General features: G+C 50.3%; 108 protein-coding genes and 2 tRNA genes (2 of these 110 cut by a window edge). 47 read left to right on the top strand and 63 right to left on the bottom strand.

Annotated elements, in window-relative coordinates; translation table 11 throughout:
• A protein-coding gene (pepN, locus tag MNO13_RS16575) for an aminopeptidase N (RefSeq protein WP_241939024.1) crosses the window boundary here: on the top strand, positions 1–1,545 show its 3' portion. It extends 1,068 nt beyond the left edge of the window; 1,545 of the gene's 2,613 nt are visible here — the last part of the coding sequence; the start codon falls outside the window, past its left edge; the stop codon is at positions 1,543–1,545.
• Between the two features lie 297 nt (positions 1,546–1,842).
• On the opposite strand, the gene ssuB is transcribed toward pepN, so the two are convergent.
• Genes ssuB through ssuE form a run of 5 tightly spaced genes read right to left on the bottom strand, consistent with a single transcriptional unit; the run spans position 1,843 to position 6,093 of the window.
• Positions 1,843–2,616, bottom strand: a complete 774-nt coding sequence (gene ssuB / locus MNO13_RS16570; RefSeq protein ID WP_064548187.1) for an aliphatic sulfonates ABC transporter ATP-binding protein — start codon at positions 2,614–2,616, stop codon at positions 1,843–1,845.
• Entirely contained in the window at positions 2,613–3,404 is a 792-nt protein-coding gene (ssuC, locus tag MNO13_RS16565; RefSeq protein ID WP_121813943.1) for an aliphatic sulfonate ABC transporter permease SsuC, read from the bottom strand. Before ssuC ends, ssuB begins: the two co-directional genes overlap by 4 nt.
• A 10-nt stretch (positions 3,405–3,414) precedes the next feature.
• Positions 3,415–4,560: an FMNH2-dependent alkanesulfonate monooxygenase gene (gene ssuD, locus MNO13_RS16560; protein WP_064548184.1), complete on the bottom strand. Its 1,146-nt coding sequence runs from the start codon at positions 4,558–4,560 to the stop codon at positions 3,415–3,417.
• Positions 4,557–5,525, bottom strand: a complete 969-nt coding sequence (locus MNO13_RS16555) for a sulfonate ABC transporter substrate-binding protein (protein WP_064548182.1) — start codon at positions 5,523–5,525, stop codon at positions 4,557–4,559. The genes ssuD and MNO13_RS16555 overlap by 4 nt, the downstream gene beginning before the upstream one ends.
• Positions 5,518–6,093, bottom strand: coding sequence for an NADPH-dependent FMN reductase (gene ssuE, locus MNO13_RS16550; RefSeq protein ID WP_064548180.1), 576 nt, complete (start codon positions 6,091–6,093; stop codon positions 5,518–5,520). Before ssuE ends, MNO13_RS16555 begins: the two co-directional genes overlap by 8 nt.
• A 248-nt stretch (positions 6,094–6,341) precedes the next feature.
• Here ssuE and pyrD point away from each other — a divergent pair, with 248 nt between their 5' ends.
• Positions 6,342–7,352, top strand: coding sequence for a quinone-dependent dihydroorotate dehydrogenase (gene pyrD / locus MNO13_RS16545; RefSeq protein WP_064548178.1), 1,011 nt, complete (start codon positions 6,342–6,344; stop codon positions 7,350–7,352).
• A gap of 166 nt (positions 7,353–7,518) precedes the next feature.
• Positions 7,519–8,061, top strand: a complete 543-nt coding sequence (zapC, locus tag MNO13_RS16540; RefSeq protein WP_064548176.1) for a cell division protein ZapC — start codon at positions 7,519–7,521, stop codon at positions 8,059–8,061.
• On the opposite strand, the gene MNO13_RS16535 is transcribed toward zapC, so the two are convergent.
• Entirely contained in the window at positions 8,058–9,170 is a 1,113-nt protein-coding gene (locus MNO13_RS16535) for a YcbX family protein (protein WP_064548173.1), read from the bottom strand. The two genes, zapC and MNO13_RS16535, sit on opposite strands and share 4 nt — an antisense overlap.
• Before the next feature lie 118 nt (positions 9,171–9,288).
• On the opposite strand from MNO13_RS16535, the gene rlmKL reads away from it, so the two are divergent.
• From rlmKL to rmf, 6 genes are all read left to right on the top strand, one after another.
• Positions 9,289–11,406, top strand: coding sequence for a bifunctional 23S rRNA (guanine(2069)-N(7))-methyltransferase RlmK/23S rRNA (guanine(2445)-N(2))-methyltransferase RlmL (gene rlmKL, locus MNO13_RS16530; protein WP_064548171.1), 2,118 nt, complete (start codon positions 9,289–9,291; stop codon positions 11,404–11,406).
• A gap of 5 nt (positions 11,407–11,411) precedes the next feature.
• Positions 11,412–13,319 (top strand): ABC transporter ATP-binding protein, encoded by a 1,908-nt coding sequence (locus tag MNO13_RS16525; protein ID WP_064548170.1) that lies wholly within the window; start codon positions 11,412–11,414, stop codon positions 13,317–13,319.
• Positions 13,320–13,335: 16 nt separating this feature from the next.
• Positions 13,336–14,604: a membrane integrity-associated transporter subunit PqiA gene (pqiA, locus tag MNO13_RS16520; protein ID WP_064548167.1), complete on the top strand. Its 1,269-nt coding sequence runs from the start codon at positions 13,336–13,338 to the stop codon at positions 14,602–14,604.
• Positions 14,594–16,231, top strand: coding sequence for an intermembrane transport protein PqiB (pqiB, locus tag MNO13_RS16515; protein WP_121813939.1), 1,638 nt, complete (start codon positions 14,594–14,596; stop codon positions 16,229–16,231). Before pqiA ends, pqiB begins: the two co-directional genes overlap by 11 nt.
• A complete protein-coding gene (gene pqiC, locus MNO13_RS16510; RefSeq protein ID WP_133522509.1) occupies positions 16,231–16,794 on the top strand; it encodes a membrane integrity-associated transporter subunit PqiC in 564 nt (187 codons plus the stop codon). The genes pqiB and pqiC overlap by 1 nt, the downstream gene beginning before the upstream one ends.
• 255 nt (positions 16,795–17,049) lie before the next feature.
• Positions 17,050–17,217 (top strand): ribosome modulation factor, encoded by a 168-nt coding sequence (gene rmf, locus MNO13_RS16505; RefSeq protein WP_034456319.1) that lies wholly within the window; start codon positions 17,050–17,052, stop codon positions 17,215–17,217.
• Positions 17,218–17,333: 116 nt separating this feature from the next.
• Here rmf and fabA read toward each other — a convergent pair whose 3' ends face one another.
• Positions 17,334–17,852 (bottom strand): bifunctional 3-hydroxydecanoyl-ACP dehydratase/trans-2-decenoyl-ACP isomerase, encoded by a 519-nt coding sequence (gene fabA, locus MNO13_RS16500; RefSeq protein WP_034456318.1) that lies wholly within the window; start codon positions 17,850–17,852, stop codon positions 17,334–17,336.
• A 68-nt stretch (positions 17,853–17,920) separates the two neighbouring features.
• Positions 17,921–19,675, bottom strand: a complete 1,755-nt coding sequence (locus tag MNO13_RS16495; protein WP_064548162.1) for an AAA family ATPase — start codon at positions 19,673–19,675, stop codon at positions 17,921–17,923.
• Between the two features lie 175 nt (positions 19,676–19,850).
• Here MNO13_RS16495 and matP point away from each other — a divergent pair, with 175 nt between their 5' ends.
• Complete coding sequence (gene matP / locus MNO13_RS16490; RefSeq protein WP_064548160.1) at positions 19,851–20,300, top strand: macrodomain Ter protein MatP; 450 nt, start codon at positions 19,851–19,853, stop codon at positions 20,298–20,300.
• A gap of 102 nt (positions 20,301–20,402) precedes the next feature.
• Here the strand turns inward: matP and ompA are convergent, their stop codons facing one another.
• Together ompA and sulA are read right to left on the bottom strand one after the other, a co-directional pair.
• The gene (ompA, locus tag MNO13_RS16485; RefSeq protein WP_121815658.1) at positions 20,403–21,473 is read right to left on the bottom strand and encodes a porin OmpA; all 1,071 of its coding nucleotides are present in this window, start codon (positions 21,471–21,473) and stop codon (positions 20,403–20,405) included.
• A 360-nt stretch (positions 21,474–21,833) separates the two neighbouring features.
• Positions 21,834–22,343 (bottom strand): SOS-induced cell division inhibitor SulA, encoded by a 510-nt coding sequence (sulA, locus tag MNO13_RS16480; RefSeq protein WP_064548157.1) that lies wholly within the window; start codon positions 22,341–22,343, stop codon positions 21,834–21,836.
• Positions 22,344–22,563: 220 nt separating this feature from the next.
• Between sulA and MNO13_RS16475 the strand changes: the two genes are divergently transcribed.
• Positions 22,564–23,178: a TfoX/Sxy family DNA transformation protein gene (locus MNO13_RS16475; RefSeq protein ID WP_064548155.1), complete on the top strand. Its 615-nt coding sequence runs from the start codon at positions 22,564–22,566 to the stop codon at positions 23,176–23,178.
• Here MNO13_RS16475 and yccS read toward each other — a convergent pair.
• Together yccS and MNO13_RS16465 are read right to left on the bottom strand one after the other, a co-directional pair.
• On the bottom strand, positions 23,175–25,310 hold the full coding sequence (gene yccS / locus MNO13_RS16470; protein WP_133522512.1) for a YccS family putative transporter: 2,136 nt from the start codon (positions 25,308–25,310) through the stop codon (positions 23,175–23,177). The two genes, MNO13_RS16475 and yccS, sit on opposite strands and share 4 nt — an antisense overlap.
• Before the next feature lie 24 nt (positions 25,311–25,334).
• Entirely contained in the window at positions 25,335–25,781 is a 447-nt protein-coding gene (locus MNO13_RS16465) for a YccF domain-containing protein (RefSeq protein ID WP_064548151.1), read from the bottom strand.
• Between the two features lie 132 nt (positions 25,782–25,913).
• Between MNO13_RS16465 and helD the strand changes: the two genes are divergently transcribed.
• Complete coding sequence (gene helD / locus MNO13_RS16460) at positions 25,914–27,968, top strand: DNA helicase IV (protein ID WP_241939023.1); 2,055 nt, start codon at positions 25,914–25,916, stop codon at positions 27,966–27,968.
• Here helD and mgsA read toward each other — a convergent pair whose 3' ends face one another.
• Both mgsA and csgI read right to left on the bottom strand, forming a co-directional pair.
• Positions 27,969–28,427, bottom strand: a complete 459-nt coding sequence (gene mgsA / locus MNO13_RS16455) for a methylglyoxal synthase (RefSeq protein ID WP_064548147.1) — start codon at positions 28,425–28,427, stop codon at positions 27,969–27,971.
• A 95-nt stretch (positions 28,428–28,522) separates the two neighbouring features.
• Entirely contained in the window at positions 28,523–29,188 is a 666-nt protein-coding gene (gene csgI, locus MNO13_RS16450; RefSeq protein WP_121813934.1) for a curli synthesis inhibitor, read from the bottom strand.
• Positions 29,189–29,374: 186 nt separating this feature from the next.
• Between csgI and MNO13_RS16445 the strand changes: the two genes are divergently transcribed.
• The gene (locus MNO13_RS16445; RefSeq protein WP_121813933.1) at positions 29,375–29,788 is read left to right on the top strand and encodes a CoA-binding protein; all 414 of its coding nucleotides are present in this window, start codon (positions 29,375–29,377) and stop codon (positions 29,786–29,788) included.
• Between the two features lie 30 nt (positions 29,789–29,818).
• Here MNO13_RS16445 and hspQ read toward each other — a convergent pair whose 3' ends face one another.
• Both hspQ and rlmI read right to left on the bottom strand, forming a co-directional pair.
• A complete protein-coding gene (gene hspQ, locus MNO13_RS16440; protein WP_064548144.1) occupies positions 29,819–30,136 on the bottom strand; it encodes a heat shock protein HspQ in 318 nt (105 codons plus the stop codon).
• Positions 30,137–30,196: 60 nt separating this feature from the next.
• On the bottom strand, positions 30,197–31,387 hold the full coding sequence (gene rlmI, locus MNO13_RS16435) for a 23S rRNA (cytosine(1962)-C(5))-methyltransferase RlmI (protein ID WP_064548142.1): 1,191 nt from the start codon (positions 31,385–31,387) through the stop codon (positions 30,197–30,199).
• A gap of 90 nt (positions 31,388–31,477) precedes the next feature.
• On the opposite strand from rlmI, the gene yccX reads away from it, so the two are divergent.
• Positions 31,478–31,759 carry an acylphosphatase gene (gene yccX, locus MNO13_RS16430; protein ID WP_064548140.1) on the top strand — a complete coding sequence of 94 codons (282 nt, stop codon included), beginning with the start codon at positions 31,478–31,480 and terminating at the stop codon, positions 31,757–31,759.
• On the opposite strand, the gene tusE is transcribed toward yccX, so the two are convergent.
• Both tusE and yccA read right to left on the bottom strand, forming a co-directional pair.
• Positions 31,756–32,085: a sulfurtransferase TusE gene (tusE, locus tag MNO13_RS16425; protein WP_064548138.1), complete on the bottom strand. Its 330-nt coding sequence runs from the start codon at positions 32,083–32,085 to the stop codon at positions 31,756–31,758. The two genes, yccX and tusE, sit on opposite strands and share 4 nt — an antisense overlap.
• 109 nt (positions 32,086–32,194) lie before the next feature.
• Positions 32,195–32,854 (bottom strand): FtsH protease modulator YccA, encoded by a 660-nt coding sequence (gene yccA / locus MNO13_RS16420; RefSeq protein ID WP_121813931.1) that lies wholly within the window; start codon positions 32,852–32,854, stop codon positions 32,195–32,197.
• A gap of 225 nt (positions 32,855–33,079) precedes the next feature.
• Between yccA and MNO13_RS16415 the strand changes: the two genes are divergently transcribed.
• The 3 genes from MNO13_RS16415 (at position 33,080) to MNO13_RS16405 (ending at position 35,213) form a co-directional block, all read left to right on the top strand.
• Entirely contained in the window at positions 33,080–34,708 is a 1,629-nt protein-coding gene (locus tag MNO13_RS16415; protein WP_064548134.1) for an ABC transporter substrate-binding protein, read from the top strand.
• A 163-nt stretch (positions 34,709–34,871) separates the two neighbouring features.
• Positions 34,872–34,959 (top strand) — tRNA-Ser (locus MNO13_RS16410).
• A gap of 166 nt (positions 34,960–35,125) precedes the next feature.
• Positions 35,126–35,213 (top strand) — tRNA-Ser (locus MNO13_RS16405).
• Positions 35,214–35,288: 75 nt separating this feature from the next.
• On the opposite strand, the gene MNO13_RS16400 is transcribed toward MNO13_RS16405, so the two are convergent.
• The 13 genes from MNO13_RS16400 to MNO13_RS16340 form a co-directional block, all read right to left on the bottom strand.
• Positions 35,289–36,788 (bottom strand): helix-hairpin-helix domain-containing protein, encoded by a 1,500-nt coding sequence (locus MNO13_RS16400; RefSeq protein WP_064548132.1) that lies wholly within the window; start codon positions 36,786–36,788, stop codon positions 35,289–35,291.
• A 30-nt stretch (positions 36,789–36,818) separates the two neighbouring features.
• Positions 36,819–38,399 (bottom strand): PP2C family serine/threonine-protein phosphatase, encoded by a 1,581-nt coding sequence (locus tag MNO13_RS16395; RefSeq protein WP_337927076.1) that lies wholly within the window; start codon positions 38,397–38,399, stop codon positions 36,819–36,821.
• A complete protein-coding gene (locus MNO13_RS16390; protein WP_064548128.1) occupies positions 38,399–39,439 on the bottom strand; it encodes a TerY-C metal binding domain-containing protein in 1,041 nt (346 codons plus the stop codon). The genes MNO13_RS16395 and MNO13_RS16390 overlap by 1 nt, the downstream gene beginning before the upstream one ends.
• Before the next feature lie 94 nt (positions 39,440–39,533).
• On the bottom strand, positions 39,534–40,172 hold the full coding sequence (locus MNO13_RS16385) for a vWA domain-containing protein (protein WP_064548125.1): 639 nt from the start codon (positions 40,170–40,172) through the stop codon (positions 39,534–39,536).
• 1 nt (position 40,173) lies between these two features.
• Complete coding sequence (locus MNO13_RS16380; RefSeq protein ID WP_064548124.1) at positions 40,174–40,815, bottom strand: TerD family protein; 642 nt, start codon at positions 40,813–40,815, stop codon at positions 40,174–40,176.
• 19 nt (positions 40,816–40,834) lie between these two features.
• Entirely contained in the window at positions 40,835–41,473 is a 639-nt protein-coding gene (locus MNO13_RS16375; RefSeq protein WP_241939022.1) for a vWA domain-containing protein, read from the bottom strand.
• Positions 41,474–41,816: 343 nt separating this feature from the next.
• Positions 41,817–42,296: a ribbon-helix-helix protein, CopG family gene (locus MNO13_RS16370; RefSeq protein ID WP_064548120.1), complete on the bottom strand. Its 480-nt coding sequence runs from the start codon at positions 42,294–42,296 to the stop codon at positions 41,817–41,819.
• Between the two features lie 2 nt (positions 42,297–42,298).
• Positions 42,299–43,522 carry a DUF4236 domain-containing protein gene (locus MNO13_RS16365; protein ID WP_241939021.1) on the bottom strand — a complete coding sequence of 408 codons (1,224 nt, stop codon included), beginning with the start codon at positions 43,520–43,522 and terminating at the stop codon, positions 42,299–42,301.
• Positions 43,523–43,532: 10 nt separating this feature from the next.
• Positions 43,533–44,489 carry an HpcH/HpaI aldolase/citrate lyase family protein gene (locus MNO13_RS16360; protein WP_237930906.1) on the bottom strand — a complete coding sequence of 319 codons (957 nt, stop codon included), beginning with the start codon at positions 44,487–44,489 and terminating at the stop codon, positions 43,533–43,535.
• Positions 44,489–45,571: a cysteine protease StiP family protein gene (locus MNO13_RS16355; protein ID WP_133522522.1), complete on the bottom strand. Its 1,083-nt coding sequence runs from the start codon at positions 45,569–45,571 to the stop codon at positions 44,489–44,491. The genes MNO13_RS16360 and MNO13_RS16355 overlap by 1 nt, the downstream gene beginning before the upstream one ends.
• Positions 45,572–46,345, bottom strand: coding sequence for an HAD family hydrolase (locus MNO13_RS16350; RefSeq protein ID WP_241939020.1), 774 nt, complete (start codon positions 46,343–46,345; stop codon positions 45,572–45,574).
• Entirely contained in the window at positions 46,338–47,480 is a 1,143-nt protein-coding gene (locus tag MNO13_RS16345) for a phosphoribosyltransferase domain-containing protein (protein ID WP_241939019.1), read from the bottom strand. Before MNO13_RS16345 ends, MNO13_RS16350 begins: the two co-directional genes overlap by 8 nt.
• Before the next feature lie 10 nt (positions 47,481–47,490).
• Entirely contained in the window at positions 47,491–48,549 is a 1,059-nt protein-coding gene (locus MNO13_RS16340; protein WP_241939018.1) for an ATP-grasp domain-containing protein, read from the bottom strand.
• A 325-nt stretch (positions 48,550–48,874) separates the two neighbouring features.
• On the opposite strand from MNO13_RS16340, the gene MNO13_RS16335 reads away from it, so the two are divergent.
• From MNO13_RS16335 to MNO13_RS16305, 7 genes are all read left to right on the top strand, one after another.
• On the top strand, positions 48,875–49,456 hold the full coding sequence (locus MNO13_RS16335) for a TerD family protein (protein ID WP_064548106.1): 582 nt from the start codon (positions 48,875–48,877) through the stop codon (positions 49,454–49,456).
• Positions 49,456–50,619 carry a TerD family protein gene (locus MNO13_RS16330; RefSeq protein WP_064548103.1) on the top strand — a complete coding sequence of 388 codons (1,164 nt, stop codon included), beginning with the start codon at positions 49,456–49,458 and terminating at the stop codon, positions 50,617–50,619. Before MNO13_RS16335 ends, MNO13_RS16330 begins: the two co-directional genes overlap by 1 nt.
• Positions 50,620–50,641: 22 nt before the next feature.
• Positions 50,642–51,097, top strand: a complete 456-nt coding sequence (locus MNO13_RS16325; protein ID WP_064548101.1) for a tellurite resistance TerB family protein — start codon at positions 50,642–50,644, stop codon at positions 51,095–51,097.
• Between the two features lie 23 nt (positions 51,098–51,120).
• Positions 51,121–52,161 carry a tellurium resistance membrane protein TerC gene (gene terC / locus MNO13_RS16320; protein ID WP_241939017.1) on the top strand — a complete coding sequence of 347 codons (1,041 nt, stop codon included), beginning with the start codon at positions 51,121–51,123 and terminating at the stop codon, positions 52,159–52,161.
• A 49-nt stretch (positions 52,162–52,210) separates the two neighbouring features.
• Complete coding sequence (locus MNO13_RS16315) at positions 52,211–52,789, top strand: TerD family protein (RefSeq protein ID WP_064548097.1); 579 nt, start codon at positions 52,211–52,213, stop codon at positions 52,787–52,789.
• Positions 52,790–52,858: 69 nt separating this feature from the next.
• Complete coding sequence (locus MNO13_RS16310) at positions 52,859–53,434, top strand: TerD family protein (protein ID WP_064548096.1); 576 nt, start codon at positions 52,859–52,861, stop codon at positions 53,432–53,434.
• A gap of 59 nt (positions 53,435–53,493) precedes the next feature.
• Entirely contained in the window at positions 53,494–54,744 is a 1,251-nt protein-coding gene (locus tag MNO13_RS16305; protein WP_241939016.1) for a vWA domain-containing protein, read from the top strand.
• 39 nt (positions 54,745–54,783) lie between these two features.
• Here MNO13_RS16305 and MNO13_RS16300 read toward each other — a convergent pair whose 3' ends face one another.
• The 13 genes from MNO13_RS16300 to citS all read right to left on the bottom strand — a co-directional run bounded on the left by MNO13_RS16300 (position 54,784) and on the right by citS (position 69,989).
• Positions 54,784–55,458, bottom strand: a complete 675-nt coding sequence (locus MNO13_RS16300; RefSeq protein ID WP_064548090.1) for an HAD family hydrolase — start codon at positions 55,456–55,458, stop codon at positions 54,784–54,786.
• A 114-nt stretch (positions 55,459–55,572) separates the two neighbouring features.
• Positions 55,573–56,049, bottom strand: a complete 477-nt coding sequence (locus MNO13_RS16295) for a WbuC family cupin fold metalloprotein (RefSeq protein ID WP_064548088.1) — start codon at positions 56,047–56,049, stop codon at positions 55,573–55,575.
• A gap of 96 nt (positions 56,050–56,145) precedes the next feature.
• Positions 56,146–57,216: an ABC transporter ATP-binding protein gene (locus MNO13_RS16290; protein WP_241939015.1), complete on the bottom strand. Its 1,071-nt coding sequence runs from the start codon at positions 57,214–57,216 to the stop codon at positions 56,146–56,148.
• Entirely contained in the window at positions 57,209–58,978 is a 1,770-nt protein-coding gene (locus tag MNO13_RS16285; protein ID WP_064548085.1) for an ABC transporter permease, read from the bottom strand. Before MNO13_RS16285 ends, MNO13_RS16290 begins: the two co-directional genes overlap by 8 nt.
• A 102-nt stretch (positions 58,979–59,080) precedes the next feature.
• Complete coding sequence (locus tag MNO13_RS16280) at positions 59,081–60,169, bottom strand: ABC transporter substrate-binding protein (RefSeq protein ID WP_064548083.1); 1,089 nt, start codon at positions 60,167–60,169, stop codon at positions 59,081–59,083.
• 150 nt (positions 60,170–60,319) lie between these two features.
• On the bottom strand, positions 60,320–61,009 hold the full coding sequence (locus tag MNO13_RS16275) for a response regulator (protein ID WP_241939014.1): 690 nt from the start codon (positions 61,007–61,009) through the stop codon (positions 60,320–60,322).
• Positions 61,002–62,654 carry an ATP-binding protein gene (locus MNO13_RS16270; protein WP_241939013.1) on the bottom strand — a complete coding sequence of 551 codons (1,653 nt, stop codon included), beginning with the start codon at positions 62,652–62,654 and terminating at the stop codon, positions 61,002–61,004. The genes MNO13_RS16275 and MNO13_RS16270 overlap by 8 nt, the downstream gene beginning before the upstream one ends.
• Positions 62,655–62,811: 157 nt before the next feature.
• A complete protein-coding gene (citB, locus tag MNO13_RS16265; protein ID WP_133522528.1) occupies positions 62,812–63,495 on the bottom strand; it encodes a citrate response regulator transcription factor CitB in 684 nt (227 codons plus the stop codon).
• On the bottom strand, positions 63,467–65,116 hold the full coding sequence (gene citA / locus MNO13_RS16260) for a citrate sensor histidine kinase CitA (RefSeq protein ID WP_241939012.1): 1,650 nt from the start codon (positions 65,114–65,116) through the stop codon (positions 63,467–63,469). The genes citB and citA overlap by 29 nt, the downstream gene beginning before the upstream one ends.
• A gap of 125 nt (positions 65,117–65,241) precedes the next feature.
• Positions 65,242–66,543, bottom strand: a complete 1,302-nt coding sequence (locus tag MNO13_RS16255) for an oxaloacetate decarboxylase subunit beta (protein ID WP_133522530.1) — start codon at positions 66,541–66,543, stop codon at positions 65,242–65,244.
• 10 nt (positions 66,544–66,553) lie between these two features.
• A complete protein-coding gene (gene oadA / locus MNO13_RS16250) occupies positions 66,554–68,332 on the bottom strand; it encodes a sodium-extruding oxaloacetate decarboxylase subunit alpha (protein WP_232886497.1) in 1,779 nt (592 codons plus the stop codon).
• Positions 68,329–68,595 carry an oxaloacetate decarboxylase subunit gamma gene (locus tag MNO13_RS16245; RefSeq protein ID WP_133522532.1) on the bottom strand — a complete coding sequence of 89 codons (267 nt, stop codon included), beginning with the start codon at positions 68,593–68,595 and terminating at the stop codon, positions 68,329–68,331. Before MNO13_RS16245 ends, oadA begins: the two co-directional genes overlap by 4 nt.
• A gap of 53 nt (positions 68,596–68,648) precedes the next feature.
• Positions 68,649–69,989, bottom strand: a complete 1,341-nt coding sequence (gene citS / locus MNO13_RS16240; RefSeq protein ID WP_241939011.1) for a citrate/sodium symporter CitS — start codon at positions 69,987–69,989, stop codon at positions 68,649–68,651.
• Between the two features lie 259 nt (positions 69,990–70,248).
• On the opposite strand from citS, the gene citC reads away from it, so the two are divergent.
• The 5 genes from citC to citG (MNO13_RS16215) all read left to right on the top strand — a co-directional run bounded on the left by citC (position 70,249) and on the right by citG (MNO13_RS16215) (position 74,977).
• A complete protein-coding gene (citC, locus tag MNO13_RS16235) occupies positions 70,249–71,280 on the top strand; it encodes a [citrate (pro-3S)-lyase] ligase (protein WP_422387198.1) in 1,032 nt (343 codons plus the stop codon).
• Between the two features lie 29 nt (positions 71,281–71,309).
• Entirely contained in the window at positions 71,310–71,603 is a 294-nt protein-coding gene (citD, locus tag MNO13_RS16230) for a citrate lyase acyl carrier protein (protein ID WP_133522535.1), read from the top strand.
• Positions 71,600–72,469, top strand: a complete 870-nt coding sequence (citE, locus tag MNO13_RS16225) for a citrate (pro-3S)-lyase subunit beta (protein ID WP_133522536.1) — start codon at positions 71,600–71,602, stop codon at positions 72,467–72,469. The genes citD and citE overlap by 4 nt, the downstream gene beginning before the upstream one ends.
• Positions 72,470–72,479: 10 nt before the next feature.
• The gene (gene citF, locus MNO13_RS16220) at positions 72,480–74,000 is read left to right on the top strand and encodes a citrate lyase subunit alpha (protein WP_133522537.1); all 1,521 of its coding nucleotides are present in this window, start codon (positions 72,480–72,482) and stop codon (positions 73,998–74,000) included.
• Positions 74,001–74,071: 71 nt separating this feature from the next.
• A complete protein-coding gene (gene citG / locus MNO13_RS16215; RefSeq protein ID WP_241939010.1) occupies positions 74,072–74,977 on the top strand; it encodes a triphosphoribosyl-dephospho-CoA synthase CitG in 906 nt (301 codons plus the stop codon).
• 79 nt (positions 74,978–75,056) lie between these two features.
• Here the strand turns inward: citG (MNO13_RS16215) and citG (MNO13_RS16210) are convergent, their stop codons facing one another.
• The 6 genes from citG (MNO13_RS16210) to MNO13_RS16185 all read right to left on the bottom strand — a co-directional run bounded on the left by citG (MNO13_RS16210) (position 75,057) and on the right by MNO13_RS16185 (position 78,925).
• Complete coding sequence (citG, locus tag MNO13_RS16210) at positions 75,057–75,911, bottom strand: triphosphoribosyl-dephospho-CoA synthase CitG (protein WP_241939009.1); 855 nt, start codon at positions 75,909–75,911, stop codon at positions 75,057–75,059.
• Positions 75,889–76,428, bottom strand: a complete 540-nt coding sequence (gene citX, locus MNO13_RS16205; RefSeq protein ID WP_133522540.1) for a citrate lyase holo-[acyl-carrier protein] synthase — start codon at positions 76,426–76,428, stop codon at positions 75,889–75,891. The genes citG (MNO13_RS16210) and citX overlap by 23 nt, the downstream gene beginning before the upstream one ends.
• Before the next feature lie 276 nt (positions 76,429–76,704).
• On the bottom strand, positions 76,705–76,947 hold the full coding sequence (locus MNO13_RS16200; protein WP_064548077.1) for a hypothetical protein: 243 nt from the start codon (positions 76,945–76,947) through the stop codon (positions 76,705–76,707).
• Between the two features lie 211 nt (positions 76,948–77,158).
• Positions 77,159–77,308, bottom strand: coding sequence for a hypothetical protein (locus MNO13_RS16195; RefSeq protein WP_157092961.1), 150 nt, complete (start codon positions 77,306–77,308; stop codon positions 77,159–77,161).
• Positions 77,309–77,445: 137 nt separating this feature from the next.
• The gene (locus MNO13_RS16190) at positions 77,446–78,240 is read right to left on the bottom strand and encodes an SDR family NAD(P)-dependent oxidoreductase (protein WP_064548075.1); all 795 of its coding nucleotides are present in this window, start codon (positions 78,238–78,240) and stop codon (positions 77,446–77,448) included.
• Between the two features lie 223 nt (positions 78,241–78,463).
• Positions 78,464–78,925 carry a winged helix-turn-helix transcriptional regulator gene (locus MNO13_RS16185; RefSeq protein WP_064548073.1) on the bottom strand — a complete coding sequence of 154 codons (462 nt, stop codon included), beginning with the start codon at positions 78,923–78,925 and terminating at the stop codon, positions 78,464–78,466.
• A gap of 173 nt (positions 78,926–79,098) precedes the next feature.
• Here MNO13_RS16185 and agp point away from each other — a divergent pair, with 173 nt between their 5' ends.
• A complete protein-coding gene (gene agp / locus MNO13_RS16180; RefSeq protein WP_241939008.1) occupies positions 79,099–80,349 on the top strand; it encodes a bifunctional glucose-1-phosphatase/inositol phosphatase in 1,251 nt (416 codons plus the stop codon).
• 39 nt (positions 80,350–80,388) lie between these two features.
• Here the strand turns inward: agp and MNO13_RS16175 are convergent, their stop codons facing one another.
• Both MNO13_RS16175 and wrbA read right to left on the bottom strand, forming a co-directional pair.
• Positions 80,389–80,616 (bottom strand): YccJ family protein, encoded by a 228-nt coding sequence (locus tag MNO13_RS16175; RefSeq protein WP_064548069.1) that lies wholly within the window; start codon positions 80,614–80,616, stop codon positions 80,389–80,391.
• A gap of 11 nt (positions 80,617–80,627) precedes the next feature.
• Positions 80,628–81,224, bottom strand: a complete 597-nt coding sequence (gene wrbA / locus MNO13_RS16170; RefSeq protein ID WP_064548067.1) for an NAD(P)H:quinone oxidoreductase — start codon at positions 81,222–81,224, stop codon at positions 80,628–80,630.
• Positions 81,225–81,614: 390 nt separating this feature from the next.
• Between wrbA and MNO13_RS16165 the strand changes: the two genes are divergently transcribed.
• Together MNO13_RS16165 and MNO13_RS16160 are read left to right on the top strand one after the other, a co-directional pair.
• Positions 81,615–81,791, top strand: coding sequence for a con-10 family general stress protein (locus MNO13_RS16165; RefSeq protein WP_034456279.1), 177 nt, complete (start codon positions 81,615–81,617; stop codon positions 81,789–81,791).
• Between the two features lie 177 nt (positions 81,792–81,968).
• Complete coding sequence (locus tag MNO13_RS16160) at positions 81,969–82,895, top strand: DMT family transporter (protein WP_064548065.1); 927 nt, start codon at positions 81,969–81,971, stop codon at positions 82,893–82,895.
• Between the two features lie 5 nt (positions 82,896–82,900).
• Here the strand turns inward: MNO13_RS16160 and rutG are convergent, their stop codons facing one another.
• The 8 genes from rutG to MNO13_RS16120 all read right to left on the bottom strand — a co-directional run bounded on the left by rutG (position 82,901) and on the right by MNO13_RS16120 (position 88,734).
• Positions 82,901–84,229: a pyrimidine utilization transport protein G gene (gene rutG, locus MNO13_RS16155; protein WP_133522544.1), complete on the bottom strand. Its 1,329-nt coding sequence runs from the start codon at positions 84,227–84,229 to the stop codon at positions 82,901–82,903.
• A gap of 28 nt (positions 84,230–84,257) precedes the next feature.
• A complete protein-coding gene (rutF, locus tag MNO13_RS16150) occupies positions 84,258–84,752 on the bottom strand; it encodes an NADH-dependent FMN reductase RutF (RefSeq protein WP_064548061.1) in 495 nt (164 codons plus the stop codon).
• A 3-nt stretch (positions 84,753–84,755) separates the two neighbouring features.
• Positions 84,756–85,346, bottom strand: coding sequence for a malonic semialdehyde reductase (locus MNO13_RS16145; RefSeq protein WP_121813924.1), 591 nt, complete (start codon positions 85,344–85,346; stop codon positions 84,756–84,758).
• Positions 85,343–86,155, bottom strand: a complete 813-nt coding sequence (gene rutD, locus MNO13_RS16140; protein ID WP_241939007.1) for a pyrimidine utilization protein D — start codon at positions 86,153–86,155, stop codon at positions 85,343–85,345. The genes MNO13_RS16145 and rutD overlap by 4 nt, the downstream gene beginning before the upstream one ends.
• 3 nt (positions 86,156–86,158) lie before the next feature.
• The gene (rutC, locus tag MNO13_RS16135; protein ID WP_133522545.1) at positions 86,159–86,545 is read right to left on the bottom strand and encodes a pyrimidine utilization protein C; all 387 of its coding nucleotides are present in this window, start codon (positions 86,543–86,545) and stop codon (positions 86,159–86,161) included.
• 14 nt (positions 86,546–86,559) lie between these two features.
• A complete protein-coding gene (gene rutB / locus MNO13_RS16130) occupies positions 86,560–87,258 on the bottom strand; it encodes a pyrimidine utilization protein B (RefSeq protein WP_241939006.1) in 699 nt (232 codons plus the stop codon).
• A complete protein-coding gene (gene rutA / locus MNO13_RS16125) occupies positions 87,258–88,349 on the bottom strand; it encodes a pyrimidine utilization protein A (RefSeq protein ID WP_241939005.1) in 1,092 nt (363 codons plus the stop codon). Before rutA ends, rutB begins: the two co-directional genes overlap by 1 nt.
• 85 nt (positions 88,350–88,434) lie before the next feature.
• The gene (locus tag MNO13_RS16120) at positions 88,435–88,734 is read right to left on the bottom strand and encodes a hypothetical protein (RefSeq protein ID WP_241939004.1); all 300 of its coding nucleotides are present in this window, start codon (positions 88,732–88,734) and stop codon (positions 88,435–88,437) included.
• On the opposite strand from MNO13_RS16120, the gene rutR reads away from it, so the two are divergent.
• Positions 88,733–89,377: an HTH-type transcriptional regulator RutR gene (gene rutR / locus MNO13_RS16115; RefSeq protein WP_064548050.1), complete on the top strand. Its 645-nt coding sequence runs from the start codon at positions 88,733–88,735 to the stop codon at positions 89,375–89,377. The two genes, MNO13_RS16120 and rutR, sit on opposite strands and share 2 nt — an antisense overlap.
• Here rutR and MNO13_RS16110 read toward each other — a convergent pair.
• Entirely contained in the window at positions 89,374–89,772 is a 399-nt protein-coding gene (locus MNO13_RS16110) for a lysozyme inhibitor LprI family protein (protein WP_241939003.1), read from the bottom strand. The genes rutR and MNO13_RS16110 overlap by 4 nt on opposite strands.
• A gap of 100 nt (positions 89,773–89,872) precedes the next feature.
• Positions 89,873–93,832, bottom strand: a complete 3,960-nt coding sequence (putA, locus tag MNO13_RS16105; RefSeq protein WP_241939002.1) for a trifunctional transcriptional regulator/proline dehydrogenase/L-glutamate gamma-semialdehyde dehydrogenase — start codon at positions 93,830–93,832, stop codon at positions 89,873–89,875.
• 378 nt (positions 93,833–94,210) lie between these two features.
• Here putA and putP point away from each other — a divergent pair, with 378 nt between their 5' ends.
• The 11 genes from putP (at position 94,211) to chbG (ending at position 106,948) form a co-directional block, all read left to right on the top strand.
• Complete coding sequence (gene putP, locus MNO13_RS16100) at positions 94,211–95,719, top strand: sodium/proline symporter PutP (protein WP_241939001.1); 1,509 nt, start codon at positions 94,211–94,213, stop codon at positions 95,717–95,719.
• A gap of 279 nt (positions 95,720–95,998) precedes the next feature.
• Entirely contained in the window at positions 95,999–96,832 is an 834-nt protein-coding gene (gene efeU / locus MNO13_RS16095; protein ID WP_064548041.1) for an iron uptake transporter permease EfeU, read from the top strand.
• Positions 96,833–96,894: 62 nt separating this feature from the next.
• Positions 96,895–98,019 (top strand): iron uptake system protein EfeO, encoded by a 1,125-nt coding sequence (gene efeO / locus MNO13_RS16090; RefSeq protein ID WP_241939000.1) that lies wholly within the window; start codon positions 96,895–96,897, stop codon positions 98,017–98,019.
• Between the two features lie 5 nt (positions 98,020–98,024).
• A complete protein-coding gene (gene efeB / locus MNO13_RS16085) occupies positions 98,025–99,308 on the top strand; it encodes an iron uptake transporter deferrochelatase/peroxidase subunit (protein WP_121813920.1) in 1,284 nt (427 codons plus the stop codon).
• Between the two features lie 1,252 nt (positions 99,309–100,560).
• Positions 100,561–101,349: a phosphate starvation-inducible protein PhoH gene (phoH, locus tag MNO13_RS16080; protein ID WP_202914377.1), complete on the top strand. Its 789-nt coding sequence runs from the start codon at positions 100,561–100,563 to the stop codon at positions 101,347–101,349.
• Positions 101,350–101,614: 265 nt separating this feature from the next.
• Positions 101,615–101,938 carry a PTS sugar transporter subunit IIB gene (locus MNO13_RS16075; protein WP_064548032.1) on the top strand — a complete coding sequence of 108 codons (324 nt, stop codon included), beginning with the start codon at positions 101,615–101,617 and terminating at the stop codon, positions 101,936–101,938.
• Between the two features lie 88 nt (positions 101,939–102,026).
• The gene (gene chbC / locus MNO13_RS16070) at positions 102,027–103,385 is read left to right on the top strand and encodes a PTS N,N'-diacetylchitobiose transporter subunit IIC (RefSeq protein WP_121813918.1); all 1,359 of its coding nucleotides are present in this window, start codon (positions 102,027–102,029) and stop codon (positions 103,383–103,385) included.
• Positions 103,386–103,462: 77 nt separating this feature from the next.
• Complete coding sequence (chbA, locus tag MNO13_RS16065; RefSeq protein WP_064548027.1) at positions 103,463–103,810, top strand: PTS N,N'-diacetylchitobiose transporter subunit IIA; 348 nt, start codon at positions 103,463–103,465, stop codon at positions 103,808–103,810.
• A 13-nt stretch (positions 103,811–103,823) separates the two neighbouring features.
• Positions 103,824–104,660: a transcriptional regulator ChbR gene (gene chbR, locus MNO13_RS16060; RefSeq protein ID WP_064548025.1), complete on the top strand. Its 837-nt coding sequence runs from the start codon at positions 103,824–103,826 to the stop codon at positions 104,658–104,660.
• A gap of 137 nt (positions 104,661–104,797) precedes the next feature.
• Complete coding sequence (locus MNO13_RS16055) at positions 104,798–106,141, top strand: 6-phospho-beta-glucosidase (protein ID WP_241938999.1); 1,344 nt, start codon at positions 104,798–104,800, stop codon at positions 106,139–106,141.
• Positions 106,142–106,186: 45 nt separating this feature from the next.
• Positions 106,187–106,948: a chitin disaccharide deacetylase gene (gene chbG / locus MNO13_RS16050; protein WP_064548023.1), complete on the top strand. Its 762-nt coding sequence runs from the start codon at positions 106,187–106,189 to the stop codon at positions 106,946–106,948.
• Between the two features lie 100 nt (positions 106,949–107,048).
• Here the strand turns inward: chbG and MNO13_RS16045 are convergent, their stop codons facing one another.
• Complete coding sequence (locus tag MNO13_RS16045; protein ID WP_064548021.1) at positions 107,049–107,666, bottom strand: TetR family transcriptional regulator; 618 nt, start codon at positions 107,664–107,666, stop codon at positions 107,049–107,051.
• Positions 107,667–107,905: 239 nt separating this feature from the next.
• Here MNO13_RS16045 and MNO13_RS16040 point away from each other — a divergent pair, with 239 nt between their 5' ends.
• From MNO13_RS16040 to MNO13_RS16030, 3 genes are all read left to right on the top strand, one after another.
• Positions 107,906–111,016, top strand: coding sequence for an efflux RND transporter permease subunit (locus tag MNO13_RS16040; protein WP_064548019.1), 3,111 nt, complete (start codon positions 107,906–107,908; stop codon positions 111,014–111,016).
• An 82-nt stretch (positions 111,017–111,098) separates the two neighbouring features.
• Complete coding sequence (locus MNO13_RS16035) at positions 111,099–112,253, top strand: efflux RND transporter periplasmic adaptor subunit (RefSeq protein ID WP_064548018.1); 1,155 nt, start codon at positions 111,099–111,101, stop codon at positions 112,251–112,253.
• Positions 112,254–112,264: 11 nt separating this feature from the next.
• Positions 112,265–115,343, top strand: partial view of an efflux RND transporter permease subunit gene (locus MNO13_RS16030; protein WP_241938998.1) — the 5' portion only. It continues 35 nt past the right edge of the window; only the first 3,079 of its 3,114 coding nucleotides appear in the window; its start codon is at positions 112,265–112,267; the stop codon falls past the right edge of the window.

Below are 115,343 nucleotides of genomic sequence, written 5' to 3'. Positions count from 1 at the left end.
GCAAGCCCGATGGCGCACCCGATTCGCCCGGACAAAGTTATCGAAATGAATAACTTCTACACCCTGACCGTGTACGAAAAGGGTTCTGAAGTTATCCGTATGCTGCACACCTTGCTGGGTGAAGAGAATTTCCAGAAAGGCATGCAACTTTACTTTGAGCGCCATGACGGCAGTGCGGCGACCTGTGATGATTTCGTGCAGGCAATGGAAGATGCGTCAAACGTTGACCTGTCGCATTTCCGCCGCTGGTACAGCCAGGCGGGGACGCCAGTGGTCACCGTGCGTGATGACTACGACCCGGAAAATGAGCTGTACCGGCTTACCATCAGCCAAACCACGCCGCCAACCGCTGAACAGCAGGAAAAGCAGCCGTTGCATATTCCGTTCGACATCGAACTGTATGACAACGAAGGCAAAGTTATTCCGTTACAGAAAAATGGCCACCCGATTCATCACGTGCTGAATGTGACTCAGGCAGAGCAGACGTTTGTCTTTGATAACGTTTATTTCCAGCCGGTTCCGTCATTGCTGCGTGAATTCTCAGCACCGGTGAAACTGGAATACAAATGGAGTGACCAGCAGCTGACGTTCCTGATGCGCCATGCACGCAACGATTTTTCCCGTTGGGATGCCGCGCAAAGTCTGCTGGCGACGTACATCAAGTTGAACGTCAACCGCAGCCAACAGGGCCAGCCATTGTCGCTGCCACTGCATGTTGCCGATGCTTTCCGCGCTATTTTGCTGGATGAGAAAATTGACCCGGCACTGGCGGCAGAAATTCTGACGCTGCCATCGCAAAACGAAATTGCCGAGCTGTTCCAGAAAATTGACCCGCAGGCGATTGCTGCCGTGCATGAAGCGTTAACGCGCACGCTGGCAAACGAACTGGGCGATGAATTCCTGGCAGTTTATAACGCCAACAAGCTCGATGCTTATCGCGTAGAACATGCGGATATCGGCAAACGTGCGCTGCGTAATACTTGCCTGCGTTATCTGGCGTTTGGCGATCAACAGCTTGCCGAGCAACTGGTGCGTAAGCAGTATGAAAGTGCAGACAACATGACGGACTCTATCGCCGCATTGTCTGCTTCTGTAGCTGCACAATTGCCGTGCCGCACAGAACTACTGGCTGCGTTTGATGAGAAATGGCATCAGGACGGTCTGGTGATGGACAAATGGTTTGTGTTGCAAGCCACTAGTCCGGCGGCAGACACATTGAGTAAAGTGCGTGAATTGCTGAACCACCGTTCGTTTAGCCTCGGTAACCCGAACCGTGTTCGCTCGCTGATTGGTGCATTCGCGGCGGCTAACCCGTCAGCGTTCCACGCACTCGACGGCAGCGGCTATCAGTTTATGGTGGAAATGCTCAGCGAGCTGAACCACCGTAACCCGCAAGTGGCGTCACGTCTGATTGAGCCGTTAATTCGACTGAAACGTTATGATGAAAAACGACAGGAGATGATGCGTGCAGCGCTGGAACAGCTGAAAGGGCTGGAAAACTTGTCGGGCGATTTGTTCGAGAAGATCAGCAAGGCGTTAGCTTAAAAACCACCCTCACCCTAACCCTCTCCCTGAGGGAGAGGGGATTACCCGGTGTTCTCCCTCTGAGGGCGAGGGGATTACCTGGAGTTCTCCCTCTGAGGGCGAGGGATTACCCGGTGTTCTCCCTCTGAGGGCGAGGGGATTACCCGGTGTTCTCCCTCTGAGGGCGAGGGATTACCCGGTGTTCTCCCTTTCCCAGAGGGCGAGGGGATTACCTGGAGTTCTCCCTCTGATGGCGAGGGGGATTACCTGGTGTTCTCCCTCTCCTGGGGGAGAGGGTCGGGGTGAGGGCGAACAAACTTAACCGGTGCGCACCACGCGCTCCGGTTCCTCCACAACCTGCCGCTTCATTACACGTTCTAACACCTGCGCTTCCAGTTCAGCCAGCCGCACAGAGCCGAGCTTACGTGGACGCGGTAAATCAATTGTCAAATCGAGCCCAATTTTTCCTTCTTCAATCAACAAAACTCTATCCGCCATCGCAACGGCTTCGCTGACATCGTGCGTCACCAGCAACACCGTAAAGCCATGTTCCTGCCACAAAGAGACAATTAACTCCTGCATTTCGATACGCGTCAGGGCATCCAGCGCGCCCAAAGGTTCGTCCAGCAATAACAGCCGTGGGCGATGAATCAGCGCCCGAGCCAGCGCCACACGCTGCTTCTGGCCGCCGGACAGGGCGGCCGGCCACTCGGTAGCGCGATTGGCAAGCCCAACCGCTTCCAGCGCTTTCGTCGCCGCGTCTTTCCAGTTTCCTTTCAGCCCCAGACCGACATTATTTATCACTGATTTCCACGGCAACAAACGCGCATCCTGGAACATTAAACGTGTTTCATCCTGGCTTTCGCGCAGTGGGGCATTTCCGGCAATCAGTGACCCGCCGTTGGGATTTTCCAACCCTGCCAGTAGTCGTAACAATGTACTTTTACCGCCGCCACTGCGCCCGACCACCGCAACAAATTGCCCGGCAGGAATATGTAATTCCAGCTCATCAAGAATTGTTTTATTGCCGTAGCGTTTGGTCACGCCGTTAAGGAGTAGGGGAGTCCCCTGGTTTAAACGTGCGGTATTCATGCGTTCTCCTCCTGTAACTGGTAAGCAGGGTGCCAGCGCAGCCAGACTCGTTCGAGTAATTGCGCGCTGATGTCAGCGAGTTTGCCGAGCAGGGCATACAAAATAATGGCGACGACAACCACATCGGTTTGCAGGAATTCACGGGCGTTCATTGCCAGATAGCCAATTCCGGAGTTTGCCGAAATCGTCTCGGCAACGATTAACGTTAGCCACATCAGGCCAAGTGCGAAACGAATGCCGACCATAATCGAAGGCAAAGCCCCTGGTAGAATCACCTGGGCAAACAGGCTAAAGCCTGACAACCCATAACTGCGGGCCATCTCCAGCAAGCCCTGGTCAATATTACGGATGCCGTGCCAGGTGTTGATGTAAATCGGGAACAGCGTGCCGAGAGCCACGAGGAAAATCTTCGCTGATTCATCAATGCCGAACCACAAAATGACCAGCGGGATTAGCGCCAGGTGCGGAACGTTACGCAGCATCTGAATCGAGCTGTCCAGCAAACGCTCCCCCCAACGCGAAAGCCCGCTAATCAGGCCGAGAACCAGGCCTAATGAGCCACCAATACTGAAACCAATCACCGCACGCCATGAACTGATCGCCAGGTGTTGCCACAATTCACCGCTGGCTGAGAGGTTCCAGAATGCAACCACCACCCCTTCCGGAGAGGGGAGGATGCGCGACGAGAGCCAGCCTGCGCTTGAGGATAGTTGCCAGATGGCGATAACCGCCACCGGCAAGACCCACGGTGCCACTCTCAGCAACAGTTTGTGCGTTGAAGGGGTCATTGACGGCTCCTTAGCTTTGCGCGACTTTGCGCGGGATAAAGTCATTCGCCACGACTTCGCCTTTTTCATGAATCTGGCGCGGTTGTGGGATTTGTGGAATCGTGACGTCAAGGTGCGGGAACAGCAGTTCGCCGACGCGATAAGCTTCTTCCAGGTGCGGGTAACCGGAGAAAATAAAGCTGTCGATACCCAGTGCGGCGTATTCATTAATCCGCGCCGCCACGGTAGGGCCATCACCTACCAGCGCAGTGCCTGCGCCGCCACGCACCAGGCCGACGCCTGCCCACAAGTTTGGGCTGATCTCCAGGTTGTCGCGCTTGCCGCCGTGCAACGCCGCCATGCGGTGCTGGCCGACAGAATCAGTGCGGGCAAAAGCGGCCTGTGCTTTGGCGATGGTTTCATCATCCAATTGCGAAATCAGGCGATTGGCGGCATCCCACGCTTCTTCATTGGTTTCACGCACAATCACATGTAAGCGAATACCGAAACGTACCGTGCGGCCATGAGCCGCGGCTTTCGCACGGACTTGCTCAATTTTTTCTTTCACTAAATGCGGCGGTTCGCCCCAGGTCAGGTAGAGATCCACCTGTTCAGCAGCCAAATCCTGTGCCACATCCGAAGAACCGCCAAAGTAGAGCGGTGGGCGAGGCTGCTGCACAGGCGGGAATAACAGTTTTGCCCCTTTGACCTGAATATGTTTGCCTTCGTGATCCACCGTTTCGCCTTCCAGCAGGCGACGCCAGATGTGGGTAAATTCAGCTGAAGCTTCATAACGTTCCTGATGATTGAGGAACACGCCATCTGCGGCTAACTCTTCCGGGTCGCTACCGGTCACCAGGTTAAATAAAGCACGCCCGTTGGAAAGCCTGTCCAGCGTCGCGGCCTGGCGTGCAGCCACGGTTGGCGACGTCACGCTTGGGCGCAGTGCGACCAGAAATTTCAAACGCTGCGTTACCGGAATCATCGATGCCGCAACCAGCCAGGCGTCTTCGCAAGAACGGCCTGTCGGGATCAGTACACCAGTAAAACCGATTCTGTCTGCCGCCTGAGCAATTTGTTGCAAGTAGGCATGGTCAACCGGACGTGCTGCATCGTTACTGCCTAAGTAGTGGCCGTCACCGTGAGTCGGCAGGAACCAGAATAAGTTTAAGCTCATGATTTATCTCCTTTAGCGGGTTGCCAGATGCGGGTGCGAATATCGACTTTCTTAGGCACTAAGTGGTTGTCATAAAACAGATCTGCGGTTTGCTGTTGTTTGGCGGCAGTCTCGGCGCTGACCGGGGTAATCACCGTTGGTGGGCGATGGTCGAAATAGGTAGCAATCACGTTTTCCGGCAACCCCATGGTTTTTGCCAGTAGCGCAACGCTTGCGTCACGCTGGGTGCGAGTTAACGCGTCGGCATCACTAAAGGTTTTCAGAACGTGTTGCAGGAACGGACCGTTTTGTTCCGCGTAAGGGCGTGAAGCGAGGTAGAAGGAACCGGTTTGATTTAGCTCGCTGCCGTCGGTCAGGACACGCACGCCGCCATTCAACAGTGCAGCTGAATAGTACGGGTCCCAAATTGCCCAGGCATCAACGTTGCCCTGCTGGAATGCGGCGCGCGCATCAGCTGGCGTTAAATAAGCAGGCTGGACATCAGTAAATTTCAGCCCGGCTTTTTGCAGCGCTCGTAACACCAGGTTGTGGGAGCTGGAACCTTTCTGGAAAGCGATTTTATGCCCTTTAAGATCCGCCACGGTTTTCAGTGGGCTATTCTCCGGCACCAGAATCACTTCGGCTTTTGGTTTTGCCGGTTCAGAACCGACGTACACCAGGTCCGCGCCCGCAGCCTGCGCGAAGATTGGCGGAATATCTCCCGTGCTACCGAGATCGATACTACCGATGTTCAGGGCTTCGAGCATTTGTGGGCCTGCCGGAAATTCAATCCACTGGAACTTAGTATTTGGATACTCTTTTTCCAGAAGCTGGTGGCTTTTCGCCAGTACCATGCTGACCGAGCCTTTTTGATAACCAATGCGCAACTGCTCTGGCCCCGTATCTGCCGCGTGAAGCGTGGCGCTCAGGCTTAACGTTCCTGCGAGTGCAAGCCACGGCGCGGTTCGTTTCAGAAAATTAAACATGGGCAACTCCTTGCGTCTTAAAAGGGGAGGAGACAATAAAATCCCGGCGGTGCAGAGCCTGCCAGAAGGTTTCCAGCGCGTTATCGAGACGTTGTTGTAAGTTGTTGCTGAATACCGGTTTGTGCTGGTAATCCGCTATCTGGCTGTCATCAGCAAACACGCCATGTAGAATTTCCTGCGCTTTCAGCGCATTAAGGACGGGTTTCAGCGCGTAATCGACCGCCAGCATATGTGCCACTGTTCCGCCGGTAGCTAATGGCAGCACGACCTTTTTATCCAGCGCACGTTCAGGCAGCAGGTCGAGCAGGGTTTTCAGCGCGCCAGAAAAGGAAGCCTTATAAACAGGAGTCGCGATGATCACGCCATCGGCCTGCTGTAATTGTTCATTTAAAGCGAGCAGCGCAGGGCTATCAAAACGGGCGTACAGCAAATCTTCTGGCGCGAAATTCTGTAGATGCCAGTGACACACCTCGATATCCAGAGCGCTTAATTTTTCGCGGGCATATTCCAGTAGAGCACTTGAACGAGAAGGGAAGCGCGGGCTTCCGGCAAGGGTGATCACACGCATATTGTTTCCTTATAACTAATTGTTTGCTTTTAGGTAACATTGATAACAATTGAGTGTGATAGTCGCGCAGAAGTGGTAATCCACTAAATGATTTATCCGGGAATCATTTGCCAAAAACTGAATAACAAAATGCAGGGAAGAAAACGTTTGCGCTGATTCGGTCTTTTTTGTTGCAGGTCAATTCCATTCACGTCCGTTATCGTTAATAATACTGCCCCAGTTTGCATACTGGGAATTCTGGAGTGTTCATGTACTACCCCTTCGTTCGTAAAGCCCTTTTCAAGCTCGATCCCGAGCGCGCTCATGAAGTGACATTTCAGCAATTGCGTCGTGTAACAGGTACACCTCTCGAATGGCTGGTGCGGCAAAATGTGCCCTCTAAACCGGTGACCTGTATGGGTCTGACCTTTAAGAACCCACTGGGTCTTGCTGCCGGTTTAGATAAAAACGGTGAGTGTATTGATGCACTGGGTGCCATGGGCTTTGGCTCCATCGAAATTGGTACCGTCACGCCTCGCCCACAACCAGGAAATGACAAGCCGCGTATCTTCCGTCTGGTAGAAGCAGAAGGCTTGATCAACCGCATGGGTTTCAATAACCACGGCGTAGATAACCTGGTTGAGAACGTTAAAAAATCCCATTTTGATGGGGTATTGGGTATCAATATTGGCAAGAATAAAGACACGCCAGTAGAGCAGGGAAAAGATGATTATTTGATCTGTATGGATAAAATTTATCCGTATGCGGGTTATATCGCGATCAATATTTCCTCGCCAAATACCCCTGGATTACGCACGCTGCAATATGGTGAAGCGTTAGATGATCTGTTAGTGGCGATTAAAAATAAGCAACAAGCGCTTCAGGAATTGCATCATAAATATGTGCCAGTTGCCGTGAAGATCGCGCCGGATCTTTCTGAGGAAGAATTGATCCAGGTGGCTGATAGTTTAGTTCGCCATAATATTGATGGAGTCATTGCGACCAATACCACATTGGATCGTAGCCTGGTTCAGGGTATGAAATATTGTGACGAAATGGGTGGATTAAGTGGCCGTCCGGTGCAACTTAAAAGCACAGAAATTATTCGCCGCTTGTCGCAAGAATTAAATGGTCGCTTACCTATTATTGGTGTTGGCGGTATTGATTCGCTGATTGCTGCTCGCGAGAAGATGGCGGCGGGTGCCTCACTGGTGCAAATATATTCTGGATTCATATTTAAAGGCCCACCGCTGATTAAAGAAATCATCACTGGGCTGTAAACATTTTTCCTTTCAGACAACCGGGGCTTTATTTTCAGCCCTGGTTGTTTTATATTCCACCACTGTTGCTAAATTATACATATTGGTCTTTTATTAAATGTGTTCATTAACGAAGCGGCGATAAGGATGTTTTAAATCGTGGGAATAAACGAAAGGGCAAATAGTTATGCGGATAAAACCGGACGATAATTGGCGTTGGTATTTTGATGAAGAGCATGATCGTATGATGCTCGATTTAGCCAATGGTATGCTATTCCGTTCACGGTTCCCTCGTAAAATGCTCACACCAGATGCCTTTGAAAATACAGGCTTTTGCGTAGATGATGCCGCTCTTTTCTTCACCTTCGAAGAAAAATGTCGCGACCTTATTTTAAGTAAAGATCAGCGTGCTGAACTGGTATTAAATGCGCTGGTAGCGATTCGTTATTTGAAACCACAAATGCCAAAAAGCTGGCACTTTATCTCTCATGGCGAATGCTGGCAGCCGGCCCCTGGCGACGCGGCTTGTGTCTGTTTGAGTGATGATATGCAGCAAGTGAATCTGCTGGTGGTCGAAACGGGCAACAATGCTGCACTCTGTTTACTCGCCCAACCGGGTTTACAACTGGCAGGCCGCACTATGCAACTTGGCGATGCGATTAAAGTGATGAATGACAGATTAAGGCCGCAACCTTTGGGCAACGACCTCAGTCTCGATCAAGCTGTTTAATTTCCCGCTAATTCCACATCGCCCGCAGGAATACAACTACAACACAGGATTGTGCCATCGTCATTGATTGCGCTTTTCTTCAACGCCTTGACTTCCCCGCTGACTAATTTAATTCGGCAACTGCCGCAAATTCCGGCCCGGCAAGAATAGGGCACACGGATACCTTGTTGTTCTAGCTGCTCAAGTAACACTTGCTGATTGTTGCCGCGGAATTGTTGGCCCTGCCAGTCAATTGCCACATTGCTTTCTTGCTGCTCAAAAGGTTCTGGCTCTTCTTCGGTGGCCCCTGCGCCATAAGCTTTTGCTGGTTTGGTCGCCAGCACTTCCAGCTCATCGCCCACTCGAATAATGCCACTGTTGCGGGCAATTAAATTCTGGCCGAAATCGACGTCGCCATTATCTTGAGCGGTGCGGAATTGTTGCAGCGTTACCAGGGGTTCGCCGCTCGGATGTTTACGGCCACGCTCTGGACTGACGGTGGTGAAAATACAACGGCTACAAGGTTTCGCGACATCAAACGTCACACCACCAATACGCACCACTTTCCAGCTATCTTCAGCCCAGGCTTGTGCGCCAGTGACCACGATATTTGGGCGGAATTGCGCCATTTTAACGCTTGCCCGGCAGCGGTTTTGTAAATCACGTAACGAAGCTTCGTTAACCAGCAGGAATGGATAACCGTCGGCAAATGACAGTGGCACCTCTTGATGACGTTTCACGCGACGGGTCAACGTTTCGCCCAGCCAGCGCAACTGCACCGGGCGCGAAAAGAATCCGCTCAACCACTGGTTAATTTCATCCGGCGCTATCCGTGCTGTGAAATGATTACCCCACACTTCGGTCGGTTCGGCCTGAGGTTGAAAATCAGCAAAACGCACGCTGGCAGAACTGCCGTCGGGTGCGCTCAGAAATAAGCCATCGTGGGTAATGGCCGGGGTGAAAAGCACCATTTGCGGGAACTGACGCGCGGTAATAAAAGTGCCGTCAGATTCGGTGACCATAAAAATGCGGTCAAAGGCTAAACCGCTGCTGCTTGCCTGAGCATGCGAGAGGGCAAGACCGCGCATCGATTTCACCGGGTGAATATAGAGTTGGGATAGGGTGATCATTGCGCTCCCTCGGCATAAACGAATAAATAAACAATATAAGAGGCCAACTTTATGACATGCGTGGCAGATTGGCTATAATGCGCCACAATTTTCTTTTTATACCTGATTAAGTGACGATATGAATTCTCTGTTTGCCAGTACGGCGCGTGGGCTTGAAGAGCTATTAAAAACTGAACTGGAGGGCCTTGGTGCGCAAGCATGCCAGGTGGTTCAGGGCGGCGTACATTACCAGGGGGACTCACGTCTGCTCTATCAAAGCTTGATGTGGAGCCGCCTTGCGTCCCGCATTTTGCTGCCTTTAAACGAATGCAGTGTTTACAGCGATCTCGATTTGTATCTTGGCGTACAGACCATCGACTGGCCTGCGCTGTTTGGCCCGGATGCGACCTTCGCGGTGCATTTCAGCGGCCTGAACGAGGTTATCCGTAATAGCCAGTACGGCGCGTTAAAAGTGAAGGATGCCATCGTCGACTCCTTTACCCGCAAAAACTTGCCGCGTCCGAATGTCGAACGCGAGCAACCTGACTTGCGCATTAACGTCTGGCTGAATAAAGACACCGCCAGCATCGCGCTGGATTTGAGCGGTGAAGGCCTGCATCAGCGCGGTTACCGCGACAGCACCGGTGCTGCTCCTATTAAAGAAACGTTGGCATCCGCCATTGTGATGCGCTCAGGTTGGCAGCCGGGTACGCCGCTGCTCGATCCAATGTGTGGTTCCGGTACGTTGCTGATTGAAGCGGCAATGATCGCCACCGATCGTGCACCTGGTTTGCATCGCAAACATTGGGGCTTCCTCGGCTGGGCAAATCACGATGTGGAGCTGTGGAAAGAAATTACCACCGAAGCACAGGTTCGTGCGCGTAAAGGCCTTGGCGAATACACATCACGTTTCTTCGGTTCAGATAACGACTCAAGGGTGATTGAACGCGCTCGCGCTAACTCCCGTCGTGCAGGTCTGGCCGATATCATCAGCTACGAAGTGAAAGACGTCGCTAAACTGACTAACCCGCTGCCGGAAGGGCCTGTGGGGACGGTGATCAGCAACCCGCCTTACGGCGAACGTCTGGATAGCGAGCCTGCGCTGATTGCCTTGCACAGCCTGCTGGGCCGTAACATGAAGAACCATTTCGGTGGCTGGAATTTATCACTGTTCAGTGCTTCCCCAGATTTGCTCAGCTGCCTGCAATTGCGTGCTGAACGCCAGTTTAAAGCGAAGAATGGCCCGCTGGACTGTGTGCAGAAAAATTACCAGTTATCGGAAAACAGCACAGGTGCGGCATCAGGCCAGATTGCTGATGATTACGCGAACCGTCTGCGCAAAAACGTCAAAAAACTTGATAAATGGGCGCGTCAGGAAGGCATTGAATGCTACCGAATTTACGATGCTGACCTGCCGGAATATAATGTCGCCGTTGACCGTTATGGCGAGTGGGTGGTGGTGCAGGAATATGCGCCACCGAAAACCGTTGATGCGAATAAAGCGCGCCAGCGTCTGTTTGACGTCATTGCAGCAACGCTCGCGGTGCTGGAATTACCATCTAATCGTCTGATTCTGAAAACCCGTGAACGTCAGAAAGGGAAAAGCCAATATCAGAAAATGGATGAGAAGGGTGACTTCATGGAAGTGAGTGAATATAACGCTCGCCTGTGGGTTAACCTGACTGACTATCTCGATACTGGTTTATTCCTCGACCACCGTATTGCACGCCATATGTTGGGTAAAATGAGCAAAGGGAAAGACTTCCTTAACCTCTTTGCTTATACCGGCAGTGCAACGGTTCACGCAGGCTTAGGCGGCGCTAAAACCACGACTACCGTAGATATGTCGCGTACTTATCTGGAGTGGGCTGAGCGTAACTTACGTCTCAATGGTTTGAGCGGTCGCGCTCACCGCCTGATTCAGGCTGATTGCCTGGGCTGGTTGCGTGAAACCGATGAACAGTTTGATCTGATTTTTATCGATCCACCAACGTTCTCAAACTCAAAACGTATGGAAGAATCTTTTGATGTCCAGCGTGATCATCTGGTGCTGATGAAAGACCTTAAGCGCCTGTTGCGCCAGGGCGGCACCATTATGTTCTCCAACAATAAACGTGGCTTCAAAATGGACTTTGATGGGCTAGCGAACCTGGGTCTGAACGCTCAGGAAATCACGCAGAAAACCCAGTCGCAAGACTTTGCCCGTAATCGCCAAATTCATAACTGCTGGCTCGTGACTCACGTAGCCAAGGATTAATTGTCATGTCATTAATTAGTATGCACGGTGCCTGGTTGTCGTTTAGCGACGCACCGTTATTAGATAACACCGAACTCCATATTGAAGAAAACGAACGCGTCTGTCTGGTTGGCCGTAACGGCGCAGGCAAATCCACGCTGATGAAGATCCTGAATCGTGAAGTTCCGTTGGATGACGGGCGCATGATTTACGAACAAGATCTGATCGTGGCGCGTTTGCAGCAAGATCCGCCGCGTAATGTCGCGGGAACGGTTTACGATTTCGTTGCTGAAGGCGTCGAAGAGCAGGCCGTGCATCTTAAGGCTTATCACGATATTTCTCATAAAGTGATGACCGATCCAAGCGACAAAAATCTCAATGAGATGGCGCGCATTCAGGAAATCCTCGATAACCAGAATCTCTGGCAGCTTGAAAGCCGTATCAATGAAGTGCTGCTGCAATTAGGCCTGGATGCCGATACCGAACTGTCTGCCTTGTCTGGCGGCTGGTTGCGTAAAGCCGCATTGGGCCGCGCATTGGTGAGTTCTCCGCGCGTGCTGCTGCTTGATGAACCGACTAACCACCTGGATATTGAAGCGATTGACTGGCTGGAAGGCTTCCTGAAAGAGTTCCAGGGCAGCATCGTGTTTATCTCCCACGACCGTTCATTCATCCGCAATATGGCTACCCGTATTGTCGATCTTGATCGTGGCAAACTGGTTTCCTATCCTGGCGATTACGATCAGTATTTGCTGGCAAAAGAAGAAGCGTTGCGCGTTGAAGATCTGCAAAACGCTGAGTTCGATCGCAAACTGGCGCAGGAAGAGGTCTGGATTCGTCAGGGCATTAAAGCGCGCCGTACCCGTAACGAAGGCCGTGTTCGTGCCTTGAAAGCGATGCGTAACGAACGCAGCGCACGTCGTGAAGTGCTGGGCAGCGCCAAAATGCAGGTCGAAGAAGCCGCTCGCTCCGGCAAAATCGTCTTTGAGATGGAAGATGTTTGCTACGCGATTGCTGAACGTGCTCTGGTTAAAGACTTCTCTGCTCAGGTTCAACGTAGCGATAAAATCGCGCTGGTGGGGCCAAACGGCTGCGGTAAAACCACACTGCTGAAACTGATGTTAGATCAGTTGCAAGCGGACAGCGGTCGCGTACATTGCGGTACCAAGCTGGAAGTGGCCTACTTCGACCAGCACCGTGCTGAGCTTGATCCGGACCGCACCGTGATGGATAACCTCGCGGAAGGTAAGCAAGAAGTGATGGTGAACGGTAAACCGCGCCATGTGCTGGGTTATTTGCAGGACTTCTTGTTCCATCCAAAACGTGCAATGACGCCAGTGCGTGCGTTATCTGGCGGTGAGCGTAACCGCTTATTGCTGGCTCGTTTATTCCTGAAACCAAGTAACTTATTGATTCTCGATGAACCGACCAACGATCTGGATGTCGAAACGCTCGAATTGCTCGAAGAGTTGATTGACGGCTATCAAGGCACCGTGATGTTGGTCAGCCACGATCGTCAATTCGTCGACAACACCGTGACCGAATGCTGGATTTTCGAAGGCGAAGGAAAAATTGGTCGCTATGTTGGGGGCTACCATGATGCGAAGGGCCAACAGGCTTCTGCTCATTCTTTGCGCCAGTCTGTGGCAGATAAAGCGCAAAACACCGTAGCTGCGAAAGTGGAAGTTGTTAAACGCGCAAGTAGCAAGCTAAGCTATAACCTGCAGCGTGAACTAGAGCAATTACCACAACGTCTTGAACAACTTGAGGCCGAACTGGAAGCGATTCAAGCGAAGGTCGGAGACCCTGAGTTTTTTAATCAGCCGCATGACGTCACGCAAAAAACCTTGAGCGACCTTTCTACAGCAGAAAAAGCACTGGAAGAGGCTTTTGAACGCTGGGAATATCTTGAAGCTCTGAAAAACGGCGCGTAACTCAAGGAGACACGATATGTGTGCCACGCATCACCATCGTTCACACATATTGTGTTCGCAATGCGACTTACTGGTCGCTCTGCCTGAATTAGACGACGGCCATAAGGCCGTCTGTCCTCGTTGTGGAACCACGTTGCAGACTCAGTGGTCCTCAGCGCGACAACGCCCTACAGCTTATTCGCTGGCAGCTCTGTTTATGTTGCTACTGGCGAATCTATTTCCCTTTATTAGCATGAAAGTTGCCGGTATCAGCAGCGAAGTGTCGCTGCTTGAAATTCCTGGCGTGTTATTTAATGAAGATTACGCAAGCCTTGGCATGTTCTTCATGGCTTTTGTGCAAGCGGTGCCCGTGCTCTGTCTGATCACCATTTTGTTACTGGTTAACCAGGTGGCGATGCCCCTTGCGCTTAAAAAGTGGCTGGCTCGATTCTTCTTTCATTTAAAATCCTGGGGAATGGCGGAAATCTTTCTTGCTGGCATCCTGGTGAGTTTCGTCAAACTGATGGCTTATGGTGACATTGGCGTAGGAAGCAGCTTTATTCCCTGGTGTTTGTTTTGTGTGTTGCAGTTACGCGCTTTCCAGTGCGTGGACCGGCGCTGGCTATGGGATGATATTGCCCCTGAACCGGTCATTGCGGCACCGCTGAAAGTCGGTGTATCAGGCATTCGCCAGGGGCTGCGCTCATGCCCGTGCTGTACCGCAATCGTCCCTGAAGATCAGGAAATTTGCCCGCGTTGTGAAACCAAGGGTTATGTGCGTCGTCGCCATAGTTTGCAATGGACAGTCGCTCTGTTGCTGACTTCAATTATGCTTTATCTACCTGCGAACATATTACCCATCATGATTACCGAAGTACTGGGCAGCAAAATTCCCTCAACGATTATTGCCGGGGTAATTTTGTTGTGGAGTGAAGGTTCTTATCCGGTGGCCGCGGTGATTTTCATCGCCAGTATTTTGGTTCCAACACTCAAAATGTTAGCCATTGCATGGCTATGTTGGGATGCAAAAGGTCACGGGCAGCGTGACAGTGAAAGAATGCACTTGATCTACGAAGTGGTCGAGTTTGTTGGACGCTGGTCAATGATAGACGTATTCGTCATTGCAGTTTTATCGGCGCTGGTGCGCATGGGAGGATTGATGAGTATCTACCCGGCAATTGGTGCCGTTATGTTTGCATTAGTAGTTATTTTGACAATGTTTGCAGCGATGACCTTTGACCCTCGCTTGTCCTGGGATCGCGCACCGGATTCAACTTACGAGGAGTCTTCTGAGCATGGAAAATAAAAGCGGGGAAGCAAAAGTTACCAAGGTCAAAAACTGGTCCCCAGTGTGGATTTTCCCTATCGTCACCGTACTTATTGGCGCATGGATCTTGTTCTATCACTATAGCCATCAGGGACCGGTCGTTACGCTAATTACCACCAATGCCGAGGGTATTGAAGGCGGGAAAACTACCATCAAAAGCCGAAGCGTGAATGTTGGCGTGGTGGAAAGTGCGGTGTTGTCAGATGACTTACTGCACGTCGAAATCACTGCACGTCTGAATTCCGGGATGGAAAAACTGCTGCATAAAGATTCGGCGTTTTGGGTGGTGAAACCGCAGGTCGGGCGTGAAGGTATTTCAGGGCTTGGAACTTTGCTTTCCGGCGCTTATATCGAGCTGCAACCGGGTACTAAAGGGGGAAAAAGCAGTAAGTATGACTTGCTGGATGCCCCGCCTCTGGCCCCACCTGATGCGAAGGGTATCCGCATTACGCTTGAGAGTAATAAGGCAGGGCAGCTTGCACCGGGCGATCCGGTACTGTTCCGCGGTTATCGCGTTGGGTCAGTGGAAACCAGTACTTTTGATGCGGCAAAACGTAGCATCAAATATCAACTCTTTATTAGTGCGCCTAACGATCGCCTGGTCACCACCAATGTGCGTTTCTGGAAAGACAGCGGTATTGCCGTTGATATGTCTTCCCAGGGGATGCGTGTGGAAATGGGCTCGCTTACCACGCTGTTTAGCGGCGGTGTGAGTTTTGATGTGCCAGAAGGTTGGGAGCTTGGCAAGGCCGCCGCACCTGGTAGCGAATACAAGCTATTTGACGACCAGAAAAGCACCCAGGATTCCTTGTATACCGATCACATTGATTACCTGATGTTCTTCAAAGATTCCGTCCGTGGCTTACAGCCAGGTGCACCTGTTGAGTTCCGTGGCATTCGTCTGGGAACCGTGGCGAAGGTGCCATTCTTTACCGCAGGTATGCGTCAGAAAATTAATGATGACTTCCGTATTCCGGTATTAATCCGCCTTGAGCCTGAACGTTTACAAAATCTCGTCGGTGATGATGTCCGAATTGAGGACAATATGGCATCGCTGATTAAACGCGGTTTGCGGGCCACGATGAAAACCGGCAGCCTGGTGACTGGCGCTCTGTTTATCGATCTTGATTTCAACCCTAAAGCTCCGCCGGTGACCGATTTGCCGACCTTTGATGGGTATCCAATCATTCCAACGATGAGCGGTGGTTTGGCGCAAATTCAACAACGTTTGCTGGAGACACTGGATAAGATTAATAACTTGCCATTGAATCCAATGATTGAAGAGACAACCAACTCGCTTGCTGAAAGCCAACGAACCATGAAGCGCTTGCAGCAGACGCTGGATAATCTGAATAAGATTACGTCGAATAAATCAATGCAATCGTTGCCTGAAGATATGCAGACAACGCTACGTGAGCTCAATCGCAGCATGCAGGGCTTCCAGCCAGGTTCTGCGGCTTACAACAAGATGGTGGCCGATATGCAGCGTCTTGATCAGGTGCTGCGCGAACTGCAACCTGTGTTGCGCACGTTGAACGATAAGAGCAATTCGCTGATCTTTGAAGCGAAGGATAAAAAAGATCCCCAGCCGAAGAGGGCACAATAATGAAAAAATGGCTTCCGATAGTTGCAGCTCTTGTTTTGACGGCCTGTAGCAGCGATCCGGGAAAGACGTATTATCAGCTACCTCAAAGCTCAACGCCTGCTATGCAGGCTGTGAGCCAGTCTGGCAGCCGTTTATTATGGGTGGAGCAAGTTGCGGTTCCTGACTACCTCGCCGGTAACGGCGTGGTTTATCAGACCAGCGATGTGCAATACGTGATTGCGACCAACAATTTGTGGGCAAGCCCGTTAGACCAGCAACTACGTAATACTCTGGTCAGTAATCTGAGCAGCGCATTGCCAGGTTGGGTGGTGGCTTCACAACCGCTCGGTAGCGTTCAGGATACGTTGAGTGTCAACGTGACGGGTTTCCACGGTCGTTATGATGGCAAGGTCATTGTGAGCGGTGAATGGTTGCTTAACCACGAAGGGCAGTTGACTAAACGGCCATTTCATCTTGAGTTAAAACAGCAAGCTGATGGTTATGATGCGATGGTGAAAACTTTAGCTCAGGCCTGGCAACAAGAAGCGCAAAGTATTGCCGGCCAGTTAACACGCATTAATTAATCACTTCAGTAGCACAAAAAAGCTGCGCCATTCGCTATCAACGCGGGCGCAGCTTTTCTTTTGGCATGAGCTCGTTACCAGTCATTGTTCACACTTTTTTCTCAAATCGCATCACATGTAGCTCACAAATATGACATTGGCGTGAATTTTGCGCATTGACGGTGGCGTGTTTTGGAGGTATTCGTTATATGTGGTTGCACGTTTTGTGGCCACTGTTTTCTTTCCACCAGATTAAAGAAATGAGGGAAACGAGGCATGAAGAGACAAAAACGAGATCGCCTGGAACGGGCTCATCAGCGTGGTTATCAAGCAGGTATCGTCGGACGCTCCAAAGAGATGTGTCCTTATCAGACACTGAATCAGAGGTCGTACTGGATGGGAGGCTGGCGAGAAGCCATGGAAGACAGGGCGGTTACCGCGTAATCACTGTCTCTTTAGAAAAAGAAACCTCCGCACAGCGGAGGTTTCGCGTTTATACCCGTCATCTTTCAAGCCGCAGGGGTGTTGGCTGCAACTTGAATGCTAACGGGTATAGAGGGCTAGAAAGCAGTGGTATCTTTGAACAGACCCACTTTCAGATCGGTAGCGGTGTAAATGACACGGCCATCAACCAGTACTTCACCATCTGCCAGGCCCATGATCAGGCGGCGATTGATGACGCGTTTGAAATGAATACGATAGGTAACTTTCTTCGCAGTTGGCAGAATCTGACCCGCGAGTTTAACTTCACCCACACCCAGAGCACGACCTTTACCTTCACCACCGAGCCAGCCCAGGTAGAAACCGACCAGCTGCCACATCGCATCAAGGCCCAGACAACCAGGCATTACCGGATCGCCGATAAAGTGGCAGCCAAAGAACCACAGATCAGGATTAATATCTAATTCTGCTTCAACGTAACCTTTATCGAAGTTACCACCGTCTTCGGTCATCTTGACCACGCGGTCCATCATCAGCATGGATGGCGCAGGTAACCGTGGGCCTTCAGCGCCAAACAGTTCTCCACGACCAGAGGCAAGAAGATCTTCTTTTGTATAGGATTCGCGTTTATCTACCATGTTTACAGTAAGCCTTTTTATAATGAAGCACGCATGTTAGCTAACACGTGTACGCTCAACAAGTCCGATCAGTTTGGTGTGAACCAGTTGAGCCAACGCAGTGGCCATGGATAACGGTGCCGAATATCTTGCGCCGATGCCTGAGCTATCCGCTCTTGTACCGCACGCATGAGCGTATTTTGCCCCTCACCATCCCAGGGCAGATTTGTTAATAATGGTAGCGCATCAGTGACATCGTCGATGGCCCAAATCGTGAATTGTCCTTGCTCCACAGCATCCAGAACATCCTGGTGCAGGCACAGGTGACGAATGTTGGACAGTGGGATTATCACGCCTTGCTTGCCGGTGAACTCACGTTCCTGGCAGATGCGGAAGAAACCTTCAATCTTCTCATTTAGGCCTCCAACCGGTTGTACGCGCCCGAACTGGTCGACTGAACCGGTTACTGCGATGTGCTGATAAATTGGCACATTCGCCAGCGCACTGATTAATGCGCACAGTTCCGCCATTGAGGCGCTGTCACCATCAACTTCACTATATGACTGTTCAAAAGTCAGAGATGCAGAGAAGGGGATTTGCTGATCGAGCTGCAATTCAGACATCAAAAATGCCTGCATGATCATCATGCCTTTCGCATGAATATTGCCACCCAATTCCGCTTTGCGCTCAACGTCAGTGAATTCACCATCACCCACATGAACGACGCAACTAATTCGAGAAGGCTCACCGAATGCGCGTGGATGACCCGGGAATTCTATCACTGACAATGCGTTAATTTGGCCAACCATCTCACCTTCGGTTTCAATCAGGATTTGCTCAAGCAGAATTTCATCCTGCATGCGCTCAGCCAGATAACCTTCACGCCATTCACGCTGCGCCAGCATTTGTGTCAGTTCAGCTGCGCCGAAGGTTTCGTCTTCAGTAAATGAGGCGACTTCGCGCAGTTGGCGGCCTATCCACGATGGACATAGCGGCAGTGTTTCCTGGTCACCCGTGTAGCGTACAGCTTCACGGATAAATGTAGTCCAGGCATCCGTAGCAGGTGCGGGTAGCGATTTAGATTTCGCAACGGCGTAAATCCACTGACACCACAATGCCATATCATCGGCGGAAGTAATTTGCAGGTTTTCTTCAAATTCGCTGTAGATTGCGCAGGTCGCCAGCTCTGGTTCCATATCCTGGAAGTCAGCCAGAGATTCACGTTCACCCACCAGGACCAATTTCAGGCTCAAGGGTAACGACGGGATGCTAACAGGCAACGGCCGTGTTTCGTCAGGTGAAATCCAGTCAAAGCGGCCCTGAATGACCATCTGCTTCAGACGTAGCCATAGCAACGGTTGTGCTAACACACTACGCAACGACAGCACCAGAATGCCACCGTTTGCCTGGTGAACTAAACCCGGAGTCAGTGTGATTTCCCCGGCAAACTGGCGAACACAGCCAAATAATTGCTCAGCTTCAATCCAGTCAGCTACGACGACCTCGGATTGACCAGCAAAATTGTCTTCAGCAGATTCAGCCGGGCGTAACGTGATACGCGAGCCTTCGATCAGATAATGTCCGCCGGTCAGTGTGACATCCGGAGACCAGCATTCGCGCGCTGCGTTAGCAATAAGATTAAGGTATTCGGCTTCTTCAGCGGCTTTTACCAGCATCAGATCGGCCGAGGCTACCGGTTGGCTGAGCTGCATCAGTCCATAAGTCAGACGAGGTTGCACAGCGGAGAAAGGGGCAGTTTCGGAATCATAAGGCTGTGCGAAAATTTCCTGATAACTTTCGGTATCAGGTACAAGAGCACGCCATTCAAGTCGATTAGTCGTCAAAGTCGCTATTTATTAATTAGATGTCAAAGGCGCGATTATACAAGAATAGGCGAAGCAGCACACGGTTTATGCGGAGCGGCAAGTTTACTTAGCTCACAGCTTTCATTTTTCAGGTAAGCGAAAATAAAAAAAACTGTTATTCTGAAATGAGTTACACGGTCACACTGAGACAACAATGAAATATCAACAGTTGGAAAATCTCGAGAGCGGCTGGAAGTGGAAGTATCTGGTTAAAAAACACCGTGAAGGCGAGCTTATCACGCGTTATATCGAGGCGAGTGCTGCGAAAGAAGCCGTTGATGAACTGCTACGCTTAGAAAATGAGCCTGTGCACGTGTTGAGCTGGATAGAGCAGCATATGAATCCAGAACTCCGCAACCGCATGAAACAAACTATCCGCGCACGTCGTAAACGGCACTTTAATGCCGAACATCAACATACGCGTAAAAAGTCCATCGACCTTGAGTATCTGGTCTGGCAGCGGTTAGCAGGGCTTGCTCATCGGCGAGGGTGCACTCTCTCAGAAACTATTGTGCAATTGATTGAAGATGCTGAGCGTAAAGAACAATACGCCAATCAGATGTCTTCTTTGAAACAAGATCTTCAGGCAATGCTCGGCAAATAATAGAGCGCAGTTGAGTTGATGCAGTGATTCATTTTGCTTTTCTGTTCCAGAACATTAAAAACAAAAAACCCCGCCGAAGCGGGGTTTTTTTATAACGGTAACTTATGCCGCAGGCTGAGTTACAACGTCTTTGATACCTTTAACTTCGATCTCTACGCGACGATCTGGAGCCAGGCAATCAATCAGTTTAGCTTTAGGAGCTACGTTATCACAGGTGCTGCCAGTAACTGGGTTAGATTCGCCCATACCGCGTGGGGAGATCTTGTTAGCTGGGATACCTTTAGAGATCAGGTAATCAACAACAGACTGTGCACGTTTGTCAGACAGTTTCTGGTTGTACTGGTCTGAACCGATACGGTCGGTGAAGCCCAGAACTACAACAGAACCATCTTTCGGGTCGAGGTTGCTCAACTGAGTATACAGTTGATCCAGTGCCTGCTGACCTTCTGGTTTCAGAGTTGCTTTGTTGAAGTTGAACAGAACATCAGACTTCAGAGTGAAGTGCTTAGTCTGTACTTCTGGAGCTGGAGCTGGAGCCGGAGCTACAACTGGAGCTGCATCATACTGGCCGAAACGGTAAGAAACACCCAGGCTCAGCATGCCGTTGTCTGGACGAGTACCAACGGTTTGCGCATCACCGATGTTGCTAACCCACTGGTAATCCAGGCGAGTTGCGATATCACGGGTGATTGCGTACTCAAGACCAACTGCTGCCAGCGGGGAAACGCCAGTGTCGTGTTCGCTGCGGGTAACGCCAGTAGAAGCGTAGTTACCTTTAGCGTCTGCACGCCATACCATACCACCCAGACGAGTGTAGATATCCAGATCGTCGTTGATTGGGTAGCTCAGTTTAGCAGCCAGTTGAACGCCTTGCGCTTTGAAAGCACCGTTATCAACGCTGCCCTTGTAAGGCATACGACCTAACCAGTCGTAACCCATTTCGAAACCAACGTACGGGTTAACCTGGTAACCACCGAATGCACCAGCACCCAGTTGGCTGCTGTGAGTTGGGCCATTGTTGTTCTGGAAACCGTTTCCGTAGAAACCGGTGTCGTGGAACTGGGACCAACCCAACTTACCACCTGCATACCAGGTGTTATCTTTCGGTGCGGCCTGCGCTACGGTAGCGAAGCCAGCCAGTGCCACTGCAATCGCGATAGCTGTCTTTTTCATTTTTTGCGCCTCATTATCATCCAAAAAGGCCATGAGCTTTAAAATCGCTCTAAAGCCCAGGGTTAAATCCTTCGCCCGAGTTTATGCTCACTTGTTACTCTACCGATCAATCGGTGTTATGGAAGAGCAACCCTGGCGAGCTAAAGTCTACAACGTAGTTGAAAACTTACAAGTGTGAAGTCCCTCAGGCATATGAAAAAAAACGATTTGAGTACACACTTTTTAACAACTTTGCGCGAAAAATAGGCTTCTTAAAACTGGCGGAATGCCGCCTGGAGCGGCTTGCAGCGGGGATTCTTCATAATTCACAATGAATTGTCAGCAGAGAAGAAAAAGTTCCAGGATTTCTCTTAAATTTACTTAATGATACAAACTAGAATGAATTTTTAGACCACTTCGTGGTCGACATCCTGTTTTTGAGGTACGAGTTGGACGCATAATAAAGCCAATTGCCTTACCCATTTCAGCTGCAGATGATAGCTGAAAATGCTCTTCGTCGGTCAATTCTTCCGGTAACCAACCAATAACAACACTGTAATTTCCTGTCTGCAATGCTTTTACCATAGCATCTACGGTAAAAAGTGGATCTAACTGGCTTACCTGCATCACTTTTGTCAGCGGAAGACCAGCTGACTGCACCCACTGACGACTCAATTTCTGTTGTGGCGTTAACCACAACTGCCAGCGAGATTGCTGACCAAGCTGTTGCAGCAAGGGCAGCAACACTAACTGTGTAATCCAGGGCTGATCTTCGCTGTAGATCACTTCACTGATCAACCCTTTAATGTTGTTACCTGCTGATGACTGAGCCAATGAAGACGCAGAACCTGGAACAGTGGCAACGTGAGTTAGAACGTTATGTGATTGCATAGTTAATCCCGCCTGATGGGTTACTGTATGAATATACAGTAATGCCAGTTCGGACAAAGATCAATCTAAATTTCGGAAAGCATATCGCAATTTCGACATGTAAATCTGCGGAAAGTAAGAATGTGATTGCCGTCGCTCATCATGTTACCTATTTTCATATTACTGGATGCAGTTACACATTGTGATGATATGTTATGGATTGATATTTAAGGATATATTCATGAAGAGCCGGTCTTATGCAAGGATTCATCAATCAAAAGAATATCTAGCGCCATTAGGTGATATAAATTATCGCTCGCTATTTGGTGGCTATAGTTTAACCGTCGAAAATGTGGTGTTTGCCATGGTTTCTGAGGGAGAATTGTATCTACGTGCCTGCGAACAATCGGAAGTTTACTTTGTTGCAAGAGCGTCAGAGTCTCTGGTTTATAACAAACGTGGACGAGCCATTGCGCTCAATTATTATCATGTCGATGAAGGACTGTGGCGTGATCGGCAAAAGCTGTTGCAGCTTTCAACCGATGCATTGTTTAGCGCTCGCCGTGAGAAATCTCGCCTGAAGGCGCAACAACGTCTCAAAGATTTACCTAATTTAACTCACAGCCTGGAAATGATGTTGTGGGAAGTCGGGATTGCTGACGTGCGCACCCTTCATGCTTATGGTGCAAAACGGTCGTGGATAAAACTGAGACATTTGAAGAAAGGGCTAGGGGTACAAGTCTTGTTGGCTTTAGCGGGGGCTATTTGTGGTGTTCATGAAGCCGCACTCCCGGCGGCAACGCGCCGGGAGTTGGTCGAGTGGGGGCATCTTTACGCGCAACGACACACCCGTTAAGTATGTTGCTGCGACACAAGTTGTTGGAGACGTGATATTTCTGGTAACAGCGCAACCAGCAGGCCAATTTGTTGAAGCACTAACGGCTCTTTGCTATCCGACTGTGGCTCAAGCGAGGTTATACGCTCAGTAAGCCCATGCAGCGCCTTGTGCACCCGTGCTTCATCGGCAGGCAAATGATGAAGGGCATCATCGACATAACACACCGCATCATCAAGCAGCAGTAAAATATCTTCGTTGGTCAGTTGTTCGCGGTGCGCACCTAACGCTGAAATATAGCTGTTAAATGTGTGATTTAGGCATAGCAAACGAAATGCAGTCTCTTGCATCTCTCGCGAAACGCGCGGCTCAGATGACATGTTGGACACCACAGATGCCAGTTCTGCATCTTTGTTATGTGCATCCCGGCGCGCGATTCGATATTCAACACGATTATCCCGGCCTTGATGGTATTGCTCAAGAATCGCATCCAGATAGCGGCAGTTCGCATTAAATGCGCGCTCAACAACCAATGGTAGTCGACGGAAACGCCAGTCCGGCCAGATGAAACTCACCGCAGCCCAGGCGATAGCACATCCCAGCAGCGTATCGAAGATACGAGGCATAGCGACTTCAAACCCTTCACCCAGCAAGTTGAAACACAACAACACCAGTAACGTGATAAACATGGTGGCATGTGCATATTGCACATTTCGAAAGGCAAAAAAGAGCACGCCAGTAATCACGATTAAGACAAGCTGGCCTTCAATTGACGGTACAAAGTACAACACCGGTAGCCCTATCGCCACACCCACTAAAGTACCGATGATACGCAATGCTAAACGTCGACGAGTGGCATTGTAGTTAGGCTGGCAGACAAACAGGCTGGTCAGCAGGATCCAATATCCATGTTTTAGCCCGGTAAACTGTATGAATGCGTAGCCGACGCAAAGCACTACCGACATACGAACCGCATGGCGAAATAACGCTGACTCCGGTGTTAAGTTGCGTTTCAGACGCTGCCAGACATCGCCAAAGCCGGTAATGCGATCATCCGCAAGGCGGTTTTCGATATCACTGTGTGGTGCGGCAAGAGCTTGCTCGGATTCAATTGTCGCTAATTGCGCATCAATGGCACGCAAATTACTCACCAGGAAGCCAAGCGCTTTTAATTCACCAGCCAGATATTGGTCGGCATTCAGTCTTTCAATCGCCGCATCAAGATGCGTAAACGCACGTTCAAAACGTGGGTCGTGTTGGTATTTCTCGCGTAATAAAATTGAGCGCGAAAGTTGCAAGCAAGCCTGGGACTGCATAGTTAGCAGTCGTTGAAAGCGGAACATAATATCGCTGTAGCGGAATTTATCGCGTAGTGCCTGGTACTGGATATGCGAAGAGCTCGCGCGCTCGTGAATGTCCTGCGCAACAAAATAGTAATGCAATGTACGACGTGTGCCGCGTTGTCCGCGATCTCCGCGTAAACGAGTCAAGAGTGAGCCTTTGGTCTGATTGAGCATCGTGACCAGTTGACTGTTGGCCATCGCAAGCTCAAGCATGGGGGCCTGGTTTTCTTCTTCAATGTCGGGGTCGAACAGCATGGCTTTGACCTCGAGATAACGTGCGAGACTTTCATAGCACCGCGCCAGGTTATCTTGAAGAGGCCGAATAGGGAAGATTAGATGCCCGGCAAGTGTCAGCACGTTGTACCAGATAGCGCCAGCCAACAGCAGTATTGGTTGTTGATACCAGTGCTCGTATAAAGAAATACCGAGCATGGTATAAATGGCGATAAGTAGCGCCCCGAAGGCAATGGTGGCGTAACGCTGGCCCAGTCCGCCCAACAGAATGAACCCGCTAGTGGAAACCATTAGCCCGATGCCAAAAAAGATTGGCCACGGGTACAACAACTCAACTGATGCTGAAGCAATAAAGAAACTAATCAAAGTAATCAGAAGATTACGCAAACGCCCGGTGAGCCGGTCATCCAGGTCTGCGAGTGCGGCGGCAACTACGCCGAGCGTTAAGGGGATAGTCAGCTTAACGTCACCCAGCCACCAGGGGAGGGCAGCAGTGCCCGTCAGTGCGATGAAAATACGCAGGTTATAGAGCCAGGTACTGTTCCAGGTATAGCGGCGCAGAATTGGACTAAGCATTAATACTCACTATCCTTGTCTGATTTACTGGAAACGACGACGGGCGTTTGCTTCACGTGCAGCCTGCGCAGTTTCAACGGAAACCACACGGCGGCCAACCGGCCAAAGCGCGATAGCAGCAATTTTGAAATTAGCGATTCCCACAGGAATGCCGATAATAGTGACGCATTGTGCAATCCCGGTGCAGATATGCAGCACACAGAGCCACCATCCGAAAAATACCAGCCAAACAATGTTCAGCAAGGTACCACCGGTATTCATGATGGCACTTTTGCTCTGCGGCTCGAGCTCATCAACATGAATGGCTTCGTTACCGTACGGTACGAAAGAGAGTTTGGTTATCTCCCAGCAGGAACGAGTCAGCGGAAGCGTGAAAATAAAAATGATACTGACAAGAGTGGCCAGCAACCAGGATAGGGTGGTCAAAAAACCGCCCAGTACAAAGTTCAAGATGTTAAGGACTGTACGCATAATCACTCTTCGTTGATATGAATGTAGACAAATGAATAACCACAACAATTGTAACGCGTTTTTACCCTGGAGCGTCATTCCTTCGGCGAGTAAACTTAACCACAACCTCTATTTTGGATCAGGCAAAGCGTAATGGAACTGAAAGCAACCTCCCTGGGCAAACATTTAGCACAACATCCCTATAATCGTGTGAGATTGCTGGCTGCTGGTGTCGAGGTAAAGGGCGAACGCCATGAATATCTTATTCCATTCAATCAGTTAATAGCCATTAATTGCAAGCGCGGCTTGGTGTGGGGGGAACTTGAGTTTGTCCTGCCTGATGACAAAGTGGTGCGTCTGCATGGGACTGAATGGAGCGAAACGCAGCGCTTTTATCATCATCTCAATGAGCTTTGGCAAAACTGGAGTGCCGAAATGAGCGAAGTTGCGGCTCAGGTTTTACGCCAGCAGCACGCTGAGATTACGCGCAGGATTCAGCAGGAAAAATGGTTCAGGCGCAGCGACATGCAGGCATTACAACAAAACGTGCGTGCTGCGTTTTCTGCATTACCTATGCCGCAAGCCCGGCTGGAAGATTTCGAAAATTGTCGTGAAATTTGGCTGCAGTGCAAAGCCTGGCTTGAACAAGGCGAGCAACGCCGACATCAACGCAATACCTCTTTCACCAATCACATGCTTGAAAAGTATGCTGATTTCTTCCAGAAAATAGAAAGCTCGCCACTGAATCCCTCTCAGGCTCGCGCCGTGGTTAATGGCGAAGATTCGTTATTAGTTCTGGCAGGAGCGGGAAGTGGAAAAACCTCTGTTCTGGTTGCTCGTGCAGGTTGGTTGTTGCAACGTGGCGAGGCCAGTGAAGATCAAATTTTATTGCTGGCATTTGGCCGCAAAGCCGCGCAGGAGATGGACGAGCGTATCGCTGAACGCCTCCAAACCGATGCGATTTCAGCCCGTACATTCCACGCATTAGCGCTGCATATTATTCAGCAAGGCAGCAAAAAGGTGCCACGTGTTAGCGAACTGGAATCTGATACCGATGCACGCCATCAATTGCTGATTGAAAGCTGGCAGCAACAATGCCGTGAGAAAAAAGCGCAGGCTAAAGGCTGGCGCGAGTGGCTGAGTGACGAGTTGCAATGGCATGTGCCGGAAGGTGAATACTGGAAGGATGAACGTTTAGCAAAACGCCTCGCCAGCCGCTTAGACAGATGGCTGGGATTAATGCGTATGCATGGGGGCTCTCAGGCTGAAATGATTGCCTCTGCGCCTGAGGATATTCGTGATGTGTTCGCTAAACGCATCAAGCTCATGGCTACGCTATTAAAAGCCTGGAAAACGGCGCTGAAGTCCGAAGAAGCGGTCGATTTTTCAGGTCTGATTCATCAGGCTGTGAATGTGCTGGAAAAAGGGCGTTTTATTAGCCCATGGAAGCATATTTTAGTTGATGAATTTCAGGACATCTCGCCTCAGCGAGCTGCATTGCTGGCGGCACTGAGAAAACAAAACTCGCATACTTCTTTGTATGCCGTGGGCGATGACTGGCAAGCGATTTATCGTTTCAGCGGTGCAGAAATGTCGCTGACGACCGCCTTTACTCAACATTTTGGTGAGGCGGACCAGTGTGCACTGGATACCACTTACCGCTTCAATGACCGCATCGGTGAAATCGCGAATCGATTCGTGCAGCAGAACCCGCATCAACTTGCTAAACCATTAAACAGCTTATCTAAAGGTGATAAAAAAGCTGTCACATTATTAGCCGATGACCAGCTTGAAGCGTTACTCGATAAGATGAGCGGATATGTACAGCCCCAACAGCGCATTCTGGTGCTGGCGCGTTACCATCATTTACGTCCGGTAATTCTGGAAAAGGCTGCGACGCGTTGGCCAAAACTGGCCATTGATTTCATGACTATTCACGCCAGTAAAGGGCAACAAGCTGATTATGTTGTGATACTGGGATTACAGCAGGGGAAAGATGGCTTCCCGGCTGTGGCGCGCGAATCGGTCATGGAAGAGGCGTTACTGCCACAACCAGAAGATTATCCGGATGCTGAAGAGCGGCGGTTACTGTATGTGGCGATGACGCGGGCCCGTCATCGTGTCTGGCTGTTATTCAACAAAAAAGAACCATCCAGTTTTGTTGATATCCTGAAACATCTTGGCGTGCCCGCTGCCAATCGGCCGTAGTTACTTCAGTCGCTCAGCCAAATAACGTGCATAGTCAGGGATCAAAATTTCTACTGACTGATTAAACCCCGGCGATTGAATAATAAAATCGGCGGTGGATAAGTTGGTAGCCACAGGAATGTTCCACACCGTCGCCAGACGCAGTAATGCTTTAACATCCGGGTCGTGTGGAACGGCATTCAACGGGTCCCAGAAGAAAATTAGCACATCAATTTTCCCTTCGGAAATCAATGCGCCCACCTGTTGATCGCCGCCCATTGGGCCGCTTAGCATGGCATTGACATCCAGACCGCTGCCGCGTTGGATCAGATTCCCGGTGGTACCGGTTGCGTACAGTACATGCTGGGCAAGTACTGCCTTGTGGCGTTCAACCCATTTTAACAACGCATCTTTGCAGTGATCGTGCGCGACCAGCGCGACATGCTTCTTTTCCGCCAGGGTGCGGCTCGTTAATTCCATTGGTTAATCCTGAGTAATTAATAATGCCTACAGCTTACTGGAAGCCACTGATGCTGCAAGAGAAGGGTGGTAAAAATGCGGGAACAGAAAGGTAATTATTGCTCAGGCTTATCTTTCACCCATTGTAAGAAACGGTCACGAGTGGGTTTGTCTGCTTGTAAAAACCAGTACTTGAGACGCTGTTCGGTTAATGTTTCTGACTGAGGCGGCGGTGTATCAAGTTCGGATGTGCGCGACAGCAATGTACTATCATCAGCCATCATCGTGGCGAATCCTTTTATTGACGCGACCTTCCCAGATTTGTTGTAAAACTGGGTATCTTGCTCGTAATCAATCCCTTGTGGCGTCACTTTTACTGGCAGGATATCAACTTTCAGAGGGATGACTGTGGCACCACCATCCAGTAACTGGAGATGCGGAGTACGGTCAAACTCATCACTTTCTTTATCATTTTCAATACGGGGTAAATTAAAATTGACCTGGCTGACCTCCTTAGTGTCGAAACTTACAACTAAAGGTGGGGATATATAAAGACGTTGTTCACGTGTGTTGGTACGAATATTCTTCTCAACGCGGAATACCAGTTGGTGCGGCCCGTTATCCAGCTCAAGACTATCAGCCCCTCTTAACAAAGAGCTTGAAACCTTTTTCCCATCAAGCACCAGCAAATCTACATCTGTGGACAAACGTAATGTTGTTGCCCGCAATTCAAGCGGCAAAAGAGAGATCCAACATATTGCGATAAAGAACACCGTTCTCATCAATTTCTCCTGCCATGGGTAAATGGGACTATCCCTTACTGAATGTATCAAAATTTTTCATAAGGATAGTTCATTAACATATAGACATATTTTCCAAAATTGCTCTACTACCTGTGTATGGGAAAGATGGTGAGTCAGTAGCGGATGGCATACACTTTTGATAACGAAGTCCCAGCGGAGAGTGTGATGAAACAGGCAGATATCGAAACTATTTTAAAAAGCACCCGAACAATTGCACTGGTGGGAGCCAGTGATAAACCAGATCGCCCAAGCTATCGGGTGATGGCATATTTGCTGGATCAAGGATACGAAGTGATTCCCGTGTCACCAAAAGTGGCCGGTAAAACGCTGTTGGGGCAGCAAGGCTATGGATCTCTTGCAGATATTCCACAGAAAGTGGATATGGTCGATGTCTTTAGAAATTCAGAGGCTGCGTGGGAAGTTGCGAGAGAAGCTATTGCTATCGGTGCAAAAACGTTGTGGATGCAGTTAGGCGTCATCAATGAGCAGGCTGCCGTGCTGGCACAGGATGCCGGTTTAAACGTGGTGATGGACAAATGCCCGGCAATTGAAATTCCTCGCTTAGGCCTGGCTAAATAATTAAAAAACCCCGCAATTGCGGGGTTTTTGCTAATTACGCAGGCGAGGTGCCTGAAGCTGTTGCCGTATCGAAGCCGCCAATTCATCCATTGACGGTTGTTCGGGATGCTCGTCTTGTGACTCCCCACTTAACTGGGCTTCAGCAAGATAGGTGTGCACTGCCTGGCCATCATCATCTTCCATTACTACATGATACCAGGGTGCACGACGGAGGGCATCATTGTCGGCCAGATCATCTTCTGCGGGTTCATCCAGAGAGTATTCTGGGTCGATATCGACCACCACTCCCAGATATCCCAGCAAAGAATGTCTTACTTGCTGGCCAATGCCGAATTTGCTGGCAATCATAGTCACCTCCTGAGAAACATTACCTGCAATTAATGTGCGGGCAACTTCCTGCTTTTCAAGTTACATGACGCGACAGGCAAACCCTTTCAGATACAACCCTTCCGGATAGGTGGCGATCACGGGGTGATCGGCGGCCTGACGGAACTGCTCTATAAATTGTACATCACGCCCGGCGTCTACGGCGGCATCGGCAATGATTTTCTGGAATAAATCTGTCGTCATTAAACCTGAGCAGGAGAACGTCATCAGAATGCCACCCGGATTCAACAACTGGATTGCCAGCATGTTGATATCTTTATAACCCCGGCAAGCGCCCATCAGCTGGTTCTTGTTTTCGACAAACTTAGGTGGGTCCATAATAATAACGTCGAACTTCTCACCCAGATCGCGGTATTTGCGCAGCAGTTTGAACACATCATCACGCACGAATTCGGCTTTGCTCAGGTCGAGTTTGTTCAGCTCAACGTTTTGCTTTGCAACATCCAGAGCATCCTGAGAGGTATCAACACTGACAACCTGCTGACATCCGCCCATCAGTGCGGAAACTGCAAAACCACCGGTATAAGAGAAGCAGTTCAACACACGCTTATCTTTCACATACTGGCGAGTCGCAAAGCGGCTGTCGCGCTGATCAAGGTAGTAACCAGTTTTATGGCCACCTTTAATATCAACCAGCAGCTTCATGCCATGTTCTTCGATTGGCAACAAGTCAGGTGGCAATTCACCGCTCACTGGGCCTTGCGTCAATTCCATGCCTTCTTTCTTACGCACCGCAACATCTGAGCGGTCATAGATAGCGCATTCTGGATAGAGATTTTGCAGTGCAGCGACCAGAGCAGGGCGTTGGTATTCTGCGCCAGCGGACAGCAATTGCAGTACAAGGAAATTACCGAAGCGGTCAATCGTCACACCTGGCAGGCCATCAGATTCGCCGGCAATCAAACGATAGCTGTCTAACCCATCGCGAGTCGCCAGCCATTCGCGCCACTGCTGCGCTTGCTGCAAACGGCGAGTGAAGAAGGCAATATCAATGTTTTCGTTGGCATCAAAAGTCCAGACGCGCGCACGGATTTGCGAAGAAGGAGAATAGGCGGCACGTGCCAACCATTTTCCCTGGCTGTCGACAACATCAATTGTTTCGCCGAGATTAGCTTTGCCTTCCATACGTGCGACGGCACCAGAAAACACCCACGGATGACGGCGCAATAACGATTTTTCGCGCCCTTTGGTTAACACTAAACGTACACTCATAATTTGCTATGCTTTCTTGCTAAGATTTGGGCGTCATTTTCCGGTTAACACCGGCTAAATGCAACGTAAGAACCCGAAACGGAGGAAGTTATGACCACAGTATGCACACTTGCCTGGGTCCACGGCCTGGTTCAGGGGGTTGGTTTTCGCTACAGCACACAACGTGAGGCACTAAAACTGGGTTTAACCGGTTATGCCCGTAACATGGATGATGGTAGCGTTGAGGTATTAGCCTGCGGTGATGCACCACAGGTTGAAAAACTTGTCGCGTGGCTAAAAGCAGGAGGGCCGCGCAGTGCCCGGGTTGATAAAGTGCTGACTGAGCCTCACCAACCCGACCGCCAATGGACAGACTTTAGTATTCGCTACTAAATACACTTCACCGGCTTTGGCAGACCGGCAATTTTTGTCGCCTGTTTGGCCGGCCCTTTCGGGAACAAACGGTATAGATAGCGGCTATTACCTTTCTCTTCGCCGAATTTATTCGCCATCGCTTTGACCAGCATACGAATAGCCGGAGAAGTATTAAATTCCAGGTAAAACTCACGTACGAAGCGCACTACTTCCCAGTGCTCTACTGCCAGCGTAATGCCTTCGTTTGCCGCAATCACTTCGGCAAGCGGCTCGCTCCACTCGTGGCTATTTTTCAGATAACCATCGGCATCGGTTTCGATTTCTCGGCCTTCAAACATCAACATAATTATTCTTTGCTCCAGACAAACTGGCCGCAGTGTAGCAAATTTTAAGGTGTCAGAAAAAATAAAGCCCCGCGATTAAGCGAGGCTTTATTGGCACCACAACCGATGATTAATCGCGGCTTGCGAAGCCCAGAATGCTCAACAGGCTGATAAAGATGTTGTACAGAGAAACATACAAGCTCACTGTTGCGCGAATATAGTTAGTTTCGCCACCACGAATGATGTTGCTGGTCTCAAACAAAATGGCGCCGGATGAGATCAGGATGAACACCGCGCTAATTGCCAGGTGCAGGGCAGGTAATTGCAGGAAGATATTCGCAACCATACCGACCAACACAACGACGACACCCGCCATCAGCATGCCGCCGAGGAAGGACATATCCTTACGGGTGGTCAGCACATACGCCGAACAGCTGAAGAATACCAACGCGGTACCACCCAACGCCATGCCAATCACATCGCCCATACCGGCGGAAATATATGAGTTAAGCATCGGCCCGAGGATATAACCCAGGAAGCCTGTGAACGCGAATGCTGCCAGAATGCCCGTTGGTTTATCAGCCAGACGGTAGGTTAAAAACATCAGACCATACATGCCGACCAGCGTCAAAATCAGGCCCGGAGATGGCAGCATCAACACGGTGCTGGCGGTTGCGGTAATCGCAGAAAATGCCAGCGTCAGGCTGAGCAGGAAATAGGTATTACGCAGTACCTTGTGGGTACTCAGCAGTGACGAACGGTCACGCGAGGAAGTAATTATGCGATCCATTCAGAAACTCTCTCTTATGGCAGGTGGTTATAGTGGCTGAGAATAATAGTCTCCTTTATTGCAAGAAAGCCCTTTTACCCATCTTTACCTTGCCTTATTTGCATAACAGACCGGACATGCGTCATAAAATTCACTTATATGTGGCTGAAAATTATTGCTTAAATTAATACTGTTGCTAAGAGTGTTAACCGTACCGTCGTTAATAACTCAAATAAGGCGTGTGTAATGAAAGCTAATAACCACAACATTTTTATAAAATCGATTATCGCTATTGGATTGGCTAGCGCAGTTTCTGGGGCGTGGGCCGCGAACGTACCCGCGGGTACGGAACTGGCTGCAAAACAAGAATTGGTGCGTAACAATGGCAGTGAACCTGCCTCGCTTGATCCTCATAAAGTCGAAAGTGACGTTGAATTTAACATCATTAGCGATTTTTTTGATGGGCTGGTGTCTGTGCGTAACGACGGTTCGATTGAGCCGAGACTAGCTGAACGATGGGAGGAGAAGGACAACACTATCTGGACGTTCCATCTTCGTCCCGGCCTTAAGTGGTCTAACGGTGAGCCGATAACCGCTGAAGATGTGGTCTGGAGTTGGCAGCGTTTGGTTGACCCGAAAACAGCATCACCTTATGCCAGTTATCCCGGTGGGATGCACATCGCCAACGCTGCGGATATCGCACTTGGAAAGCAGTCACCTGATACGCTGGGGGTTAAGGCTCTTGATGCCACCACGATACAAGTTACGCTGACTCAACCCACAGCTGCGTTTCTTGCCATGCTGGCGCACCCGTCTATGGTGCCTGTCGACAAAGCAGTGGTTGAGAAGATTGGTGATAAATGGACGCAGCCGGGTAATTTCGTCAGCAGCGGTGCTTATACACTGGCGCAATGGGTAGTGAACGAGAAAGTGATCGGCGAGCGTAACAAACAATACTGGGACGACAGCCACACAGTTATTAATAAAGTGACTTATTTGCCTATCGCTTCAGAAACGGCAGACATCAATCGTTATAAAGCAGGTGAGATTGATATTGTTTATACCTTATCGCAAACGCAATTTGGCTCGCTCAAAAAATCCATTCCAGACCAGGTTCATGTTACGCCGAAACTGGCGACCTACTATTACGAGTTCAACACCACTAAAGCCCCGTTCAATGACCCACGTGTACGTCGTGCGCTGAACATGGCGCTCGATAAAGACATCATCGCCGAGAAAGTTTTAGGGCAGGGGCAAACGCCTGCGTGGGTTGTCAGCCAGAAGAACATCGGCGGGGTGGAGATAAAATCTCCTGAATATGCGAGTTGGAGCCACGAGAAGCGCGTCGCTGAAGCCAAAAAACTACTGGAAGAGGCGGGATTCAATGCTTCACATCCGCTGAGCTTTAACTTGCTCTACAACACTTCAGAAAACCACAAACGGATTGCCATCGCCGTCAGTTCAATGTGGAGCAAAAATCTGGGCGTAGAAGCGAAGCTGCAAAACCAGGAATGGAAAACCATGCTTGATACTATGCACAACGGGACTTTCGACGTTGTGCGCTATGCGTGGGTAGCTGATTACGATGATGCCTCTACCTTCCTCAATACCTTCCGTACAGGTAATAGTGAGAACAACTCGAAATACAGCAACGCGCAGTACGATGAAGCACTGCTAAACGCGGCAAAAGCTAGCACCGTTGAGGAACGGGGTAAGTTCTATCAGCAAGCTGAGGACAAACTGGCGGAAGATGTGCCAGCCATTCCGGTTTATCACTATGTCTTAGCCCAGCTAGTGAAACCGTTTGTCGGCGGATACGCGCCAAACAACCGCGGTGTGTACTACACCAAAGATATGTACATCAAAAAACACTAAAACCCATTTCATTGCGGGACGCCGATCTCGCAATGATTTGTGATGTTAAACTAATCAAATTGTTGGAGTTTCACTCAAACAACACAGGTTTGGTGATTTATCAGGCGAACGAACAAAATCGTGCTTTACAGGAAGTATCGGGATGTTTATAGTTCGCCTCGTTGGAAGCGTGGCCGAGTGGTTGAAGGCACCGGTCTTGAAAACCGGCGATCCGAAAGGGTTCTAGAGTTCGAATCTCTACGCTTCCACCAACATTCAAGCCCTAGCTTAGAAATAAGCTGGGGCTTTTTCGTTTCTGCTTGTTTGCTTCTGGTTGTCGATGTTTCACGCAAATAAACCAGATTTGATGATTTTTCAGGCGAACGAACAAAATCGCACTTTACAGAAAGTATCGGGATGTTTATAGTTCGCCTCGTTGGAAGCGTGGCCGAGTGGTTGAAGGCACCGGTCTTGAAAACCGGCGATCCGAAAGGGTTCTAGAGTTCGAATCTCTACGCTTCCACCAACATTCGAAGGGGTTGCCGAAAGGCGACCCCTTTTTGCTTTTATATTGTTTTACCCGTCGGTGATCACAACAACATTAGTTTTCAACTAACTGGACAACGATAAGTCGGCCACCTTCTTCCTGGCTAAGAACAAATTGCTTACCGTCTGTTAATTCAAGTTTATCCCCAATCGCCACAACCTTTTTATCTGGCAACGACAATAGCCCGGAAATTCCTTCGTTTACCAACCACCACTGCTGATTATGAAAAACGAAATAGCCTACACGCTTTTTCTGAGCTTCGGTCGTGCGTTCGTTAGGGGCAACAAGTCTGTTCACGTGCCATGCGAAAAGTGACTGTCCATCCCAAACCATTAAACGATGATCGTCCGGGCGATAACTGCCCGCTTTCCGGGAAGAGTACAAATTCAAAATCGGTAATTTCCCCTTATAGGCAGTGCCGCAATACGGACATACCGGTTTTGTTTTACCGGAGAAAACATACCATTTTTGTTCGCAGCTTTTGTTCTGACAGGGTTGGATGAGATCAACAGTCTTCACCAATGCAGTTTCCCACTCATCAGCAGTAGGACGAGCAGAAGGGGTATGCAGCCCATCAATGAATGCTTTCTCGAATAGCGGCGTCAGATAAGGTCCCATAATGTTGTAAGGGATCTTTTGGGGATCAGCCCAGGGTAATGAAAAAGGACTCACTTGATTGAGTTTTACGCTGTTACTTTTATCGGTAGGATGCTCAATAAATAGGGCTTTCTCACCCATTGAAAGTGACTCATCGCGCATCTCGTCATCCATGTCGTGGATTTTCCCACCACGCAGAGGGTGTCGATAAAACAAATACATGTAGATCAGCACTGACAGAGCATGGCGATCGGTTGAAATACTCGGCAGAAACCTTGCTGGATCGTCTTTCTGTAAATGGCTCGTTTTTACCACTTCCGGCGCGATAAAATCCGGTGTGCCGACCACATCAGGTGGATATTTACCGGGCACCACGAGACCATCAATATCAATAATGCAGGCATGTCCCTGTTCCGGGTCAATCAGAACATTTTTATAGCTCAGATCACTGTGGCAGAGTCCGGCCGCATGCATTCTCCTGACGGCTCTTGTCAGTAAAAGGCACACTTTTAGGTAGCTGAGCAAATTACCGCGTTCACGAGGATCTAAAAATTTGTTCTGATTATTTGCACTTGCGAACCATTTGCCTTCTTTTTCACGCCCCTTGATGCCAAGGAAATCGTTATTTTTTGAACCAAACTTAAAGAAAAAATGGTTTCGATAAGTCGGCACCACGACACCAATTTTACCTTCGTGTTCCACAACATGGGTTGGCCAGCAGAATAACTCTTTCCAGTAGTCTCCTCCTGATTGTTCAAAAATACTTTGTCGATACCGGCCAGTAATCATATCGATACGTTCTCTGGCCTGCCCGATTTGCGATTTTTTGTAAAAGGCGACGACATATGACTTGTCTGGGGAGAAGTACACGTCCTTCATCCCACCGGATCCAATAATTTCATCGACAAACTGGACGGTTTCACCATCCTTTGTCACACAAGTAATAATATTTGCCATTAATAACCACCAGCGATGAGGTTCGTTCCGCTACCAATAAACGACAATAGTCCGATCGTCATGATTGCCGGGAATAAAGAAATTAAGCCATTCGGCCAGTTGCTCTGACGTTTTGTCTATATCGTTCAAAGCAGGAGATAGCTCACTCACCAACACATCCCATTTTTCGGCCTTCAACAAACCGTTATCAGTCTCGAAGAAGGGGTCAGAAACACCGTCAGTCATCAGGATTAAATGTGAGATGTCTTTCCACTTTCCGATGCTTACGCGCTTACTGAATTCAGCGTCCTGAACTGCATCGGCGTCCAGGAAACGTGTCTGCCCTGCATACTCTCCGCTGTCAGGAGTACCAAGCACACGGACTTTCCCCGTGGGTCCGTAGGCAGCAATCGCCCCGTCGCCCATCCAGAAAGAGGCTGCGAAAAGGTCATCTCCACTGCGGTAAGTCACGGCAACGAGCAGTGTGGTGGAATAGGATTTCACCGACTCTTCGGCAGCGATGGACTCATTTTTAATATTATTGACGGCCATGATTGAGGCCTGATGGAATTGGTGTGTTAACGCGGCACCAATGTTTTGTTGATCTGCCTGTTCCCAACGTTTGACTATTTCACTTAGCTCACGCCCGCGATCGCCACCTAAATACTTAGTCAGATACTGACCCACTGTGTCGGTGACTATGAGGGAACCTTGTCGAGAGTTTTTGGCGCTTCCGGCACCATCGGCCACCAGCATGATGCTCCAGCCAGTGTCTGGGCAATGAGATATGTAAAAATCATCATCTCTGAAGGAGCCGACATGTTCATGCGAACGCCCCCTGCGGCTGGCAGCAGCGATCCTTATATCTCGTTCATGAAGCAATTTGTGGTCGATGTTCTCTTTGAAGTATTTATCCTCAGCGGGAGGATCGATTATTTTCCAAAGGCTACGGGGATCGGGGTTCACAATAAATATCACCTTATCAGAGTGGATTTGACCATTACTGCGACTCCAGGTAACGGTCATTTCAATATCGCCACTTTCTAAAGGCGTTCCTGTCAATGCAGAGGTTGTCAGGTCGAAGGTGACGCCGATCTCTTTAGCAAAATCCACGCACTGAATACTCGCCACTTCGCCATTATCGAGTGAAATATCTATTTCTGAATGAAAATGTGTCCCTGCCCGGGCATTAGCGATATTAATCTTTGCAACCGGAGGTAAAGGCTTAAAAGTTTCTACAGAAAAAAAGGCAGCTACGCTGGGGATTTGTCCTGGCTTTAAAATGGAATTCTCTGGCAAAGGCGTCCGGGGAATATTCGTGGATTCAAGAGAGAGGAATTGCACAGGCTGCCAGTCTTTATCGCTGTCTGCATTTGGTTCTCGCTCTTTTTCGGAAGGACTATCCGGACTCACTGGCTCATCAAGCTGTTGTTCCACGGATGCAGATTCTGCTTTATTTTCCGGTTTATAAGTCGCCGCTTTATTCTCAATACGGGCGACCAGGTCATCGAAAATATCCTGAAGTTCTGTGTCTGAGCATAATTGAACACGGCCTGAATCGGTTGTTTCAAGCGAATGAAACTCTAGAACCTGTGATAATACTTTCTGATATAAGTTAGCATTCCTTTCCATCAGCCTCTTCCCCGGTTGACATCAAAATCTGAATGATCGCCTTCGTTATTAAACGACAGTCCTTTATCACACCATGGACAAATGACGTCGTCAGGCCCGTTTACGCAGAGCAACTTTCCACAAGTACACAGAGCAAATGCACTGGCATTACCACAGTGAGGGCAGCCGGGTACGCCGTTAAGTTCGCTGGTATTGACCTGAAGGGAAGATGCCGATTCGTCAGTCCAGGAAAAATAGTCCTCATCTATCGGAAAACATCCGGCGAGGTTGAAGCTATTAATATTGAGCTTGAAATCCAGCGTCGAAAGATTGACTGCCGGGCGTTCATATTTCATCAGATAAGGGCGTTTGGAGCGGCTGCATCGCCCTGTTAGCGTAACGCAATTCTCATCATAGGCACGCGCAACCTCATCTTTGGCCAGACGAACAATATAGTCAGTGGCATTAACCAAAGGAGGGGCTTCTTCACCGACGCTACGACTGTGAGCAGAAACCGATGCAGTGATCCATTTAATAAACTGAGTAAAGTCACCTTCGCGGGTGTCCGTGAACAACAGAACATTCTCCGTCAGCTGTCGCAGAACATTGAGGTCAGCAGAAGGCCCAAGTCCAATGGCGATAAGATTAACTTTACGGGCGTATTGTTCTTTCCAGCGTTTAATCTCAGCAGTGACATCGTCCGTGGGCCGCCCGTCAGTGAGGAGATAAGCCACCGGCTTCCAGTCTCCTTTACGTTCTTCTGTTGTTTTCCGGACTTGAGTATCAATCTGACGGGTTAACTCCCGCAAAGCGCCTGCAAGGCTCGTTCCGCCACCGATGGGTAATCGGGGAGGATAGAAAGAGGCTGCTTCAACAAGGGGAACAATAGTTCTGGCCACACCGGCGAACGCAATCACGGAAATCCATGCGGTTTCCAGTGCGTGGGGATCTTTTTTCACATCGTTGACGATCAATTGCAGACCATCATTCATTTTCTTCAAATTTTCTCCGACCATGGACTCTGAGCAGTCGAGGACGAAGAAGATGGGCAGTCTTCTCATAATCACACCCTATATGGCGCAAACTACGTGTAATAAACCTGCGCGCATTGAAGCAATAAAAAAAGCAAAACACCGAAAGTGTCTTACCATCAATTTACAAAACCAGCTGAATTTCAGGAGGTGGGGGAGGGAGGTTATCCTGACTGACGGTGACACCCGCACTCGAGCTTCCTGAGGCGACACTGGCAGACACCCATTTAAAGAAGCCAGCAAATGCTGTTGAGTCCAGTGTTTCGAGTGCCACTATCTGGGATGTCAGTTGCTTCAGCGGTTCATGTTTAGCTTTTGGCCCGACGGCGCACGCAATGATTGAACCAAACGAGCGTTTTTTTAATTCTTTGATGGCTTCGCCATAAGCGTATGTATCTGAAGGTACGCCGTCCGTCATCAGGAACACCAGCGGACGCCAGTCACCTTTCTGGTCGCCATCTGAGCGCCTGATATCGCGGTCGACACACTGGATCAAACATTCCAGTGCTGCCCCAGTGAAAGTGCCACCTGCATTTGGCACGTTGATGTCAGAGAACTGGAAGTCTTCAAGAGCTGTCAGTGGAATAAACTCACGGGCTTCATTGTCATAAGTAATGATCGCAATATGTGCACTCTCAAGCGCGTAAGGATCCTGACGTAGCGCACTGAGCATGGCCTGTATGCCAACATTAACCGCATGAATGGACTCACCACGCATTGACCCTGAGGTATCGATCAGCAGGTAAACGGGTAGCCTTCTCATATCATAGATAGCCTTTCAGATGAGTCACGAAGGTGTCAGAGTCCGAAGGCTCACCAATGGCTGTCAGCTTCCAGCCGGTGCTTTCACGCACCAGTTCCGCAAACAGCATTGAGCGCCTGCCTGTAAACGAGGCTCCCCCAGAAAGGTCAAAGCGTGCCATTTCGACATGACGAGCATCTACAGCACGAATAAAGGCATTGTCTACTTTGCCAAAGTGCTGGTTCAGCTTAACGCCATTATAAATTTGTACGATGAATACAATTTTGTGGTATTTCGGATCGAGGGTGTTCAGTTTAACAATAATTTGCTCATCGTCGCCGTCACCAGCTCCGGTCCTGTTATCACCTGTGAGCCAGATTTGCCCGGAAGGGTGTTTCATGCTGTTAAAGAAAATAATGTCGCCGCCAACCAGAGTCGGTTTGCCATTTTGCATGCCTCCCAGGTCGGTTACTTTCCCCTCAGCGTTGCAAAGAAACGCGACAACATCCAGATCGTATTCTTCTTCTTTTTTGCCAAGAAGACTGCCAAGAAAACCTTTTTTCTCTTCGTGAATATCCCAGCCCAAACCAATAGTGACAGAGGATAAATCGAATTCATTTTTTTTCAGGCTGACGCCTTGTCCCTTACTCAAACTAACGCTCATAGATCCCTCCTAATTATTTTTAGAGAACAACGTTAACTTCAGGCGGTGGTGGCGGTAAGTCATCAAGACCAATGACCTCTTTTTTACCTGATTCCACTTTTTGACTGCCTACCGAAATGCTGGCTGAAACCCATTTGAAAAAGGCTTTAATTGATGTCGAATCAGCCGTGTCTAGCTGAAGAACTATTTCCGTAACTTCTTGCAGAACTTTTGATTCAGCGCCATGACCAGCAGCACAAGCCACGACAACACCCGTTCTTGCTGTTTTAAAGTCGCTAACGCCTTTACGCCAGTCATCCGTTGGGGAACCGTCTGTCATGATGAAGACCAGGGGACGCCAGTCACCCTTGGTTTCGGCAGTGGTTTTTTGCACTTCATTAGCAATGCAGGTTGCTGCGAGGGAAAGGGCCTCTCCCAGTGCGGTCGTGCCATTGGCGACGAGATTGGGAGCTTTAAAGTTTAATAAGTCGGTGAGAGGGGTAACTTGCCGGGCAGTAGAATCAAAAGTAATTACAGATATAAATGCTGTTTCAAGAGCATACGGATCTTGCCGGAGAGTTGTGAGCAGTGTTTGTACGCCATTTTTCACAGCTTCAATAGGTTCTCCCATCATCGATCCCGAAGTATCGAGCAATAGGTAGACGGGTAGTCTTCTCATATGATTTACCTGCTTTAATTTTAAGTAGTATCAACTGATGTACTCAATTCTTGAGCAGAGAGTTATCTCAACACTGGCTGTGAAGTGTCAAGCGACGGAGAGTTTTCTTTAAATGGAAGGGAATGATTACGAGTTAATTTTGATTTATGTCACTGAAGCGCAATAACTCTGATAGGGGGATGAGACCTGAAGAGTGGTTTTTTATTCCCTGCTTTCGCGGCTCATTGTAATAATCTAATTCATCGTAACCCCCCCCAAATAATGGGGGGTATTTAGTTGAATTTATCTGAGCTATCGTGGCTTATGTTTAAGAATTCCTGGCCAGGTATTGTTTTTTGAGATGTTATTTATGCTCTCTACGCTTTTTATCCATAAATTCTTTTAAAAGATCATCTACAACCTTTTCTGCTATTTGTTCCACAGCTTCACTGCGTGATACCCCTGAAAGTTCAGCAAGTTTATCTATTTTTCGAAGAATTCTCATACGCAAAGATAGCGAAACAGCCGTTTTCTTATCCTTGTCCAGCACCACTCTTCCGCTCGATTTACTGGTTTTCAGTTCGGCATTTAAAGTGAGGACTTCATTCATACGACGCAACGTTTTTTTATCCAGTTGACCCGAATTGACCAGCTGATAAGTATGGTTAGCTTTACTGTATTTAATTTCAGCTGAATAGGAGTCTCTGAGCTCTTTGAGTGCACGGGTGAGCGTCGGCTCAGAACAATCAAGACTGTTAATGATATCGTGCGCAGGGATCTGCTTTCCTGAGCCGAGTAGGTTGGCAAGAGTAAAAAGCCGTGCCTGTCTGGTGTTAAGTTGCATATTCAGTTAAAGCCTGCATTCAAAGTCAGTGGTTCAATTGGCTGAAAAATGAATGTTGAGCTCATCTTTCTGATAACAGTGTGGCTGTTCAGTGTCTCTACGGGGTCCACATTTTGTATTCCCATAAAATTAAGTTTTTCCATCACCTGACGATTGCACCGGCAGGAAGTAATGTATTCATCCTCCAGATACCCCGTGCGTTTACTGATCCGTTGAGTAAATCCAGAAATAATCACCGTATCGAAGGGTAATGCATAGAAGGCGATACCGGCCAGACGCATCAGGCATCCATGCACATGACGTGCATAATTTTCTCTCTGTGCCTTCTGGCTCATGGCTTTCTCTGTAATTTCGGTCCCCCGGGCATTCACGCTGTAAATTTTATCAGGCATATCTTCAATCTCGGGTAAATCGACATCAAGCATGACTACGGATTGCTCAGGTTTGACTTCGAATGCCACCAGAGTTTCACGCGGCCATTCAGTCTGTGACAGTACTTCGGATAGAACCGACTCAAACCAGGCACTGTCACTCAAAAATTGTTGCTGTGCATTTGCCTGGGATGATTCCAGCTTTACTGCGTGTTCATTCGCCTCATGCTGCCAGTTGGCATATTGCTCTGCCCACGCAGCTCGTTGCTGTTGATATCGTTGTAGCTGCAATGCATTTTCGCGCACCGTGTCCGCCAGTTCCAGCTCCCAGCGCAGAAGATTTTCAGCATGACGAGCTGTACGAGCTGATTCAGATTCAAATAACTTGCCAAGAAAACCTACCCCCTCGTTTTTCTCAGGCTGTGCAGGCATCGCCTGGCTTTCAGGTTTAACCGGGCGAACCGGGGCCGGTATCTGAAAGGGTTCCATAAGGCTTCGCAGATAGAGAGACTCCAGTTCGGCCAGTGTTGTGCCCGTGGATATGTCTGGCGTCAGCTCATGGATATTGGTTATCGCGTGTACGGCTGACATTAAAGCCAGCACTTCCTCTTCGAGGGCGTGATGCAACGCCGGATCAGATTGAGTGCTCCCTCCGCTTCGTGAACGAGCAGAACGGTCCAGACGGGTACGGTAACTGAGCCCCGTCCCAGGCACACCCAGGTTTGCATACGTTCCACGGCTACCAAAAGAAACAGACGCACCACGAGGACCCACACTCAGGCTGGGGGTGCCGTTGCTCAAATTAACCCGGACACCCGGAATAATGCTGATCGATTTTCGAAATCTGAATCCCATGATGACAACCTTAATTATGCTGAGACACAGGCATCAGTCTGATACCGTCCGGATTTTTCTCGGATGTCAGCCCATACACCCGGGCACGTTCCAGAATACCTGCGGCCCAGCGTCGATGGGTTGCTGGTTCACACATTGCCCCCTGGGATTTAAAAACCGCCTGGGTCGAATTAAGAATACGCAGGGCATCTGAGTGTTCGCCTGGGGAAACCATTAACGCTTGTTCAATAACGTCAATCTGCCCCGGATGGATCGCTGTTTTTCCTACCAGACCATGAGCCATATCCAGCGACAGCTCACGGGCCATCACTGCGTGGTCGTCAATATGCTCACAGACCGGAGCGGTCAGCGCAAAATCACGTGGGGCAAAAACAGAAACCAGCATTTTTATGACATAACCCATAGGGCTGTCGTAAAGCGTCAGGTTACGCGGGCGTCTGAGTGAAACGACATTCATCAGGTCATTCCCGCCAATGCGTAACGCAATAATTCGCGCGTGGCAGGGGTGGGACAACAGCGTAGTGGCCAGTTCGCGCATCTGAACGACATCAAAAACTTCTTCTGTCTCAAGCGTTGGCATCAGGCACAAATGCGTATCCGCCATGATGTCCCACCAAACAGGCAAAGAGGAGAGTGTGAATTTCGGCAACACAAAGCCATCTATCGCACTGAGGTCAAGGTTCTCAACCAGCCATTGACCCATATCAGGATGGCGGGGGCGGATGAATACCAGCGGCCATTCATTATTGCCACTGTTAATTTTTGCGGCATTCAGTTGCTGGAGTAATCGTTTGAGATTTTGCAGTGCCTGAGGAATGTCACCCTCGCTGACGGCATCTTCCAGACAGATAACCAGAGAGCGCAGACCCGGAATTTTTCCGTGCAGGACAGCATCGGCAATATCCAGTCGGGTGGCAGGCATATAAAGCGTGGCCCCCAGATTCCAGGGCGAAAGACGTTTGTCCATCAGAGCACCTTTTTAATGATTGTGACGGCCCTGTACTGGCCGATAGCGTTACCCATCTCTGTCACCGGGATACCTTTATCCCAGGCCAGCCCAACCAGCAGTGCAACATCGGGATCATCCACCGAGCGGACAAAGACATGATCAGGCACTCGGCGTAAAACGGCTCTTGTGGCCTCTGCAATCCCCGGCTTGATTCGATTGATGCTGTCTACCGAATAATTATTTGCCAGGCTGGAAATAACTTCTCGGCTTTGCTGCCATAACCCGGTGTTTTCCTCAGTCTCCCAGACCAGTGCTGGTAATTCCTGACCATCAAGCTGTTCACGGAAACGCGCCACGGTTTCTACCAGCATCCGGCTGCATTCATAATCAGTGAGATGGTCGCAGACGACACACCCGTGCAGCCCTTTATCGGTCCAGACTGAGCGGGAGATAAGCCCTGAGACGGGGGCACCCATAATGCCAAAGGGGATAAGCCAGTCATCTGCGCTTGCGGCAAGCCATGAGCATCCGCAGGGATCGGCCAGCACGACAAGGCGCGGTTGTTCAGGATACCCGTTCCGACCTTTCAGCGAACGGACCAGCTCGCCGGTAATCGCGCCTTTACCGGTCCAGCCATCGACAAAAACAATGCCGTGCGTACCGTGTCGGGCTTCGATCAATTCCAGTGCAGCGGTATCAATTCCCCTGTCACGGATGATACTTATCCCGTAATGAAAGGAACTTTTCCCCATGGCCCGGAGTGCCTGCTGTAACATCACACCCAACGGCACACCGGCTCTGACAAGGCTGGCAAGGATAATGGGCTCATCACCAAATCGCTTAACGAGTTCCCGTGCAAGCTGCGATACCTCTTTTGCCAGCCGTGCTGCGCCCATATCAAGGGCGCGTGAAAACAGGTCAAGATGCCACTGTGTAGGGGCAGGCTCCTGACTCAGCATATCGGAGTAATGTTTTTTACCGGACTGGATCAGCTCTTCTTTCAGATCAACAGGCGTCATTTCCATGGCCACCGGCTGGAGTAAAAACTGCACATCATCAGGCGAGTAGGAGCCCGAGAAGGTCGATAATTCAGGCTGCATTTATTTTTCTCCAAAAATACGGTGTGAAATGGCTTCAGCAAACTGGCTCTGACGAGGCAGACCATACCAGCTACATAGCTTCATGAACCGGTGGTCGCTCAGGCTGTCGCCGAGGCCAATCACCGGGAAAATACCCCGTTCAGATCGCAGTTTTTCAAGAAGCCAGGTCACGGCCAGGCCTTTTTCAACCGGATGAGGTAGCCAGGCAACATTGTTACTGTTGCGGTGGATATAAAAACCATCGGTTGGGAACAATTGTTCTATTTCATCGGCAATCGCATTGAGTTCATCAAGGCGTGTGCTGTCGCGGTGTTTCATCACCAGATAAATCGGTACGCCGTCGTACTCGTAGTTAAGGCGCGCCCAGGCATTAATCCCTCGGGCATCCATCAGTTCCGTGATTTGCCTTTGCATTCCCGTCAGTCTTTCGTAATACGGGGCCAGACTTTGAAGTATATGCGCTTTCCATTCTTCATCCGGTTGCCCCTGAGGAGTAAGGATGACCGCACCGTGAGTGGTGACAGCCCAGGAGCTAAAGGGAATTTGCACACGACTGATTTCTTCCGTGCCACGGGCCGTCACCGGGATCAGTTCAGCCTGTTCCAGCAGCCAGTCCACCAGCATAGACTGTTCTTCCGTCATGTAACTGCGGGGGGTAAGACTGCGGTCCAGCGCACCGGTACGGAAGGGCTCAAGCGCCAGTTCATCCACCATTTTACGGCGGGTCTGGAAAAGCGTGTCATCGAGATCGCTCAATACAACAGGTTTATTCATAGGTCACAATCTCCACAACAGGGGCAACGTTAGACAATGCGGTTAACAGCTGCTGATCTACACTTTCTGCTGGCGTCTCGGTACATAGCAGAACGCGGTCAAACTTCTGGTGGGCCACGTTATACACAAAGTTAGGGATCCCCAGACCATAGTTATCCGTGAACGCAATCGCCGACTGGATAGCAAAGCCGGTCGCGATGGGGGATCGGGTTGTGGAGCTGTAGTGAACCGTGGCTCCCTGCGCTTCAAGACGCTCTGACAGCAGGAATGGCTCCCAGACAAACTCTCCGGTTCCCAGCACCAGGACACGTTCACCCGAAAATGTCACAACATGGCGGCCTAAATCCCGGGCGGGGATCGTCATGCCGAGCCTGCCCCAGGACTGCTTTCCGGTAACCGGAACCGCACCACGTGAGGTGACATTAACCAGCGGCATCACAGGAACTGGCGCATCCGGGAGCGGCTCCCAGTGCCACTGCCCGCTGACCAGTGAAACGGTGTTGACCGGAAGAGGGCAGCGCTTAGTGAGGGCATCACCGCTCCAGTCAGTGAGTGTCACGGTCACAACCTGCTTCAGGTGAGCCAGGCGGTTGGTGTCACGCAATGCGGCCAGCAGGTTGATAAAGGTATTGCCGGTTGTCGCTTCATCATCAATCAGAACGATGGTGCGAGCCTCGCAGACTCTGCGGCGCATTTCCGGGTCATCCGGTAAATAAATGAGATGGTCTGTCGCGTGGCTGTGCTCTTCTTTAAATTCGCATAACAGTTCGCCGTCGACCGGGTGACGTGTGGATGTCAGATAAACGGACTCACTGAAGCGGTGACGGAGTTCATCAAATACCCCGGCCCCCAGACCCACGGCGGTTTCAGCCATACCGATGACGAGAACGGGACCGGTCATGCCATCAGGAAACTGCTCAGCTAACTGGCGATACACCTGACGCATAATGGAGGGTGACACCGGGATATGGCGACCAAGCACTTTACTGACAAACAGGAATGCTCGTTTCGGGTTGCGTCTTTCAGCAATATCAAACAAATCATCCAACACAACATCCTGCTGCCCGCTGGTGACCTGAATTGTGCCGCAGGAAAGCGTACGGCGATAAACAGCATCATTATTCACTAAAGACATCATTAATCCTTCAGTTCAGTCGGTTAGTTAAATGAGTTGAATAACCGATAACATCTGTTACAGATCTCACCGTTGCTGGAACGAAATCGTTCTTTGCCATCTCAATCACTTCCGTTTTAGACATCAGACCCAGTTTATGGAATGCAAACAGGCCGGGTAAATTGACACCACTGTGTTGTGTATAGCCAATGCCGCCAGATGGCCGCATGTTAGTTTCCAGCAGAACCGGCCTTCCGGAGTTGTTATTGCGGGTTTGCACATTAACCAGACCATCTACCTTCATCGCTCTGGCACAGGCACAGGCTAACTCAAACGCTTCACCGCTGTTTTCAAGGTGCTGAAGCGCCCCTTCTTTACGACGGGCAACCGCGGCAAGCACTTCACCTTTGTCTGCCAGGATATCAACGGAATATTCAGGGCCGGGAAGATAAGGCATTAGAACCAGAGAAGTAAACGCCGGTGTTCCGGCAAGTGCTTCGATGTACTGTCCTGGGTGGACGATACGTTTCTCAGGATAATTAAAAACGTCCATGGAAGACGCATTGTCATCAAAACGCCAAAAACCCATGCCATAAATTCCTGTAACAGGTTTTACGCAAAGCTGTTGGCCTTCAAATGGAGAATGACTAAGGGAATGCTGCAATTCTTCTATTGAGTTGATGCGCAAAGATGGCACTGCCGGGAGGTGATTCTCCTCCATCACTTGTGCAAAAGTCACTTTGTCATCGGCCATCTCTAGCCACTGTGGGCCGGATGCACCGGTAGTCAGTGAAACACCTGATTCCTCAATCTCTTTCCGGTGGTTTTCAAACCACAGGCAATTACGGCCCGTATGAATGGCATTAATATCCCATTCTGCAACCGTGGAGAGGATGAAAGGCAGGCGCATTTCGGCATCTTTAGGCTCTGCCAGAGAAAAGTCGGCGACGGAAAGAATTTCATTCCGTTCATTGCGATGTGAGGCGTAAACAGTGATGTCAGTCCGCATTTTTCCCGCGAAAGACTTCATTCCCTGGATGATGTCTCTTTGCGACGATAAACCTTCCATTAGCCAAATTTTATTACTCATGTTTGCAAATTTACCTGAAGTTAGCAGCCTTTTAAGATAGTGATCCGAGTCTAAAAAGGTATAATACACTTGTCAATCATATTATGATTTACAATGATTACGTGAAATAGAGATGTATTTGTTGTGTCAACATAAGTAATTATCCTTATAAATCAATGCTATTAAATGAATTAACTGTTTTAGTTTTCAACTTGTAGTCTGAAGGAAGTACAAAACTATTTTAAAATTGGCTTGCCAGAGAACTACATCATGATATGATTTTTTTCGCAGCCAGAATATCTTCAACCCTCGTTGTTTCAGTCAATACCATTTTAAGGAAAAGAATATGGTTTCATTAAGCAAGAACCAGACGGTATCACTCAGCAAGCAATCTACTGCGCTCAGCCAGCTTAAGTTCGGGCTTGGTTGGGATCCTATCAAGAAAAAAGGGTTCCTCGGCGGCATGTTCGGTGGCAGCGATTCTATTGATCTGGATGCCGGTTGCGTCTTAATGGATAGCACCGGGAAAGCAATTGACACCGTCTGGTTCCGCAAACTGAAATCAACTTGCGGTTCAGTAGTACACAGCGGCGATAACCTTACTGGAGAAGGTGACGGCGATGATGAAGTCATCAATGTCTATCTCAGTAAGTTACCCGCGAATGTTGAATACCTGGCCTTTACGGTTAACAGTTTCCGTGGTCAGTCATTCAATGATGTTGACAATGCCTTTTGCCGTGTTGTCGACCAGTCCAATACAGAATTGGCTCGCTACAAACTGACTGAGCAAGGCTCTCATACCGGTATCGTTATCGCATCACTGCAACGTAATAACGGTAACTGGGACTTTACTGCTCATGGTCATGCATGCCGTGGTCGCACCATTGACGACATGCATGCTGATATCGTGGCAACGGTGGTCCGATAATGAACTTAATGCCCGGGGGAAATGCCCCCGTACCTTCAGAAGAACTTCGCGTTCGCATTCTCTCCGGTGGACCGGTTGATGCATCCGCTTTCCGTTTGTTTACCAACGGGAAAGTGCAGGGTGATGCGGATATGGTCTTTTATGGTCAGCCCCGTAATGACGACGCAACCATCAGCCTGGTCAGTGAAGGCAACCACTCTACCTTTACCGTGGCACTTAATCGCCTGAAAGCCGATGTACAGAAAGTCGCATTTACTGTCACCTGCGATGGGGGGCAGGTCGTGTCTGGTCTGCGCAACTTGTCAATTCAGGTTGAAAAGGGCACAGAAGTCCTGATTGCCGGCACAGTTGAACTGACTGGTCGCCAGGAAGCGGCTCTGATTTTGGGGGAACTTTACCTTCGAAATAATGACTGGAAGTTCCGTTTTGTGGCTCAGGGCTTTAATGGCGGTCTTAAACCACTGGCGGAACATTTCGGCGTTAATATTGCCGATACCCCAGCCCCGACGCCCGCACCAGCCGTTGTTACTCCACCTCCCGCTCCGGCAGCCAATAAAATCAGTCTGAGCAAGGTCTCTTTGACTAAAGAAAAACCGGCCATCAGCCTTGCCAAACGCGATAACTTCGGGGAAATCCGCATCAACCTGAACTGGAATCGCAGTAACAGTGCTTCCTCAGGGCTGCGTGGTATCTTTGGGTCCAAAGGTGTGGATCTGGATCTTGGGGCATTTGTTGAGCTTCAGGACGGGCATAAATCTGTTATTCAGGCTTTGGGTAACGCCTTTGGTGATTACCGGGATGAACCTTACGTACAACTTCAGGGTGATGACCGGACCGGGGCTGTTTCAGAAGGCGAATGGCTACATATTAACGGTAAAGAATGGAAAAACATCCGCCAGGTGCTGATTTATGCCTTTATCTACGAAGGCGCTGCCAGCTGGGATAAAACGGATGGTGTCGTGACACTCCATGTACCGGAGCAGCCACCGATTGAAACCCGTCTGACCGAGGGTGAAAACAAACGCACACTGTGTGCAATTGCACGTCTCGTTAACGAAAGTGGTTCCATCAAAGTCGAGCGAATTAACCAGTACTTTAAAGGCCAGTCCGAGATGGACCGTGCGTTTGGCTGGGGTTTTCGCTGGAGTGCGGGTTCTAAATAACACAGCAACTAAGGATTCAACAATGAGCTTTTTTGACAAAGTAAAAGGTGCTCTTAATTCAGGCCGTGAAGAGCTGACCCGTCAGGTGGGTCGTTTTAAAAATAAAAAATTCATGCAGGGTACCGTCGCGGTATGTGCACGTATTGCGGTATCGAGCGATGGCGTGAGTGCTGAAGAAAAACAGAAAATGATCGGTTTTCTTCGCTCTTCTGAAGAATTGAAGGTATTCGACACCACTGAGGTCATCGAATTCTTTAACAAGCTGGTGACCAGTTTCGATTTCGATATGGAAATCGGAAAAGGTGAAACCATGAAACACATCCTTGCACTCAAAGATCAGCCTGAAGCAGCACAGCTGGCTTTGCGTGTCGGTATTGCGGTCGCTAAAAGCGACGGTAACTTCGATCAGGATGAACAACAGGCGGTCCGTGAGATTGCCACTGCGCTGGGTTTTGATCCGGCTGAATTTGGTCTTTAAGTCTCGTTCTTTAAGAGGTAGTTATGGTTTCAACACACATCGGTTTTCCGGCGGAAACAGTCATTGTTTTCATTGCACTGTCAGTCGGGGCCATCTTCATTGACTTGTTTATGCACCGTGACGACAAGCCAATTTCGTTGAAAAGCGCCGCCCTGTGGTCTGTATTCTGGGTCGTAGTGGCGATGGCTTTTGCCGGATTCCTCTATATTCACCACGGTGCAGAAGTCGCAAGTCTCTTTGTTACCGGTTATGCGCTGGAGAAAGTCCTCTCCGTAGATAACCTGTTCGTTATGATGGCTATCTTCTCGTGGTTCTCGGTGCCGGATCGTTATCGTCACCGTGTGCTTTACTGGGGCATTATCGGAGCCATCGTATTCCGGGGTATCTTCGTTGCCATCGGTACCAGCCTCCTGAGCCTTGGGCCCTATGTGGAAGTGGTCTTCGCGATCATTGTGGCCTGGACAGCAGTCATGATGCTCAAAAGTGGCGATGATGAGGACGAAGTTGAGGATTATTCCCAGCACCTTGCCTACCGCATGGTTAAACGCTTCTTCCCAATCTGGCCGAAGCTGAGAGGGCATGCTTTCCTGCTCTCGCAGAAAGAAGTTGATGCTGAACTGGCAAGGCCAGAAAACAAAGATGTGACTATTGGTCGCGGTAAGAAAGCCGCAATGTACGCCACTCCGTTATTTTTGTGTGTGGCCGTTGTTGAGCTTTCAGACGTGATGTTTGCCTTTGACTCCGTACCGGCAATCATTGCCGTCAGCCGCGAACCACTGATTGTCTACAGTGCCATGATGTTTGCCATCCTTGGCCTGCGTACACTTTATTTTGTTCTCGAAGCACTGAAACAGTACCTGGTCCACCTGGAAAAAGCGGTCATCGTGCTGCTGTTCTTTATCGCTGTAAAACTGGGGCTGAATGCGACAGATCACATTTGGAACCACGGTTACAGTATTTCGGCCACCACCAGCCTGTATGTTGTCCTTGGCGTACTGGCAGTGGGTATTGTTCTGAGTATTATGTTTCCAGGCAAACCAGAAGTAGAGAAAAAGGAGAGTTAATCTCCTGATATCATCCGACAAATTCAATAAAACGTAAGAGGGTTAATTTATGAGTGTTTCTCTTTCCAAAGGTGGAAACGTATCTCTAAGTAAAGCAGCACCTACGATGAAAAATGTCCTGGTTGGCCTTGGCTGGGATGCGCGTTCGACTGATGGTCAGGACTTTGACCTGGATGCTTCCGCTTTCCTTTTGTCACAGAATGGCAAAGTACGCGGTGACACTGATTTTATTTTCTATAACAACCTGAAATCTACCGATGGTTCAGTAACACATACCGGTGATAACCGCACTGGTGAAGGTGACGGCGATGATGAATCACTGAAGATCAAACTGGATTTGATCCCGGCTGATGTCGACAAAATCGTCTTCGTTGTCACTATTCACGATGCACAGGCTCGTCGCCAGAGCTTCGGGCAGGTTGCAGGGGCATTCATTCGCCTGGTTAACGATGATAACCAGACTGAAGTGGCTCGCTACGATTTGTCAGAAGATGCATCTACCGAAACGGCAATGTTATTTGGCGAACTGTACCGTAACGCGGGTGAGTGGAAATTCCGTGCGGTAGGCCAGGGTTATGCTGGTGGTTTGTCATCCGTTTGTGCTCAGTACGGCATTAATGCTTCCTGAGAAAAGTAACTTTTTACATAGATGGGCCAGCAAACTGGCCCAAACTAAAATGATGAACAGGAGTTTAAAATGGCAGTTTCTCTCGTAAAAGGCGGTAACGTTTCTCTGACTAAAGAAGCACCAACCATGAATGTGGCTATGGTTGGTCTGGGCTGGGATGCGCGTGTCACTGACGGTCAGGCATTTGACCTCGATGCATCGGTATTCCTGGTAGGCGAAGACGGTAAAGTGCTGTCTGACTCACATTTCATTTTCTTCAACAACAAAGTCAGCACCGACGGTGCCGTTGAACACCAGGGTGACAACCGTACTGGTGAAGGCGACGGTGATGATGAGCAGGTTAAAATCGAGCTGGCTAAAGTTTCTGCCGATGTGAAAAAAATGATTTTTGCCGTCACCATCTATGATGCAGATGCCCGTAAGCAGAACTTCGGCATGGTGAGCAACAGCTTCATGCGCGTTTACAATAACGACAACGGCACGGAAATTGCCCGTTTCGACCTGTCTGAAGATGCCTCTACTGAAACGGCTATGGTTTTCGGTGAGCTGTATCGCCATGGGGCAGAGTGGAAGTTCAAAGCTGTAGGCCAGGGCTTTGCGGGTGGTTTGTCCGCACTTGCATCCCAGCACGGCGTGAACGTCTGATAAGTAGAAATGATCTTAACCCCGGTTATCCGGGGTTTTTTTTTATGCAAGGAATGACGATGAAATTGCAACCAGGACAAAATACACTACTGCAAACCTCGATCCTCGTCCTTAATCTGGATTACCCCGCCTCCACTGGGTTTTCGGGGGAACCGGACACCTGCCTGTTTTTGCTAAATGAGCAGGGCAAGATCAACGGTGATTCAGACTTTATTTTTTTTAATAACCTGAAATCGCCAGAAGGCGCGGTTTCGCTAACACCAGCAACTCAACAGTCATCAATACGCATCGAACTGACAAGCGTTCCGTCGAACATCCATAAAATTGCTGTCACTGTAGTAATAGACGGGAGTGACACGATAAATGGGCTACGCCAGTTGACGCTGAATGTGGACGGTGTGGCATCCTTTGAGGTCGATACCCCTGGACGCCGTGAGAAAGCGATAATTCTTGCTGAAGTCTACCGATATCAAGGTGGCTGGAAAATTCGCGCTCTGGGGCAGGGATTTAATGGTGGCCTTGAACCGCTGGCCGTGAGCTTTGGGGTTGATGTTGCAGCTCCCTCAGAACCAGCAGCGCTACCGGTTAAATCTGGCAAAATCAGTCTGGAGAAGAAGCTGGAATCCAGAGCGCCGAGGCTGGTTAGCCTTGCGAAAGAGGCAACCGTCAGCCTGGCTAAGCATAAACTGGATACTATCGAGGCAAGTGTTGCATTCGTTCTGGATGCCTCAGGTTCGATGACTGGCCAGTTTAAACGAGGGCATGTCCAGTCTGTTCTTGATCGTATCGCGGTACTGGCCGCTCAGTTCGATGATGACGGAGATATGGATCTCTGGGGCTTTGCTGAGCGGCATCGTAAGTACCCGGATGTGACACTGGATAACCTGGACGGTTACATTTGCGCCATCCAGCATCCCGGTAAGCGCTCATCGTGGGAAATATTGCCCGGGCTTGGCGGGACTAACAACGAGCCGCCTGTCATGGAAGAAATTGTTGATTACTACCGCGACAGCAAAATCCCCGTTTATATTGTCTTCATCACTGATGGCGGCATCAGTAAAACCCGGGCTATCAAAGATGCCATTCGTCGTTCGGCAAACTATCCCATTTTCTGGAAATTCGTGGGCCTTGGCGGAACTAACTACGGCATCTTGAAAAACCTGGATGATTTTACCGACCGTAGAATCGACAATACACATTTCTTTGCGATGGACGATTTTGCATCAGTGGCCGACGATAAACTCTTTGACCAGTTGCTGGAAGAGTTCAGAACCTGGCACGAACAGGCGAAGGCACTGAAGCTTCTTTGACGCGGCTAAGCTGATTAAAAACGTCCTGCGGGGCGTTTTTTAACCCTTGAAAGAGGTCGCTTTAAGTCGTGTTATCGCAGCCCTCTTCCTGTCCCAATTGGGATGGAAGTGACGCCAGTGTGCATCTTTTGCCGCCGCCAACAATTCATAATCCCCACGGGTATCTCCCCAGGCACGAAGATGATATTGATCCAATGAGCCGTATATCGCTTCCAGCCGGTTGATTTTCTGTATACAGCGACAATTGTGCCCGGTAATACGACCCGTCAGAATACCCTTCTCGCTTTCCAGTTCGGTGCCAATAAGCTTAACCCCGAGTCGTTCAGCAAACGGTTGAAGCACGAGTTTCGGCGAGGCTGAACATAACGTCACTTCGACACCAGAAGACACTTCAGACGCAACGGCCAGTAAGCCAGAGGCTCTCATCAGGCGTTCCCAGTAAAGATTGCAGTAGAGCTCGGCTTTCTCCTGGACCCACTTTTCTTCAATGCCGGTGAGGAACGTTGAAATCAGGATTTCTTTGAGTTCGTCACGCGTCAGTTTACGCCTCAGGCACTGAATAGAGGGCATGGCGAGCTTGATCAGCCTGCGGGTAAAAAATCGATTGCCAAAGGCAAAACGCAGGAAGGGGATAAAGCTGTCATGCCGGGTAAGCGTTCCGTCAAAATCAAAAACGGAAAGGACCTTTTTGTCAGTCTGGTTTGAAGTACTCATATTGGGTTCGTTATGATTTGTCAGATATTCAATATTTTATCACCTGCACAGTATTGCTCATAGCCCGCACATGAAAGCGGAGCAGAGCAATTCACTCTGCGCACTGCTTTTGTCTTACACGCTAAAACGACGATCGCCAACCTGCGCCAGTGCGTACCACTGCATCAACTCGGCTGTTCCTTCTTCACCTTCAGCAGGCGCCCAGCTGGCTGCATCTTGTTCCGCAACGGGTTGATAGCCACCCTGCTTAACTTCAAAAATCACTCCGCCACTATCCAAAGACAGCACGGCATGCCAGGTTCCGGCACTCATCTCCAGCGCCTTACACTTCTCACCCAAAACAACGCGATGAGTCACAGTCCCGTGGTCATCAAAATTCAACACCAGGAAGCGTCCACTTAAAGCGAACAACAGCTCAAAAGTGTGTGGGTGACGATGCGGACGAACGTAAGTGCCAGGCTCCATAGCCACGGCAAGGCGCTGCACCGGGTCAGTTAATTCAGGGTGAAAATTACGGTGCGCACGCAAGCGGGGGGATTTTGCTGCCGCTTCACTTTGCTGCTGCATATCGCTGAGGGTAATTGTTTTCATGTAGGCCACCTAAGGTCAGGAGTTGTGAACTCCTTTATTCTCGATGACGCAGATTAACAGCAAAAAAAAGCGCCGCGAAGGGCGCTTGTCGCGACTTTAGGATTTAGGGAAAATCCAGACATGCTTTTCAGGCAAGGCCAGATGGCAATACTGCGGATCGCGGACCTCATTGCCATAGGCGCGGATAACAAAATCGTCGCCTGAAGTACGGAACAGATATTCCCAACGGTCGCCGAGATACATGCTGGTTAACAACGGTAACTCGAGTTGGTTTTCACCCGGCCCGCTCACCAGCTCTACTCGTTCCACACGGATAACCGCAGTGCCTTCCTGGCCGGTTTGTACACCAGCCCCAGCCAGCCCCCACAACGCCCAACCGCTGCCTTCAATACGTGCTTTCCCATCGCGGACTTCAGTGACTTTGCCGTGCAGGCGGTTATTGCTGCCCATGAATTCTGCGGTAAACAGCGTTTTCGGTGAGCCGTACATCTCCTGTGGCGTACCTTGCTGTTCGATTTTGCCGTTGTTAAGCAGCAAAATACGGTCGGAAATCGCCATCGCTTCGTTCTGATCGTGGGTCACCATCAGCGCCGACAAGCCGAGTTTGATAATCAGCTCGCGCAGGAATACGCGGGCTTCCTCGCGTAATTTGGCATCCAGGTTGGAAAGCGGCTCATCCAGCAGAATAACCGGCGGGTTATACACCAGCGCCCGGCCAATCGCCACACGCTGTTGCTGCCCACCGGAAAGCTGATACGGATGGCGTTTACCCAAATGACCCAGGCCGAGTTGATCCAGCACCGCCTGCACACGCTGGGTTATTTCAGCGGACGCCACTTTGCGCAGTTTCAACGGATAAGCCACGTTCTCAAACACGGTTTTGTGCGGCCACAACGCGTAAGATTGAAACACCAGCCCGAGATTACGTTCTTCGGCAGGGATCTCACTGCGCGGTGTGCCGTCGTAGACTTTGTTGTTGCCAATGACAATAGCGCCCTGGGTGGGCTTTTCCAGCCCCGCGACGGCACGCAACAAAGTCGTTTTTCCGCTGCCAGAAGGGCCGAGCAAAGAAACCACTTCGCCACGTTGCAAATTCATCGAAACGCCTTTCAGCACCGGGTTGTCGCCGTAGGTTAAATGCAGATTGTCGACCGATAATTCAATCATGTAATTTGACTCCAAAGCGAAGGGCAATCCCCAGACCTACTACCACCAGCAGGATGTTAATAAACGAAAGTGCGGCGACAATATCAATGGCACCGGCTGCCCACAGGGAAACCAGCATCGAGCCGATGGTTTCAGTCCCTGGCGAAAGCAGGTACACACCGGTTGAATATTCGCGCTCGAAAATCAGGAACATCAGCAGCCATGAACCAATCAGGCCATAGCGCGATAACGGAATCGTCACGTGGCGTGTAATTTGCCCACGTGTGGCCCCGGTACTACGCGCCGCTTCTTCAAGCTCTGGCCCAACTTGCAGCAGTGTTGAGGAAATCAAGCGCAAGCCGTAAGCCATCCACACCACGGTGTACGCCAGCCAGACGCTGAAAATGGTGCTGCGCAAGGAACGTAACCAAACTACCAGGTTATCGCGCAGCCATTGCGACCACGGCATGCCGGAAAGCCAGCCAGATTTCAGCGCGTTATCGAGCCACATCGGCAAGAACAGGAACACCCACAGGAATGCCAGCCCTGCCAACAACCCCGGAACCGCACGTGGCACCAGCACGCTGTAATCCAGAAAACGTGTGATGTTGTCTGGTTTGCGGTGCATGGCGATGCCGATAAACAGATAACATCCCACCGCTAACGCGCCGCCGATCACACCAATCGCCATCGAGTTGACGATGGCTCGCAGCAGATTCGGTTGCTCCCAGATACTGCGGAACGTGTTGAGTGACAGCTCATCCCAAATGGAAACACCGACGCCCCAGTTAGATATAAAGGCGCGCAGTACTACGCCAAGCAACGGAACGCCAATGGTGACGGTCAGCCAGAATGCCACCACCGCACCCGCCACCCAGCGCCATTTACCCAACGGCAATGCCCGAGCCTGGGACGCTTTACCTTTCACGGTGACGAAACGGTTGGCGGTGCGCATCAGGCGGCGTTGCAACATCACCAGCGGGATGGTGATGCAAATCAGCACCACCGCAACGGCGGCCATCAAGTGATATGACGGGGTGCCAAGTTTATTGGTCAACTGGTACAGATAGGTCGCCAGCACCATATTGCCTTCCGGGTCGCCCAGCACCAGCATCAGGCCGAACACTTCCAGACCGAGGAAGAACAGCAACACCGAAGCATAGAGAATAGAAGGGCGCACCATCGGCAAGCTGACTGCCGTCATCACCTGCAATGGCGATGCGCCTGCTATGCGTGCGGCTTCTTCCACATCTGAACCCACACTGCGCAGTGCCGAGGAGATATATAAATAGGCGTGCGGAACGTGCGTCAGGCCCGCGATAACCACGATGCTCGACATATCGTAGATATTCCACGGCACGAAACCGAGAATCGACTGCGCCCACAGCGAAAAGAAACCCACCGGACCGGCGGCAACGACATAGCCAAATCCCAGCACCATCGGCGAGACAAAAATCGGCACCAGGATCAGTGGCTCAATCAAGCGTCTGCCGGGTAAATCGGTACGCACCATCAGGAACGCCAGAATACCGCCCAGCGGAATGGCAATAATCACCAGTCCGAATGCCAGAATAAAACCGCTTTTTAGCGCTTTATAGAAATCCGGATCGGTAAAAATAAAGCCGAAGGATTCGAGGCTCCACTCTTTAGATGGCGCAAAGAACGGCGCGGAAAGAAAGCTCTGGATAACGATAAACGACAGCGGAATGTAGATAACCAGCGCGGTTAGCAACACGACAACACCGCGCGGCAGGCTCTGCCATTTTCTGAGCAATGCACTCATATGACTTCCCTTAGCATGAATGTCGGATGTCGCTAACGCTAATCCGACCTACGACTGGCCGTTGTAGGGTGGATAAGCTAAGCGCCATCCACCACTTGTCTATTATTTGGCCGCTGCGGTACGCCACTCTTTGATGTAATCCAGGCGTTTTTTAGGTTGCAGATACTCAAGCAGGCTTTCGTCAACCGGGATGGGTTTGAGCGCTTTACCTAACATTTTGGTCATACCATCAATGTCGTTTTTGCCTTCGATATCATTGCGAATTGACGGGATGTCAGCCTGGTTTGCCAGAATGCTCTGTCCTTTCTCAGACAGCACATAGTCCAGCCACAGTTTCGCGGCATTGCTGTTTTGCGCCTGCTGGCTGATGAACGAAACGCGCGACAGTACCAGGGTGTAATCCTTTGGATAAGAGATACCCAGCGATGGGTCGGTTTTAGCGCGGGCTTCGGCATAAGAACCGAGGATGTTAAAACCAATCAAGTTTTCGCCGGAAGACACGCGTTCCATCATGGTGCCGGTAGATGACTGAACCGCTAAGCCACCTTTGGCGACATCAGCCAGCGTTTTGAAATAATTCGCATCGGCTTTGGAATCCTGAACCGAAAGCATAAAGCCGAGGCCAGACTTCTCGATATCGTAGGTGGTGACTTTTTTGCTGAACTTGTCGGGCTGGCTGGCAATCAGTTTTGCCAGTGCGGTATGGGAATCTGGAACTTCATTTGCCGGGATCTGGCGTTTGTTATAGATAAATACCACCGGCTCATAAGTGGTGCCGTAGGCTTTGTCTTTCCACATGGCCCATTTCGGCAACTGGCCCTGCTCAGGGGATTTATATTCCTGCGCGTAGTCGACTGCCAGTTTCAGCGCGGTATCCATCGAAGAGCTCCAGACCACGTCACCACTGGTGCCACCCGCAGCCTGTTCACTGATATAACGGTTGTACAGTTCAGTACTGTTCATATCGTTATATTCAACTTTAATCCCTGGATAAGCGGCTTCAAACCCCTGAATCAGCGGACCTGCGGCTTTCGTATCAGTGGTGGAATAGATAACCACTTTCCCTTCTTTAGTCGCCGCATCGACCACTTTTTGGTAGTCAGCCGGGTAGCCTTGAGGTAACGCAGACATGGCAGAGGAAGACATGAGTACAGCGGCAGTAATCAGAGAGATGCGTAATTTATTCGACATTATTTTTAACCTTCTAGTTACATTTGAGAAACTAGAGGCCAACATATCGCAAAGCAAATCACAGGCAATAGGGGGATTTTTTTATCTTACCGAATTGTGATTCGGGGCTTTTTTTAGGCAATTAACACCATTAAAACCACGAAACAGGGTTTACGCCTTGCGGTACAACCGCCGTGGATGGCCGATATTCCCGTACTGCATCTCAACCTCGATAAACCCCATCTCCACGCAATACTCCAGATAACGGCGGCAGGTTGTCTTGCTGATCCCCACTTCTTCCACCACCTGTTCTACAGCCCATGTCATATCCGGCTTTGCGGTAAAAATACGCTGCACCCGCTCCAGTGTACTTGGCTCAATCCCTTTGGTTGACGGAGCCGACGGGGTATTGATGGTGGGCAGGTTAAAAAGCCTGTCCAGCGCGGTTTGATCCACGACTTTCACATGGCGCAGTGTCTCGACCAGCTGCATAAAACGCTCGAGCGAACTGCGCAAACGGTGAAATGAAACCGGCTTGATAATGTAGTCAAACGCACCGCTGCGCATCGCGTGGCTACAGGTCTGCATATCGCTGGCGGCGGTGATGAAAATTACTGAACAATCGAAACTTTTCAGCAGCGGGCTATCCATTAACTCCACGGCCTGGCCATCGGGCAAATAGTTATCGAGAAGCACTAATCGTGGTTGATGTAACTCCAACAGACTGCGTGCTTGCTCAAGCGTCGCGGCGATTCCCACTACGCTCAGCCGAAAGTTTTGCTCGATAAAATCACGATGCAAACCGGCGAGATACGGTTCGTCTTCGACAATCACGACATCAAACGCGCTGTGGTTATTCATGGTGCTGTCCTGGGGAAACAGTAGCCGGGAACGGGATAAACACTGAAAATATCGTACCTTGCGGTGAATTGTCTGTGACTTCGATACTGCCGCAGGCCTGGTGAACGTATCCCGCCACCAGATACAAACCGATGCCATGATCGGAACCTGCCATTTCATGCAGATTGGACGGTTTGCTGGAAACACCTTGCTCAAAGATATGCGGCTTGAGCGCGTCATCCACGCCGACGCCCTGATCGGCCACTTCAATCACTAATTCCTGATTACGGTCCGAAATATAAAGCTCTACCGGCGCGGAATTGTTTTGTGCTTTCAACGTGGCATCCACGGCGTTATCCAGCAAATTGCCAATCACTGACATCAATGCCGTTTCGTTAATGCTGGCAGGAATGCGGCTTAACTGGCAAGCCGGGTCAAACGCCAGCTCAATCCCTTTTTCCCGCGCGCTGACGAATTTGCCCAATAACAGGCCACACAAAGCCGGGGAGGTGAAGCGTGCCGAGACAAAATCCAGCACTGCTTGTGCGCCTTCCGATTGCGCCTGAATGTAGCGCATCGCATCGTCATAACGCTGCATTTGCAACAGACCCGCCAGTGTTGCGGTCCAGTTCAGTTGTTCATGGCGCATGATGCGCAGGTTGTCGGCGTAACGCTTTACCTGACTCAACTGGCTGCTTAACGTATTGATGTCGTTTTTGTCGCGAAAACTAAACACCCAACCACTTTCAGTACCGGGTTCCAGTTCAATAGGCACCCGGTTGACTATCACCTGGCGCTGATTTAACACGATGATTTGGTCATGGAAACTGCCGTTTCCTGCCCTGTCGCTTTGTGCGAAAAAGGTGGGCGGCGTTTGCAAAATGTCTTCAAGCGGTTTGCCGATAAGATCTTTTTCCGGCTGGCGAATATCCAGTAATTCCCTGGCGGCACGGTTAATTAAGATCAGCTGTTTCTCGGCGTTAACCGCAAATATTCCTTCATACATTGCTTCCAGCAGGGCTTTTTGTTGTAGCACCAGTTGTGCAATATCTTTCGGTTCAAGCCAGAACATTTGCCGCTTCACATTGCGGCTAAATATCCATGAAAAAATAAACAACAGGATTAACAGCAACAGGCCATATAACCCCGCTTGCCACAGCAGTCGCGCATTAATATTGGCAATATAAGAGGTGAGATAGCCGACTGAAACAATGCCAATTACTTGATTATTGGCATCCAGAATCGGGGCTTTACTGCGCAAAGAGACACCGATGCCGCCCTTGCGCATCGAAATAATGGTTTTCCCCTGTAAAACCTCGGCGTTATCACCGCCAATCATCGGCAGATGCAGGCGCTCCGGTGATTCTGAGTGATACAGATGGTTCTCACGGACATCGCCAATCACGATATAACTGGCATCACTTTGATTGCGTAACGGCTGAATCAAACGCGCAATGCCTGCGACATCACGAACGGCAACTTTATCCGCAAGCCCTGGCATTAACGCAATTTCGCTGGCCTGAACGCGGGCGCGCTGCCCGAGATCGCGATGCTGTTGGCGGTCAATAACATGAAATAAGATGGCGCCCAAAATGGCTAACAGCAGGCATGAAAACCCCACCAGAGATAAAAAGAGTTTCACCTGAAAAGGTAATCTGCGTTTCATACAATTTGCTGCGGAGTCCGATAAAAGAGGCACATCGGCGCAGACTAGCATGGTGAAATTGGGAGGGTAATCGGAGTGTTATGGAGTTGTGAACTCGCAAGAGTCTCTGGGGTTTTAACGCACGATAAAACCCCCGATGGCAGAGATAAAAGCCTGACTACTTTCCGTGGTAAATACGCTCCGGCCTGCCGACTTTCCCATAGTTGATTTCTGCTTCAAGGAAATCGTCTTTTACACCTTGTTCCAGATAGCGCCTTGCTGTGGTTTTACTGCAACCCAGCAGGTGGGCGAGGGAATCAGCGGTGTGGACGATATGCTTCTCGGTAAACAACTGGCGTACGCGACTTAATGTCGACTCGTCAATTCCACGTAGGGTAGAGGCTGCTGGTATCAGTTGCTCTTTGGCCTGAATATTAAAAAGAGCATCAACATGCATTTGGTTGGCTTGCTCGTTGGAACGCAACGAACTGCGGTAACGGGAAAAACGTTCCAGAGTATGTTGCAGGCGCTGGTAATGCACCGGCTTAATGAGATAGTCGAAGACGCCGAGTCGGATGGCCTCGCTGATGGTATCCATATGGTTATCAGCGGTAATAAAAATAATCCGCCCGGAATAATTGATACTTACTGTGTGCTTAATTAATTCGATACCTTTTCCATCAGGCAAAAAATTATCCAGCAGGATTAATTCGGGCTGATAAAGGCGAATATATTTTTTCGCTGTTTCTAGCTTATCCGCCACGCCAATCACATTGAATTGTGGAAAGAGCTTGATGGTATCGACCAGAATCTCAGCGAGTAAGGGTTCGTCTTCAATGACCAGTGTAGTGATACAGTCCATGATGTTCTTCTCTTGTTTGTGGAATGTACAGGGTAAAAATGGTGCCGGATGGAATGTTGTTTTCAACGACGATGGAGCCTCCCGCCTGCTGGACATAACTTCTCACCAGCCATAATCCGATGCCATGCTCTGCGCTTTTGCTGCTGGTAATTCCGCGTTCAAAAATGCTATCGCGGATACTCTCATCAATTCCGCACCCTTGATCGGCAACTTCAATGATCACTTCAGTACCTTCACTGTTGATCAAGCACTCAATGCGAGGTGAGCCTCCAGGTTGATGAAGGGTGGCGTTGTAGGCGTTATCCAATAAATTGCCGACAATAGAAATCCACTCATTTTGGGTTAAAGTTTCAGGTAGCATCTCCACGTAACAGCCTGGGTCAAAAACCAGCTCCAGACCCAATTCCTTGGCGCGGTAATATTTCCCGATTAATAACCCAGCAAGGTGATTATTTTTAAAATTCGTGGCAATGAAATCGACGACTTTTTGGTGGCTTTCCGACTGCAGTTGAATCAGTTCGAGCGCATTGTCATAGCGCTTCAAAAATAGTAGTCCGGCAATGGTTGAAATGAGATTACGGTGTTCATGTTGTACGGCGCGAAGGTTATCCGCATATTGCTGGATCTGACTAAGTTGCAGGCTAAGAGTATTGATATCGTCTTTGCTGCGAAAACTAATCACCCAACCACGAGGCGCACCGTGTAAAATAACCGCCATGCGGCTGGCGATCACTCTAATATCGTTAAAAACGACGATCTCATCTTTCTTATTTTTCTCTGGCTGGTGATAGAAAAAATTATCGGGCGACACCACATGGCTAATGATTTTGCCTATCAGGTTCTGTTCCGGCTGAACCAGGTTCAACATCCGCCGTGCAGTCTGGTTAATGGCGGTAATGCGATAATCTGAATTAATGGCAATCAGCCCTTCAAATACTGATTCAAACAATACACTTTGCTGGATAACCAATTGGGCTAGTTGTTGAGGCTCCATATTGAACATTTGCTTTTTAATATGCAGAGAAAAAACTCTGGCGCAAAGCAATAATAAAAACAGCATGATAACCATCGGTGGTATTACGGAACTGAGTTGCAAATTGAGCCAGTTATTTAACTGCTCAAGGGTATAACCCACGGAGACAATGCCAATAACTTTACCGGTAATGTCCTGAATCGGGGATTTACCCCGCAAAGAAGTACCCAGTGAACCTTTACGCACTGAGATATAACTTTTGGCCTGAGCCAGGGCCTCCTGGCTGTCACCTCCTTCCATAAATTTGCCGATCTCACTCGAATTCACGTGATAAAGGCGACGCCCCATGGAATCACCGACGGTAATATAAACGGCGTCAGAGAACGATCGCATGGGGTCAATTAGCTCTTTGATGCGTTTAATATCTTCCGCTTGCACCGCTTCAACGAGTTCCGGCATGGCAGATATCTGCATCGCCTGAATCAGTGCACGTTGTCCAACTTGATAGTGCAAACGATCTTTGCTGATGCTGGTCAGATACCAATAAATGGCAAGCATCACCACCGTAGAAGTGAAAAGAATCAGCAGGAAAATGCGATTCTGAAATGAGCGTCTGGCGAACCAGTGAGTAGTTTGGCTGATTGACATAAAGGATTAGTAAATAAAAAGTATTTTCCGTTGTTTAAGGGCTCTATAGATTGCTATGGCTCTGATTTTCAGTTTTTTTTTTGTATTATTTTAAATAAATGCGGAGCGTACTCCGCATTTTGTGGCTACATTCCAAGCACGTATTTGAGCATGACGCCTGCGGCGATTGCTGAACCAATCACTCCGGCGACGTTCGGCCCCATGGCGTGCATCAGCAGGAAGTTTTGTGGGTCTGCTTCGAGGCCGATTTTATTGGAAACACGCGCCGCCATCGGGACTGCAGAAACGCCTGCGGAACCTATAAGCGGGTTGATAGGGTTATTGCCAAATTTATTCAGTATCTTTGCCATCAGCACACCGGTTGCAGTGCCGATACCAAACGCAATCATACCGAGTAGCAAAATCCCCAGCGTCTGCGGTTGCAGGAACTTATCGGCGACCAGTTTTGCCCCTACGGACAAGCCGAGGAAAATGGTCACAATATTAATTAGCCCATTTTGCACCGTATCACTCAGGCGTTCGACCACACCACTTTCGCGCATCAGATTGCCAAAGCAGAACATCCCCAACAGCGGTGCCGCATCAGGTAGCAGCAAAGCTACCAGAAGCAGAAGCACCGCCGGGAAGAGGATTTTTTCCCGCTTACTGACATTGCGCAATTGCACCATGCGAATTTTGCGCTCCGATTCGGTGGTCAATGCTTTCATGATCGGCGGCTGGATCAGTGGCACCAGCGCCATGTACGAGTAGGCGGCTACCGCAATGGCACCGAGCAGTTCCGGTGCCAGTTTGCTGGAGAGATAAATCGCTGTTGGACCGTCAGCACCACCGATAATGCCAATCGATGCCGCCTGAGGCAGGGTGAAGTGAATAAAGCCAAAATAGTTCAGCCCTAATGCTCCGAGTACCGTCGCGAAAATGCCGAATTGTGCCGCTGCTCCCAGCAACAAAGTACGCGGGTTGGCAAGTAAAGGGCCAAAGTCCGTCATGGCACCGACGCCCATAAAGATCACCAGCGGTGCAACACCAGAACCGATGGCAACTTTATAGAATATGGCCAGGACACCAGTACTGTAGCCCAGGTCCGTTGCCAGGGTTTCCATCTGGTTTTGCACTGATGGCAATGCCAGCGCTAATGCTTCTTTGATCGCGTGAACATCCGCTGAGCAATTCAACTTTTCAGCAATCACTCCAAGAGCGATGGCGTCGTGGTGAGTCAGCAGGTTTTCTAGCGCAGTTAACGCCAGTCCTGCTTCAGGAATGTTCGCCAGCAGGCCACCAAAACCGATCGGTAATAGTAATAATGGCTCGAATTTCCTGGCGATTGCCAGCCAAAGCAACATCAGACTGACCAGCAGCATTACACCCTGGCCTGCCTGTAAATGCATAAAGCCCAACCCTTGTAGCAGCGTATTCAAACTTTCCATGCAACCCCCGTTATGCCAGTGTCAGCAGGGAATCGCCTACCGCCACCGCATCGCCAGATTTCACTGTAATTCCGCGAACAACACCTGCCTGGGCTGCGCGGATTTCAGTTTCCATCTTCATGGCTTCCAGAATCAGTAACACTTCTCCTTCGGAAACTTGCTGGCCTTCTGTGACGATGACCTTCCAGATAGTGCCAGAAAGTGGGGCGCTGACAGGCGTACCGGTTGTAATAGCAGTGGTTACAGCAGGTGTAGCAGGGGAGTTAACCGGAACCACGTGAGTCAAATCACCCCCTTCGCTGACCTTCACAACAAAGGCTTTACCTTCAACTTCGAGGGTATAAACACTTGGCCCCAAAACCGGTTGAGAAGGTGTTGCAGATGCAGATGGCATTTTTGCCTGCTCCCGTTGCGGGACCGGTTCGAATGCTGCCAGATTGCCGCGATTCTCAAGAAACTTCATCCCAATTTGTGGGAACAGCGCAACCGTCAGAACGTCATCAATGACGTTAGCCGCAAGCTGAATGCTTTTCTCCTCGGCCTGGCGTTTCACATCCGTTTCCAGTTGCGTCAGTTCAGGGAGAAGCAAATCAGCCGGCCGGCAGGTGACGGGAGTATTATTTTCCAGTACTCGTGCCTGAAGTTGGGTATCTACTGGGGCTGGCGTACGGCCATATTCTCCTTTCAGGATCCCTGCCGTTTCTTTGGCAATGGTTTTGTATCGCTCGCCACTCAGAACATTCAGTACTGCCTGAGTCCCGACGATTTGCGAAGTGGGTGTCACCAGCGGAATAAAACCGAGATCTTCACGGACACGAGGAATCTCCAGCAGTACCGCATCGAGTTTATCCGTCGCATTTTGCTGTTTGAGTTGGCTTTCCAGGTTAGTGAGCATCCCTCCTGGCACCTGTGCGACCAAAATACGGCTATCGTAACCTTTCAGTTGTCCTTCAAAAGCGTGGTACTTCTTACGAACATCGCGGAAATATGCTGCGATCTTCTCCAGTTTTTCGATATTTAATCCCGTGTCGTAGGGGGTACCTGCGAGGGTGGCTGCCAGCGCTTCGGTGGCAGGATGACCGTAAGTCGCACTCATTGAAGAAATCGCGGTATCCACACCATCAATGCCTGCTTCAATTGCCTTTAGCAACGTCATTTCTGCCATGCCGGTTGTCGCATGACAATGCAGGTGCAGACGCACGTCGTAGCGACTTTTAATTTCCCGTACCAGTTCATAGGCCGCAGTGGGGGTGAGGATGCCGGACATATCTTTAATGACAATAGAATCAACGCCGGTTTCCAGCAGTTGTTCCGTCAGATCAAGCCAGGTTTGTAAGGTATGCACTGGACTGGTGGTATAGGAAAGCGTCCCTTGGGCGTGCGCACCGTGGCTACGCACAGCCTGCAGAGCAGCACGCATATTGCGCGGATCGTTCATCGCGTCAAATACGCGAAACACATCCATGCCATTTTTCACTGCTCGTTCGACAAAGCGTTCCACGACGTCATCCGCATAATGACGATAACCCAACAGATTCTGCCCACGTAGCAGCATTTGCAGCGGAGTTTTTGGTATCGCTTTTTTCAACTCTCGTAAACGCAACCATGGGTCTTCCCCGAGAAAACGAATACAGGAATCAAATGTTGCACCACCCCAGCATTCAAGTGACCAATAACCCATCTCATCAAGAGCGGAGGCAATGGGCAGCATATCGTCAAGACGCAGACGGGTAGCGAACAGGGACTGGTGAGCGTCGCGCAGGACGACATCGGTAATAGCAACGGTCATGAGTGGCTCCGTAAATCGGGGTTAATTCGGCGATGATGATGAATAGTGGCGGCAATCACCGGCATTAAATGGGCGCGGGTATCCACGGCGGCATGCGCAGTACGGTTCGTACATGTCGGAGCAGCAGGTTCCGGGAAAAAGCGATTAATGGCGGTCGACATCAGACGGATAGCCAGAATAAGCAGCAGTAAAAACAGCACAACAAATCCCATTCCAGCAAACATGAGCGTAAAACCTTCGCTCAACAGTTGGGCATCGGTCATGGACTACACCTCAAAGGGAGGCACGGTAGCAAACAGGGCTACCGCGCAATGATTTAGATAAACATGCCAAACACAATACTGGCGATGACCAGCACAATACCGCCGCCAAGACGAGAGGATATTTGCGCATAAGAGATAAGATTCATACGGTTACAGGCAGAGAGCACTTCCAGGTCACCTGAACCGCCGCGGTTAGCCATACACAGGCCAGCGGTAATAGAGGATTCAATAGGGTAGAAGCCCATCAACCAACCACCAATCGCTGCACCTAATACCGCACCGATAACGATGAAGCCCGCGATGATGACGTTGACCAGGGTCAACGCATCGATAATTTCCTGTAAATCGGTATAACAAACCCCGACACCGACCATCAGCACCCAGAGCAATTGTTTGGAGAAGAAATCAGAAAGGCGTTTGGCCCCTGCTTTAATTTCCGGAGAGCAAAGACCCGAAGCGTTCAGTGCGGCAATAATCAGCACCATCCATGCAAAGGTGTGGATCTCAACGCCACCAATACTTGGCAGGATTTTTTTGGCAATCACATAGGCCAGCAAGAAACAAGTAGTGGAAAGCACTAAACCGACAGCGGTTTCGCGATGGGTAACATTACCGGCCTTTTCATCTTCCTCAACTTTAAAAGAGGTCTTACGGACGAGTTCACCTTCACCACTGAGCACTGGATATTTTTTGCCGATAATATCCAGAACGGCTGCAATGACGATGGCAAATATATTGGCAATAGTCAGAATGGCGATGGCGGTAGAGTAATACTCTTCACGGGAACGCCCCGTCACAGAATGGTAAATCTCTGACAACGGAACGGCACCGGCACCGTTGCCTCCGCCCATGATCGGTAATACATAGAGCATCATGATACGGTCAATGGGAATACCAAAACACAGGCCGATGACAATGCCAAAAACGGATGCTCCGAGAATGCCTAACAGAATGGTTGGAATATATCCCAGCAGAGATTTCAGCAGTAACTTTCTATTAACTGAAAGAATGGCCCCGGTAATTAATACCGCAATAAATAAATTCAGGAAATTACTCTTGTCCATCACATTGGTGATGGCATCAATTTCCTTTTGCGTGAATACCCCAGCATAAACAAACCAAGCCGTGACCAAGAAAATCATAATTGGCGCACCACCGATATATTTATTGAATATCGGAAGGCGTTTACCTATTTCTCCAAAAATAGCACCTATGATAAACATCAGTGATAAACCACCTACCAAATCAGTAGGTAATGCATCGTTGTAATGTGAAAGTAAAAGCGTAATAAGCGTGAACGCATAGAGCGGTAACGGCATGCCGAAGATTTTAAACTCCAGCAATTCGCTAAACCCCTTTTTTTTCGAGGCCGGGAGTTGGCTAATGTTTGTCATGAGACATCCTGTTATTAAGTATATGAAATAGTTTCGAGGCCATCGCATGTTAATAAAAGGAAGGTGCGACTTGATGTGACACTCTTCACTTTGCCATTGTATTTTTAATGGCTTTAATTATTTTTATGACACTTAAATAATTAACAACATAAAAGTCATAAAGCCAATAAAAAGGCAGAGTAAATTGTGAGCTGAATAGAAGAACGTTTTTCACAACCGTGGCGCAATAGCCATTATTATTTTCTGAGAACCTAAAATAATGAATCTGACATTTAAACGGATTTATCCACAGCGAGATGCACTGCGCATGAGTGCCATTCTGGCCTTTTTACAAACCGCAGGTTTAACCCCAGACGGTGATTGCGAAATTTTTGTTATTGCCGAGCAACACGGACGCCTTGTCGGCTGTGGAACGCTGGCCGGTAATGTTCTGAAGTGCATTGCCGTTGACCCGCAGTTGCAAGGGGAAGGGGTGAGTCTGAAATTACTCACAGAACTGCTGACGCTGGCTTATGAGCTTGGGCGCAGTGAGTTGTTTTTATTCACAAAACCTGAAAATAGCGCACTGTTTACCGCGGCGGGATTCTCCGTTATCGCCCATGCTGGCCATCAGGCGGTGCTACTGGAAAACAGCAGTGAACGTCTGAGCCGTTATTGCCGGCAGTTGGCGATGTATCGCCAGCCAGGGAAAAAGATTGGTGCCATTGTAATGAATGCCAATCCCTTTACGCTCGGGCACCGCTGGCTGGTGGAGCAGGCGGCACGTCAGTGTGACTGGCTGCATCTGTTTGTGGTGAAAGAGGATGCTTCGTATTTCAGCTACAACGATCGCTGGAAGTTAATTGAACAGGGCATTGCCGGCATCCCTCATGTCACGCTGCATCCCGGTTCTGCCTATCTGATTTCTCGGGCAACTTTCCCCGGTTACTTCTTGAAGGAACAGGGTGTGGTCGATGACTGCCACAGCCAGATCGATCTGCAACTCTTTCGTCAGCATCTCGCTCCCGCACTGGGTCTTACTCACCGTTTTGTTGGCAGTGAACCGTTATGCCCACTTACCCACGCCTACAACCAGCGCATGAAAATATCGCTAAGTGCAGAAATTACGCACTGGCCAGCCATAAAGGTGGTGGAACTGGAACGTATGGAATTACGCGGCGCGCCAGTTTCTGCCTCGCGCGTCCGCAAGCTTTACCTGGCAGGCGACTGGCAGGCCGTTGCACCTCTGGTGCCTCCTGCAACCCTCACATTTCTGACACGTTTGGCGGCAAGCAACAAACAAACTGCCTGACGCTACTTTGAAACTAAGGAATAGAACTAATGGAAATAATAAAAGATGCGCTGGCCGGCACGCTGGAATCCAGTGATGCGATGGTCAGGGTTGGGCCATCAGATGAGCCAGGTATTCAGCTTGAAATTGAAAGTCTGGTGAAAAAACAATTTGGCGCAGCCATTGAGCAGGTGACACGGGAAACCCTCATCCGTATGGGCGTGACTCGTGCAAGGGTAGCTGTGGATGACAAAGGGGCGCTGGAATGCGTACTTTGCGCCCGTATTCAGGCCGCAGTATTGCGCGCAGCCGGACAATCCCAAATTCAATGGAGCCAGCTATGAAACCCCGTCGCAGTATGTTGTTTATCCCAGGTGCAAACGCCGCAATGTTAAGTACCTCCTTTGTTTATGGCGCCGATGCGGTGATGTTTGACCTGGAAGATGCGGTAGCGCTAAGGGAAAAAGATACCGCCCGCTTACTGGTTCATCAGGCTCTTCAGCATCCTTTTTATCAGGATGTGGAAAAAGTCGTACGTATAAACCCTCTGAATACTCCCTTCGGGCTTGACGATTTAGAAGCTGCGGTTCGCGGTGGTGTCAATATTGTTCGCTTGCCGAAAACAGACAGTAAAGAGGATGTGCATGAGTTAGAAAAACAGATTGAACGCATCGAGCAGGAGTGTGGCCGGGAAGTGGGCAGCACGAAAATCATGGCGGCAGTCGAATCGGCTATGGGGGTGGTGAACGCGGTTGGAATTGCAACTTCCAGCCCCCGAATGGTGGCGATTGCCCTGGCAGCGTTTGATTACGTGATGGATATGGGGACGTGTCGCGGGGATGGTACTGAATTGTTTTACGCCCGTTGTGCGGTGCTGCATGCGGCTAGAGTGGCGGGAATCGCGGCCTACGATGTGGTGTGGTCGGATATTAATAATGAAGAAGGTTTCCTGAAAGAGGTGAAACTGGCTCGCGGGTTGGGCTTCAACGGTAAATCGCTGGTGAATCCGCGTCAGATAGAACTTCTCCACCAGGCCTATGCGCCAACGCGTAAAGAAGTTGAACACGCATTCGAAGTGATTGCCGCAGCCAAAGAGGCGGAATCACGCGGTCTGGGTGTGGTTTCACTGCATGGAAAAATGGTGGATGGGCCGATTATTGATCACGCCAGAAAAATCGTGACGCTGTCGGCGTCAGGTATTCGGGATTAAGGAAGAGAAGATGAAAAAGACAATCGAAGTACTTAAGACCCAGTATCGGGATGAGAAAGATCTGCAACCCTTCAGTGGCGTGACAGCTCGTAGCCCATGGTTGTCCTGTGAAAGTGAAAAGCGCGGCCGTAAAGTGTGCGCTTCGCTGGAAGAGGTCATTCGCCGCTCCGGATTGCAAAATGGAATGACCATCTCATTCCATCACGCATTTCGCGGGGGGGACAAAGTCGTCAATATGGTGGTGGCGAAGTTGGCGGAAATGGGCTTTCGCGATTTGACCCTCGCTTCCAGTTCGTTAATCGACGCTCACTGGCCGCTGATCGAACACATCAAAAATGGCGTCATACGACAAATTTATACCTCTGGTTTGCGTGGCAAATTAGGGGAGGAAATTTCAGCAGGTTTAATGGAAAACCCGGTACAAATCCACTCTCACGGTGGGCGTGTACATCTGATCACCAGTGGTGAACTGAATATTGATGTCACGTTCTTGGGTGTGCCTTGTTGTGACGAATTTGGCAACGCTAACGGGTTTAGCGGTAAGTCGCGTTGTGGATCCTTGGGTTATGCGAGAGTGGATGCGGACCATGCCAAATGCGTGATTTTGCTGACAGAAGAGTGGGTGGCTTACCCGAATTATCCTGCCAGCATCGCCCAAGATCGAGTTGATTTAATTGTGCAGGTGGATGAAGTTGGTGACCCGGACAAAATTACTGCGGGAGCAATTCGCTTGTCCAGTAATCCAAGGGAGTTGCTTATTGCCAGGCAGGCGGCAAATGTCATTGAGCATTCTGGCTATTTCAACGACGGTTTTTCACTGCAAACCGGTACGGGTGGTGCTTCATTGGCGGTTACGCGTTTTCTGGAAGACAAAATGCGCCGTCACAATATTACCGCTGGATTTGGCCTGGGTGGGATCACCGGCACGATGGTCGACCTACATGAAAAGGGGCTAATTAAAGCCCTTCTGGATACGCAATCCTTCGACGGCGATGCCACGCGTTCGCTGGCACAAAACCCCAATCACATTGAGATTTCAGCCAATCAGTACGCTAACCCCAGCTCCAAAGGGGCGGCTTGTGAACGTCTGAATGTGGTGATGCTCAGTGCACTGGAAATTGACGTTAACTACAACGTCAACGTAATGACCGGTTCAAACGGGGTGTTGCGTGGTGCATCCGGTGGCCATAGTGATACTGCGGCGGGCGCAGATTTGACAATCATCACCGCGCCACTGGTACGCGGGCGTATTCCTTGCGTGGTGGAAAAGGTCATTACCACCGTTACCCCTGGTGCCAGTGTCGATGTCCTGATTACCGATCATGGTATAGCCGTCAATCCGGCACGCCAGGATCTGATTGATAACCTCCGGGCTGCGGGCATTTCACTAACCACCATTGAGCAATTGCAACAACGGGCAGAGTTGCTGACGGGTAAACCTCAAGCCATCGAGTTTACCGACCGTATTGTCGCGGTGGTGCGCTATCGCGATGGTTCGGTAGTGGATGTGATCCGTCAGATTCAGGACTGATAAACCGTGTAGATCGCTGTCAGACCTGATGTTGACGGCGATCTACATCCCCGCAAAGGAGAATTGAAGTGATGAGTGAAGCCAGCCACGTTGAAATATGCCAGTACGCCAGTGAAAACATGCGAGCCGAAGAAGTGGTGAATTTAGTCAGACAAGCGCTACTTAAAAGCGCGCATTTAACCCCTAAGCCAGGGCTGTTGGACATTCGTAATACGGGGTCACATCAGGAGGTCAATCTGACGAGCTATAAAGCCGGAGTCCAGATGATGATGCCATGGATAAAGAAATTTTTCGTGATGGGACACGATAGCGCAGCCCTTAAACCGCAGCAAGTATTAATGATGCTACGGCCCGTGGGTATCGCCTGTGAAACGGATATTCTTCAGGTGAGCGGTGAAGTGAATACTCATCGCGGAGCGGTATTTGCATTTGGTTTATTAAGCGCGGCGATTGGGCGATTGACGGCGCAAAACCAGCCAATTGAACACACTCGCTTATGTCATCAGGTCGCAAGATTATGCCGTAACCTGGTCGAGCGGGAACTGGCCTCAAAAACAGGGAAACCTGGAAAAAGTGAAACTCAGTTTTTGCGTTATGGGTTTACCGGTGCGCGTGGTGAGGCAGAAAGCGGTTTTCGCACGGTACGCACACTGGCGTTGCCGACTTTTCAGCGAGTGATTCACCAGACGGGTGATACTCAACTGGCGCTCTTACAAACCCTGCTGCATCTTATGGCGTGGAACGACGATTCTCACCTGGTTTCTCGTGGTGGGCTGGAGGGCTTGTACTTTGTGCAACAGCAGGCGCAATACTTACTTTGGCGAGGTGGTGTGCTGGCTGAAGGTGGAATTGAAGAGCTGCAAAAGTTGGATGATGAGTTGATCGAACGCAACCTGAGCCCCCTTGGCAGTGCGGATTTACTGGCAGTGACTTGGTTTCTGAGTCAGTTTCCGGCTGGCCCAATATTTATAAACTAGATGGAGAAGAAGGATACTGCAGGCCACTGCGGCATGAGATAATGCGTTGTAGCCTGCCACATCATAATGACATCATCGATTAGGTACTGACGTTTGCCAGTATGTAGCTTACCGCCAGTAAATCTGCGCTGCCCCCAGGGCTAAGGTTACGCGCAATCAAGTTTGCATCCATCTCGCGAATATCCTCAATTGTCCATCCCTGATGCAGTAAACGCATGGCGTAACGCTGCACATACTGCAACCCGGCAAGACCACCACGCGAGACAAGATTGGTGTCAGGGTTATGTGCCATCAGCCGCAGTAATGCATTCAGCAAACGACGCGGTAAATTGGACTCTTCAAACCAGTAAGGCAAGACATGCTCGCGTACGGTCATAAAACCACTTTCAGCTTCACCGCGTGCGCCAGTTAAACCAAATTGCTGATATAAACGTTCGCCAACAGTCGCCGATTTGCAGGAGTTAATCAGTTCACGCTCCACCAGACCCGCGCATATCTCACTGACTGTTTCGCATAATGACGACGCGGTGATTGCCGCTTTTTTACCTTCCAGCCGCCCGGCAGCAGTACACAATAGGCCGAGCGAAAAGACGCCGCCTTTATGAGTATTCACTCCCCAAGTAGCCTGGTACATTGCTTGTTCACAGGCGATGCCCGTTGGGCGAATCAGGTTTAGTAATTCTTTTGCTGGGCGGCCAGAATGCTCAATCCCTAATGTGCGAAAGGCGCTGAACCATGGCGCAATGGCGGTGATGCTCTTGAGAAACAGAGCCAGATCCATATCGCGATGTGAACCATTATTGGCGCTATCCACCAGGCCGGGTTTTGGTGTTAGCCAAACTTCGTCCCATAGTGCCTGCTGTGCTAATCGGCAAATATCGACTTGAGGTAATACGGTAACTTCTGGAGCCTCAATCCCTGGCAAACCAGCCATCAAGCAGCTCCTCTACACGTTGCGTGACTTCAACTAAAGGATGGTTTTGCGCGCGTGCACACACATGGGCTGGCTCGTCGCAAACTAAACAGCTTCGCCCAGCGAGTGCTAGGGCGTGCCGTCCTACCGGACCCTGTTCGGGACAGATGACGTCAACATCCCACAATCGCCCGAGCAAATGGCTCTGCTCCAGATTCACCATCAATGCTTTCAGTTCTGACGCCGGATGCGCTACAGCCCATAATGCTTCCGCCCCCGTCGGCATCCAAAGCACCTGGCGGTTCAACACGTGCCAGCGGCGCTGCCACAAAAGTTGATCGCAAGCCTGTAATGCCACTGCCATACAGTTACGGTAACGGATGTTGTCTTTTACAGGGCCGGGTGTCACAAGTGTTAGCGAGATAACCGGTTGTTGGTATCTCGCCAGCCAGTCTTGCTGCCGCCGCCCCCTGCGTTCCTTAGCTTCAAGCAGATCTTCCAGCGTGACTCCGTGTTTTTCCACCTGTGTTTTAATCATGGTATCGGCACCTCTTAGTGAGCGATAACTGCGTTAGTTTTACTGCACAGCCTAAGAGATAACATTTTTTTTGAATGTGAGTTTTAGCAGGTTTAACCTGTTGATTTAAAGGCTTCTATGATTTTTATGTGGTTAATTTTCTGTGGCTAAATCAGCGGGGGAAAGGATGTTTGAGAAGGGGGACATACAAGCAATTTGATGGTGAATAACGTATGGACTTCGCAATGGCTAAACCTTAGCCATTGCGATAAATACTCAATCGGTGCGGGTAGGAAATCAGTACTTCACATCGCGAGCGGCGTCACGACCGTCTTGCTTATTCTCGCGGTGGTCCTGGCGGCAATCGGCATTACCGAACACACCATTACGGCAATCTTGTTTAACTTCGCGTGATTCCTGGCGAACGTCCTGGCGCAAATCACGCGCGTCACGGCGTTGGCCGGCCTGCTCGGTTGCCTGTGCAGGAATAGCGGTCATCAGAGTGGTACACGCAAGCAGCATCCATAGAGATTTTTTCATGGTAAATCCTCAATATCGGTGAATCGCGCCAGTACGGGGATTCAAAATGCAAAAATTGATATTTCCGTTTTGGCAGGGAGGTATTTTCATCAAAAAGAGAGCCGCTTGCTGCAACTAATTCATTTAATAAAAAACGTAATAGCCATTGAATTGAGAAAAGCCAGAAGGGGGTTAGCAAGATGCTGAAGTAAAACGTTTACGTCGAGGGGGATTAATCGAAGTCTACTTTCAGCATGTTCTCAATCATGTGCATAGTGTCTGAAAGGTGATGGAGAATGTTGTTGGTATCAAGCAGGAGTGCGCCCCAAAACATCAGGATCAGCGTCAGTGCAGCGATAGCAGAGTAATTAAACATTTTCATGACATTTTTTGGCAACAGTGAATGTTGTTACTAATTATATCAATCGCTGTTGAACCTCAATTAAACGAGCTGACTTTTACACAATTATTCAAAACATCAGGTAGGCAAAACAGCGGGACGAATCCCGCCGTTTGGGCTTATTTTTCCTGATAACGCGGAGCGGGAACGCCGGTCAGACAGCTTTCGAAAATAGCCAGACGAGCTTTTTCGTAAGTTTCCCAAAGAGTTAAATCGTGTAGCGCAGGGATCGTCACCGCTTCACCTTTATCCAGCCCCACTAACGCAGCATCAACCAGGTTTTCGCCGGTCATGATGGCAGCAGGTGGCAGGTCTTCCATTGATACACCAGAGACATCCCAAATTTCCGTTGCGGTTATTGCTGGCAACATGGCCTGAACACGCACGTTACTTCCAGCGACTTCTTCTTGCAAAGCACGGGTGAAATTCAACACATAACCTTTGGTGCCGCTATACACCGCGCTACCCGCGCGAGCATGCAATGAAACCACCGACGCGACGTTAATAATGGTGCCGCTATCTTGTGCCTGAAAACGGGCGAGTGCGGCGAGGCTCAGGCGGGTCAACGCGGTGATATTCAACATAATGTCCGCCTGATGTAACTCGGCGCTGCCGGCGGTAAACGGCGCGATATGCGCGGTTCCGGCATTATTAACCAATATTTCTATGCGTTCGTTACTGCGTAACGCTTCTTCCACTGCCTGAATACCGCTTTCATCTGCAAGGTCTGCGGGGAGTGTTTGAACGGAAATCCCATGCAAGGCTTCCAGTTTGCTGGCCAGTTCACGCAAGCGATCTTCGCGGCGCGCAACCAACAACAGATCGTATCCGCGAGCGGCGAAGCGCTCTGCATAAACCGCGCCAATGCCAGAAGATGCGCCGGTAATAACTGCAACAGAAGGTGAAGTGCTCATGGTAAATCCTCGTCGGTGAAAGTAAGTTGGTTTCATAATGAAACTACATTAAAAATAGTTTGAGTGGTTTCATAATGCAACCAAATTACGTGTCTTTTTTTATTTCTGCATTAGATTGAATGCTTACAGGAGGATTAAGAGATTGATAATAAAAGGGAAGGGGTGGATGTCGCTTACGCTAATCCATCCCAGGCAGGTCGGATAAATGCCGCGTCTTTCGACATTATGTTGGCTCTACCGCAACATCCGGGCGCTGGGCAACCACCTCGGCGGGTGTCAGCACACGGCCATCCTGCGCTTGCAGCATCAATTTGCGCAGCGGTTGATGGAGTTCATCATCAACCAGCACACTGCATTTTTCGTGGCTATCAAACAGATAATCGCCACCCCATTGCGCCAGAGCGACCAGCACGGTTTGCAGCGCACGGCCCTTTTCCGTCAACACATATTCATGCCACGCGCTGCCGTCAGCGGCCGGGCGCACGGTCAAAATATCCTGCTCCACGAGTTGTTTAAGCCGTTGGGTGAGCATATTTTTGGCGATACCGAGGTTTTTCTGGAACTCACCAAAACGTGTCAGGCCATTTAAAGCATCGCGCACGATAAGCAGCGACCACCAGTCGCCAATAATATCCAGCGAGCGGGCAACCGGACAGATACTGCCTTCCATACTTTTGCGTTTCATAAATCCTCCATTGGCAAACAGCCAGATAGTTTTATTATAAAACCTATTTTCTGGGCTGAGTAGTTTTTCCTTTCTTCATTGCCCATTTTGCGATCGGTTCATAAGGCGACTTGGGTTTTTTCTGCCAAAATGAATGCTGCGCTTTTGTGTAATAACATCTTGAGGATTAAGGGATGAATAAAAAAACGATAGCGGTTTTACTGGCAATGGCTTATTTCGCTCCTGCGTTGGCGCAAGCCGAAACTCCCCCGCAGGGTTACCAACTCCAGCAAGTGTTATTAATGAGCCGCCATAACTTGCGGGCACCGCTGGCGAATAATGGCAGCGTACTGGAGCAGTCCACCGCGCAATCCTGGCCGCAATGGGATGTTCCTGGCGGCCAGCTGACCACCAAAGGCGGCGTGCTGGAAGTGTATATGGGGCATTACATGCGCGAGTGGCTGGCGGAGCAGGAACTCGTGAAAAGCGGCGAATGCCCAACGCCACAAAGCGTCTACGCTTACGCTAACAGCTTGCAGCGTACCGTTGCTACTGCGCAGTTCTTTATCACGGGGGCGTTTCCTGGTTGTGATATTCCTGTCCATCATCAGGAAAAAATGGGCACCATGGACCCGACCTTTAATCCTGTCATTACCAATGATTCGCCGGAATTTAAACAAGCCGCCTTGCAGGCGATGGAAACCCAACGCGAGCACTACAAACTTAACGACAGCTATCAGCTTCTTGAGCAGATCGTCGGCTTCAAAGACTCTCCGGCTTGTAAAGAAAAACAGCAGTGCGATTTGACCGCCGAGAAAGATAAATTTAGCGCCAATGTGAAGGAAGAGCCGGGTGTGAGTGGCCCGCTAAAAGTGGGTAATTCACTAGTTGATGCCTTTACCCTGCAATATTACGAAGGCTTCCCGCTGGATAACGTTGCCTGGGGGCAAATTAAAACGGCTGAACAATGGCGAGTATTATCACAGCTGAAAAATGGCTATCAGGATACTTTGTTTACCTCACCACAAGTCGCGCGCAACGTGGCGGCACCGTTGATTAAATATATCGAGAAAGCCTTCACCGGTTCGGCGGCAAAAGGGCCAAAAATCACCTTGCTGGTGGGGCATGACTCTAATATTGCCTCCATGCTAACGGCACTGGATTTCAAACCTTATCAATTGCCTGGACAATATGAACGCACGCCTATTGGTGGGAAAATCATGTTCCAGCGTTGGCACGATGCCAACACCAATCGTGATTTGATGAAGGTGGAATACGTGTATCAAAGTAGCGAGCAATTACGCAAAGCCGAGGTGTTAAGCCTGCAACAACCGCCACAGCGTGTGACGCTGCAACTCAGTGGTTGCCCGACGGATGCGAATGGTTTTTGCCCGTGGGATAAATTTACTGAGGTGTTGGCGCAGAGTGTCAATCAGGTGAAATAGATCAGGGATAAACTCCCCCGCACTAGCGGGGGAATCTGGCTACACGTTCTTGCGCTCGATGGTTTGCTCGCCCCAAAACAGCGAGTCTTTATCTGTTCTTTCAAATGCCAGCGACAGCACCTCGTCGCTACCATTTTCCCAAATTTTCTCAGCCATTTTTTCGTCGTATTTTGCCACTTCGAAAATAGCCTCTGCTATTTCAGGAGATGTGTTTCTCAAACTGGCCCATTCACCTACATGATGAACTTTGGATTGTTGATTCTGCATGTTCTCCTCCATTAACCATTTAATTTAACTGCTAAACCTGCCACGTATTCGCCCTGGTAACGCGCAATCGACAGCTCTTCCTGGCTTGGCTGGCGCGAACCGTCAGCACCGGCAATCGTTGTGGCACCATATGGCGTACCGCCGCGAACCTGCGAAACATCAAACAATTCTTGCGCAGCGTAACCGATTGGGACAATCACCATCCCGTGATGCGCAAGAGTTGTCCATGTGGATGAAATGGTGTGTTCCTGGCCGCCGCCGGTGCCAGTCGAGCTAAATACGCTGGCAAGCTTGCCGTGCAGACCCCCTGATGCCCAAAGGCCGCCGGTCTGATCGAGGAAGGTGCGCATCTGGCCGGACATATTGCCAAAGCGGGTAGGGGTACCAAAAATGATAGCATCGTAATCGGCAAGCTCTTGTGGGGTGGCTTGCGGAGCATGTTGTGTTTTACCCCCAGCCTTTAAGAAAGCCTCTCCTGACATGGTTTCCGGGACGCGTTTTACCGTCACTTCCGCACCATCAACTTTCTGCGCACCCTCTGCCACTGCTTGTGCCATGGTTTCGATGTGTCCATACATTGAATAATAAAGCACCAGAACTTTAGCCATTTCGCATCACTCCTGTCTTGACGCAGCGTTTGCTGCACTGAATTAAAGATATGTGCTGTGGCAGGAACTGCAAACCGGAGTGCCAATTAGTTGATCTTTAACAATCTGCGATGCAAACGGGAGGAATGTCGCATTACGTCACATTTTCATATGGTGACTATTTCATTAAAAATAAGAATATCTTATGGATTGAGCGGCAAAAAAATCACCCATTCCGGCGATGACATGTTGCAAAATATTACGGTTAACTGGTGAATTACCCAGTCTGCACTAAGCTTATCCCCACGCGGCAGGTAATACGTTGTCCATTTGAAGCCGCGCGGTGAAAGATTACTCTTTGACTGAATGCAATATGATGACTTAACTATTTCACCAATCTGGAGGTTAGAAATGGCAAACCATCGTGGTGGTTCAGGTAATTTCGCTGAAGACCGTGAAAGAGCATCAGAAGCAGGTCGTAAAGGTGGCCAGCATAGTGGCGGGAACTTCAAGAATGACCCGCAACGCGCCTCAGAAGCAGGCCAAAAAGGGGGCAAAAATAGTCACGGCAAAGGCAGCAGCAAGTAAATCTGCCAGGCTTTCGCAATTCGCTAAGTTATCTGTTTTCCCTCTTAGATAGCTGATTGCCATCCCCACCGCCGGTTATGACCGGCGGTTTTTATTTTCTCACTCCCATTGCAGCACATAACGCCTGCACGCAAACTAGTGGCCTTCTTTGTCACGCTCGAATTTCCTGGTATTTCCATGTCTGCTTTATTGCGCCGTTACTCGCTTGCTATCAAACCTCAAGAAGCCATTTTGATCCTCATCACCATGTTCTGGGGTGGGACGTTTCTTGCGGTGCAATACGCCATGACGCTGAGTGGGCCGTTCTTCTTTGTCGGTCTACGCTTTGCCACCGCAGCGCTGGCAGTGGCGCTACTGTCGTTGAAAACGTTACGCGGACTGACCTGGCTTGAAGTGAAAGCTGGGGTGTTTATTGGTATTTCAATTGCTATCGGTTACAGCATGCAGACCTGGGGTCTGCAGAGCATACCCAGCAGCAAATCGGCCTTTATCACTGCGATGTATGTTCCGTTAGTGCCGGTGTTGCAATGGATTTGTCTGGGTAAAATGCCGGGAATGATGTCCTGGATTGGTGTTGGGCTTGCCTTTATCGGCCTGATTTTCCTCGCCGGGCCAGACGGCACATCGCTCACGCTGGGAGCCGGTGAAATCATCACGCTAATCAGCGCGCTGGCGATTGCCGCTGAAATTATCCTGATTAGCGCCTGGGCCGGTAAAGTCGACATAAAACGCGTAACTATTGTGCAGCTTGCCACTGCCTCCATTGTTGCGTTTGCCACCATGATCCCGGCGGGCGAAAGCGTGCCTGCCTTCACGCCTGGTCTGCTGGTGATTGCGTTAGGGCTGGGGATATTCAGCGCCATTATTCAGGTGACAATGAACTGGGCACAGCGCAGCGTTTCGCCGACTCGCGCCACGGTTATTTATACCGGCGAGCCAGTATGGGCGGGGATTTTTGGGCGCTTAGCCGGAGAGCGATTACCGGTGCTGGCGTTACTGGGCGGCGCGTTGATTGTGCTGGGCGTTCTGGTTAGTGAGCTGAAACTCAAGCGCAAGCTTCAGCGTAAGAAAGCGGCACCGCTGGCGGTGCCTGAGAATGAATGACAACGTCAGGAATCCTGAGGCAGTGCGGCGCTGTCGCTGACAATCTGTGGCCGGCGGCTCAAAATGGCATTAAGAATAATGGCGCCAAACGTCGCCGTCCCGATGCCACCTAACGTGAAGCCTCCCAGCGTTAAGGCAAAATCGCCCGCGCCTAAAACCAGTGTCACTGCCACCATAATCAAGTTGCCGTTCTGGCTTAAATCAACGTGATGCTGTACCCAAATTCTGGCACCCGCCACGGCAATCAAACCAAACACCACGATGGATGCCCCACCGATAACTGCTGCGGGAATGGTGTGAATCAACGCGCCAAACTTTGGCGAGAAACCCAGTAACATGGCGATGCCCGAGGCGGCGACAAACACCAGTGTTGAGTAGACTTTGGTCACCGCCATCACGCCGATATTCTCCGCGTAGGTGGTCACGCCGCTACCACCCACCGAACCTGAAAGCATAGTCGCCAGGCCATCGCCAACAAACGCTTTGCCAATATACGGGTCCATATTTTTCCCCGTCATTCCGGCGACGGCTTTTAAATGGCCGAGGTTTTCTGCGACCAAAATCACCGCCACGGGCGCAATCAACATCATCGCCTGCGCGTTAAATGTTGGTGTGGTGATTTGCGGTATGCCAAACCAGGCCGCACGACTGAGCAACGCAAAATCCACCGGTTTGCCGAAGCCAAAACCATTTGCCAGCACCGCGTAAATGACGCAAGCGAGGATCAAGCCAATCAGTATCAGCAGGCGCTGAATCATGCCGCGCGTAAACACCGCCACCAGGCCGATGCACAGCACGGTCATGACCGCCATCCAGCTATCAAAACTGCTGGCCGACACGCCGCGCACGGCAATTGGCGCCAGATTCAGGCCGATTGCCATCACTACTGCACCGGTCACCACTGGCGGCATTAACCGTTCAATCCAGCGTGTTCCGGCTTTCATCACCACAAAACCAATTAAGGTGTACACCAGTCCACAGGCGATAATACCGCCGAGTGCCACGCTCAAATGTGGGTTCAGCCCCTGGCCATTAAACCCGGTGACCGCAATTACCACGCCGACAAACGCGGCACTTGAACCTAAATAACTCGGCACCCGTCCACCGGTCACCAGGAAGAACAGTAGGGTACCGACGCCCGACATCAAAATCGACAAATTAGGATCAAGCCCCATTAACAGTGGCATTAACACCGTGGCACCAAACATCGCCACCGCGTGCTGCACGCCCATCACCAGCGTCTGGCCGAGCGGCAGAGTTTCATCGGGGGCTATGACACCGCCTTCCGTTACCGCAGATTTTTTATGCCATTTTGGAAACCAGGTATTCGCCATAAGTCTCTCCAGCAGAGTGTTGTTTCGGCTAACAGGCAGGCCGCATCAGTTGGTGGTAGCCACGGTCAAACCACACCAGGCCATGGGTATCGTCGTTACGTTCAAGAGCTACTAATTCGCAAAATAAAATGTCATGAGTGCCTACCCCCACCACCTGGCTGATGCGGCAGTCGAACGAGACAATGGCCCCTTCCAACTGCGGGCAGCCAGTGGCACCGTGGTGCCAGCGAGCAGCGGAGAAACGCTCGGTCATGGCCGTTTTGCCGCCAAATAAATTTGAGAGGGCTTCATGTCCGGCGGCTAATGTGTTGACGCACAACGCCTGGTTGCGGCTGAAAATGGGCCACACGGAGGCGCTACGGTTAAGACAAACCAGCAGCGTCGGCGGGTCGTCGGTAACGCTGCACACCGCCGAGGCGGTAAATCCGGCGCGTCCCGCCGGGCCATCGGTGGTGACGATATTCACCGCTGCCCCCAGGCAAGACATCGCATCGCGAAAGACTTGTTTTTCGACCATATTCACTCCTCAGGCCAGGCTACAGGCCGTGTCAAAGGCTAAACGTGGCAAGCGGGTATGGGCTTTTGCCGGGTCGCCATAACCGATGTTAATCAGCAAATTGCTTTTCCAGCCGTTCGCGCTAAAAAATTCCGCATCGACCTTTTCACGCTCAAAGCCAGACATCGGCCCGGTGTCTAAACCGAGCGCACGACAGGCGGCAATCAGGTACGCCGCCTGCATCGAGCTGTTACGAAAGGCGGTTTCTTCAGCCAGTTCCGGGCTTGAGGTAAACCACGCGCGAGCATCAGCGTAAGGGAACAGTGTGGGCAACTGCTCATAGAATGCCGGGTCCCACGCCACGATGGCGGTAACGGGTGCACTCATGGTTTTGTCGATATTGCCTGATGACAACGCCGGTTTCAGGCGGGCTTTGGCATCACTGCTGCGCACAAACAAAAAGCGCGCGGGCGAGCAGTTGGCGGACGTCGGGCCAAGCCGCAGCAGATGGTAAATTTCGCTAAGTTGGGTATCGCTCACCGGTTTATCGAGCCACGCGCTGTGGGTTCGTGCGCCAGTGAACAAGGTTTCCAGTGCTTCGGATGTGATGGCTTGAGTCATACAATTTCCTTATGCGAAGCGGATTCGGTGGTGAGCAGCGCGGCAAGTGCCGCAATCAGCATCGGGTTAAATTCACTGGCGGCGGTGACGTTGCAGGCATGCCCGCCCCACGGCAGGATTTCCAGCACGCTATGCGGCAGCGCATGATGCAACTGCTGCGAGCAATTCCACGGCACCAGCAAGTCGTCGCGGGAACAAATCACCAGCACTGGCTGACGGATGTTGGCGGCGGTGGTGTAAAAATCGGCGGTTTTTAACGCATTCAGGCGGCGGGTGAGGTTCTCTTGCCCCTGAAAATGTGCGTTGTGCAGGGCTTCTTCAGCTTCCAGTTGTGGTTGATGGGCGGCCATCCAGTCTGCCGGATAGAGAAACAGCGGTTGAGCCTGCAAATAGGCGGCGGGGCCGCTATCGCGCAGCAGCGTTTCACGCACTGCAAAACAGCGCCGCGTGTGGGCGTTGAGCTGCAACCAGCCGTTGATCACCGCCAGTGCATCAATGGCAGTCGGGTAATCCAGTGCCAGCTGCATGGCAACCAGCCCGCCCAATGCATGCCCGAGTACGCAGTAATGTTCGATGCCGTGATGCAACATGGCGCTGTGGATCTCCTGCGCCATATCCGCAAGCGAGTAATCAGCAGGTAGCGGTTGCTGATTGGCCCCCGTACCGCGCTGGTCATACACCACCAGTTGGTAGTGCTCGGCCAGTGCCGCACGTTGTGGCAGCCAGTAACTGCCGCTGCCTCCCAGCCCGGCAATCAGCAGTAATACAGGCGCGCCAGGGAAGGGCGCGCGAGCCAGTTCAATCTGCATAGGCTATTTCCCTACATGGGCGACGGTGGCGATTTCGACCAGTGCGTCCGGTTTGACCAGACCACACTGGATACAAAATCGTGCTGGTTTGTCGCCGGGGAAAAACTCGGCATACACTTCGTTGATGGCGGCGTAATTCGTCCAGTCAGTAATAAAAATCGAATTAAACGTCACGTCATCCATGGTGCCGCCAGCGGTTTCAATCACTGACTTAATGGTTTCCAGCACATGGCGGGTCTGGGCTTTGGCATCACCGACATACACCACATTATTCTGCTTATCGAACGGCAGGGTGCCGGAAACATACACCACACCATCAGCCAGCGTACCGGGTACAAACGGGGCGATAGGCGTGCTGGTTGCTGGGGGGATAATCACTGATTTCGGCATCGTTTTTCTCCTGTTCAGGCAATTCGGGCAAGGGATTGTGGCTGCAATGCCTGGCAAAATGTGCCTACGTCGCTGACCCATCCAAAGAACGTTTCGATATTGAATAATGCGGCCTGCTGCGCAAAAGCTGGCCCCGCCTGGTGGGTGGCATCGGCGAGTACCACACCAAAATATTCAAGGAAAAAGCCGTCGCGTAGCGTCGATTCCACGCAGACATTGGTGGCGATACCAGTAAAGACCAGGTGGCGAATGCCGCGTGAGCGCAGCAGGCTATCCAATGGCGTGTTAAAGAAACCGCTGTAACGAGGTTTGGGTAACACAATGTCGCCCGCCAGCGGCACCAGTTCATCCACCAGTTGGTAATCCCAGCTGCCTTTTGCCAGCAGTGTTCCCTGTAGTTCTGGTTGCTTACGCATGGTTTTCAGGGCGTTAGATTTATGGAAGTTAGGCGAGCCAGACCCGCCCGCTTCAACGTATTCGCTGTCCCAGCCGTTCTGGAACCAGACAATCAGCATGCCCGCCTGGCGCGCGGCGGCCACGGCGGTTTTGATATTTTCAATCACCGGTTGGGTAGCCGAAACATCAAATCCGGCTAAGTCGAGATAACCGCCTTTGCTGGCATAGGCGTTTTGCATATCGACGACGATCAGCGCGGTTTGTTCAACGCTGAAACTCATCGCTTCGGGGCGCGCCTCGAGCGTTATTTTCCTCATCACGCCACCTCACGCGTTGAAGGTGAAAGGTGAGCGCGCGACTGCATTAGCGGCTGGATTTTTTCACCAAACGCTTCGATGCCCACTAAAAAATCATCGAAAGTCAGTAAGACTCCTTCTGCGCCTGGTACGGTGGCCACTTCATCCAGCAGACGGGCAACGGTGGCGTAAGAACCCACTAAGGTGCCCATATTGATATTCACCGCCGAGGTGGGATCCGCCATCTGGCGCACGTTGGTGTCAGCACCAGAACGGGTGTCTTTCTGGCTTTGTTCGGTCAACCACGCCAGCGCTTCTTCGTCAGCCCCGGCTTTGTAGTGTTCCCACCTGGCGCGTGCGGCTTCGTCGGTTTCATCGGCAATAATCATAAACAGCACGTAGGAACCGACTTCGCGACCGGTTTTTTCGGCGGCTTCAACCATGCGTGCGGCGGTGGGGGCGAAAGCGGTCGGCGTATTGACACCTTTGCCAAAGCAGAAGTTGTAGTCAGCGTATTCGGCAGAGAACGCCATTCCGGCGTCACTTTGTCCGGCACAGATCATTTTTACCGCTTTGGCCGGGCGCGGGCTTAAACGGCAGTCATTCATAGTGAAGAACTCGCCTTTTAAATCGCTGTGTCCGGTTCCCCACAAATCACGCAGCACCGTAGCGTATTCGGCAAGGTAGTCGTAGCGACGTGCGAAGTATTCGTCACCCGGCCAGATCCCCATTTGCTCGTATTCCGGTTTTTGCCAGCCGGTCACCAGATTGACGCCAAAACGCCCTGGGGCAATGGAGTCAATGGTCGATGCCATTCGCGCCACAATGGCGGGGGGCAACGCCAGCGTGGCGGCGGTAGCATAGATTTGAATGCGTGAGGTGACGGCAGCAAGACCAGCCATCAGGCTGAACGACTCCAGGTTGTGATCCCAGAATTCTGTTTTGCCGCCAAAACCGCGCAGCTTGATCATTGAGAGGGCAAAGTCGAAATCGTAGTACTCCGCCTGTTGTACAATCGCTTTGTTCAGCTCAAAAGTGGGCATGTATTGCGGCGCGGTAGTGGATATTAACCAGCCGTTGTTACCGATAGGGACGAATACACCAATTTTCATCTCAGGCCTCTCATCACAGGTGGTATACCCATCATCCTTCAAGCCGCAGCGGCGTTGGCTGCAGACGCTAGCCCCAGTCACTAACTCAAGTAAGCTCCTGGGGACAATCGTCCTTGCCGCCTTGCTGCAACTCGAATGCTAATGGGTATTGATTTGTCATTTGTGTCTTTGCAAGCCGGATGCCAGGTTGGTAAATTGGTTTGTTATCATAATGTTGAATATAGGTTTCTATTTTTGATGCGTTAAAATCAGACTGTTTGGTCAAAATGAGTGCACAAAAAACAGGCGCCATTGCGCTTTCAGGGTGCAAATGACGTGCAAACTGATCGTTGTCGCAGGTAGGTTTTGTTATGCTGTCGGGCAAAACGGCATGGAGAGAGCGCATGGCACAAGGTGCGGCAGCAACGAAAGAGACCGGGCGGCGTGTTCGCGCAGTAGCGGCGAAAAAGCAGGCTATTCTGGCGGCAGGGCTGGAGTTTTTCTCACAATACGGCATTCACGGCACCAGTATTGAACAGGTGGCGGAACGAGCTGAAGTTTCTAAAACTAACCTTCTCTATTATTACCCCTCAAAAGAAGCGCTCTATGTTGCGGTGCTTAAACAGATTCTGGATATCTGGCTCGCCCCGTTGCGCGCCTTTCGTGAAGATTTACAGCCGCTGGTGGCGATCGGCGAATATATCCGTTTGAAGCTGGAAGTTTCCCGTGATTATCCGCAAGCCTCACGCTTGTTCTGCCTGGAAATGTTGCAAGGTGCGCCGTTGTTGAAAGCAGAGTTGAGCGGCGATTTGAAGTCGCTGGTCGATGATAAATCGGCGATCATTGCCGGTTGGGTAGAAAGCGGGAAACTGGCGGCGGTTGATCCACACCATCTGATTTTTATGCTGTGGGCGACGACGCAACACTACGCCGACTTTGCCAGCCAGGTTGAAGCGGTGGCAGGGAGCAATTTACAAGACGAAGAATTTTTCCGCCGCACGGTCGAGAACGTGCAGCGGATGATTATTGAAGGGATTCGGGTGCGTTAATTCGGGCTTGAATGGAAAACACAGCTGACATCACCTTCTTCGCATTGCAGCGTGCTTTTCAGCAGTTCAGTGCGCTCGCGGGTTTTGTCCGTCATACACTGGGCGTGCACCATTGGCGCGACAGATGCGCCATCAGCCCCTGAAGTTAAAAACGCGCAATCGGCATCGCGAAAAGCAATCCACGCATTTTGCGCTGCTTTTAACTGTGTTTTCTGGGTGTCGGTGGCGAGTTTCATCGCCTGCTGATAAGTGTGGTTGAGCAAATCATCCTGCTTCTTAAATTCTTTGCCATAACACTCATTCAGCCCGGCCTGAGATGTTTCGTTATCGCAACTGTCAGCCAGTACGTTAGCGCTCAGCAGCAATCCCGTAATCAGTAAACAAACGCGTTTCATCATCATTCCTCGAAGAAAAAGGCCTTTATAGGATGGATGGCGCTATCGCTTTTCCACCCTACAAGGCCATACAAATTATTCCCGAAAGCTTAGTGAAACCTTAGCCGATTGTCATCAGACTGGCATTACCACCGGCGGCTGCGGTGTTCACGCTCAGCGAACGCTCAACGTACAAACGTTCCAGCAACAGATTGGTTTCTCCGCGCGCAAAGCCTTGCACCGAAACAATCGCCCCATTGCGGGCCGCGACTTTTTCGCATAGCGCACGCAACTGGTCGGAATCACCGTGGTAAATCACCGCATCAAACAGCTGGCCGAGCAGGGCATCTTCTTTGGCAAAATCGATGTGCTTTTGCACCCGCGCAGGCAGGGCTTTTGCCAGTTCACGATGCAGCTTGTCATCGGCCCATAGTGCACGGCTACCAACACTAGTCACCGCCGCCAGTTGCACCAGCGCATCTTGCTCGTTATCGGCGATACACAATACGCGCTCACGTGGCATTAAGGCGTAGGTGTTGCGCTCACCGGTTGGCCCCGGCAATTGGCGCAGCGTGCCGCTTTGCGCAAGTTGCGCGAAACGTTCGCACACGGCTGGCAATTCACCTTTGTTGGCCGCCCATTGCGTCAGTACCTGATGGGATTCCTGCAAGCTGGCCTTCAGCGTGGTATCCACCGGCAATTCAGCATCCTGGCGATTAAACGTCGTTTGCAGCGCATTGTCCGGGCGGTTCGCCAGCAGGCGGTACAGATACAGCGGGCCACCGGCTTTCGGTCCAGTCCCCGATAAACCTTCGCCGCCGAATGGCTGCACGCCGACCACCGCACCGACCATATTGCGGTTCACATACATATTGCCGACATGCGCTGAACCGGTCACCTGAGCGATGGTTTCATCGATACGGGTATGCACGCCCAGCGTCAGGCCATATCCGGCAGCATTGATTTGCTTAATCAATGCTTCGAGGTTGCTGCGGTTGTAACGCACCACGTGCAACACCGGGCCAAACACTTCTTTTTGCATCTCGTCGAAGCTTTCCAGCTCAATCAATGTTGGCGCAACGAACGTACCGCTTTGCCACTCTTTCGCATCCACGTTGTTATCACGCACCGCCTGGAATACTTTGCGGCCTTTGCTGCGCAGCGTCTGGATATGCTGCTCGATATTCTCTTTCGCTTCGGCGTCGATAACCGGGCCGATGTCGGTCGTCAGGCGGCCTGGGTTGCCCATGCGGCATTCCGCCATCGCACCGCGCAGCATTTGCAGCGTGTGCTCGGCAACATCCTCCTGAATACACAACACGCGCAATGCAGAACAACGCTGTCCGGCGCTATCAAATGCCGAGGCCAGCACATCAACCACGACTTGCTCGGTGAGCGCCGAAGAATCGACGATCATCGCGTTGAGACCACCAGTTTCAGCAATCAGCGGTGTTGGGCGGCCTTGCGGGTCCAGACGGTCAGCAATGTTGCGTTGCAGCAGTGTCGCGACTTCGGTGGAACCGGTAAACATCACGCCACGTACACGAGGATCGCCTGTCAACTGTGCGCCAACCGTTTCACCACGGCCTGGCAGCAATTGCAGCACGCCCGCAGGCACACCAGCTTCCAGCAGAATGGCAACGCCTTGCGCAGCAATCAGAGGAGTTTGTTCAGCCGGTTTTGCCAGCACGCTGTTACCCGCGGCAAGGGCGGCAGCAATCTGGCCGCTAAAGATGGCCAGTGGGAAGTTCCATGGGCTGATACAGACCACCGGGCCGAGCGGACGGTGGGTTTCGTTATCGAAATCATCGCGCACCTGACCGGCGTAATAGTGCAGGAAATCCACCGCTTCGCGCACTTCAGCAATCGCGTTGCTGAAGGTTTTGCCAGCTTCGCGCACCAGAATGCCAATCAATTGCTGCATCTGGCCTTCCATCATCACGGCTGCACGTTCAAGAATCGCGGCGCGTTCTTGTGGCGGGGTGGCGAACCAGATTGGCGCGTTGTTCACCGCACTTTCCAGCGCCTGAGAAACTTCTTCTGGCGTGGCTTCGCGAGTGAAACCGACGATGTCAGTCGGCTCTGCCGGGTTCTTCACGGCCACCATGTCGCCCGCCGCAACGGCATGTTCTAACATTGGCAGCGCTTGCCACTTCTGGGCTGCGCTATTGAGCAGGGCAGAGGAGAGTGACGCCAGACGATGTTCGTTCGCCAGGTCCAGGCCGCTGGAGTTGGTGCGACCCGCGCCATACAACTCTTTTGGCGTGGCAATTTTTGGATGTGGCAAGCCAAGCTGACCTTCTTTTGCCGCGATAGCTTCGATAGCGGTTACCGGGTCGGCAACCAGTTCGTCGAGCGGCAAGGTGTTGTCGGCAATACGGTTAACAAACGAGGTGTTGGCACCGTTTTCTAACAGGCGGCGCACCAGGTAAGCCAGCAGCGTTTCATGGGTGCCGACCGGTGCATAAATGCGGCAAGGGCGGTTCAGTTTGCCATCGGCAACTTTGCCGACCACTTGATCATAAAGCGGTTCGCCCATGCCGTGCAGGCACTGGAATTCATATTGGCCTGGGTAATAGTTTTGCCCGGCCAGGTTGTAGATTGCCGCCAGGGTGTGCGCGTTGTGTGTGGCGAACTGCGGGTAAATCAGATTCGGCACTGCCAACAGCTTTTTGGCGCAGGCGAGGTAGGAAATATCGGTGTAAACCTTACGCGTATATACCGGATAGCCTTCCAGCCCGTCCATTTGTGCGCGTTTGATTTCGCTGTCCCAATATGCGCCTTTCACCAGGCGGATCATCAGGCGGCGACGGCTACGGGAAGCGAGGTCAACCAGGTAGTCAATGACAAACGGGCAGCGCTTTTGGTAGGCCTGAATGACGAAGCCGATGCCGTTCCAGCCTGCCAGTTCCGGTTCGAAACAGAGTTTTTCCAACAGGTCGAGGGAGATCTCCAGACGGTCGGCTTCTTCCGCATCGATGTTAATCCCCACGTCATACTGGCGAGCCAGCAGCGTCAGAGATTTCAGACGTGGGTATAACTCTTCCATCACGCGGTCATACTGCGCGCGGCTGTAGCGCGGATGCAGCGCAGAAAGTTTGATTGAGATGCCCGGGCCTTCATAAATGCCACGGCCATTAGAAGCTTTACCAATCGCGTGAATCGCTTGCTGGTAAGAAACCATGTAAGCCTGCGCATCGGCGGCGGTTAATGCCGCTTCGCCCAACATATCGTAGGAGTAGCGGAAACCTTTTTCTTCCAGTTTGCGGGCGTTGGCGAGCGCCTCGGCAATGGTTTCGCCGGTGACAAACTGCTCGCCCATTAAACGCATCGCCATGTCCACACCTTTACGGATCAGCGGTTCACCGCTTTTCCCGATGATGCGGTTCAGGGAGGTCGACAGACTGGCTTCATTGTGGGTGGACACCAGTTTGCCGGTAAACAGCAAACCCCAGGTGGCGGCGTTGACAAATAGCGACGGGCTACGGCCAATATGCGAATGCCAGTTGCCGTTGCTGATTTTGTCGCGAATTAACGCATCACGCGTGGCTTTATCCGGGATACGCAGCAACGCTTCGGCCAGACACATTAGCGCCACACCTTCTTGCGAGGAAAGCGAGAATTCTTGCAGCAAACCTTGTACCATGCCCGCCCGACCAGAGGCGCTCTTCTGATTGCGCAGTTTTTCGGCCAGTTGATAAGCCAGTTTATGAGTTTGTTCGGCGATAGCTTGCGGCAGGCGAGCCTGTTCCAGAATCATCGGCACCGCGTCGGTTTCTGGACGACGCCATGCGGCAGTAATGGCGGCACGGGTAACCGATTGCGGCAGAATTTGTTCAGCGAAATCGAGGAACGGTTGGTGCGCCTCGTCAACGTGCGGAGCGGCTTCATCACTTTCGTTTGCTGCACCCGCTAACAGGGCCGGCAGTTCTGGTAATTCGTCATTATTTTCGAGACGTTCCAGATAATTAAAAATCGCCTGTTTAATTAGCCAGTGCGGTGTGCGGTCAATACGTGATGCGGCTTCTTTGATGCGCTCGCGGGTTGCGTCGTCGAGTTTGACGCCCATGGTGGTGGCCATTAGTGCTCCTGTTTACCCGTTATTAATCGGGTGAGTACATATAGGGTTGATAAAAGTTATCCGGCAATATCTATCATGTTGCAACTTTGTGCAACCTTGTTAAATGTGAGCCAGATAGCAAGCTGAAAAAAGAGTGAATTGTTAAATAAGAAATAAGGAAGTTGTCTGGCTAATCATTTGCTGACAGGGCGAAATTACCGACATAGTTAACACTTTCCATAGGTGCAACCGTAAAAAGCGTGAGCGAGTGCAACCTCCTGCAAAAAGCTATTTTTTGTACGGTGAATTTATTGTGAATAGTGTGTTAAAACGCTTGCGAATAAAAATGACTATATCCCCGTGCTGCGTTCCGGCATGGATAAAAATTTGGAGATCTGCATGACCATGAGCACACCAATGCTGGTGACTTTCTTTATCTATATCTTTGGCATGATATTGATAGGGTTTATCGCCTGGCGTTCTACCAAGAATTTTGACGACTACATTCTGGGCGGTCGTAGCCTGGGAAGCGTGGTCACGGCGTTGTCAGCGGGCGCATCCGATATGAGCGGTTGGTTGTTGATGGGGCTGCCTGGCGCCATCTTCCTTTCTGGTATTTCAGAAAGCTGGATTGCCATCGGCCTGACGGTTGGCGCGTATATCAACTGGAAACTGGTCGCCGGACGTTTACGTGTTCACACCGAGGTGAACAACAACGCACTGACGCTGCCTGATTATTTCACCGGACGTTTTGAAGATAAAAGCCGCATCCTGCGTATTATCTCAGCGTTGGTTATCCTGCTGTTCTTCACTATCTATTGTGCATCTGGCATCGTGGCGGGGGCTCGTCTGTTCGAAAGCACCTTTGGCATGAGCTATGAAACCGCACTGTGGGCGGGTGCAGCGGCAACCATCATTTATACCTTCGTGGGCGGGTTCCTGGCAGTGAGCTGGACCGATACCGTGCAGGCTAGCCTGATGATTTTTGCGCTGATCCTGACACCGGTGATGGTGGTTATCGCAGTGGGCGGCTTTGACGATTCAATGGCGGTTATCAAGCAAAAAAGTATTGAAAACGTCGATATGCTCAAAGGCCTGAACTTTGTGGCGATTATCTCGCTGATGGGCTGGGGCCTGGGTTACTTCGGCCAGCCACATATTCTGGCGCGTTTCATGGCGGCAGATTCACATCACACCATCGTCAAAGCGCGTCGCATCAGTATGACGTGGATGGTGCTGTGCCTGGCGGGTGCGTGTGCGGTGGGCTTCTTCGGTATCGCTTACTTCAATAACAACCCGTCATTGGCAGGCTCTGTTAACCAGAACGGCGAGCGTGTGTTCATCGAGCTGGCGCAATTACTGTTTAACCCATGGATTGCAGGCATCTTGTTGTCAGCGATTTTAGCGGCGGTGATGTCTACGCTGAGCTGCCAGTTGTTGGTATGTTCCAGCGCCATTACTGAAGACTTGTATAAAGCCTTCTTCCGTAAAGATGCCGGGCAGAAAGAGCTGGTGTGGGTAGGGCGTTTCATGGTGCTACTGGTTGCTCTGATTGCCATCGCACTGGCGGCTAACCCTGAAAACCGCGTTCTTGGTCTGGTGAGTTACGCCTGGGCAGGCTTCGGTGCCGCGTTTGGCCCGGTTGTGCTGTTCTCGGTCATGTGGTCACGCATGACGCGCAATGGCGCGCTTGCGGGGATGATCATCGGTGCCTTGACCGTCATCGTCTGGAAACAGTTTGGCTGGTTGGGTCTGTACGAAATCATTCCTGGTTTCATCTTCGGCAGCATCGGTATTATGGTTGTTAGCCTACTTGGCAAAGCGCCAAGTACATCGATGCAAAAACGCTTTGCACAAGCGGATGAGATTTACCACACCGCTCCACCGTCAAAGTTACAGGTCGAGTAATTCTGCTGACAAACCTCTTCGTAGGTTGGATAAGCGCAGCGTCATCCGACACAACGCGCGCAAACGGTGGATGACGCTAACGCTTATCCACCCTACAAAACACGTTTATCACCCTTTGCCAGCAATCTGAAGGCCGCTAATAGCGGCCTTTTTTACAGCTATACACAAAAATTCAAATTCTCTGCTTGTGTTTATTTTTATGGTAATGATAATCACAATCGTTCTGGTTTTACTTTTCTTTACGTCTTTTGACCTGAGTTCACAGTTGGAGTATCAGGAATGTTCGTTCCGTTTCTCATTATGTTACGCGAAGGGCTGGAAGCCGCGTTGATTGTCAGTTTGATAGCCAGCTATCTGAAGCGCACACAACGCGGCCAGTGGATTGGCGTCATGTGGATTGGGGTGGTTGCAGCCGCAGCGCTTTGCTTAGGCTTAGGCATCTTCATCAACGAAACGACCGGCGAATTCCCGCAAAAAGAACAAGAGATGTTTGAAGGCATTGTCGCCGTCATCGCCGTATTCATCCTGACCTGGATGGTGTTCTGGATGCGCAAAGTATCGCGCAACGTCAAAGGGCAGCTGGAGCAGAAGGTCGATGAAGCGCTGCATAGCAAAGGCAGCCACGGCTGGGCGTTGATTATGATGGTGTTCTTCGCCGTCGCCCGCGAAGGGCTGGAATCGGTGTTCTTTCTGCTGGCGGCATTCCAGCAGGACGTCGGCATTATGCCGCCACTTGGTGCGATGCTCGGTCTTGGCACCGCCATCGTGCTGGGCTTCTTGCTTTATTGGGGCGGCATACGCCTGAATCTTGCCGTTTTCTTCAAATGGACCAGCTTGTTTATTTTACTGGTCGCCGCCGGTCTTGCTGCGGGTGCGGTTCGTGCATTCCATGAAGCCGGGCTTTGGAACCATTTCCAGGATATCGCTTTCGACCTGAGTAATGTTCTTTCAACGCATTCCCTGACCGGCACGCTGCTTGAGGGCATTTTTGGTTATCAGGAAGCGCCGAGCGTCAGCGAAGTGGCGATGTACTTTATTTACCTGATTCCCGCGCTGGTGCTGTTCTTCATTCCCCCACGTCTGGGTAGCCAGGCGACAAATAGCGTTCGTTAATAATATTGTGGCGAGAAATCGCCTCTTAGTTACAACATACTGATGTTTTAAAGGGATTGGCCATGACTACACATTTTCGTCGAAAAGCCCTGCATGCTGCGTTGTTTGCGCTTGCCTCTTCAGCCTTTGCGGTGCAAGCCGCCGATGTTCCTCAGGTAAAAGTCACCGTTACTGATAAACAGTGCGAACCGATGAACATTACGGTTAACGCCGGTAAAACCCAGTTCATTATTCAGAACAACAGCCAGAAAGCGCTGGAGTGGGAAATCCTCAAAGGGGTGATGGTAGTCGAAGAGCGTGAGAACATCGCGCCGGGCTTCTCTCAGAAAATGACGGCCAACCTGCAAGCCGGTGAGTACGACATGACTTGCGGCCTGCTCAGCAACCCGAAAGGCAAACTTATTGTTAAAGCTGCTGGCGACCAGGCCGCACCGAAAAACGACCTGATGGCGTTATCCGGCCCGATTACCGAATATAAAACCTACGTCACTGCGCAAGTGGCCGAGCTGGTTAAAGGTACCAAAGCCTTTACTGACGCAGTGAAAGCCGGTGACATAGAAAAAGCTAAATCCTTGTATGCACCAACCCGTCAGTATTACGAACGTATCGAACCGATTGCCGAACTGTTCTCCGATCTGGACGGCAGCATCGATGCCCGTGAAGACGATTATGAGCAGAAAGCTAACGACCCGAAATTCACCGGTTTCCACCGTCTGGAAAAAGCACTGTTTGGTGATAACTCCACCAAAGGCATGGAAAAATATGCCGATCAGCTCAATAGCGACGTGCTGGATCTGCAAACCCGCATTTCTGAACTGGCCTTCCCACCAGGTAAAGTGGTTGGTGGTGCAGCGGGCCTGATTGAAGAAGTCGCTGCCAGCAAAATCAGTGGAGAAGAAGACCGTTACAGCCACACTGATCTGTGGGATTTCCAGGCTAACGTCGATGGTGCACAGAAAATCGTCAACTTGCTGCGTCCTTTACTGGTGAAAGATAACGCACCGTTGCTGGCGAAAGTGGATGCCAACTTCAAGAAAGTTGACACTATCCTGGCGAAATATCGCACCAAAGACGGTTTTGAGACTTACGACAAGTTGACCGACGCTGACCGTAATGCACTGAAAGGGCCGGTCACGGCGCTGGCTGAAGATTTGTCACAACTGCGTGGCGTACTGGGTCTGGATTAAGTTTTATGGATGAAAATAGCAAACACGGCGGCCACCTTCCGGCGCGCCGTCGGTTACTGAAAGGTTTGGGCGCGCTTGGTGGCGCCCTTGCCGTTGCGGGTGGTTGCCCTGTGGCACATGCGGCAAAACCGGAAACTTCTCCCGGCACGCTGCCGCCTGATGCGCGCATGGAAAAACAACCGTTCTACGGAGTGCATCAGGCAGGCGTGCTGACGCCACAGCAAGCGGCGATGATGCTGGTGGCTTTTGATGTGCTGGCAAGTGATAAAGCTGAGCTTGAACGTTTGTTCAAATTGCTGTCTGCGCGTTTCGATTTCCTGACCACTGGCGGCCCGGCACCGGACACCCCGAATCCGCGGATGCCACCCATGGACTCCGGGATCCTCGGTGCCGAAATTTACCCTGACAACCTGACTTTCACGTTGTCGGCGGGGACGTCACTGTTTGATGAACGCTTTGGCCTGAAAGGGCTGAAGCCAACAAAACTGCAAAAAATGGAACGCTTTGCTAACGACTCGCTGGACGCCAGCTTGTGTCATGGTGATTTGCTTATCCAGATTTGCGCGAATACCGCAGATACGGTTATCCACGCATTGCGCGACATCATCAAGCACACGCCAGATTTGCTCAGCGTGCGCTGGAAGCGTGAAGGGTTTATCTCCAGTCACGCCGCGCGTAGCCGCGGTAAAGAAACGCCGATCAACTTGCTGGGATTTAAAGATGGAACCGCCAATCCAGACAGCGGCAATAAACCGCTGATGGATGAAGTTGTTTGGGTGACGGGCAACCAGCAGGAACCAGCATGGGCGGTGGGCGGCAGCTATCAGGCGGTACGCATCATTCAGTTCCATGTTGAGTTCTGGGACAGAACGCCGCTTAAAGAGCAGCAAACTATTTTTGGTCGCGATAAACACAGTGGTGCACCGCTCGGTATGAAAAACGAGCATGACGAGCCTGACTATGCCGCCGACCCTGACGGTAACGTGATTGCGCTGGATGCACATATTCGTCTGGCAAATCCGCGCACCAAAGAAACCCAATCAAACCTGATGATGCGTCGCGGTTACAGTTATTCGTTGGGCGTTTCCAAATCAGGCCAGCTGGATATGGGATTGTTGTTTGTCTGCTTCCAGCACGACCTTGAGAAAGGTTTTCTGGCGGTGCAACAACGTCTGAATGGCGAGGCGCTGGAGGAGTATGTGAAGCCGATTGGCGGCGGTTACTTCTTTGTTTTGCCTGGCGTTAAGGATAGTCAGCATTATTTAGGGCAGGGGTTGTTGGAGGCATAGTTTGGTGATGTTGAAACCACCCTCATCCTAACCTTCTCCCTGAGGGAGAAGGGACTGTCTGGTGCATTCCCTCTCGGGGGCTGTCTCTTATACACAACTCGCCCTGGTAATCTTGTCAGGGCGAAATCTGTTAGCCCCGCAGGTTTTCCGTTCCCCCGTGCGTTCAGTTATCTCTTTAATTCCCGCAAACGGTGAACGTATCAAGGGGTTAACGCCAACCCCTTGATAATCCAGGCGCCCGGCAAATCAATCGCCGCTAAAGCGGTAAACACCGTTTTTCACCCAACATTCGGGGTCGTTCGCGATTCGTTCCCGACGATCGCTCTCTCACGTGGTTCCCGACCACGTGACCCCAACTGAAGGGTAAAAAACGGTGCGATTGAAGCCGGGGACAAGGTCAAAACCGCTCTGGCTTTTGACTTTGAATTTCGGGTCCGGCTTAAATCGCCTCCATTTTGACTCCAGGTGGCAGGGTCCAGCCGTCGGGAACGGCTGGAGGGCGCGATCGTCCGACAAAAATGTCAGGAACATTTTTGAACAACGCTTGCGTTGGCCACGAAGTGGTTCGGCACACGGATGTGCCGAATAAACGAATCGCAACCGACCCTGACACGGAGGCAAAATGGAGGTTTACCGCTTGCGGCGATTTATTTGCCGGGAGTCCGGGTTCTTAGGGGGGCGACGGTGGCCACCCTAAGACGTTCACCGGTTCCGTGGCGACATAAATACTCTGTCGCCTGGTGAACGGAACCTTCTCCGAATTGGCAGGAACTGCCCCTCAAAGTTATTTCCTATGACTATGCGGCTGATATAAAAGTGTAATATTTCTGTGGCATAAATTGACTCAGCGCATGACGAAACGCTAATGTTGAATTAAAGTAAAATAAGTGTTGCATTTAAGATAAAATTTGATGTACTTAAAGCACGAGCGGTAGTTCCCGGCTGTGAATTTTAATCACAATGGAGACAGCGCATGGTAGGGTCCTGTACTGGACGATTAACGAGACATCTTACCCGCACCATCCAGCGCGGAGGCTTCTCCTCCGGCTTCGCTGTCTTCACCGCTAAAAACCCAAACTCCTTAACAACTCAAAGTGTCAACGATGCGCTAAGCGGCGTATTTCGTCTAACTGGTGCATCCTCTCAACCGGCAGTTCATGGCTTAAAAGGAAGCCAAACCTCATCCGTTAGTAAGCATAATCGCGTGACTGAAAGTGACGCGGGAAATGAAACCAACTGTAAGGTGCCATCCATGGGAAGACAGAAAGCAGTGATCAAAGCTCGTCGTGAAGCAAAACGTGTGCTGAGACGGGATTCGCGTAGCCACAAACAACGCGAAGAGGAATCGGTCACATCGCTTGTGCAGATGAGCGGCGTTGAATCTATCGGCATGGCCAGGGATTGCCGTGATAATTCACCAATAGCGGCGCGAAATGAGGCTCAACAGCACTATCTTAATGCCATCGAGAAAAAACAGCTGATATTCGCCACCGGCGAAGCGGGATGCGGCAAGACGTATATCAGTGCGGCAAAAGCCGCTGAGGCCCTGATACATAAGGATGTCGACAGGATTATTGTTACCCGCCCGGTCCTGCAAGCTGACGAAGATCTCGGCTTCTTACCCGGGGATATTTCGGAAAAATTCGCCCCTTATTTCCGCCCGGTGTATGACATCCTGGTGCGACGTTTAGGGTCGTCTTTCATGCAGTACTGTCTGCGTCCCGAAATCGGTAAAGTAGAAATCGCGCCGTTCGCCTATATGCGCGGACGTACCTTCGAAAATGCGGTGGTTATTCTGGATGAGGCGCAGAACGTCACCGCAGCGCAAATGAAGATGTTCTTAACGCGCCTTGGGGAAAACGTGACGGTGATCGTCAATGGCGATATCACGCAATGTGATTTACCACGTGGTGTTCAGTCCGGCCTGAGTGATGCGTTGGCACGTTTTGAAGAAGATGAAATGATCGGTGTCGTCCGATTTGGCAAACAAGATTGTGTGCGCTCAGCCCTTTGCCAGCGCACGTTGAATGCCTACGACTGATTTCTGGTGTGATAGATTCGTAAAGCCCAAACTCTGTTTGGGCTTTTTTCTTTGCGCGAATTATTTGCCCAAAATGTGAAGGGTATCAAAATGGATGGTCAAGGAGAGACAATTATAGGCTCCTCAAAATTATTCCCCGCCAGAATGTTGCCGTATACTCCTTACAACCAGACACAATCAGAACTTACCAATGATGATTTGCTTTTGCAGGTGTGGGGTGTGCTGATATCCGACATGCAGGCCATTGCAACGTGAGGAAACTATTATGACTAAAAAACGTATCTACCTATTTTGTTCTGCTGGAATGTCCACTTCATTACTGGTATCAAAAATGAAGGCGCAGGCAGAGAAGTACGAAGTACCCGTTGTTATTGAAGCCTGGCCTGAAACTCTGGCGGCGGAAAAAGGCAAGGATGCAGATTTGGTATTACTTGGACCACAAATCGCTTATATGCTTCCAGAAATTCAAAAAGTATTACCTGGTAAAACTGTCGAAGTTATTGATTCGGCAATGTACGGCAAAATTGATGGATTAGGCGTGCTGAAAGCAGCCGTCGCATCAATCAAGAAAGCAGCAGCTAATAGTTAATTTTTTACCTTTTGTTTTATTTTTCCGTCAAAGAACGACCTTACACAACCTGGCCGCAAGAAACTTGCGGCAATAAAGGAAATTCCAAATGAGTAAAGTCATTGATTCACTTGAAAAGATATTGCTTCCTTTCGCAGTGAAAATTGGGAAGCAACCGCACGTCAACGCAATTAAAAATGGTTTCATCAAATTAATGCCATTGACCCTTGCCGGGGCCATGTTTGTATTAATCAATAACGTGTTTCTGAGTTTTGGTGCCGGTTCCTTTTTCTATTCCTTAGGTATTCGTTTAGACCCCTCGACCATTGAAACCCTTAATGGGTTAAAAGCCATTGGCGGCAACGTATATAACGGTACGTTAGGTATTATGTCGCTAATGGCTCCTTTTTTCATTGGTATGGCACTTGCTGAAGAACGTAAAGTTGATCCACTTGCAGCCGGTTTATTATCCGTAGCGGCATTTATGACTGTGACTCCATATAGCGTAGGCGAAGCTTATGCGGTAGGGGCTAACTGGTTAGGTGGTCAGAATATTATTTCCGGTATTGTTATTGGCCTGGTCGTCGCGGAGCTATTTACTTTTGTTATCCGCCGCAATTGGGTTATTACTTTGCCTGATAGCGTACCGACTTCGGTATCGAGGTCATTCTCAGCATTAATTCCAGGTTTCCTGATCCTGTCTATTTTCGGGATTATTTCCTGGCTGCTGGCGAATCACGGTAGCAACTTCCACCAGATCATTATGGATTCCATCTCTACGCCGCTGGCGTCGATGGGTGCGGTAGTGGGCTGGGCGTACGTTATCTTCAACTCCCTGCTGTGGTTCTTCGGTGTGCATGGTTCACTGGCGCTGACCGCGCTGGACAACGGAATCATGACTCCGTGGGCTCTGGAAAACATCGCTCTCTACAACCAGTACGGTTCTGTACAGGCTGCGATTGATGCAGGCAAACAGTTCCACTTCTGGGCGAAACCAATGCTCGACTCCTACATCCTGTTGGGTGGTTCTGGTGCGACACTGGGTCTGATTATCGCCATCTTCATGGTTTCGCGCCGTGCAGATCACCGTCAGGTAGCGAAACTGGCACTGCCATCAGGCATCTTCCAGATTAACGAACCTATTCTGTTCGGTCTGCCAATCATCATGAACCCGGTTATGTTTATCCCGTTTGTCCTGGTTCAGCCGATTCTGGCAGCAATTACACTTGCGGCTTACTCACTGGGAATCATTCCACCGGTCACTAACCTGGCTCCGTGGACCATGCCTACCGGTTTGGGTGCCTTCTTCAACAGTAACGGTAGTATCGCAGCACTGTTAGTGGCTCTGTTTAACCTGGGTGTCGCGACATGTGTCTACATGCCATTCGTTATCCTGTCGAACAAAGCGCAGGCGGTGATTGAAGAAGAAGAAAGCGAAGAAGATATTGCTAACGCACTGAAATTCTAATCTTAAATTCTGAATAGTTTTGGTTGGGGATGGCCCCTGCGTCCCCAACCACTTTAAAAGTACCGGGAGAGATTTTGATGTTTAACTTAGATAACGCAGTAGATAACGAAGTCGATACTAACGATCTTGAAGAAGTGGTGATGGGCTTAATCATCAATTCCGGTCAGGCGCGAAGCCTGGCGTATGCAGCACTGAAAATCGCTAAAACGGGTGATTTCGAAAAAGCCTGGGAGTTGATGGGGCAGTCTCGTGAAGCACTGAACGAAGCCCACCTGGTGCAAACCAAACTGATTGAAGGTGACCAGGGTGAAGGCAAAACCAAAGTGAGTCTTGTACTGGTTCATGCGCAGGACCACCTGATGACCTCGATGCTGGCACGTGAGTTGGTGACAGAACTTATTGAGCTTCACGAAAAAATAAAATAAGTTGGAGTCCCTTATGCAGCCACCGGTAATCAGTATGGAAATCAACACGGCACGTGAGAGCCAACTTTTTGATGGTCAACATTTCCACATGTTCATCCACAACAAAGTTGAAAGTGTCTCCGGGCTGCACCAGCATGATTACTACGAATTTACGGTAGTGCTGACAGGGCGTTATTACCAGGAAATCAACGGTAAACGCGTGCTGCTGGAAAGAGGAAGTTTTGTTTTTATTCCACTCGGTTCTTACCATCAAAGCTTTTATGATTTTGGTGCGACGCGAATCCTGAATGTCGGTATCAGCAAAGCTTTTTTTGAACAGCACTATTTACCGTTATTTCCAGCTTATTTTATTGCCTCACAGGTTTATCAGATTAAGAATGAATTTCTGACTTATATCGAATCTGTTACGGCATCATTAAACTTCCGACAAGGTGAGTTTAATGAGTTTCTGGAAATGGTGACGTTTTATATTGTTAATCGTCTGCGCCATCACAAAGAATCAGAGTCAGGGGGGGATATTCCTGTCTGGCTGAAAAACACTGTCGAGCAGATGCACGGTAAGTCAATGTTTGGTGATAAAGCACTAGTTAATATGGTGGAGTTGGCCGGTAAGTCGCAAGAATATCTAACCCGTGCCACGCAACGCCATTACGGCAAAACGCCGATGCAGATCATCAATGAGATAAGAATTAATTTTGCCAAGAAGCAACTGGAGATTACCAACTATTCCGTCACCGATATTGCTTTCGAGTCAGGTTATAGTAGTGCCAGTATGTTTATCAAAAACTTTAAAAAGTTAACGTCGTTTACACCTCAGCATTATCGGAAGCAGTTATACAGCATTAAGTGATTATATTAATAACCTGTGAATGTATTAGTGAGGGTTGATAACTATATCCAATATGACAATCGTCGGATATAACCCTCAATAATACATCTATATCGCTGTCTTAATTTACAGTGCAATAAACTTGTACCGGAGTCCTCATGAGTAAAAAATTGAAAGTCGTTACAATCGGTGGTGGTAGCAGCTATACCCCTGAATTACTCGAAGGTTTTATTAAACGTTACGAAGAATTGCCGATTACTGAATTATGGCTGGTCGATGTTGAAGCTGGTAAAGAGAAACAAGATATTATCTTTGATCTTTGCTTGCGTATGATTGAACGCGCTGCTGTGCCGATTGCGCTGTATAAAACGCTCGACCGCCGTGAAGCGCTAGTAGACGCCGACTTTGTCACTACCCAATTGCGTGTTGGCCAATTGAAAGCCCGTGAACTGGATGAGCGCATCCCGCTAAGTTATGGCTATTTGGGCCAGGAAACTAACGGTGCCGGTGGTCTGTTTAAAGGCCTGCGTACTATTCCGGTCATTTTCGACATCATTAATGATGTGAAAGAAATTTGTCCGGATGCCTGGGTGATTAACTTCACCAACCCAGCCGGTATGGTGACTGAAGCGGTTTATCGCCACACAGATTTCAAGAAATTCATTGGCGTGTGTAACATTCCGGTGGGCATGAAGATGTTCATTAAAGATGTGTTAAAACTCGCGCCAACCGATGAATTGAATATCGACTTGTTCGGTCTGAACCACATGGTGTTCATCAAAGATGTCATCGTTAATGGCACTTCTCGCTTTGATGAACTGCTTGATGGTGTGGCGTCAGGTACGCTTACCGCAGGTTCGGTGAAAAATATCTTTGATCTGCCATTCAGTGAAGGTCTGATTCGTTCTCTGCGTCTGCTTCCGTGCTCTTATTTGCTCTACTACTTCAAGCAAAAAGAGATGCTGGCTATCGAAATGGGCGAGTTCTATAAAGGCGGGGCACGCGCTACTGTCGTCCAGAAAGTCGAGAAACAACTGTTCGAACTGTACAAAGATCCGGCTCTGAATGTGAAGCCAAAAGAGCTGGAATTGCGCGGTGGGGCTTACTACTCTGACGCCGCTTGCGAAGTGATTAGCGACATTTACAACGACAAGCAAAGTGAGCATTACGTCAACGTACTGCATCACGGCCATGTTGATAATATTCCGGCTGACTGGGCGGTAGAAATGACCTGTACTATCGGTCGCGATGGCGCAACACCCACTCCACGCATCACGCATTTTGATGAGAAAGTGCTGGGTCTGATTTACACCATCAAAGGCTTTGAAGTCGCAGCAAGCGAAGCGGCACTTAGCGGTAACTTTAACGACGTGCTGCTGGCACTGAATTTAAGCCCGCTTATCCACTCAGATAAAGACGCAGAGAAAATTGCCCGCGATCTGTTGCTTGCGCACGAAGCAAATCTGCCAAACTTTGCGCAGGCAATTGCTGCACTTAAATAACCGGAGGCCTTCCCTGAATGGGGAAGGCAGCTTACCGAGGCGACAATGGATAAGTTATTAATTGTTAACGCGGACGATTTTGGGCTGTGTAAAGCGCAAAATTACGGAATTATCGATGCTTTCACCAATGGCGTGGTGACGTCGACCACCGCGATGGTTAACGGCCAGGGGATTGAACACGCCGTTGCGCTAAGCGCAAAACATCCTGGTCTGGCGATTGGTATGCACTTTGTGCTGACTTTAGGCCGTCCGCTGTCTGCCATGCCGGGGCTGGTGGATGAGAAGGGTGAATTGGGCAAATGGATTTGGCAACGCGCTGAGGAAGGCACATTGCCTCTGGCGGAAATTGAACATGAACTGGCTTGCCAGTTTGCGAAATTCGTCGAGTTATTTGGCCGCGAACCTGCGCATATCGATAGCCATCATCATGTGCATATGATTCCGCAAATCTACCCAATTGTTGAAGCATTCGCGAAGGCGAAAGGCATTCCGCTGCGCTTTGACTATGATGCCGCTAAAGCCGATGGGCTGGAGCCGCTGGGTGTAAAAACCACTCAGGGCTTTGACAGTGGTTTTTATGGTGACTCGATATCCGAAATGCTATTTCTCGACACCCTCGATCGGGCTATGGCGCGCGGTGAGCTGTCGCTTGAAGTGATGTGCCACCCTTCATTTATCGATAACACTATTCTGGCCAGCAAATATTGCTACCCACGTCTGGCTGAACTGGATGTATTAACTTCTGCTTCACTTAAATATGCGATAGCGGAACGCGGCTATCGGTTAGGGTCGTTCAAGGATTTGTAAGACTTTCTGTTGTTGGATGACGCTACGCTTATCTACCCTACAAAACGTAGGTTGGATAAGCGTAGCGTCATCCAACAGTTATCACCTTTTTATCACCCATTCAGGCAGATTTTCTCAGCATCACCAACAGGTTGTCGGCGATTTCTGGGGCTTGTTCATTGAGATTAAGATTCTCCGGTCGCATCAGCCAGTTTTTGACAATACCACTGAGATAACCGTGAATAATGGTAATCATGAGTTCTATATTGGTATTAACAGGAATTAACCCTTTTGATATACAATTGCGCAATAACTTTTTCATTCTTTCCCGATTAAACCAAATACGCTCCCTTATTTCCCGCTCGGAATACATCTCCCCATTAAATTCGCACGAATGGTAAAGAATTTGTAGTAACTCACGCTGGCGATGATCGGTTGAAATGAATTTTAATGTTTCAATGATGATTTCACGGAATAATTGTAAATCGTTGTCATGAGTTTGTGTTTTGAGTTTACGTCTTATTTCCAGTGCAAAACTGGATTGAAGATTCCAGATTTCATTAAACAGTGACACTTTGCTGTCAAAGTGCCAGTAAATCGCGCCACGCGTCATGCCAGCCGCATCAGCAATGTCTGCCAGTGTTGTTGTCGAAACGCCTTTTTTAGCAAATAGTGTGATCGCGACATCAATTAAATGTTGACGTGTTTTTAACGCTTCTGATTTTGTTTTTCTTGCCATGATAAATTAACTCTTTGTGGATATTAGTTACAAGAATTAACATGTTTAACGATTTGTTTTTCTATTAGTAGAGATTCAGGTAAAAAGCGAAATTATTGTGTGCTTTAATTTTTTCGAAGTCCAGTCCAGGAATATAAGTTTATACATACACGCATGAATCATTAATCTTAATAGCCTCTGTTAAGCTTCCGGTCACTATATCCGTCACAGAATTAGACCTTTAACAGAGAACTCTTCACATGGCGAAGTTTTTTATCGAGCGCCCCATATTTGCCTGGGTGTTGGCGATCATTTTGATGCTGGCTGGCGTGCTGTCCATCATTAATTTGCCAGTGGCGCAGTACCCGACAATCGCCCCTCCAGCTGTTGCCATTAATGCAACCTATCCGGGGGCGGACGCCAGTACCGTTCAGGATACAGTGACCCAGGTTATCGAACAGAACATGAACGGCCTGGATAACCTGATGTACATGTCCTCAACCAGCGATGCCTCGGGTAGCGTGACGGTGAGCCTGACCTTTAAGTCAGGTACCGATCCGGATATCGCTCAGGTACAGGTACAAAATAAACTTCAGCTCGCCATGCCTTTGTTGCCACAGGAAGTCCAGCAACAGGGGATCAGTGTTAAAAAATCCTCCAGCAGTTTCCTGATGGTGGCTGGGTTTATCTCACAAGATGGCAGCATGAGTCAGGACGATATTGCCGACTATATTTCTTCTAATATCAAAGACCCGATCAGCCGTACCGCAGGGGTTGGCGATGTGCAGCTTTTTGGTGCGCAGTATGCGATGCGGATCTGGCTCGATCCTAATCAGTTGAATAAATACCAGTTAACCACGCTAGATGTGATTAACCAGATTAGAACTCAGAATGCACAGGTTGCTGCCGGGCAACTTGGCGGAACGCCCGCCATTGCAGACCAACAACTCAATGCTTCTATTATTGCCCAAACCCGTCTGCGCGATCCGGAACAGTTTGGCCACATTTTACTTAAAGTGCAGCCGAATGGTGCCAGGGTTGAACTGCACGATGTCGGGCGGATTGAACTAGGCGGCGAAAACTATAACGTGATCGCCCGCTACAATGGCAAACCTGCCGCCGGTCTGGGGATTAAATTAGCCACTGGCGCTAACGCGCTGGATACCGCCAAAGCGGTGCAGACGCAAATGGCTAAACTTCAAAGTTACTTCCCACACGGTTTGAACGTTGTCTATACCTACGACACCACGCCATTCGTCAAAATCTCCATTCGCGAAGTGTTCAAAACTCTGCTCGAAGCTATCTTGCTGGTGTTCCTGGTAATGTATCTGTTTTTACAGAACTTCCGCGCCACGCTTATCCCGACTATTGCCGTGCCGGTGGTGTTGCTGGGGACCTTTTCCATTCTGGCCGCGTTTGGTTATTCGATAAACACACTGACGATGTTCGGCATGGTGCTGGCGATAGGCTTGTTGGTGGATGATGCCATTGTGGTGGTAGAAAACGTCGAACGCGTGATGGTGGAAGAGGGGCTTTCACCGAAAGAAGCGACACAAAAATCAATGGGGCAAATACAGGGCGCGCTGGTGGGGATTGCCATGGTGCTGTCGGCAGTATTTATCCCAATGGCCTTTTTCGGCGGCTCTACAGGTGTTATCTATCGCCAGTTCTCAATAACAATTGTCTCGGCGATGGCGCTTTCGGTTTTAGTCGCGTTAATTCTGACACCGGCCCTGTGTGCCACCTTGCTCAAACCGGTTGCTAAAGGCAGTCATGGTAAAACCACTGGGTTCTTCGGCTGGTTTAACGCTCGCTTTGAACAAAGCACCAATCATTATACCGACAGCGTAAAGCTGATCTTGCGCCGCACCGGGCGCTACATGCTGCTTTATGTCCTGATTGTAGTCGGAATGGCGGTATTGTTCATGCGCTTACCTACGTCATTTTTACCCGAAGAAGACCAGGGGGTGTTCCTGACTATGGTGACGTTGCCTGCCGGGGCAACACAAGCCAGAACCGAAAAAATCATGGATCAGATAACCCAATACTATCTGACCAAAGAATCCGCAAACGTTGATTCGGTATTTACCGTTAACGGCTTTAGTTTCAGCGGTAAAGGTCAGAACAATGGTCTGGCTTTTGTGCGCCTGAAAGACTGGGATAAACGCCCTGGCAAAGAGAATGAAGTGGGGGCGATTGTCGGGCGTGCCACTCGTGAATTTAGCAAAATCCACGATGGCATGGTTTTCGCCTTCAACCTACCTGCGATTACCGAGCTGGGAACCGCCACCGGTTTTGACTTTGAGTTAATCGACCAGGCGAGCCTTGGGCATAAAGCGCTGACCGAGGCGCGAAACCAGTTGCTGGCATCTATCGCAAAACGTCCGGATATGCTGGTTCGTATTCGCCCGAACGGGCTGGAAGATACCCCGCAATTTAAGCTGGAAGTCGATCAGGAGAAAGCCCAGTCGCTGGGCGTGAGCATTTCCGATATTAACCAGACGATCGCTACCGGCCTCGGCAGTACCTACGTTAATGACTTTATTGATAGCGGGCGAGTGAAGAAAGTTTACCTGCAAGGGCGTGCGGAGAACCGCATGTTACCGCAGGACATTAACAGTTGGTTCGTGCGTGGGAGCAGTGGGCAAATGGTGCCATTCTCTTCATTTGCCAGCGCGCACTGGATTTATGGTTCTCCACGCCTCGAACGTTACAACGGTCTGCCTTCTATGGAAATTCTCGGTGAAGCCACACCGGGTAAAAGTACTGGTGAAGCGATGCTGCTAATGGAAGATCTTGCGGCGAAACTCCCCACTGGAATCGGTTTTGACTGGACGGGAATGTCTTATCAAGAACGTCTATCTGGCAACCAGGCTCCGGCGTTGTACGCCATCTCATTATTAGTCGTCTTCTTGTGCCTCGCTGCACTCTATGAAAGCTGGTCGATCCCCTTCTCAGTCATGCTGGTTGTACCGCTTGGTGTGGTCGGTGCACTGCTGGCCGCCGCGCTGCGTGGTTTGAACAATGACGTCTACTTCCAGGTTGGGTTACTGACCACTATCGGGCTGTCGGCGAAGAACGCGATTCTTATCGTCGAGTTTGCCAAAGACCTGATGGACAAAGAAGGCAAAGGGTTAATTGAAGCCACGCTCGATGCGGTACGCATGCGCCTGCGCCCCATTCTGATGACTTCGCTGGCCTTTATGCTGGGCGTGATGCCGCTGGTTATCAGCGATGGCGCGGGAAGTGGTGCGCAAAATGCCGTGGGCACTGGCGTGATGGGCGGCATGGTTTCTGCCACGCTGCTGGCGATCTTTTTTGTCCCGGTATTTTTCGTCGTGATAAGTCGCCGTTTTGGTAAGGCGAAATAACAGGATTTCATTGTCAGGGGCGCTTTTCTTTGCCCCCGGACTGCAAGTTTTTACTTCAAGAATCATGCTTTAAGGAATCGTAATGAAGAAATATGGCAAGTTCATCATCCTGCCTTCGGTACTACTGGTCGCAGCGGGAATTCTGGCGGGTTGTAATGATAAAGGCGACGAAAAGGCTGCATTGCCTGCGCCGCAGGTCAATGTCTATATCGCTAAAGCGGCTCCGTTGGCGGTGACGACTGAACTTCCTGGGCGTACTGACGCGTTCCGCGTGGCGGAAGTTCGTCCGCAGGTCAGTGGCATCATCCTGAAGCGCAATTTTGTCGAAGGCAGCGATATTGTTGCGGGAAACTCTCTCTACCAGATTGATCCTGCTCCTTACCAGGCTGCATGGAACAGTGCGCAAGGGGCGCTCGCTAAAGCAAAAGCCGCTGCGAATATTGCGCATCTGACGGTGAAACGTTATGTGCCATTGCTTGGCACCAATTACATCAGCAAACAGGAATACGATCAGGCAGTCGCAACCGCTCAGCAAGCTGATGCAGAAGTGAAAGCGGCGCAAGCGGATGTAGAAAATGCGCGGATTAATCTCGCCTATACCAAAGTTTCTTCTCCTATCGACGGGCGCATTGGTAAGTCGAATGTCACCGAAGGGGCGCTGGTCACTAATGGTCAGGCTTCTTCATTGGCAACGGTTCAACAGCTTGACCCGATTTATGTCGATGTCACGCAATCCAGCAATGACTTTATGCAGTTAAAGCAGTCGGTTGAGCAGGGTAGCCTGCAGAAAGCTAATGGAAAAACTGCGGTGCAACTGCTGATGGAAGATGGCCAGCTTTACCCGATAAACGGCGAGCTGGAGTTTTCTGATGTGACGGTCGATCAAACCACCGGCTCCATTACTTTACGTGCCGTATTCCCGAATCCGCAGCACCAGTTACTGCCGGGTATGTATGTGCGCGCAAAAATTGACGAAGGCATTAAGCCGGACGCGATTCTAGTGCCGCAACAAGGTGTGACGCGTAATCCTCGCGGTGACGCCACCGTGATGGTGGTTGATCAGAATAACAAAGCAGAAGTCCGCGAAGTGACCGCACCTCAGGCGATTGGAGATCAATGGCTGGTGACAAAAGGCATTAAGCCTGGTGAAAAAATCATCGTTAGTGGGCTTCAACGCGTTCGTCCCGGTGTTGCTGTACAGGTGGTACAGGATAGCGCTGCTACCCAAACACGCTAAGGTTCTGGAAAATGGCTAATTTTTTTATTGAACGACCAATATTTGCCTGGGTGCTGGCGATCATTTTGATGATTGCTGGCGCGCTTGCGATATTACAACTCCCGGTCGCGCAGTATCCGACGATTGCACCTCCGGCGGTTGCGGTAACGGCAACCTATCCGGGTGCGGATGCGCAAACGGTGCAGGACACTGTGACGCAGGTTATCGAACAGAATATGAACGGTATCGATAACCTGATGTACATGTCTTCTACCAGTGACTCCGCTGGTGGCGTGACGATTACCTTGACCTTTAAATCAGGCACCAGCCCGGATATTGCCCAGGTTCAGGTGCAAAATAAACTGCAACTGGCGATGCCGTTATTACCGCAAGAAGTGCAGCAGCAGGGCATTAGCGTTGAAAAGTCCTCCAGCAGCTTTTTACTGGTGGCGGGCTTTATCTCTGACAACCCAAGCCTGACCCAGGATGACATTTCCGATTATGTGGCGTCGAATCTCAAAGATGCTATCAGCCGGACCAACGGGGTTGGCGATGTGCAGTTGTTTGGTGCGCAGTATGCGATGCGTATCTGGCTGGATACGGGGGCGTTGAACAAATACCAGCTCAACCCGGGCGATGTGGTGAATCAGTTAAAACTGCAGAACGACCAGGTTGCTGCGGGGCAACTCGGTGGCACGCCTGCAGTGAAAAACCAGCAGCTTAACGCCTCGATTATTGCCCAGACGCGTCTGCGTGACCCGGAACAGTTCGGCAAAGTGACGCTGAAAGTGAATCCGGATGGCTCGGTGGTGCATTTAAGTGATGTCGCCCGTATTGAGCTAGGGGGGGAAAACTACAACACAGTGGCGAAAATTAATGGGCAGGCCGCTGCTGGTTTGGGTATTAAGCTGGCGACAGGTGCAAATGCGCTGGATACCGCTGAAGGGATCAAAGCGAAATTGGTCTCGCTACAACCTTTTTTCCCGCAAGGGATGAAAGTGGTTTACCCGTACGACACCACACCGTTTGTGAAAATCTCCATTCATGAAGTGGTGAAAACGTTGTTCGAAGCCATCATCCTGGTATTCCTGGTGATGTATTTGTTCCTGCAAAACTTCCGTGCGACCTTAATCCCAACGATTGCAGTACCGGTGGTGTTACTGGGGACATTTGCAGTTTTATCCGCGTTTGGCTACTCGATAAACACGCTCACCATGTTTGGTATGGTGCTGGCGATCGGCTTATTGGTAGATGATGCGATTGTGGTGGTGGAAAACGTCGAACGCGTGATGGTTGAAGAGCATCTCTCGCCAAAAGAAGCCACTAAGAAGTCGATGAGCCAGATTCAAGGGGCGCTGGTCGGGATCGCGATGGTATTGTCGGCGGTCTTTATTCCGATGGCTTTCTTTGGCGGTTCGACCGGCGCTATTTATCGCCAGTTCTCGATTACCATCGTTTCAGCCATGGCGCTGTCGGTACTGGTGGCACTGATCCTTACTCCGGCATTGTGTGCCACATTGCTAAAACCGGTTACTGCCGAAACGCATCACAAAACGGGCTTTTTTGGCTGGTTTAACGAAAAGTTTAATCACAGCACCAATCACTACACCAACAGTGTCAGCAACATTTTGCGTAATACTGGGCGCTATCTGCTGCTGTATCTGATTATTGTTGCCGGTATGGCGTTTCTGTTTCTGCGCTTGCCGACCTCATTCTTGCCCGAGGAGGATCAGGGCGTGTTTATGACGATGGTGCAATTACCTGCGGGGGCAACCCAGGAAAGAACGCAGAAAGTGCTCGATCAGATTACTGACCATTATCTTGGTACCGAAAAAGCCAATGTTGAATCGGTATTTACCGTAAACGGTTTTAGCTTCAGTGGGCAGGGGCAAAACTCCGGGATTGCATTTATTAGCCTGAAACCGTGGGATGAAAGATCCGGCAAGGAGAATGCGGTTGGCGCCATCGTTGAACGTGCGACCAAAGCGTTCGGCAAAATTCGTGATGGCATGATATTCCCGTTTAACTTACCCGCCATCATGGAACTGGGTACCGCCACAGGTTTTGACTTTGAACTGATTGACCAGGCAAACCTTGGGCACCAGCAACTGACTGAATCGCGTAACCAACTGATGGGCATGGTGGCAAAACATCCTGATATCCTCACTCGTGTTCGTGCGAATGGGCTGGAAGATACTCCACAGTACAAACTGGAAATCGACCAGGAAAAAGCACAGTCACTCGGTGTAAGCATTACGGATATCAACCAGACCATTGCTAGTGCATTGGGCGGCACTTACGTGAACGATTTTATCGATCATGGCCGTGTGAAGAAGGTTTATGTGCAGGCTGATGCTCGTTTCCGCATGCTGCCAAAGGACATCAACAACCTTTATGTTCGCGGTAGCAGCGGGCAAATGGTACCGCTTTCAGCATTCTCTTCATCTCACTGGATGTACGGTTCACCACGTCTGGAGCGTTATAACGGTTTGCCATCAATGGAAATATTAGGCGAGGCTGCTCCGGGTAAAAGTACCGGTGACGCGATGATACTGATGGAACAACTGGCATCTCAATTACCGTCCGGTATCGGCTATGACTGGACCGGAATGTCGTATCAGGAAAGGCTTTCTGGAAACCAGGCACCTGCACTCTACGCTATCTCTTTGGTGGTGGTGTTCTTGTGCCTCGCAGCACTTTATGAAAGCTGGTCGATACCGTTCTCGGTGATGCTGGTGGTGCCACTTGGCGTTTTTGGGGCACTGTTAGCGGCGGCAATGCGCGGCATGAATAATGACGTCTATTTCCAGGTCGGGTTGCTGACGACGATTGGGCTATCAGCGAAGAACGCGATACTGATCGTTGAATTCGCCAAAGACTTGATGGAAAAAGAGGGTAAAGGGTTAATGGAAGCCACGCTGGATGCAGTGCGAATGCGTTTACGCCCAATCCTGATGACATCATTAGCGTTTATTTTAGGGGTGATGCCTTTGGTTCTTAGCCGTGGTGCCGGCAGTGGTGCGCAGAACGCGGTTGGGACCGGCGTGATGGGAGGGATGCTATCCGCAACCCTGTTGGCTATCTTCTTCGTACCGGTGTTCTTTGTGGTGA

It is taken from the genome of Buttiauxella ferragutiae (assembly GCF_022637515.1).
In the GTDB taxonomy this organism is placed as follows: Bacteria; Pseudomonadota; Gammaproteobacteria; order Enterobacterales; family Enterobacteriaceae; genus Buttiauxella; species Buttiauxella ferragutiae.
Note: the sequence above shows the minus strand (reverse complement) of the source record. Positions and strands in the feature narration are given on the sequence as shown.

Coding starts and splice junctions, on each gene's coding strand:
- ssuB (WP_064548187.1), bottom strand. CDS start 2,616: ATGAATACCGCACGTTTAAACCAGGGGACTCCCCTACTCCTTAACGGC.
- ssuC (WP_121813943.1), bottom strand. CDS start 3,404: ATGACCCCTTCAACGCACAAACTGTTGCTGAGAGTGGCACCGTGGGTC.
- ssuD (WP_064548184.1), bottom strand. CDS start 4,560: ATGAGCTTAAACTTATTCTGGTTCCTGCCGACTCACGGTGACGGCCAC.
- MNO13_RS16555 (WP_064548182.1), bottom strand. CDS start 5,525: ATGTTTAATTTTCTGAAACGAACCGCGCCGTGGCTTGCACTCGCAGGA.
- ssuE (WP_064548180.1), bottom strand. CDS start 6,093: ATGCGTGTGATCACCCTTGCCGGAAGCCCGCGCTTCCCTTCTCGTTCA.
- pyrD (WP_064548178.1), top strand. CDS start 6,342: ATGTACTACCCCTTCGTTCGTAAAGCCCTTTTCAAGCTCGATCCCGAG.
- zapC (WP_064548176.1), top strand. CDS start 7,519: ATGCGGATAAAACCGGACGATAATTGGCGTTGGTATTTTGATGAAGAG.
- MNO13_RS16535 (WP_064548173.1), bottom strand. CDS start 9,170: ATGATCACCCTATCCCAACTCTATATTCACCCGGTGAAATCGATGCGC.
- rlmKL (WP_064548171.1), top strand. CDS start 9,289: ATGAATTCTCTGTTTGCCAGTACGGCGCGTGGGCTTGAAGAGCTATTA.
- MNO13_RS16525 (WP_064548170.1), top strand. CDS start 11,412: ATGTCATTAATTAGTATGCACGGTGCCTGGTTGTCGTTTAGCGACGCA.
- pqiA (WP_064548167.1), top strand. CDS start 13,336: ATGTGTGCCACGCATCACCATCGTTCACACATATTGTGTTCGCAATGC.
- pqiB (WP_121813939.1), top strand. CDS start 14,594: ATGGAAAATAAAAGCGGGGAAGCAAAAGTTACCAAGGTCAAAAACTGG.
- pqiC (WP_133522509.1), top strand. CDS start 16,231: ATGAAAAAATGGCTTCCGATAGTTGCAGCTCTTGTTTTGACGGCCTGT.
- rmf (WP_034456319.1), top strand. CDS start 17,050: ATGAAGAGACAAAAACGAGATCGCCTGGAACGGGCTCATCAGCGTGGT.
- fabA (WP_034456318.1), bottom strand. CDS start 17,852: ATGGTAGATAAACGCGAATCCTATACAAAAGAAGATCTTCTTGCCTCT.
- matP (WP_064548160.1), top strand. CDS start 19,851: ATGAAATATCAACAGTTGGAAAATCTCGAGAGCGGCTGGAAGTGGAAG.
- ompA (WP_121815658.1), bottom strand. CDS start 21,473: ATGAAAAAGACAGCTATCGCGATTGCAGTGGCACTGGCTGGCTTCGCT.
- sulA (WP_064548157.1), bottom strand. CDS start 22,343: ATGCAATCACATAACGTTCTAACTCACGTTGCCACTGTTCCAGGTTCT.
- MNO13_RS16475 (WP_064548155.1), top strand. CDS start 22,564: ATGAAGAGCCGGTCTTATGCAAGGATTCATCAATCAAAAGAATATCTA.
- yccS (WP_133522512.1), bottom strand. CDS start 25,310: ATGCTTAGTCCAATTCTGCGCCGCTATACCTGGAACAGTACCTGGCTC.
- MNO13_RS16465 (WP_064548151.1), bottom strand. CDS start 25,781: ATGCGTACAGTCCTTAACATCTTGAACTTTGTACTGGGCGGTTTTTTG.
- helD (WP_241939023.1), top strand. CDS start 25,914: ATGGAACTGAAAGCAACCTCCCTGGGCAAACATTTAGCACAACATCCC.
- mgsA (WP_064548147.1), bottom strand. CDS start 28,427: ATGGAATTAACGAGCCGCACCCTGGCGGAAAAGAAGCATGTCGCGCTG.
- csgI (WP_121813934.1), bottom strand. CDS start 29,188: ATGAGAACGGTGTTCTTTATCGCAATATGTTGGATCTCTCTTTTGCCG.
- MNO13_RS16445 (WP_121813933.1), top strand. CDS start 29,375: ATGAAACAGGCAGATATCGAAACTATTTTAAAAAGCACCCGAACAATT.
- hspQ (WP_064548144.1), bottom strand. CDS start 30,136: ATGATTGCCAGCAAATTCGGCATTGGCCAGCAAGTAAGACATTCTTTG.
- rlmI (WP_064548142.1), bottom strand. CDS start 31,387: ATGAGTGTACGTTTAGTGTTAACCAAAGGGCGCGAAAAATCGTTATTG.
- yccX (WP_064548140.1), top strand. CDS start 31,478: ATGACCACAGTATGCACACTTGCCTGGGTCCACGGCCTGGTTCAGGGG.
- tusE (WP_064548138.1), bottom strand. CDS start 32,085: ATGTTGATGTTTGAAGGCCGAGAAATCGAAACCGATGCCGATGGTTAT.
- yccA (WP_121813931.1), bottom strand. CDS start 32,854: ATGGATCGCATAATTACTTCCTCGCGTGACCGTTCGTCACTGCTGAGT.
- MNO13_RS16415 (WP_064548134.1), top strand. CDS start 33,080: ATGAAAGCTAATAACCACAACATTTTTATAAAATCGATTATCGCTATT.
- MNO13_RS16400 (WP_064548132.1), bottom strand. CDS start 36,788: ATGGCAAATATTATTACTTGTGTGACAAAGGATGGTGAAACCGTCCAG.
- MNO13_RS16395 (WP_337927076.1), bottom strand. CDS start 38,399: ATGGAAAGGAATGCTAACTTATATCAGAAAGTATTATCACAGGTTCTA.
- MNO13_RS16390 (WP_064548128.1), bottom strand. CDS start 39,439: ATGAGAAGACTGCCCATCTTCTTCGTCCTCGACTGCTCAGAGTCCATG.
- MNO13_RS16385 (WP_064548125.1), bottom strand. CDS start 40,172: ATGAGAAGGCTACCCGTTTACCTGCTGATCGATACCTCAGGGTCAATG.
- MNO13_RS16380 (WP_064548124.1), bottom strand. CDS start 40,815: ATGAGCGTTAGTTTGAGTAAGGGACAAGGCGTCAGCCTGAAAAAAAAT.
- MNO13_RS16375 (WP_241939022.1), bottom strand. CDS start 41,473: ATGAGAAGACTACCCGTCTACCTATTGCTCGATACTTCGGGATCGATG.
- MNO13_RS16370 (WP_064548120.1), bottom strand. CDS start 42,296: ATGCAACTTAACACCAGACAGGCACGGCTTTTTACTCTTGCCAACCTA.
- MNO13_RS16365 (WP_241939021.1), bottom strand. CDS start 43,522: ATGGGATTCAGATTTCGAAAATCGATCAGCATTATTCCGGGTGTCCGG.
- MNO13_RS16360 (WP_237930906.1), bottom strand. CDS start 44,489: ATGGACAAACGTCTTTCGCCCTGGAATCTGGGGGCCACGCTTTATATG.
- MNO13_RS16355 (WP_133522522.1), bottom strand. CDS start 45,571: ATGCAGCCTGAATTATCGACCTTCTCGGGCTCCTACTCGCCTGATGAT.
- MNO13_RS16350 (WP_241939020.1), bottom strand. CDS start 46,345: ATGAATAAACCTGTTGTATTGAGCGATCTCGATGACACGCTTTTCCAG.
- MNO13_RS16345 (WP_241939019.1), bottom strand. CDS start 47,480: ATGTCTTTAGTGAATAATGATGCTGTTTATCGCCGTACGCTTTCCTGC.
- MNO13_RS16340 (WP_241939018.1), bottom strand. CDS start 48,549: ATGAGTAATAAAATTTGGCTAATGGAAGGTTTATCGTCGCAAAGAGAC.
- MNO13_RS16335 (WP_064548106.1), top strand. CDS start 48,875: ATGGTTTCATTAAGCAAGAACCAGACGGTATCACTCAGCAAGCAATCT.
- MNO13_RS16330 (WP_064548103.1), top strand. CDS start 49,456: ATGAACTTAATGCCCGGGGGAAATGCCCCCGTACCTTCAGAAGAACTT.
- MNO13_RS16325 (WP_064548101.1), top strand. CDS start 50,642: ATGAGCTTTTTTGACAAAGTAAAAGGTGCTCTTAATTCAGGCCGTGAA.
- terC (WP_241939017.1), top strand. CDS start 51,121: ATGGTTTCAACACACATCGGTTTTCCGGCGGAAACAGTCATTGTTTTC.
- MNO13_RS16315 (WP_064548097.1), top strand. CDS start 52,211: ATGAGTGTTTCTCTTTCCAAAGGTGGAAACGTATCTCTAAGTAAAGCA.
- MNO13_RS16310 (WP_064548096.1), top strand. CDS start 52,859: ATGGCAGTTTCTCTCGTAAAAGGCGGTAACGTTTCTCTGACTAAAGAA.
- MNO13_RS16305 (WP_241939016.1), top strand. CDS start 53,494: ATGAAATTGCAACCAGGACAAAATACACTACTGCAAACCTCGATCCTC.
- MNO13_RS16300 (WP_064548090.1), bottom strand. CDS start 55,458: ATGAGTACTTCAAACCAGACTGACAAAAAGGTCCTTTCCGTTTTTGAT.
- MNO13_RS16295 (WP_064548088.1), bottom strand. CDS start 56,049: ATGAAAACAATTACCCTCAGCGATATGCAGCAGCAAAGTGAAGCGGCA.
- MNO13_RS16290 (WP_241939015.1), bottom strand. CDS start 57,216: ATGATTGAATTATCGGTCGACAATCTGCATTTAACCTACGGCGACAAC.
- MNO13_RS16285 (WP_064548085.1), bottom strand. CDS start 58,978: ATGAGTGCATTGCTCAGAAAATGGCAGAGCCTGCCGCGCGGTGTTGTC.
- MNO13_RS16280 (WP_064548083.1), bottom strand. CDS start 60,169: ATGTCGAATAAATTACGCATCTCTCTGATTACTGCCGCTGTACTCATG.
- MNO13_RS16275 (WP_241939014.1), bottom strand. CDS start 61,009: ATGAATAACCACAGCGCGTTTGATGTCGTGATTGTCGAAGACGAACCG.
- MNO13_RS16270 (WP_241939013.1), bottom strand. CDS start 62,654: ATGAAACGCAGATTACCTTTTCAGGTGAAACTCTTTTTATCTCTGGTG.
- citB (WP_133522528.1), bottom strand. CDS start 63,495: ATGGACTGTATCACTACACTGGTCATTGAAGACGAACCCTTACTCGCT.
- citA (WP_241939012.1), bottom strand. CDS start 65,116: ATGTCAATCAGCCAAACTACTCACTGGTTCGCCAGACGCTCATTTCAG.
- MNO13_RS16255 (WP_133522530.1), bottom strand. CDS start 66,543: ATGGAAAGTTTGAATACGCTGCTACAAGGGTTGGGCTTTATGCATTTA.
- oadA (WP_232886497.1), bottom strand. CDS start 68,332: ATGACCGTTGCTATTACCGATGTCGTCCTGCGCGACGCTCACCAGTCC.
- MNO13_RS16245 (WP_133522532.1), bottom strand. CDS start 68,595: ATGACCGATGCCCAACTGTTGAGCGAAGGTTTTACGCTCATGTTTGCT.
- citS (WP_241939011.1), bottom strand. CDS start 69,989: ATGACAAACATTAGCCAACTCCCGGCCTCGAAAAAAAAGGGGTTTAGC.
- citC (WP_422387198.1), top strand. CDS start 70,249: ATGAATCTGACATTTAAACGGATTTATCCACAGCGAGATGCACTGCGC.
- citD (WP_133522535.1), top strand. CDS start 71,310: ATGGAAATAATAAAAGATGCGCTGGCCGGCACGCTGGAATCCAGTGAT.
- citE (WP_133522536.1), top strand. CDS start 71,600: ATGAAACCCCGTCGCAGTATGTTGTTTATCCCAGGTGCAAACGCCGCA.
- citF (WP_133522537.1), top strand. CDS start 72,480: ATGAAAAAGACAATCGAAGTACTTAAGACCCAGTATCGGGATGAGAAA.
- citG (WP_241939010.1), top strand. CDS start 74,072: ATGAGTGAAGCCAGCCACGTTGAAATATGCCAGTACGCCAGTGAAAAC.
- citG (WP_241939009.1), bottom strand. CDS start 75,911: ATGGCTGGTTTGCCAGGGATTGAGGCTCCAGAAGTTACCGTATTACCT.
- citX (WP_133522540.1), bottom strand. CDS start 76,428: ATGATTAAAACACAGGTGGAAAAACACGGAGTCACGCTGGAAGATCTG.
- MNO13_RS16200 (WP_064548077.1), bottom strand. CDS start 76,947: ATGAAAAAATCTCTATGGATGCTGCTTGCGTGTACCACTCTGATGACC.
- MNO13_RS16195 (WP_157092961.1), bottom strand. CDS start 77,308: ATGAAAATGTTTAATTACTCTGCTATCGCTGCACTGACGCTGATCCTG.
- MNO13_RS16190 (WP_064548075.1), bottom strand. CDS start 78,240: ATGAGCACTTCACCTTCTGTTGCAGTTATTACCGGCGCATCTTCTGGC.
- MNO13_RS16185 (WP_064548073.1), bottom strand. CDS start 78,925: ATGAAACGCAAAAGTATGGAAGGCAGTATCTGTCCGGTTGCCCGCTCG.
- agp (WP_241939008.1), top strand. CDS start 79,099: ATGAATAAAAAAACGATAGCGGTTTTACTGGCAATGGCTTATTTCGCT.
- MNO13_RS16175 (WP_064548069.1), bottom strand. CDS start 80,616: ATGCAGAATCAACAATCCAAAGTTCATCATGTAGGTGAATGGGCCAGT.
- wrbA (WP_064548067.1), bottom strand. CDS start 81,224: ATGGCTAAAGTTCTGGTGCTTTATTATTCAATGTATGGACACATCGAA.
- MNO13_RS16165 (WP_034456279.1), top strand. CDS start 81,615: ATGGCAAACCATCGTGGTGGTTCAGGTAATTTCGCTGAAGACCGTGAA.
- MNO13_RS16160 (WP_064548065.1), top strand. CDS start 81,969: ATGTCTGCTTTATTGCGCCGTTACTCGCTTGCTATCAAACCTCAAGAA.
- rutG (WP_133522544.1), bottom strand. CDS start 84,229: ATGGCGAATACCTGGTTTCCAAAATGGCATAAAAAATCTGCGGTAACG.
- MNO13_RS16145 (WP_121813924.1), bottom strand. CDS start 85,346: ATGACTCAAGCCATCACATCCGAAGCACTGGAAACCTTGTTCACTGGC.
- rutD (WP_241939007.1), bottom strand. CDS start 86,155: ATGCAGATTGAACTGGCTCGCGCGCCCTTCCCTGGCGCGCCTGTATTA.
- rutC (WP_133522545.1), bottom strand. CDS start 86,545: ATGCCGAAATCAGTGATTATCCCCCCAGCAACCAGCACGCCTATCGCC.
- rutB (WP_241939006.1), bottom strand. CDS start 87,258: ATGAGGAAAATAACGCTCGAGGCGCGCCCCGAAGCGATGAGTTTCAGC.
- rutA (WP_241939005.1), bottom strand. CDS start 88,349: ATGAAAATTGGTGTATTCGTCCCTATCGGTAACAACGGCTGGTTAATA.
- rutR (WP_064548050.1), top strand. CDS start 88,733: ATGGCACAAGGTGCGGCAGCAACGAAAGAGACCGGGCGGCGTGTTCGC.
- MNO13_RS16120 (WP_241939004.1), bottom strand. CDS start 88,734: ATGCGCTCTCTCCATGCCGTTTTGCCCGACAGCATAACAAAACCTACC.
- MNO13_RS16110 (WP_241939003.1), bottom strand. CDS start 89,772: ATGAAACGCGTTTGTTTACTGATTACGGGATTGCTGCTGAGCGCTAAC.
- putA (WP_241939002.1), bottom strand. CDS start 93,832: ATGGCCACCACCATGGGCGTCAAACTCGACGACGCAACCCGCGAGCGC.
- putP (WP_241939001.1), top strand. CDS start 94,211: ATGACCATGAGCACACCAATGCTGGTGACTTTCTTTATCTATATCTTT.
- efeU (WP_064548041.1), top strand. CDS start 95,999: ATGTTCGTTCCGTTTCTCATTATGTTACGCGAAGGGCTGGAAGCCGCG.
- efeO (WP_241939000.1), top strand. CDS start 96,895: ATGACTACACATTTTCGTCGAAAAGCCCTGCATGCTGCGTTGTTTGCG.
- efeB (WP_121813920.1), top strand. CDS start 98,025: ATGGATGAAAATAGCAAACACGGCGGCCACCTTCCGGCGCGCCGTCGG.
- phoH (WP_202914377.1), top strand. CDS start 100,561: ATGGGAAGACAGAAAGCAGTGATCAAAGCTCGTCGTGAAGCAAAACGT.
- MNO13_RS16075 (WP_064548032.1), top strand. CDS start 101,615: ATGACTAAAAAACGTATCTACCTATTTTGTTCTGCTGGAATGTCCACT.
- chbC (WP_121813918.1), top strand. CDS start 102,027: ATGAGTAAAGTCATTGATTCACTTGAAAAGATATTGCTTCCTTTCGCA.
- chbA (WP_064548027.1), top strand. CDS start 103,463: ATGTTTAACTTAGATAACGCAGTAGATAACGAAGTCGATACTAACGAT.
- chbR (WP_064548025.1), top strand. CDS start 103,824: ATGCAGCCACCGGTAATCAGTATGGAAATCAACACGGCACGTGAGAGC.
- MNO13_RS16055 (WP_241938999.1), top strand. CDS start 104,798: ATGAGTAAAAAATTGAAAGTCGTTACAATCGGTGGTGGTAGCAGCTAT.
- chbG (WP_064548023.1), top strand. CDS start 106,187: ATGGATAAGTTATTAATTGTTAACGCGGACGATTTTGGGCTGTGTAAA.
- MNO13_RS16045 (WP_064548021.1), bottom strand. CDS start 107,666: ATGGCAAGAAAAACAAAATCAGAAGCGTTAAAAACACGTCAACATTTA.
- MNO13_RS16040 (WP_064548019.1), top strand. CDS start 107,906: ATGGCGAAGTTTTTTATCGAGCGCCCCATATTTGCCTGGGTGTTGGCG.
- MNO13_RS16035 (WP_064548018.1), top strand. CDS start 111,099: ATGAAGAAATATGGCAAGTTCATCATCCTGCCTTCGGTACTACTGGTC.